We start from the raw sequence: 113,223 nt of genomic DNA, 5'->3' as shown, positions 1-113,223 counted from the left end.
AACCAGCGCGAGACCACCGTGCTGTGGGACCGCAAGACCGGCGAGCCGGTCGGCCGCGCACTGGTGTGGCAGGACCGTCGTACCGCGCCGATGTGCGAGGCGCTGCAGGCCGAGGGACATGGCGACCTGTTCCGCGACAAGACCGGACTGATCATCGACGCCTATTTCTCCGGCACCAAGCTGCGCTGGATGCTGGACAACATCGAGGGCGCGCGCGAACGCGCGGCGCGCGGCGAACTCGCCTTCGGCACCGTGGACAGCTGGCTGATCTGGCAGCTCACCGACGGCCAGCGCCACGTCACCGATGTCTCCAACGCGTCGCGCACGCTGCTGTTCAATATCCATGACTTTGCGTGGGACGACGCCCTGCTCGGCCTGCTGGACATCCCGCGCAGCCTGCTGCCCGAGATAGTGCCCTCCAGCGGCGAGGTGGCGCGCACGGCCTTGCGCTGGTTCGGCGCCGAGATCCCCATTGCCGGCATCGCCGGCGACCAGCAGGCCGCCACCTACGGCCAGGCCTGCCTGTCGCCCGGCATGGCCAAGAACACCTACGGCACCGGCTGCTTCCTGCTGATGAACACCGGCGCGCAGCCGGTCGCCTCGCACAACCGCCTGCTCACCACCGTCGGCTGGCAACTGGGCGGTGACGCGCCGGCCGCGGGCCGCACCCAATACTGCCTGGAAGGCGGCGTGTTCATGGGCGGCGCCACCATCCAGTGGCTGCGCGACGGGCTGCAGATCATCAACAGCGCGCCGGAGGTGGAGCCGCTGGCGCGCCAGTGCGACGACACCGGCGGCGTGGTGCTGGTGCCGGCCTTCGCCGGCCTGGGCGCGCCGCACTGGGACCCGTTCGCGCGCGGCACGCTGGTGGGCATCACGCGCGGCACCGGACGGGCGCATATCGCGCGCGCAGCGCTGGAGTCGATCGCGCTGCAGAGCGTGGACGTGCTGGATGCGATGCAGAAGGATGCCGGCATCTCGCTGGCCGAGCTGCGCGTGGACGGCGGCGCCTCGCGCAGCGACCTGCTGATGCAGATGCAGGCCGACCTGCTGGGCACGGCCGTGGTGCGCCCGCGCGTGACCGAGACCACCGCGCTGGGCGCGGCCTACCTGGCAGGCCTGGCCACCGGCTACTGGAGCGGCGAAGAGGAAATCGCCAGCCAGTGGCAGGTGGAGCACCGCTTCGAACCCAATCTCGGCGCCGACGCGCGCGCCTACCAGCTGTGGCGCTGGCACCGCGCGGTGGAACGCGCGCGCGACTGGGCGCGCGAAGACGGCGCGCCGACGCGCACCACGCATTGAAGGCCCGGCAGCGGCACCTAGCCCCCGCCGGACGGCACCACACACATAGATAGCAGCACCCGCGCCAAGCGCATTCGCATCGAACAAGGAATCATGCAGAAACTGTTCTCCCCCACCCTCCCGCCAGACCGCGCCGCGCTGCTCGCCACGCTCGAGCGCGAGCCCAAGTGGGACGTGATCGTCATCGGCGGCGGCGCCACCGGTCTCGGCACCGCGGTGGACGCCGCCTCGCGCGGCTACCGCACGCTGCTGGTGGAAGCCGCCGACTTCGCCAAGGGCACCTCGAGCAAGGCCACCAAGCTGGTCCACGGCGGCGTGCGCTACCTGGCGCAGGGCAATATCAGCCTGGTGCGCGAGGCGCTGCACGAACGCGGCCTGCTGGCGCGCAACGCGCCGCACCTGGTGTGGCCGCTGGGCTTCGTGGTGCCGGCCTACCAGCTGTTCGACCAGCCCTTCTACGGCATCGGCCTGAAGGTCTACGACATGCTGGCCGGCGGACTCAACCTGTCCGGCAGCCGCTGGCTGAACCACCGCGAGACGCTGGCCGCCGCGCCGACGCTGGCCGAGCACGTGGGCGGGCGGCCGCTGCGCGGCGGCAACCTGTACTTCGACGGCCAGTTCGACGATGCCCGCCTCGCCATCGCGCTGATGCGCACGCTGTTCGACGTGGGTGGCACCGCCATCAACTACCTGCGCGTGAGCGGGCTGTCGCAGAAGAACGGCGTGATCGACGGCGTCACCGTCAAGGACGTGCTGGGCGACGCCAGCTTCGACCTCAAGGCATCCTGCGTGGTCAACGCCACCGGCGTGTGGGTGGATGCCATCCGCCAGATGGAAGACGGCCAGGCGCGCGGCATGGTGGCGCCCAGCCAGGGCGTGCACCTGACGTTGCCGCGCAGCTTCCTGCCGGGCGAACGGGCCATCCTGATTCCCAAGACCGATGACGGCCGCGTGCTGTTCGTGGTGCCCTGGAACGGCCACACCATCGTCGGCACCACCGATACGCCGCGCAAGGACCTGCCGCTGGAACCGCGCGCCGGGGCCGACGATGTCGATTTCATCCTGGAGACCGCGGCACGCTACCTGTCGCGCACACCGACCCGCGCCGACGTGACCAGCGTCTGGGCCGGCCTGCGTCCGCTGGTCAAGGCCACCGGCGAAGCCTCCACGGCTTCGCTCTCGCGCGAGCACACCATCCTGGTGTCCAAGGCCGGCCTGATCACCGTCACCGGCGGCAAATGGACCACTTACCGCAAGATGGCCGAGGACGTGGTCGGCACCGCGATCCAGCGCCAGATGCTGCCCGCGGCGCCATGCGTGACCGGCGAGCTGCAGCTGCACGGCGCGAAGGGCCTGCCCGCGGACCTGCCGGCCCCCGGCGGCAGTTCGCCCGACCGCTACTACGGCAATGAACTCGGCATGCTGCGCGCCCTCCCCGGCAAGGAGGAAATCCTCGTGCCGGGCTCCGGCCTGAGCGCCGCCCATGTACGCTTCGCCGCGCGCTACGAGCTGGCACGGCGCGTGGAAGATGTGCTGGCGCGACGCAACCGCGCGCTGTTCCTCGAAGCCGGCGCCGCCATTGCGGCTGCGCCGCGCGTGGCGGCGATCCTGGCCGAAGAGCATGGCCACGACGCGGCCTGGCAGGCCGCGGAAGTGGAGAGCTTCCGCTCGCTGGCCAGCGGCTATATGCTGTCCTGACGCGCGCACGCCACCGCAACCAGGAGCCTCCATGCCGCTGCGTCCTCCCAGGCATTGCCTCGCGGCCGCCGCGCTGGCCGGCGCCGTTGGCGTGGCCGCCTTCCCGGCGGCTGCCAAACCCGCCATCGACGGTGTGCGTTTCGACGCGCCTGTCACCGTGCACTACCAGTGCGACGCGGGCAAGCGGCTCACCGCGCGCTACTTCAACAGCCCCGACAACCAGATCGCCATCGTGCGGCTCGACGGCAAGCCGCTGCTGTTCGTCAGCGTGCTGACCGGCTCCGGCGCCCGCTACTCGCACGGCATCCATCAATGGATCACCAAGGGCGACGAAGGCAGGCTCCAGGACCTGACGCAAGGCGACGATGCGCCCCCCGTCTATGCCAATTGCAAGGCCGTGAAATAGGCGCTCCGCTGCATAACATTGTTCGCGCGGGCCCCCGGTGAGCGATAATGCGGGTTATCGAATCAGGGAGAACACCATGGACGAGATTGATGATCTGTCCGATCTGCCGATGCCCCGCTTTATCTGGGGTTTCGCCATCTTCACGCCCAAGGGCGGCGAGGTGATGCATGACGAGTTTGAATATCTGACCCATACCCGCACCCCGCGCTTCACCTGCCGGGTGGTGGAACTGGAAGACATGCCGGCCGACAGCGAAGAAAGCGGCATCGACGGGCGTATCGTGCATTACGACGAGCCTGGCCGGCTGTTCTACATCACCGACGCCGGCCTGGCGCTGGTGAACTTCGAGCTGTTCGACAACCTGCCGGACAAGAACAAGCTCAAGAAAGTCTGCGACGAAGCCATCGAAAACTGGCTGCAGCGCCGCGATTTCCTCGAGTCAGAGGATGGCGAAGAGGCCTGAACGCCCTTTGCCAGCAGGCTGCCAGCAGGATTCCGGCAGTCACACCGGGATGACGGCCTGAGCGCCGTCATTGCCCGCGCGATGGCGCCACCCCTGCCACGCGCGCCCTTTCCCCCTCTGCTCTCCCCTTCCCCCTTCCCCCTTCGCCTTTCCCGCCAGCCCTTGCCACGCCGCGCGCCGCTGCCGGACCGTTCCGGCAATTGCTCTCGGTTGCTCTCGGCGATCGCCTGCGCCCACGTTCCGTCATCCCTGCCAGGTCAGTCCCGTCCTACAGCGCAAGGGGAAGTCGCCGGACATCGCGCGCGTTGACCGCTCCCTATATTGGAACCGTGGAAAACAGCGATAGAAAGGAAAGAAATCATGCCCTATATCCTCGCTTGGCTGCTCGGTGTCCCGGCCTTCGTGCTGCTGCTGATCTGGCTGTTCGTGCATTGATGCAACGGGAACCATGAGGCGTCTTCGCGCGCAAGGCAAGAAGACATGCAAGAGACAACAGCAACAAAAGCAAAACGCCCGCTGGCTACAGCGGGCGTTTTGCTTTGCAACGCCTGACGGGCAACCGGCGCCGGCCGGTCATGGCGCCCGATGCGTCACATCACCGGCACGCATCCTGCGATGCCAGCCACATCAATGGCTGCACCGGCGACCAACATCGGCGATGAATCTCAGGCAGACGCGGGCAATCCGCGTTCGAGCGCTTCCTTCAGCAGCCCGCTCATGCCACCCGGGTGGGCGGGCGCCAGCGCCTGCAGGCGCTTGACGATCTCGCCGTCGAGCTTGCAGGCGAACGGCACCAGGCCCTGCTCCTGGTCCAGCCGGCGCTGCTCGCGGCGATCGATCTTGGCCTGGCCGGCTTCGCGCACGCCGTGCGCGGCCGAGGACAGCTTCAGGCTATTGGCGAGCTTCAGCGCTTTGTTCTTTTCGAGGTCGGTCTTTTTCACGGCATGTTCCGCTAGAGTCAGTCTGGGGCGGTATTGTACGCAGGTCGGCGCCGGCCACGGCCGGCAATGTCCCGGGGCCTAGCGCACCGGCTATTCCTCGCCCCGCACTTCGATCAGGTCGGCGGCCACGCGCTCGATCTCCGCAAACACCGGCAGCGCGGACGCGGGCCCGGTGCATCCCACCCCGCTCGCACTGGCCGCGTCGGCGCCAGGCGGCAGGAAGACGAAGGCCATGCCGGGCTGCCAGCGCGGATCATTCTTCAGGCTTTCGTTGAGGATCGCCAGGTACTGGCTACGTGAGAACACGTGCTTTGCCATCTTCACCTCCAATACGTTGTCCGGATCGTAGCATGGCACGCCGGCCGATCCGGGTGAGCCTTGATACACGCGCGTCGCCACGCGTGCGATGATCACGATGCCTTTGCCGGAATCGAGCCCTTCGGCAAAGCGTAGCCAAATACAACAACAAGACAAAGGATGAGACAAATGATCAGAAGCACTTTGCCCGTGCTGGCGGCGGCGGTGCTGGCCGCTTGCGCCACGCCGGCTTCCATGCAGAACACGCAGAACGCCACGCCGCTGACCACCCGCTTCTCTGCCCCGCAACTCGACAACATGAGCGCGCGCGTACGCGCGGACGTGGCCCAGGGCCGCATTCCCGGCGCGGTGTACCTGCTCGCGCGCAATGGCAACCTCGTCAGCACCCAGGCCATCGGCTGGCAGGATGCCGCCGCCAGGGTGCCGATGCGCGAGGACGCCATCTTCCGAATCTACTCGATGAGCAAGCCGATCGTCTCGGTTGCGGTGATGATGATGGTCGAGGACGGCCGCGTGCAACTGGCCGACCCGGTCTCGAAGTATCTGCCCGAACTCAAAGGACTGCAGGTCGGCGTGGAGAAGACCGATGCGGCCGGCAAGCCGGAGCTCGGGCTGGTGCCCGCGCAGCGCGAGATGACCGTGCAGGACCTGCTGCGCCATACCTCGGGCCTGACCTACGGCGTGTTCGGCAAGTCCCTGGTCAAGGACGAATACAAGCGCGCGGGCGTGGACGCCACCGAGCAAAGCAACGGTGAGTTCATTGCGCACCTGGCCAAGGTTCCGCTGCAGTTCCAGCCCGGCACGACGTGGGAATACAGTCGCTCCACCGACGTGCTCGGCGCCCTGCTGGAACGCGTGTCCGGCCAGACACTGGCCGCACACCTGCAGCAGCGCATCTTCGCGCCATTGCAGATGAAGGACACCGGCTTCTGGGTGCCGGCGGCGCAGCAAGGCCGCATCGCCGAGCCCTTCGCCACCGATCCCGACAGCAAGGTGGCGGTCAGCCTGATCGATATCCGCCGCGCGCCCAGGCTCGAATCCGGCGGCGGCGGCCTGGTATCGACCGCGGCGGACTATTTCCGCTTTGCGCAGATGCTGCTCAACGGCGGGGAACTCGATGGCGTGCGGCTGCTGTCGCCGAAGACCGTGGCCAACATGACCGCCGACCATCTCGGCCCGATCCGCCTCGCATCGCAGGCGCGCGGACCCGCTTACCTGCCGGGACCGGGCTACGGCTTCGGCCTGGGCTTCGGCACGCGCCTGAGCACCGGCGGGCCGGCCACGGCGGGATCGGTCGGGGATTTCTACTGGGGCGGGGTCGGCGGCACCTACTTCTGGGTCGATCCGCAAGAGAAGACCGTCGCCATCTGGATGATGCAGGCGCCAGGCCAGCGCGAGTACTACCGTGCGTGGTTCAGGAACACGGTCTACGCTGCGATGACGCCCTGAGGCAGGAAGGCAGGAAGGCGGGAAGGCGGCAAGGTGGCGAGGCAGCGATGTCGCGCCCCGCCCGGAGATTGCGTCAGGCGGGCTCCATGGACCAGCCGGGTCCCTTTCCGTTCTTGTCGCTCTCGTGGCGCCAGCGGCAGCCGCAGTCCGCGCACGTATAGGTGGCAAAGGTGATGGCGGGCTCGCCGCGCGGCTTGATGCGCTGTGTATCGGTCAACAGCAGCCGCGGATGTCCGGTGCCGCCGGTAGAGCCCGGCCGGATCTGCGCGCACGCATCGCAAAGGTTCATCGTTGCTCCCACGCCGTACGCGCACGGCCGGAGCAACCCGGGCCACCACCCGGGGCGCGCTTGCCCGTAGCGCGGGCGGCCGCTATTTGTCCGCCGCCATCGCCTTGAGCTGGGCGTCGCCAGCCACGCGCGCGGCGTCCGAGGTTGTGAAGGTATCGTCGGAAACGATATTGCGCTTGACCAGCCGCGCGTCGAAATCAACCAGCGTGATCACCCATACGTAACGGCCGGCCTGCGGCGCGGTCTGGACGATCGCCTGCAGATGCGGCGTGGAATCCTTGGACATGATGCTCCTCCGGAGAACGCATCCGGGCACTGTAGCACGAGCCCGCGCCACGGGGCGGCGGCGCGGGCGGGACCGCGTTCAGTGCTCGAAATCGAGGCCGCCCAGCAGCACCATCGGGTCGGCCTGCGAACGCGTGCCGAAATCGATCTGCCGCGGCACCTGCCACGCGCGCATCTTGCCCGGCAGCGCCGCGAGATAGTGCGCGAACTTCACCTCGCCGCCGGCCGCGAACAGGGCCTCCACCTCGAGGCCGTCCCAGGACAGGTAGACATTCAAGGGATGCCTGAAGCGCCGCGCCTCGTCGAACGGCTCGCCGTAGATCCGAATCCGCGCGGGACTCTCATCCTGCACAAGTTCCACATGGATGCGCTGTCCGAACAACCTGGCGATCGCCTGTGCGATGCGCGGGGCGTATTCCGCGTCGAAGCGCGCGGCAATGTCATGGCTCACGTTTGTCTCTTCCGGTCTTTCCCGGGATCGTAGCATGCGAGCCCCGCGCGGCCAGGTGCRCCGAAACTCTGGTTGACCCCTGCCGCTGCCGACCTATACTGAAGTCCTGCCGACCGAGACACGCATAGCAAGCGAAGGTAAGTCGCAGAATGATCAAACTGGCCAGCAAGGCAGTGAGATCGTGCAAGCCGATTGGGCCTGCAAAGTCCGAACCGGATCCTAGTGCGTTTGCCGACCCGGTTCGGATCCCCCCTCTCACCTGCGGTGAGAAACCAAAGCACCTTTGCGGAGGTGCTTTTTTATTGCCTGTTTTTGTTGCCCGCTTTTGTTGCCCGCTCTTGCTGCCTACCGCACGCGCACGGTGAAGTGCCGGCCAAGTCACCGAGCTGTCCGGCTTGATACAAAGGGCGGCGAAGCAAGAAAAGCCAGCCAAAGAAAAAGGCCCGCAATTGCTTGCGGGCCTTTTTTACGGACATGCCACATGTCGATTGACGAGCATGTCTGCCAGATTCTGGCGGAGAGAAGGGGATTCGAACCCCTGATAGGCTATTAACCTATACACGCTTTCCAGGCGTGCGACTTCAACCACTCATCCATCTCTCCGGGAAGTCGGCGATTATAGCAGACTTGTCCAGCAAATCCAGTGTTTCGTGATGCGACCGCTAGCCGCGTCGCAAGTAGGTCACGAGCCGGTCGATCACTGGCGCGTTGCGTGGCGTCAGCAGGCTGACGATGATCGCCACCGCGAACCCTGCGGGAACGCCGAAGGCACCCGAGGCGATCGGGTCGACCCCGAACCAGCGGTTGCCGAAGATGCCGGTCATGCGCGTGAAGAACGGATAGTTGACGAAGATGTAGTAGACCGCCACGCTCAGCCCCGCGACCATGCCGGCGACGGCGCCGGCGGCGGTGGTACGGCGCCAGAAGATGGCCAGCACCAGGACCGGGAAGAAGCTGGAGGCAGCCAGCGAAAACGCCGCGCCGACCAGGAAGAGGATATTGCCCGGACGCAGCGACGTGACGTAGGAGGCAAACAGCGCTACGCCGAGCAGGACGATCTTGGCGGTGGTGACGCGCCGCTGGTGGCTCGCGCCGCGGTCGACCATGTGATAGAAGACGTCGTGCGACAGCGCGTTGGCAATGGTGAGCAGCAGGCCGTCGGCGGTGGACAGCGCGGCCGCCAGCGCGCCGGCCGCGACCAGCCCGGAGATCACGTAGGGCAAGCCGGCGATCTCGGGGGCCGCAAGCACGATCATGTCGGGCTGGATCAGGATCTCGGCCMATTGCACGATGCCGTCGCCGTTGACGTCACTGATGCCGAACACGGGCGGATCGACCTTGCGCCACTGCACTACCCACTGGGGCAGTTCGGCGTAGGGCGTGCCGACCAGGTGCTGGAAGAATTCGTACTTCACAAGTGCGGCCAGCGTGGGCGCCGAGACGTAGAGCAATGCGATGCAGAACACGGCCCAGGCTACCGAGTTGCGCGTTTCCTTGACCGACGGCGTGGTGTAGAGCCGCGTGAGGATGTGTGGCAGGCTGGCGGTGCCGAGCATCAGGCAGAACACCAGCAGCACGAAGTTCAGGCGCTTGGTCTTGCGCTCCGCTTCCGAGGCGGAGGGATAGGGCTCGGTGGAAGGCGTGGAAGGCTGGCTGCGCGCGAGCGCTTCTTCGCGCTGCTGGCTCCATTGCCGCTGGGCCGCCGCCGCGTCGCGCGGAAACTCCACCCGCTCGCGCTCGACGGCCTTGATCTCGCGCAGCGGCGCATTGCGCAAGCGCAGATCCTGCATGCGCGCGGACAGCGCATCGCGCTCCTCGGCGAATGACCGCGGCAGCCTGGCAATGCGTTCCTGCAGCCGGATCGCCTGCTGGCGGTAGAACTCACGCACGGCCCGCTCGGCAGGATCGCGTTCGAGGCTGCGCTCGCGCGCATCGAGCTGCGACAACAGCGTGCCGTAGCTGAGCTGCGGCAGCGCATCGTGATGATGTTTCCACGCGATCATCGATACCGTGACCAGGAAGGCCACGATCAGCATGATGTACTGCGCCACCTGGGTCCACGTCACCGCGCGCATGCCGCCGAGGAAGGAGCAGACCAGGATGCCGGCCAGGCCGAAGAACACGCCGACGGCGAACTCCACGCCGATAAAGCGCGTGACGATCAGCCCTACCCCCTGGATCTGCGCCACCAGGTAGACGAAGGAGCAGAGCGACGCGGCCAGCACGGCGATGGCGCGCACCGGCATGTTGCCGCCTGGCTTGCCGTTGCCATAGCGCGCCGCGAGGAAATCCGGGATGGTGTAGCCGCCGTACTTGCGCAGATACGGCGCGAGCAGGAAGGCCACCAGGCAATAGCCGCCGGTCCAGCCCATCACATAGGCCAGCCCGTCGTAGCCCGACGCGAACAGGATGCCGGCCAGGCCGATGAACGACGCGGCGCTCATCCAGTCGGCGGCGATCGCCATGCCGTTGAACATGGCGGGTACCCGGCGGCCGGCTACATAGTATTCATTGAGGTCCGAGGTGCGGCACGCACGGGGCGTGCCGGCGGGCCGGCGCGTAATTCCGCTATTGCTATTGCTATTGCTACTGGCCCTGCTTGAGCTGGTCCAGGATCGCGGGATTTTCCAGCGTGGAGGTATCCTGCGTGATTTCCTCGTTCTTGGCCAGCGAGCGCAGCAGGCGCCGCATGATCTTGCCGGAGCGGGTCTTGGGCAGGTTGTCGCCGAAGCGGATGTCCTTGGGCTTGGCGATCGGGCCGATTTCCTTGCCCACCCAGTTGCGCAGCTCGGCAGCGATCTGCTTGGCCTCTTCCTCGTTGGGGCGCGAGCGCTTGAGCACCACGAACGCGCAGATGGCCTCGCCGGTCATGTCGTCCGGGCGGCCCACCACGGCGGCTTCGGCCACGATCGGGTTGGCCACCAGCGCCGACTCGATTTCCATGGTGCCCATGCGATGGCCCGAGACGTTGAGCACGTCGTCGATGCGGCCCATGATGGTGAAATAGCCGGTCTCCTTGTCGCGGATCGCGCCGTCGCCGGCCAGGTAGAGCTTGCCGCCGAGTTCTTCGGGGAAGTAGCTTTTCTTGAAGCGTTCCGGATCGCCCCAGATGGTGCGGATCATCGACGGCCACGGGCGCTTGACCACCAGGATGCCGCCGCTGCCGTTGGGCACGTCCTGCCCGGTTTCATCGACGACGGCAGCCATGATGCCCGGCAGCGGCAAGGTGCAGGAACCCGGCACCAGCGGCGTCGCACCCGGCAGCGGCGTGATCATGTGGCCGCCGGTCTCGGTCTGCCAGAAGGTATCCACGACCGGGCAGCGCTCGCCGCCGATATTGCGGTAGTACCACATCCAGGCTTCGGGATTGATGGGCTCGCCCACCGTGCCCAGCAGGCGCAGGCTGGACAGATCGTATTGCTTGGGATGGATCTTCTCGTCGGCGTCGGCGGCCTTGATCAGCGAGCGGATCGCGGTCGGCGCGGTGTAGAAGATGCTGACCTTGTGGCGCGCGATCATGTCCCAGAAGCGGCCGGCGTCGGGATACGTGGGCACGCCTTCGAACACTACCTGGGTAGCGCCGGCGGCCAGCGGGCCATAGGCGATATACGTGTGGCCGGTGACCCAGCCGATGTCGGCGGTGCACCAGAAGAGATCGTCGGGCTTGACGTCGAAGCTCCACTTCATCGTCATCAGCGCCCACAGCAGGTAGCCGCCGGTGCTGTGCTGCACGCCCTTGGGCTTGCCGGTGGAGCCGGAGGTGTAGAGCACGAAGAGCGGGTGCTCGGCGCTGACCGGCTCCGCCTCGCAGGTTTCCGGCTGGCCCTTGGCGACGTCTTCCATCGAGCGGTCGCGGCCTTCGGTCCAGGCGACCTTGCCGCCGGTGCGGCGATACACCACCACGTTCTTCACTGCCTCGCAGCCACCGAGCGCCAGCGCTTCGTCGGCAATGGCCTTGAGCGGCAGCGCCTTGCCGCCGCGCATCTGCTCGTCGGCGGTGATCAGCGCGACCGCGCCCACGTCGACCAGGCGCTCCTGGAGCGACTTGGCGGAAAAGCCGCCGAACACCACCGAGTGCGTAGCGCCGATGCGCGCGCAGGCCTGCATGGCCACCACGCCTTCGACCGACATCGGCATGTAGATGACGACGCGGTCGCCCTTCTTGATGCCGAGCCCCTTGAGGCCGTTGGCGAACTGGCAGACCTTGGCGTGCAGCTGCCGGTAGGTGACCCTGGTGACGCCACCGTCGTCGGCCTCGAAGACGATCGCCACCTTGTCGGCGTTGCCGTTGTCCAGGTTGCGGTCCAGGCAGTTGTAGGAGGCATTGATCTCACCGTCCTCGAACCACTTGTAGAACGGTGCATTGCTTTCGTCGAGCACCTTGGTGAAAGGCTTGCTCCAGTGCAGCTGCTCGCGCGCATGGCGTGCCCAGAAGCCTTCGTAGTCGCGCCCGGCCTCGTCGCATAGTGCCTGGTAGGCCTCCATGCTGGGGATTGCGGCCTGCTTTGCGAATGACTCCGGGGGATTGAAAACGCGATGCTCCTGCATCACCGATTCGATGGCGGACATTTATTTGTCTCCTGATTTGGCGTGGCTGCTTGGCTGCAAACTTACGCCCGACGGCTTACTGAATCCTGACGTGGTGCCTGGCAGCGGCAAACCCGCCCGAAATCGGCCCTGCCCTGCTGCAACGCAGCATGCACACGGGCGCCGCCAGCCAGGCACGCCCTCCACGAAGCCGTCCGCGTGGCGATGTGCAGCCTTCTCCATTAGGCTAGCACAGCTATAATGCCGCGAGCCCTATTCCCAACATGGCGCTGCGGCATTCGCCGGGTTTCCGTGCGCCGCACGCAGCACGCGCACGCCAYGCCGCCTTGCCTATCCACTCCCTCCTCCTGATCGCCGCGATGGCCCTCGTCGGCAGCAATGTCGGACTGGGCAAGGCCATCGTGGCCTATGTGCCGATCCTGCTGTTCGCGCTGCTGCGCTTTGCCATCGCCATCGCATGCCTGGCGCCCTGGTACCGGCCCGCGCGCATGCGAGCCGTGTCGCGCGGCGAGTGGACCAACCTGTTCCTGCAGGCGTTCTTCGGCACCTTCCTGTTCACGCTGCTGATGCTGGGCGGCGTGCGCCTGACCAGCGCCATGGCCGCGGGCGTGATCACCAGCACCATCCCGGCCACGGTCGCCCTGTTGTCCTGGCTGATCTTGCGTGAACGCCTGTCGCGCCGCACGGTCTTCTCGGTCTTGCTGGCGGTGGCCGGCATCGTGGTGCTGAACGTGGCGCGCGGACCGGAACATGGCGGTGGCGGCGGCGTGAACAGCGGCGGGCATGCGCTGCTCGGCAACCTGATGATCATGGGCGCGGTGATCTGCGAGTCGATCTACGTGATCCTGTCGCGGCGCCTGGCGCAAACGCTTGCCGCCATCGAGATCTGCGCGTACACGCACCTGATCGGCGGGCTGTTGATGTTGCCGCTGGGCCTCGTGCCGCTGCTGACGTTCGACATGACCTCCGTCCCCGCCGGCATCTGGCTGATGCTGCTGTGGTACGCGCTGTCGGCCAGCATCTTCTCGTTCTGGCTGTGGATGAAGGGCGTGCGCCATGTGCCGGCGCAACTGGCCGGTGTGTTCACCGCAGTGCTGCCGGTTGCGGCGGCCACCTACGGGATCGTCTTCCTGGGCGAGCAGCCGGGCTGGGCGCATGGCGTGGCGCTGGCCTGCGTGCTGGCCGGCATCGCGCTGGCAAGCTGGCCGGGGCCGCTCGCCAGCCGGGCGTGGCGGGACGACAGGAACGCAGCGGGCGGCACTGGCCGGGATCGGGCAGGCTGAGCGGGTCGAAATGCCGGATGTGCTGGATGTACGGGATTTGCGCGATTCGCGGTATTTGCGGGATTTGCGAAATCTGCGCAATGTACAATCGCGGCCTCTCCCTTACGACCAGCTTTCAATACCCATGGCATCGAATCCCATGTCGAACCAGCCCAGGCGGCTCAACCCGCTTGCCAGCCTGATCTTCTCTTCGCGCTGGCTGCAACTGCCGCTCTATCTCGGCCTGATCGTCGCGCAGGCGGTCTACGTCTATCACTTCGGCGTCGAGGTCTGGCACCTGGTGGCGCACGCGACCGAGTATGACGAGACCAAGTTCATGCTGGTCGTGCTGGGCCTGATCGACGTAGTCATGATCTCCAACCTGCTGATCATGGTGATCGTCGGAGGCTACGAGACGTTCGTCTCCCGCCTGGGGCTGGACAACCACCCGGACGAGCCGGAATGGCTCGACCATGTCAACGCCGGCGTGCTCAAGGTCAAGCTGTCGATGGCGCTGATCAGCATCTCCTCGATCCACCTGCTCAAGACCTTCATCGACGCCGACCAGCGTGCCCCGAACACCATCATGTGGCAGGTGATCATCCACCTCTCTTTCCTGCTGTCGGCAGTGGCAATGGCTTTCGTGGACAAGCTGGTGTCGCATGCCCCGCCCGCGGGCGGGCACGAGAAGGCACACTGAGCCTGGCGTGCCGCGCACTGCCGGCCATGAAACCGCAGCCCCGGCTGCGGTTTTTTTTGCCCGCGGCACGGGTGTCGGGTACGCCGCACGCCACGCCCCCCGAGTCACTTTCCGCAATGTCGACACGCGCATGCAGGCCGGCGCCCGCCCCCGCCGCGGTGTATCATCCCGGGTTGAATTTCCCCTCGACTGTCCCCCCATAAAAATGACTGTCATCAAGCAAGAAGACCTCATCCAGAGCGTCGCCGACTCCCTGCAGTACATCAGCTACTACCATCCGATGGACTACATCACCAGCCTGGGCCGAGCCTACGAGCTGGAACAAAGTCCGGCCGCCAAGGATGCGATCGCGCAGATCCTGACCAACAGCCGCATGTGCGCGGAGGGCAAGCGCCCGATCTGCCAGGACACCGGCATCGTCACGATCTTCGTCAAGGTGGGCATGGACGTGCGCTGGGATGGCGCCACCATGGGGCTGTCGGACATGATCAACGAGGGCGTGCGCCGCGGCTACACCCATCCGGACAACGTGCTGCGCGCCTCCATCGTCAGCCCGCCCGAAGGTGGCCGCAAGAACACCAAGGACAACACACCGGCCGTGATCCACTATGAAGTGGTGCCGGGCAACACGGTGGACATCCAGGTCGCGGCCAAGGGCGGCGGCTCGGAGAACAAGTCGAAGTTCGTCATGCTCAACCCGTCCGACTCGATCGTCGACTGGGTGCTCAAGACCGTGCCGACCATGGGCGCCGGCTGGTGCCCGCCCGGCATGCTGGGCATCGGCATCGGCGGCACCGCCGAGAAGGCCATGGTCATGGCCAAGGAATCGCTGATGGATCCGATCGACATCCAGGACATCATCGCCCGCGGCCCGCAGGACTGGATCGAGGAAATGCGCGTCGAACTGTACGAGAAGGTCAACGCGCTGGGCATCGGCGCGCAGGGCCTGGGCGGCCTGGCGACCGTGCTGGACGTCAAGATCATGGGCTACCCGACCCACGCGGCTTCCAAGCCGGTGGCGATGATCCCGAACTGCGCGGCCACCCGCCACGTGCACTTCACGCTGGACGGCAGCGGCCCGGCCAAGCTCGAGGCGCCTGACCTGTCGGCCTGGCCGAAGGTGGAGTGGGCACCGAACACCGAGACCTCCAAGCGCGTCGACCTGAACACTCTCACGCCCGAGGAAGTCGCTTCGTGGAAGCCGGGCCAGACCCTGCTGCTCAACGGCAAGATGCTGACCGGCCGCGACGCCGCGCACAAGCGCATCGCCGACATGCTGGCCAAGGGCGAGAAGCTGCCGGTCGATTTCACCAACCGCGTGATCTACTACGTCGGCCCGGTGGATCCGGTGCGCGATGAAGCCGTGGGGCCGGCCGGCCCGACCACCGCCACGCGCATGGACAAGTTCACCGAGATGATGCTGGCCGAGACCGGCCTGATCTCGATGATCGGCAAGGCCGAGCGCGGCCCGGTGGCGATCGAGGCGATCAAGAAGCACAAGTCGGCCTACCTGATGGCGGTCGGCGGCGCGGCTTACCTGGTGGCCAAGGCAATCCGCCATGCGAAGGTTGTCGGCTTCGAGGACCTCGGCATGGAAGCGATCTACGAGTTCGACGTCAAGGACATGCCCGTGACGGTGGCCGTGGACAGCGAAGGCACCTCGGTGCACAAGACCGGCCCCGCCGAATGGCAGGCCAAGATTGCCAAGATCCCGGTCGCCGCGCTGTAAGTCGGCTGCTCGATGACAGCCTCGCTGTCGACGCAAAGCCGGGTCGCTCGACCCGGCTTTTTGCTTGCCGGCCTCCCCTGTTTTCCACTATGCCCCACGCACTCGTGAACAACGCACCCATCGGCATCTTCGATTCCGGGCTTGGCGGCCTGTCGGTCTTGCGCGAGGTCCGCGCCCTGCTGCCGCACGAGTCGCTGCTATACCTGGCCGACTCAAGGTACAACCCCTATGGCGAGAAGCCCGAGCGCTTTGTCGAGGAGCGCACGCTGCAGGCCTGCGAGTGGCTGGTGGCGCAGGGCTGCAAGGCGCTCGTGATCGCCTGCAACACAGCGACCATGCATGCGGTGCACACGCTGCGCGAACGGCTGGCGCTGCCCATCATCGGCGTCGAGCCCGGCCTCAAGCCGGCAGCCGCCGCGAGCCGCAGCAAGGTGGTTGGCGTGCTGGCCACCGGCAACACCCTGAAGAGCGCGAAGTTCGCGCGGCTGCTGGCCTCGCTCGAAGGCGAGAGCCGCTTCGTCTGCCAGGCCGGTGCCGGACTGGTGTCGTTGATCGAGCAAGGCGATATCTCCGGACCGGCCGTGCGCGAAAAGCTCGACGCGTATCTGGCGCCGATGCTGGACGCCGGCGCCGACACGCTGGTGCTCGGCTGCACGCACTACCCCTTCCTTTCCGACACCGTGCGCGGCATGGTCGGCGAACGGCTGGCGCTGGTCGATACCGGCAGCGCCATTGCGCGGCAGCTGCAGCGCAAGCTGGCCGAGCACGGCCTGGCCGCCGGGCCCGGGGCGGCGCCCCGCGACCGTTACGTCACGACCAGGGACGCGGCGCATCTGCGCGACATGGCCGCCGCGCTGCTGCATGTGGAGGCACGCACCGAGATGGTGGCGATCGAGCCCGCGCCCGCGCTCGGCTGAGCCGACTCGCCGTCCTCCTGCCCGCCCCGCTACTGGAGAAAGCCCAGCGGCCGCCGCTGCCGCACGTCGGGCTTGACCGCATGTTCCTGGCGCAGTTGCGCCAGGAATTCGTCTGGCGTCAGCGACTCGCCCAGCAAGCCGCATTGCCGCTTGACGGTGGCGAAGTCGCCCGGCGTCAGGCAATCCATGCGGGCCAGTTCCTCGCGCATGGTGCTGTCAAGCCGTTCGGCATCGCCGTCCAGCGCTTCCTCCACGAACATCGCCGCGCGCTGATCCGGCTTGAGTGGCAGGAAGCGGATCTTGAACGAGAAACGCCGCAGCGCGGCTTCGTCGATGCGCTCGAACAGGTTGGTGGTGCAGACGAAGATGCCGTTGAAGCGCTCCATGCCCTGCAGCATCTCATTGACTTCGGAGACCTCGTAGTTGCGCACGGCGTTCTGGCGGCTCTGCATGAAGCTGTCGGCTTCGTCGAGCAGCAGCACCGCGCCGTCTTCCTCGGCACGCGCGAACATGGCGGCGATCTGCTGCTCGGTCTCGCCCACGTATTTGCTCATCAGGTCAGAGGCGCGGCGGATCATCAGCGGCTGCTCCAGCGCCGTAGCGATATGCTCCGCCAGCGCCGTCTTGCCGGTGCCGGGCGGCCCGTAGAAGCACAACGTGCCGCGCTGGCGCGCCTTGAGCGCCTGCACGATCTTCCCCACCTCGTAGCGCGTCTCGAGGTTGAGATAGTCGAGGCGATAGTGCGTGACCACCGGACGCACCTCCGCCTCCGGGCGCAGGCCCATGGCACGGTCGGCATGGTCGAGCTGGCGCAGGATGAGCGCCTCCACCGGCTCGGCCACGCCCGGCCGGGCAAGCTGCACGAAGCGCGCAGCCGATTGCACCTGTGCCGGGGTCAGCGTCTTGCGCGCGGCCAGAGAGGCGATAAAGGCATCGCTCACGTCGAGCGCGCCGAGGTGCTTGCGGATGATGTTCTCGCGCACCAGTGGCGGCGGGATCTTCAGCTCCAGGTGGAACTGGAAGCGGCGCAGGTAGGCCGGGTCGATCTGCCGTATCGAGTTGGATATCCAGATCACCGGCACCGGATTCTGCTCCAGCGTCTGGTTGACCCACGCCTTGCCGTTCACCGAGCCGCGTGGATCTTCCTGCCCGAACAGGCTGGTCAGCTCGCGCGCGCTGCCGGGAAACACGTCCTCCACCTCGTCGAACAGCAGCGCCGTGCGCGGGCGGCCGCGCAGGAAGGCCTGCGACACCTGCAGCGAGCGATAGCGGTCCTTGCCCGAGAGGCTGTTGCCGTCGCGGTCGAGGCAATCCACTTCGTACAGCTCGCAGCCTGCTTCGCGCGCCAATAGCCTGGCGAACTCGGTCTTGCCGGTGCCGGGCGGGCCGTAGATCAGCACGTTGACCCCGCAGGCGTGCTGGCTGGTGGCGTTGGACAGCAGCGCCGAGAGATAGCGCGCATCGGTCTCGACGTGCGGATAGTCGCCGGTGCCCAGCGTGGGCGCCGCGGCAGGCCGCGTGAACACAGCCATCATCTCCGCCTCGTTGGCGTAGTTGCCCAGCAGCACGTGCAGCAGGCGGTCGGACAGGCGCATCAGGTCGCCGAGGTCGGTCACGCTGTTCTCGGGCAGCGGCTGCTCGATCAGGTTGAGCGTCTCCAGGCGCGAGCCGGGCCGCAGCGAGGCGGCCACCGCTGCCGGGCTGGCGCCGGTCAGCCCGGCCAGGATCTGGAAGGCCTCCTGGCTATGCGCCACCTTGCAGTCCACCATCACGGCGCGCAGGTCGCGCTTGTACTTGGCCAGCGCGGCGTACAAGAGCAGCTTGCGCTCATGCTCCGGCAAGTCCAGCACGTGGCTGAGCATGTCGATATTGCGCACCAGCAGCACACGCTCGCCGTCCAGGCGCGTAGCCAGCGCGGCCGCGGAGACGTCGAACACGGCGAACATGTCCTTGGCGTGGTGCTTGACGTATTCGTCGAGGTAGTAGAACAGCGCGCTCTCGTCGAAGGCGCTGTTCCATTGGCCGTGCCGCTCCAGGAATTCCTCCGGCGTCAGGCGCGCGGCGCCCTTCCAGGCGGGCATGTCGGCGCAGCGCGCGGCCAGGAAGCGCTGCACGCGCAACACCACGCCGTAGGGCCACACCATGTCCTGTGCGCTGACGGTCAGGATGTCGTTGATATTGCTGCGCAGGTTGAAACGCGGCCCCAGCGCGCACACCACGCGCAGGGCGAACTGGGCGCACATCCAGTCGAGCGCGGAAGTGCACGGCGAGCCGGCAGCGGCACGCAGGAGCGTCGAGCGGTCATCATCGGCGAAACGGGTGAAGTCCATGGCCTGATCCTCTCGCACGGGGAGCGCCGTCGGGGCGCGACGAATTGCTCTTCTTTTTTCCTATGCTAGCGCGCTTTGTGGCAGATCGGGCATTGCCGGCAACCCTGTGCCGTAAGGGCCGCGAATTTTGCCTGGCCATCGGTTGCGGGAGTGGAAAGCAAAAGCAAAATCGGCGTATAAAGACGGCTGCGCGAACGAAAGAAGCCGGCCGCCGCAAGACCGCGGAGGGCGAGCACGAAATGATCTCGCCTCCACGAAAGGCCGCATTGCGCAGAATGCCAACAAATAAGAATCATTATCGTTTATACTGATGGCCTGACACGCTGCCCCTAGAGCGGCGCTCCCACCGGCATACCCTGTTGAAGGAGCGTTTATCATGGAATTGCTGCTTAGCTTGCTGGTCGGTTGTGGCATCTCGCTGATCCTGTTCTATCGCAAATAGGCCCTATCGCTAATAAAGCCGGCGCCGCGCCAGACCGCCGACATCTGCTGTTTTCACATGTTCGATCAACGTTTTCTCAAGATCACGCTAGCCGTCCTGTTGTTCCACGTCGGCCTGCTTTACCTGATCCAGAGCGGGCTGGGGCGCAAGATCACGGAAGCCGTGATCTCCCCCGAAATCGTCGCCCGCATCATCCCGCTCGAACCACCGCAGAAGCCTGCGGTCGAGACGCCCAAGCCAAAGCCGGAAACCCCGCCCAAGCAGGTCAAGGTCACTACGCCCAAGCCCACGCCGCCGCAGCCCAGGCCCACGCCGCTGCCGGTACCGTCGCTGCCGCCCACGCCAAACGCCGTGGAAGCGCCGCCGGCACCGCCCGCGCCGCCTGCGCCGCCGGCACCTGCGCCTGAGCCGGCCGCTCCCGTGTCGTCCGCGCCGCGCGCCGTCGGCATCGGTGAAATCCAGTGCACGCCGCCGCAACCGGCTTATCCGTCGCAATCGCGTCGCATGGGCGAAACCGGCAAGGCCGTTGTCCGCCTGACCACGGATGAGAGCGGCAAGGTGGTAAAGACCGCGATCGTCAGCTCGAGCGGGTCCTCACGCCTGGACCAGGCCGCCGTGGATGCGGTCCAGCGCATGCGCTGCAAGCCATACATGGATAACGGTCGCGCCGTGGCGGTCACCGCCCAGCAGCCGATCGGCTTCGAACTCAACTGATTTCAATACCGACCTCACCAGGAACCATCATGCAGGACCTAGGACTTTCGCATCTCTGGWCGCAAGGCGATTTCGTCATGCGMGCSACCGCCATCATTCTGCTCATCATGTCGCTGGCTTCGTGGATCGTCATCCTCACCAAGGCATGGGATCTTGTCCGCCTGAAGAAGATGGCCCACGGCGCGGAGAAGCGCTTCTGGCATTCCGACGATTTCGACCATGCCCTCGAGACGCTCGGCGGCAACGATGCCAACCCGTTCCGCACGCTCGCCGTGACCGGCAAGGAAGCCACCCAGCACCACCGCGCCAGCCAGCCCCAGCTGCATGACGTGATGGACATTTCCGACTGGCTGACCCGCTCGCTCAAGAGCGCCATCGACGACGCCGTCGCGCGCATGCAGTCCGGCCTGGCAGTGCTGGCATCGGTCGGCTCGACCGCGCCGTTCGTCGGCCTGTTCGGCACCGTCTGGGGCATCTACCATGCACTGATCAATATCGGCGCCTCCGGCGTGCCGACCATCGACAAGGTGGCCGGCCCGGTGGGCGAATCGCTGATCATGACCGCGTTCGGCCTGGCCGTGGCGATCCCGGCAGTGCTGGGCTATAACGCGCTGAGCCGCGGCAACAAGGGCGTGATCTCCAAGCTGAATCGCTTTGCCCACGACCTGCACGCATACTTCGTGACCGGCGCCCGCGTGCGCCCGAGCAATTCCCGTGGCGCCACCGACGATGCCGGCATGCGCCTCGCCGTCAAGAACCAGTAAGGCCGCAGCAAGGCAAGAAGGAAGTCATCATGGCATTCGGTACCCTCGACGGAGACGATGACGAGGTGATGAGCGAGATCAACATGACGCCGCTGGTCGACGTCATGCTGGTGTTGCTGATCATCTTCATCATCACCATTCCCGTGATCAACCACGCGGTCAAGATCGACCTGCCGCGCGCAACCAACACGCCCAACGATCCCAAGCCGCAGAGCATCAACCTGTCGATCGATGCGGCCGGCAAGGTGTTCTGGAACCAGGTCGAGGTGGACGAGGCAGCGCTCGACGCCAACATCTCGGAGGCGGCCCAGCAGCAGCCGCAGCCTGAACTGCACCTGCGCGCCGACCGCGACGTCCGCTACGAACGCGTGGCCGAAGTCATGGCTGCCGCGCAGCACGGCGGGCTGGGCAAGATTGGCTTCATCACCGAGCCCAAGCACTGAGCCGGTTGAAGCAAGCAGCGAAAAGGGCACTCCACGGAGTGCCCTTTTTTATTTGGCGTGATGCCTTTCGTCGCCCTCTCCCCTGCTCTCTTGCAGGGCCTTGTCGCACGCCGCAGACAGCGCCAGGTTTTTGCATCGGGCCATTGAAAAACGCTATTGTAATGATAACGGTTCTCATTTAAGATTAGACCAACTTGAACCCGGTCGTGATGGCGCGCAGCCCGCTTCGCCACCACAGACCACCGGACCGGAGCCTACCGATGAGCACTCTGACCCTGCCGCTGTCGCAACCCGCAGTCACCCGTCGCCGCCTGTCCCTGCGCCGGATCGAGGTCGCCCCTGGCAAGCCCGCGCAAGCGCGGCGCGAGACCACGGCCAGCGCGGCAATCGAATCGATGAAGTCCGCCGTGGCCGCCCTGCCCGCGCGCCTCGAAGCCCTTGTGCGCGACAGCCTGCCCGCCGCGCCGGCGAGCGATGCGGTGCCGCTGGAAACGCTGATGCGCGGCAATAACCTGCTGCCGATCCTGCACAACGGCGAGGTCTACACGCTGCGCATCACGCGCTACGGCAAGCTGATCCTGACGAAGTAAGTCCCCCTGCCGCGCGGTCGCCGCGGCAGCGCATGCCACAAGGAAGGGAAGGAAGGGACTGCGTCGGGAGAAACGCCCGCGGGAACCCGCAGGCAGTGCGCACGGCCGGCAACGGCCGCGGCACGGCAGGCAAGACAGCGATCCGGCGCGGTTGGCGCCAGTGCCGCCGGCAGTGAGCGGGGCTCCCCGCCGGCAGGTGCTTCTACAGCCTTGGGGGCAAGCCTCAGACGCCCACCAGGGCGGCGATGCCGGTGCGCGCGATCTGCGCGTCTTCGGTCGACTTCACGCCCGACACGCCGACGGCGCCCACCACCTGCTCATTGACGATGATGGGCACGCCACCTTCGAGCATGCCTTGCAGCATCGGCGCGGTCATGAACGAGTGACGGCCGTTGTTGATCATGTCTTCGTAGACCTTCGACTCGCGGCGGCCCAGCGACGCCGTGCGCGCCTTCTCGGTGGCGAGGTAGCTCGAGATCGGCGCGGCGCCGTCCAGGCGCAGCAGGGCCAGCAGGTGGCCACCATCATCCACGATGGCGATCGACACCGCCCAGTGGTGATTCTTGGCCTCGACCTCTGCTGCGGCCAGCACCTTTTTCACATCGTCTGCCGTCAGCACGGTTTTTTGCTGCATACCACTCTCCTCGAAATCGGTTCGGTAATTCAGTTCAATGAGCCGGAAGTATAGCGCCCCGGACATTGGCATGACCACGGCACACTGCCTGTGGCCGCCATGAACCCAGGAAAGCAAAAAGCCCGCGCGAGGCGGGCCTTTTGCTGACTGCAGCGCTGCCGTGCGCAACGCTGCCAGAGCTTGTCAGGCTCCGTCGGTGAACTGGTCGCGGCGATCGCCAACCTTGGCGCCGTCGGTGTACGGGTCAACCTTGCCCATCTTGGCGCCATCGGTGAACGGGTCAACCTTGCCCATCTTGGCGCCATCGGTGAACGGGTCAACCTTGCCCATCTTGGCGCCGTCGGTGTAGGGGTCGGCCTTGGCGATGCCAGCGGCGAATGCGGAAGCGGAGAGTGCGGAAAGCGCGGTCAGTGCTACGATCGCCACCAGGCTGTTCTTGATCTTCATGGTCGGATCCTTTTGGGTAGTAGTGTGCTGGAGCGGCACTGGACGAGAACAACTTTGCGGAATCATTTCATCGCAGTGCAACACAGGCAGTGTAGGTGAAAACCCTAATAAAGATCCAGCCAACCGTTTGATGAAACTATTCAAATAATTTGACCCCACTACCAGCGCGGGAACCACCAGCGTTTTGCCGCGTCGGCAGTGCTTTTCCGGGATGCGCCGGAAAAATCAAAGGGCCCCGCGGGGCCCTTTTTTACGATCCGCGCAAGACAGATCGTTCATGCTTATCGCCAGTGGCGATGCTCGTGGCGCCAGTGTCCCGGCGGGCCATAGTCGCCGCGACCGTAGTAGCCGCGACCGTAATAGCCGCGACCATAGTAGCGCGGGCCGTAATAGCCGGGGCCGTAGTAGACCGGGGCCGGACGCACCACGACCGGCGGCGGACCATAGTAGACCGGCGCGGGAGCTACCATCACCGGAGGTGCTGCAATGTACGCGGGCGGCGGATAGTACGCCGGGCCGCCAACCACCACGCCGGGAACACCGACCGCCACGCCGACGCTGACATGCGCCATTGCCGCACCCGATGYCATCACCCCCAGCAATGCAAGTCCTGCGAGCAGCCAACGTTTCATGATCCTTGCCTCTTGCAAGTCGTTATTCGATAAGCCGTATTGTAGGGGCTACCCGAATTCCAGGTGAAACCGGGGGTTCTACATTGTTACGAGGCGTAACAAGCGCCACATATACACATGGCCGCCCCGGCTTGCGGTTGCGTAGCGCGGAGCTTGCATCACCGCGCCCAACCGAACACAATACCGGGCTTGCCGTGCGGCCGTGGAGAAATTGGTAGACTCAGCAGACTTAAAATCTGCCGCCCTTCCGGGCTTACGGGTTCGACCCCCGTCGGCCGCACCAGCAGCATTCCATCCGCTCAGGCCACCGCGCCGCAAAGTAGCGCACCGCCCAACACCAGGAACACGAACAGTGCGCCAGCCAGCGCCAGCGGCTTGCGTCCTGCGCGCAGCAAGGTTCCGATGCGCGTGTGCAGTCCGATCGCCAGCATCGCGCAGGCAAGCAGCCAGTTGTCGAAGGCCAGCAGCGCGGGCTTCCAGTCCTGCGGCACCATGCCGGCGGAATGCACGGCCATGACCGCCACAAACCCGACTGCGAACCACGGCACGGCCTTCAGGATCGCGCGCCAGGGGCGTGCACCGTGCGCGGCCTCGTCTGCGCCTTCGGCATGCGCCTTCGGCCACAATGCCAGCACCAGCAGCAACGGCCCGAGCGCCAGCACCCGCACCATCTTCGCCACCACCGCGGCGTCCGCGGTGGCGTCGCTGACCATCTTGCCCGAKGCGATGACCTGYGCCACCTCGTGCAGCGTTGCCCCCGTGTAGATGCCGAACGTGCGCTCGCTGATGGCCCAGTGCCAGTGCTGCGTGGCCAGTTCGAACAGATAGGGATAGAGCAGCATGCCGGCCGTGCCGAACAGTACGACGGTGGCGACTGCCACCGCGGTCTGCCGGTCATCGGTGCGCACCACGGAAGCCACCGCGATGGCCGCGGCAGCGCCGCATACCGCACTGCCCGCGCTCACCAGGATCGCCTCGCGCCGGCTCAGGCCCAGCAGGGAAGTGCCGATCCAGACGCCGACCAGCAGCGTCGCCACGAGCATGGCCAGCGGCACCAGCACGCCGGCCGCGCCCAGATCGACGATGGCGCCGAAAGTCAGCCGCAGCCCGTACAGCGCCACGCCGAGGCGCAGCAACTGCTGGCGGGCCAGCTGCATGCCGGGCGCCAGCGGCGTCAGCCAGCGCTGCGGCAAGGTATTGCCCGCGATCATGCCGGCAAACATCGCCAGCGTCAGCGCGCTCATGCCCAGGTGCGAGACCGCGGGATGCGCCGAGAAGACCATCGCCAGCCAGGCAATGAAGCCTAGCGGGAGCAGTGTCAGTAACCTGGCAGCCCATGAAGGCGGCTCGGCGCCGAGATTGGCAGCTACGGTCGAGGGTGCGGAAGACATGGCAGGCTCGCTATTTATCCCTGCAGCAAGGCGGCTTCGGGACGTATTGGAAGATGACCTCAGAGTACTGAGCCGCCCTAAACCTGTAAAACAGGTAATATCGTTTTACCTTACCTGAATTTCAGATATGAACCAGCGCCCGCTCCGCCTCACCCTGCGCCAGCTTTCCGTCTTTGTCGCCGTAGCGCAGCACGGCAGCACGGTGGCGGCGGCGGAAGCACTGGCCATGTCCCAGTCGGCCGTGAGCGCCGCGCTGGCGGACCTGGAAACCGCGCTGGGCGGCGCGCTCTTCGATCGCGTCGCGCGCCGGCTCAGCATCAATGAAACCGGCCGGATGTTCTTCCCGCGCGCACTGTCGTTGCTCGACCAGGCGCATGAGCTGGAGCGCTTCACCGTCCAGCCCGGCGTGCAGCTGCGCATCGCCGCCAGCAACACCATCGGCAGCTATATCCTGCCCGCCCTGCTGGCTGGCTTTCGCCACGCGCAGAGCGGCCCGTGCACGCTGGACATGCGCATCGGCAATACGCGCGACGTGCTGCAAGCGCTACTGCACTTCGAAGCGGATATCGGCCTGATCGAAGGCACCTGCCACGAACGCGACCTGCGCAGCGCGCACTGGCGCGACGATGTCATGGTGGTGGTGGTAGGCCCTGCGCATCCGCTGGCCGGCAGGCCCGGCGACCTGGCCGCCTTGCGCGACGCCGACTGGGTAGTCCGCGAACCCGGCTCGGGCACGCGCGAGGTCATCGAGCAGCGGCTGGCGCCACTGCTTGGCGAATTGCGCTTTGCGCTGGAACTCGGCAATACCGAAGCCATCAAGCGCGCCGTGATGAGCGGCTACGGCGTGAGCTGCCTGTCGCTGCAGGTGGTGGAAGACGAACTGCGGCGCGGCACGCTGGTAGCGCTGCGCGAAGGCCTGCCCGATGTGGTGAGGCCGCTGCAGCTCGTGGTCCACCAGGACAAGTACCCTACGCAGGGCCTGCTTGCCTTCACCGAGTATCTGCGCCGCGACGCGGCCGCGGAACAGGCCCGCGCGGAACAGGACGGCGCAGCATAGACGTGCTCAGGCCGGCTGCGGATCGGCTTCGCTCTGCTGTTTCGCGTTGTAGCGGTCGAGCAGGTGGAACAGCAGCGGATTGAGCACGATGGACAGCAGCGCGCCGGCCAGGATCAGCGCCTGGCCGCGCTCCGGCAAGATCTTCAGGTAGACGCCGAGGCCGGCGAGAATGAAGGAGAACTCGCCGATCTGGGCCAGGCTGACCGCAATGGTCATGCCGGTGCGCGTGGAATGCCCGAACACGCGCACGATGCACAGCGCTGCCACCGACTTGCCCACCACGATGATAAACAGCGTGGCCAGCACGCCCCACGGATCCGTGATCAGTACCATGGGATTGAACAGCATGCCCACCGACACGAAGAACAGTACCGCGAATGCATCGCGCAGCGGCAGGGACTCCTCCGCCGCGCGATGGCTGAACTCCGATTCGGCCAGCACCATGCCGGCAAAGAACGCGCCCAGCGCGAACGACACGCCGAACAGTGAGTAGGCGCCGAACGCCACGCCCAGCGCCGTGGCCAGCACCGCGAGCCGGAACAATTCGCGGCTGCCGGTCCAGACGATGCGCTCCAGCATCCACGGAATAAAGCGGCGGCCGACCACCAGCATCACCGCGACGAAGGCCGCGACCTTGCCCAGCGTGGAGAACACCGTGAACAGGATCTCGCCGGATCCCGGCGCGGCCGCCGCATCCGCGCCCTCCCCCGCCGGCGCGAGCAAGCCGGCGACCGCCGGCAGCAGCACCAGCGTCAGCACCATCGCGAGGTCTTCCACGATCAGCCAGCCAACGGCGATGCGCCCCTGCGGCGACTCGACCAGGTCGCGCTCCTGCAAGGCCTTGAGCAGCACCACCGTGCTGGCCACCGACAGCGCGAGGCCGAACACCAGGCCCGGCCCCCACTCCCAGCCGAAGCCCCACGCCACGCACATGCCGAGCACCGTGGCAATGGCGATCTGCACCACCGCGCCCGGGATGGCGATCTTCTTCACCGCCATCAGGTCCTTGAGCGAGAAATGCAGGCCAACGCCGAACATCAGCAGGATCACGCCCAGTTCCGCCAACTCCGGCGCCAGCGCCTGGTCCGCGGTGTAGCCCGGCGTATGCGGCCCTACCACGATGCCCGCGCACAGGTAGCCGATCAGCGGGGGCAGCCTGAGCCGGTTGGCCAGCGCACCCAGGATGAATGCCAGGACAAGGCCGCCGACGATCGTGCTGATAAGCGGGGTAGCGTGATGCATGCGTTGTGGATTCCTCGTGGGGTGCCGGGAAGGCATTGACTGGACGGCCCGCCCGCCCCCGCACGGTGCAAATGCCGGGGACCACAAGGCATCCCCGCGCACCGCGGCGTGCGACGCCGGGAGGGCCAGGGAGATACCACGCTGATCGGGGAGAACGGGAACGGAAGTCTTGCAGCAGCCCTCGGGCGCAACGCGGCGCGGTCCATGCGGACGACATGGGCGCGCGCTCCAGGTCGGATAGCCCCTGAACGCCCTGTGAAGACTACGACATGCAATGTAACACGATCATCCGCGCGTCAAAGCGCGGAATCGCCAGGCAATGTGCCCCTATAAGCGCCGAGGCTGGCACTGTGATGCGGATCTGGCCGCGCGCAGCGGCCATGCACGGGACGGGCCGGCCGCGGCTAGGCAGCCGCTGGCGACAGCCGGAAAGTCGCCACCGTATCGCGCAGCCTGTGCGACTGCTCTTCAAGCGATTGCGCGGCCGCTGCGGCCTCTTCCACCAGTGCCGCGTTCTGTTGCGTCACCTCGTCCATCTGCCCGACCGCCTGGTTGACCTGCTCGATACCCGTGCTCTGCTCCCGCGAAGCGGCGGCGATTTCGCTGATGATGTCCGATACGCGCCGCACGGCCTGGCGCAGATCCGTCATGGTCCTGCCGGCGTCCTCGGCCTGCGACGAGCCCTTGCGCACGGTGTCCACCGAGGTATCGATGAGATCCTTGATTTCCCTCGCGGCGCTCGAAGAACGCTGGGCCAGGCTACGCACCTCGCCGGCCACCACCGCGAAGCCCCGCCCCTGTTCGCCGGCACGCGCCGCCTCCACCGCGGCATTGAGCGCCAGGATATTGGTCTGGAAGGCAATGCCTTCGATCAAGTTCGTGATCTCGGCAATGCGGGCGGAACTGGTGCTGATGGCACCCATGGTGTCCACCATCTGCTGCACCGCCGTGGCGCCATGCTCCGCGACGTCTGCGGCGTTATCCGCCAGCCCGCTGGCCTGGCGCGCGTTGTCGGCGTTCTGTCGCACGGTCGCGGTCAGCTGCTCCATGCTGGCTGCGGACTGCTCCAGCGAAGCGGCCTGTTGCTCGGTGCGCGAGGACAAATCCGCGTTGCCGGCCGCAATCTGCTGTGCGGCCGTGCTGACCGAGTCGGTCGACATGCGCACCGCGCGCAGCGCCGATGCGACCCGCTCGATCAGATGGTTGAAAGCCACCGCGGTACGCCCGATCTCATCCTTGTGCCGCACCAGGGCCCGGCGGTCGAGATCAAGCGAATCGCTGACATAGCGCAGGGTTTCTTCGATCTCGGCCAGGCTGCCATGGATGCGCCGATAGAGCGAATAACCCATCGCCACGCAGGTCGCGAAGGCAAGGGCGATGATGACCGAGAACATCTTCAGCGCCGCCTCGTAGGCAGCGCCATTGCGCGCGACCACCTCCTCGCCCAGGCCGGCGTTGTAGGCAACGTGTTCGTTGATGGCGGCGCGCAGCTCCACCGCCGCGTCGTACAGCGAGCCGCCCATCAGCATGCCTAGCGCAGTCGCGCTATCGCCGGCAGCGAACCGCTCCAGGAAGCGCTCGCGCTCGGCGCGGTAGCGTTTGGCCGCGGCACGGTCCGCCTCGAGCAGTTTGCGATCGGCGTCACCGGACAGGATGCTGCGCTGATAGTAGGCGAGCTTCTCATCGAAGCTCTTGTCGGCCGCCGCCAGCGCCGCGAGCGCCTCTGCGCGGCCCGCGTCGGTTGGCGACAAGGGATAGAGATAGGTAGCGAGCCGCATGCTGCTGACGGTGTCCCGAAGGTCGCTCAGCGTGCGCACGCTGGCCAGGGTGTTGTCATTGAAATAGGAAAACCGCTCCTGCGCCGAGCGCAATTGCCAGATGCCGTCGAGCCCTACGGCGAGCATGGCGAACAGGAGCAGCGACAAGGTGGCGAGCAGGCGTTGAGTGATATTCATGGCGCATATTCCGGCGCCGCAGGCGCGAACGCCGATCCTCCAGATGGACAATGAAAGGGAACACCCGCGAGCGTGCGCAGGCGCGGCGCGTGCCGCCCCACCCGTTCCCGCAGGCCCAGGACTTCTGCTTGCAAAGCGCGCTTCCGACATCTCCGGATTTGGTGAGCCGTCTTTTGAATGGCTCCTCCTGCCTTTACGGCAAGGAGAGAAAAGCACTGAAGGGTTTTATGGATAAATAGTGAAATTGAACGACAAAGATAGGAGTAATCCGATTTTTTGACGAAGATAGAAAACAGATCACCCCGCGGCAGCAGGACCCCGACGCCCCGGGCAGGGGTCGATTCAGGAATGGCCGAGACTGCCCCCACCCGCGGCGGCAAGGACCGCGCCCGCGCTTGCGGGAGGGCGCGACCACGATCGGGCGCGTCCGCGCCCTGACTTCATCCACCCGGATACGCCCACCACCATCAGTCATGAGGCTGACTGCATGCATGTCGAAGGTCCGGTACGGTGCGCCACGCCACAAATCCGTGAAACTTCTGGTGGATAGCCTGCCCGTCGGCGCTTGCTTAGTCTTACTGGACCCGACCACTGAGGAACGCCATGTCGATCTCACTCACCCTCCGCCCAGTGTCCGTCGCGCGCTTCAGCCTTACTGCGTTGGCACTTGGACTTGCGCTCGGCGCCCAAGCCCAGACCCAAGCTCAGACCCAAGCTCAAGCCCCGGCCGAGATGCCAGCCGTGGCTACCGCGCAAGCGGATGCCTCGATCAAACCGGGAACACAGGTGGAGGTGGCTCCCGTAGCCGTGCAGTCCGAGACCTCGCCGTCGCGGCCGCAATCGATTACTGCTCCGGCCGAGGTGTTTGCTCCGCCACTGGCCATCCCCCGGGCTGCACTTCCGCCGGCGGAACCAGCCCAGGCACAGGCCGAGGCCCCGCAATCACCGCCTGCGGCCGCCGTTGCGGATACGCCTGCCCCGACGATGCCACGCCCGCCATTGATGGCGACGAGATCGCAACCGATGACACCGCGAACGGTGGGCGGTGTCACCTATATCTGCGGTGGCTCGGATAGCGAGGAGAACGAGCAGTTGACGCGCCTGGAGGAGCAGTACAACCTCGGCGTGGTCTTTACCGAGGGCCCGAATGGCGTATCCGCGACGGACGTGGATGTACGACTGCGCCGGCATGGCAGGGTGCTGGCATCCATCCCGGCGACAGGCCCGCGCTGCCTATTCAAGCTGCCGCCCGCAGACTACCGCGTGGAGGCCACTTACAAGGAACGCATGCAATACGTGATCGTGGAGACCGGGTCCATGGGGACAGGCTTGCGCTGGTAATCGCGTCCTGCCCTGATGCATATCGGGGATGTGGAGGACATGGCGGACATGGCAAGCAAGGATGGCCGGCATTGCGCACAACACCGGCGCCGGAAAGCAAAAAGCGCCACCGGCTAGGGTGGCGCTTTTTGCTTGAATCCTGGAGGCGGGGGTCGGAATCGAACCGGCGTACACGGCTTTGCAGGCCGCTGCATGACCACTCTGCCACCCCGCCGGGTGACTTGCTGCTGGATTGTAGCCGCAATCGCCCGACCCTGCCGGGGCCGCGCCTTGCGCACCATCATCACAAACAAAAAGGGAAGCGGCGCTTCCCTTTGGGATTTGGAGCGGGAGACGAGTCTCGAACTCGCGACCTCAACCTTGGCAAGGTTGCGCTCTACCAACTGAGCTACTCCCGCATTACATACCGCATAACTACTAAAAGTCGACCCGGATAATACACGGCATCGGCCGTCACCATCGAATCTGGCAAAAACTGGAGCGGGAGACGAGTCTCGAACTCGCGACCTCAACCTTGGCAAGGTTGCGCTCTACCAACTGAGCTACTCCCGCATGTTCCTGCTGACTTCTGAGCTAAAACGCAACTTCTGACCCGATATTGCTGCCATCTCGATGCGTTCTTGCTGCATTTCGCTTCGTTCGGTTTGTTTCGTCAGAAGCGAGAACAGGATTATTGCAAACCGGAACACCCTCGTCAAGCATATTTTTCACCGAGCCATTATTTTTGTGCGGTGGCTTCTCCGCCCAGCCGGCTACGCTCCCGGATCTGCGGCCAGGCGAGCTTCATGTAATAGAACATCGACCACAGCGTCAGCACGGCGGCCACATAGATCATCCACGTACCGAGCACCGAGGCGTCGACGATGCCGAGCAGGCTGTCATTGAACAACAGCAAGGGGATGGCGATCATCTGGAAAGTCGTCTTGAGCTTGCCGAGGAAATTGACGGCCACGCTCTTGGAAGCGCCGATCTGCGCCATCCATTCGCGCAGGGCCGAAATGGTGATCTCGCGGCCGATGATCACCAGTGCGATCAGGTCGGCGACGCGGCCCAGCGCCAGCAGCGAGAGCAGTGCCGCCGCCACCATCAGCTTGTCGGCCACCGGGTCGAGGAAGGCGCCGAATGACGAAGTCTGGTTCCAGCGCCGGGCAAGGAAGCCGTCCAGCCAGTCGGTGACCGCCGCCACGATGAAGAAACCGGCGGCCGTCATGTTCTTGGCGTGCATCGGGAGCCACGCCTCGGGCAGGTAGTACACCCCCACCACGAGAGGAATCATGGCAACGCGGAGCCAGGTCAGCAAGATCGGAATATTCAGCGGCATTGGGGGCTCGAAACGAGACAACGGCGATGGGTAACTCCGCGATTGTCGCCTATTTCAACGCCAGCCGAGCATTTCGCGCCGCGCGCGGCGCGCGCGGGTCCGAATCAATGCAGCTGGCGGTAGATTTCCTCGGCCAGCGCATGCGAGATGCCGTCGACACTCGCGATCTCGTCGATGCTGGCTGCCATGACCCCGCGCAAGCCGCCGAAGCGGGTCAGCAGCTTCTGCCTGCGACGCGCCCCGACGCCTTCGATCTCCTCCAGCCGCGAGGTGGTGCGCGCCTTGGCGCGGCGCGCGCGCATGCCGGTAATGGCGAAGCGGTGCGCCTCGTCGCGTATCTGCGCGACCAGCATCAGCGCCGCGCTGCCCTGCCCCAGTTCCAGCGACGGCCGTCCGTCGGCGAACACCAGCGTCTCCAGCCCGACCTTGCGGCCCTCGCCCTTGGCAACGCCGACCAGCAGGCCGATATCGAGACCAAGCTCCTCGAACACCTGGCGCGCCACTTCGACCTGGCCCTTGCCGCCGTCGATCAGCACCACGCTGGGCACCAGCGCACCGGCGGCATCGCCCTGGCCGCCATCGACACCGGCCTCGCGCGCCTGCTCCAGCATCTCCACCAGTTTCTGGTAGCGGCGCGTAAGCACCTGGCGCATGGCGGCATAGTCGTCGCCCGGCGTGATGTCCTGGATGTTGTAGCGGCGATATTCCGCGTTCTGCATCTCGTGATGATGGAACACCACGCAGGATGCCTGCGTGGCTTCGCCGGCGGTATGGCTGATGTCGAAGCACTCCACGCGCAGCAGCGCCAGGTCTTCCATGTCGAGAGCGATGGTCTCGGCCAGCGCGCGCGTGCGGGCTTGCTGGCTGCCCTGCTCGGCAAGCCGGCGCGACAGCGCCAGGGCGGCGCCCTGCTGCGCCATCTCGAGCCAGGCGCGGCGCTGCCCCTGCGGCTGGCGCACCAGCGTGACCTTGCGCCCGGCCTGCATCGACAGGGCCTGCAGCAGCGCCCTGTCCGGCGGCAGGTGGCTCACTACCAGGATCGGCGGCACGGCCTGGTCGAGGTAATGCTGGGCCATGAAGGCAGACAACACTTCGGCGGCGATGCGCTCCGCCGCGATGCCTGCGGGGGCCTCGGCGCCTGCCTCGCTGCCGGCACCGGCCTCGGCGTCCTCATCCTCGACGATCATCGCGCCTTCTTCCACGTGCGCAGGGAAATAGGCCTTGTCGCCGAGATGCCGGCCACCGCGCACCATCGCCAGGTTGACGCAGGCACGGCCGCCTTCCACGGCTACCGCCAGCACATCGATATCGCTGGCCTGGCCGACTTCCTCCACCGCCTGGCGCTTGAGCACCGTGGACAGCGCACCGATCTGGTCGCGCACCGCCGCCGCCTGCTCGAACTCGAGCCGCCCGGCATGCTCTTCCATCTTGGCCTGCAGGCCTTCCAGCACCTCGCTCTGGCGGCCCTGCAGGAAGCGCGCCGCATTGCTGACGTCACGCGCATAGTCTTGCTCGCTGATGGCGTTGACGCAGGGCGCGGTGCAGCGGTGGATCTGGTGCAGCAGGCAGGGCCGCGTGCGGTTGGTGAAGACAGTGTCCTCGCAGGTGCGCAACTGGAACACGCGCTGCAGGATCTGCATGCTCTCGCGCACCGCATGCGCGCTCGGGAACGGCCCGAAGTACTGGTGCTTGCGATCCGTCGCGCCGCGGTAGTAGGCCATGCGCGGAAAGCGGTGGCTGGTCAGCTTGACGAAGGGATAGGATTTGTCGTCGCGGAACAGGATGTTGTAGCGCGGCGCCAGTGCCTTGATCAGATTGTTTTCCAGCAGCAGCGCCTCGGCCTCGGTGCGCACCACGGTGGTCTCGATGCGCACGATCTTGGCCACCATCAGGGCGATGCGCGGCGACGGCAGGTTCTTGTTGAAGTAGCTCGAGACACGCTTCTTCAGGTCGCGCGCCTTGCCGACGTAGAGCACATTGCCCTGCGCATCGAAGTAGCGATAGACCCCCGGCAGGCCGGGCAGCTGCGCGATCGCCGCCTTGGGATCGAACTGTGGCTCGGGCGCGGCCGCGTGGCCGGGCTCGGCAGCCGCCGGGGCGGGCGTGCCTGGATTCTGGATTTCGGGTTCCGGCAGGGACATCGGGTGGGAATCGACCGTGTGGAAGCGGCCGGTCAGCGCACGGCCGGCAGGCGACGGCGCGACAGGCTCTAAAATCGCAAGTTTAGAGCAATTCCTTGTCGCCTCACGCCGCCATGACCACCCGCCCCGACCGCACCGTCCGCTCATGGGACATCTTCTGCACCGTCATCGACAACTTCGGCGATATCGGTGTCTGCTGGCGGCTGGCGCGCCAGCTTGCGCAGGAGCACGGCCACGCCGTGCGGCTGTGGGTGGACGACCTGCATAGCTTCGCGCGGCTGGCGCCGGGCCTCGACGTGAACGCCGGACAGCAGGAACTGGCCGGCGTGACGATCCGCCCATGGCGGCGGCCCGACCAGGAGAGCGGGCAGGACAGCGCCGCGCGCTTCGCCGGCGTCGTGCCGCACGACGCGGTGATCGAATCGTTCGCATGCGACCTGCCGGCGACATTTCTTGGCGCCATGGCTGCGCGCATGCCCAGGCCGGCCTGGATCAACCTCGAATACCTGAGCGCCGAGACATGGGTGCGGGAGCACCATCGCATGAGCTCGCCCCATCCGCGCCTGCCGCTGGTGAAGTATTTTTTCTTCCCGGGCTTCGAGCCCGGCACCGGCGGGCTGTTGCGCGAGTCCATGCTTGGCACGCAGCGCGAGCATCTGCGCGCCGCGCCTGCCGCCCAGGCCGCGCTGTGGCACCGGCTTGGCACGCGCCCCATCGACGGCGCGCTCAAGGTCAGCCTGTTCGCCTACCCCAACGCGGCCCTGCCGTCGTTGCTGGCGCAGTGGCGCGACGGCGCGGAGCCGGTGCAGTGCCTGGTGCCGGCCGGCCTCGCCGCCGAGCAGGCGAGCGCCTGGTTCGGCACGCCCGGTGCCAGGCCGGGCGACACCTTTTCCACCGGCAACCTGACGGCCCACGTGGTGCCGTTTGTGCGCCAGGAGCACTACGACGAGCTCCTGTGGCTGTGCGATGTCAACTTCGTGCGCGGCGAGGATTCCTTTGTCCGCGCGCAATGGGCGGGCCAACCGCTGGTCTGGCATATCTACCCGCAGGAAGACGCGGCGCACCTGGTCAAGCTGAATGCCTTTCTCGACCTCTTCACGCAACGGCTCGAGCGTGCCGGCAACGGGGCGGCGGCAGCGGCGTTCGCGGCGTTCTGGCGCGCATGGAATGCGCCTGGCGATTCACTCGACTGGCCAGCATTTCGCCTGCATTTGCCGGTGCTGCGCGAGGCGACCGAGCAATGGCAGCGCAGCCTGCAGCACCTCGGCGATCTGGCGGCAAATCTCGTGGGCTTCTGCGAAAATCAGGTAAAATAATCGGTTGATTTGATGGCGACCGGCCGGAAAACGGGGGAACGCGCAGAAGATGACAGTGGCACCCGCCACCGCATCGGCAGCGGAACCTGGGCGTACTGGACGGGCCGCGTGCGCACGGCCACCGCCGTGCGCTGGCAGCGCGCCTTCGCCACACCGAATTCCGAGACAATTTTTTCAGGAAAACAGTTCAGATGAAAACCGCACAAGAACTCCGCGTCGGCAACGTATTCATGATCGGCACCGACCCGATGGTCGTGCAGAAGGCCGAGTACAACAAGTCGGGCCGCAACTCCGCCGTGGTCAAGATGAAGTACAAGAATCTGCTGACCGAAGCCCCGGGCGAGTCCGTCTTCAAGGCCGACGACAAGTTCGAAGTCGTGATGCTGGATCGCCGCGAATGCACCTACTCGTACTTCGCCGACCCGATGTACGTGTTCATGGACACCGAATTCAACCAGTACGAAGTCGAGCAGGACAGCATGGGCGACTCGCTGAACTACCTCGAAGACGGCATGAACGTCGAAGTGGTGTTCTACAACGACAAGGCCATCTCGGTGGAAATGCCCACCACGCTGGTGCGCGAGATCATCTACACGGAACCGGCCGTCAAGGGCGACACCTCGTCGGGCAAGGTGCTCAAGGGCGCCAAGATCAACACCGGCTTCGAGCTGCAAGTGCCGCTGTTCTGCAACATCGGCGACAAGATCGAAATCGACACCCGTACCGGCGAATACCGCAGCCGCGCAAACTAAGCGCAGCTGGTTCGCCGCTGCCCTCGCGGGCAGCGCAACGGCAAAAAAGGGCAGCCTCGGCTGCCCTTTTTGTTTCCCCGCACCGCAGCGCGGCTACCCGCCCGCGGCTTGCGGGTCGTCACGCGATCAGGCCGTGCCCTTTCAGCTCGCGCACGGCGACGGCGTAGTCGGGATCCTGCATCAGCTTGTTCCACGGCAGTGGCTTGCGGCGGCCAAACAGCTTGCGGATACGGCGCTGCGACGCCTTGCCGGCATCGACGTCGAGTTCGTTGAGCAACTGGTCGGCGCGCYCCGGATGATTGCAGATCAGCACCATATCGCAACCGGCAGCGAGTGCCGCGCGCGCGGCCTCGGTGACCGTGCCCGCAACGCTGGCGCCCTCCATGCTCAGGTCATCGCTGAAGATGACGCCCTCGAAACCAAGCTGGGTCCGCAGCACGTCCTGCAGCCAGTAGCGCGAGAAGCCCGCCGGGTTCGGATCGACCTTCGGATAGATGACGTGCGCCGGCATCACCGACGACAGCGTCATGCCCATCCACTCGTAGGGACGCGCATCCTGCGCGAGGATCTCGTCGAGGCTGCGCTCGTCCACCGGCACCGCCACGTGCGAGTCCGCGGCGACAAAGCCGTGGCCGGGGAAATGCTTGCCACAGTTCGCCATGCCGGCGAGCAGCAGGCCGTGGGTCAGGTGGTTGGCCAGCATGGTCACCACGCGCGGATCGGCGTGGAAGGCCCGGTCGCCGATCACGGCGCTGMGSCCRTAGTCCAGRTCSAGCACCGGCGTGAAGCTCAGGTCGATATCGCAAGCGCGCAACTCGGCCGCCAGCACGTAGCCGCAATGCACGGCAGCCTTGGTCGCGGCAAGCACGTCGCGGTCCCACAGCTCGCCCAGGCGACCCATGGCCGGCAGGTGCGTGAAGCCGTCGGTCCTGGCGCGCTGCACGCGGCCGCCTTCGTGATCGATGCAGATCAGCACGTCCTCGCGCACGGCACGGATCTCATGCGTCAGCGCCTGCAGCTGCGCACGCGACTCGAAGTTGCGCGCGAACAGGATCACGCCGCCGGTGAGCGGATGGGAGATGCGGCGGGTGTCTTCGGCATCGAGGTGCTTGCCCTTGACATCGAGTACGACGGGGCCCGGCCGCTTGCCGGAAATCTTCTTGATCATTGGGATTATTCGCTAGGCTGGGAAGCGAGCGGCAGCGCGCCGGGAGCGCCGGCGCCACCAAGCTCTGCGATCGCAAAGGCGACCGCGTATTCGTGTTCGTCGCTGACACTGACCCGCACCGTCACGCCGCGTTCCCGCAGCCAGGCATCCAGTTCGCCATGGCAGTGCGGATACGGCTCGCCGGACGGCAGGTTCAGCAGCTCCATCGCGCGCCACGTCATCGGCCAGCGCATGCCCAGCCCGATGGCCTTGGAAAAGGCCTCCTTGGCGGCAAAGCGCGTGGACAGGAAGGCGAGGCCGCGCTTCTCCGAACGCGCGCGGCGCGCATGGTATTTCTGCAGTTCCTGCGGCCCGAGCACCTTCTCGGCAAAGCGCCCGCGCGTGCGCTCCATCACGCCTTGCACGCGGTTGATCTGGATGATGTCGGTGCCGATGCCGTAGATCACGCTGCTGCGTCCGGGCGCGGATAGGTGGTGCCGAGGCGCGCAGCGACCATGATGGCCTTCATCTCGCGCACGGCGTTCTGCCAGCCGACGAAGACCGCATGCGCGACGATGGCGTGGCCGATATTGAGTTCCTTGATGCCGTGCATGGCGGCGACCGGCTGCACGTTGGTGTAGTGCAGGCCGTGGCCGGCATTGACCACCAGGCCAAGCCGCACGCCGGTATCGACGCCTTCGGCCACACGCTGCAGTTCCGTGGCCTGCTCGGCCGGCGTGTGCGCATCGGCATAGCGCCCGGTGTGCAACTCCACCACCGGCGCGCCGCAAGCGGCGGCCGCTTCGATCTGCTCGGCCTGCGCATCGATGAACAGCGACACGCGGATGCCCGCGTCGGCCAGTTGGCGGCAGGCTGCCTTGACCTGCTCGAAGCGCCCCGCCACATCGAGCCCGCCCTCGGTGGTGACCTCCTCGCGCCGCTCGGGCACGAGGCAGACATCCTGCGGCCGGATCGCGCAGGCGATGTCGAGCATCTCCTGGGTGATCGCGCACTCCAGGTTCATGCGCGTGGCCAGTAGCGGGCGCAGCGCGTGCACGTCGGCATCGCGGATATGGCGACGGTCTTCGCGCAGGTGCAGCGTGATCAGGTCGGCGCCGGCCTGCTCGGCCTGCAGCGCGGCCTGGATGGGATCGGGATAGACCGTGCCGCGCGCGTTGCGCAGCGTGGCCACGTGGTCGATGTTGACGCCAAGGTCGATGACGCCGGGATGCGCGTGGAAAATCATGCGGACGGACTCAGAGATAGTGCAGGTCGATCAGGATCTGGCGCGTCTTCAGCGGCGCGCCTTGCAGATAATAATGCAGCAGGAAGCGCATCAGCGCACGGCTTTGCGTCACCGTCTGCGCCCGGCGGTAGTCGTCCTGCGACATATCGAGCAGCGTCTGCCCGGAAACCACCGGCCAGGACGACGGATCGCTGGGCTGTGCGCGGCGCACGCCGCGCTCCGGCTGGTACACGTAGTCCAGCCCGGGCTCCACCGCCTCGCCAGAATTCGCGCATTGGTCGAAGGCCACGGCAAAGCCGGTCTCCTGCAGCAGCACGCGCTCGAAGCCGCGCAGCACCAGGCCGGCCTGCTCGCCGTGCGCGAGCCGCGTGAGCGTGGCCATGTACTGGCGGAACAGCGCCACGTGGGCGTCTTCGCGCGGGCAGAAACGCAGCAGCAGTTCGTTGAGATAGAAACCCGAGAGCAAGGCGTCGCTGGCCAGCGGCAGCATGCCGCCGACCCACTCAGCGCGTGTCAGCGTCTTGACCTCGCCGCGCCCGCTCCATGACAGCGAGATCGGCTGGAAATGCTGGAGCACCGGGCGCAGCGCCGAATGCGGGCGCTTGGCGCCCTTGGCGACCATGGCCATGCGCCCGTGGTCACGCGTGAACACGTCGAGGATCAGGCTGGTTTCGCGGTAAGGCCAGGCGTGCAGTACGAAGCCCGGCTGGTTGGCTACGCGCAACTCGGTGCGCGCCGGGACGATGCGCAGCGCGCGGTCCATCATGGCGCGCTGCTCGGCCACCGCCATGCCGGGCACGGCCTGGCTGCCCAGCAGCTCGGCGGCTTCTTCCGCCACCGGATCGACGCGGCGGGCCTTCAGTGCAGGCCCGCCCGCTCTGTCATTCATAGCCGTAGGCGCGCAATCCAGCTTCGTTGTCGGCCCAGCCGCTCTTCACCTTGATGAACATTTCCAGGTAGACCTTGCCGTCGAACAGCTTTTCCATGTCGATGCGGGCTTCGGTGGAAATGGTCTTGAGCTTGGCGCCCTTGTTGCCGATGATCATGGCCTTGTGGCCATCGCGCTCGACCAGGATGGTGGCGAAGATGCGCCGCAGCCTGCCTTCGGTCTCGAACTTCTCGATGACGACCGTGCTGGTGTACGGCAGTTCGTCGCCGGTCCAGCGGAACACCTTCTCGCGGATGATTTCCGAGGCCATGAAGCGCTCGCTGCGATCGGTCATGGAATCGGCGTCGTACATCGGCTCGCCCTCCGGCAGGTAGGGCCGGATGATGGCGAGCAGGCGGTCGATGTGGTCTTGCGTCTTGGCCGACATCGGCACCACTTCCGTGAACTGGAACTGATGCCCCATCTTCTCGAGGAAGGGCATCATCACCTCAGCCCGGTCCGCGCCGAGGCGGTCCAGCTTGTTGGTGATGAGCAGCACCGGCACCTTCTTGGGCAGCAGGGACAGCACCTTCTCGTCATCGGGGCCGTAGTGGCCAGCCTCGACCACGAACAGCACCAGGTCCACGCTCGACAGCGTGGACGTCACCGCACGGTTCAGCGAACGGTTCAGCGCGCTGGCGTGCCGCGTCTGGAAACCCGGCGTGTCGACGAAGACGTACTGCGCGTCATCCGTGGTCTGGATGCCGACGATGCGGTGGCGCGTGGTCTGCGCCTTGCGCGAAGTGATGCTGACCTTCTGTCCGACCAGCGCATTCATCAGTGTGGACTTGCCGACGTTGGGACGCCCGACAATGGCCACGGTGCCGCAGCGGAACGCAGCGGTTGGGGTACCCGCGGCGTCTGGCCGCGGATCGGTAGATTCGGTCATTCCTTCAACCTGAGAGACAACTGGGGATCGGGTGGCACCGGCTGCTTGCGCGTCTTGCCGGTGCGCTCGGCCCGGCTGCGCTTGAGCAGCTGGGGCACGAGCTTCTGCACCTCGTCGAGCGCCAGCTTGGCGGCAGCCTGTTCGGCCGCGCGGCGCGACGCGCCGGTACCGAACACCCGCACTTCCAGTTTAGGCACGGTGCACTCGACTTCAAACTGCTGGTTATGCGCGGCGCCGTGGGTGGCGATCACGTTATATTGCGGCAGGGCGATCTTGTGGCCTTGCAGGTACTCCTGCAACAGCGTCTTGGCATCCTTGCCCAGCGTGCGCGGATCGACCTGCTCGAGAATCGGGATATACAACTTGCGGATCAGGGTGCGTGCGCCCTCGAAACCGGCATCGAGGAACACGGCACCGACGATCGCTTCCAGTGCATCGGCAAGGATCGAGGGACGGCGGAAGCCGCCGCTCTTGAGTTCGCCCTCGCCCAGGCGCAGCGCCTCGGACAGCTGGAGCATCTGCGCGATCTCGTACAGCGCCTGCTGCTTGACCAGGTTGGCCCGCACGCGGGACAGATCGCCCTCGTCGAGCTTGCTGAACATGCCGTACAGCATATCGGCCACGGCGCAGTTGAGCACCGAATCGCCCAGGAACTCAAGGCGTTCGTTGTGCAAGGCACTGTGGCTGCGGTGCGTCAGCGCCTGCTGCAGCAATTCTGGCTTGCTGAAGCGGTAGCCGAGGCGTTGCTGTAAGGCGTCGAGGTTCATGTCAGTACTGCGTTCCCGAGTAGGTAATCAAAAGGCTCAGCGGGCCGTATAGCGGCACCTCGTTGCGGTAGGAAAATCCCACCGAGCGGATCGTGCCGTTGTCATCCTCGTGGATATCCAGATCGTCGCTGCGCACGGCGGTAATACGGTCGATCTGCGCCTGCTTACTGAAATAGTCGGCAATTTCGCGCTTGTTGGATGCCTGCTGCTTGGCATAACTGACCGCGCGTTTGACCGAGAAATACTCCAGCAGGCTCGGTATCGCCCTGACCGCCGGGATCACCACGCCCCCAACGACCAGGATAACGACGAGCAAGCTGCCCATCGAGAAGCCGCGCCGCCTGTCATTCCCCGCCAGGCGCGCCCGCCCCCCGACTGCACCAACTACCTGACCCGATCGACCCATAATGCGCTTTCCCTCGCTTGACTGGAGTGGTTATTCGCGCCGCGGGGATGCTACTTGAACGATCCCACGCGTCCGATATTGCCGAGGTTCATCCAGATCAGGAACGCCTTGCCGACGATATTCTGATCGGGCACGAAGCCCCAGTAACGTGAATCCAGGCTGTTGTCGCGATTGTCGCCCATCACGAAATAGTGACCCTGCGGTACCTTGCAGGTCAGCCCCTGCTGATTGTAAGTGCAGTTCTCGTGGAACGGAAAATCCGGATCGGCGCCGGAGACGAAGGCGGGACGATCCGTGTCGTTCAGGATACCGTGCACGGGGCCGTCCGGCAGTTTCTCCTGGAAGTGCTTGGAGTACGACAAGCGCTCCTCGTCGAGGTAGTCCGGCAGCGCGCTGTATTCGGCCGGCTTGCCGTTGATGGTCAGGCGCTTGTTCTGGTAGCTCACCACGTCGCCCGGCACGCCGATCACACGCTTGATGTAGTCGAGCGACTGGTCCTTCGGGTAGCGGAATACCATCACGTCGCCGCGCTGGGGCTCACCCACCGCCATGATCTTCTTGTTCACCACCGGCAGACGGATGCCGTAGTCGTACTTGTTGACCAGGATGAAGTCGCCGATCAGCAAGGTCGGGATCATCGAGCCGGACGGGATCTTGAAGGGCTCGACCACGAACGATCGCAGCACGAACACGGCCAGGATCACCGGGAAGAAGCTCGCCGAATACTCCAGCCACCAGGGCTGGCGCAGCTTTTCCTCCGCCAGGCGGCTGCGCGATGTATCGATCTCGCCGACGCCGTAGCGGCCCTGCAGGTCAGTCCTGCGCGCATCGAACTCGGCCAGCGCGGCCTGGGCGGACACCCGCCGCTGCTTCTCGAACACCAGCTTGTCGGCCATCCAGGCAACGCCCGTGATGACCACCAGCACAAAAAGAATCAGTGCAAAATTCATGACGGCTAGATCTTGGTGATGTTTTGTTAGAGTCTGCTTCGCCAACGGCCGGGCCGACCGGCCCCGCCGCTTTCTTTTATTTGTCGCTCACCTGCAGGATCGCCAGGAATGCTTCCTGGGGAATCTCCACCGTGCCCACCTGCTTCATGCGCTTCTTGCCCGCCTTCTGCTTCTCGAGCAGCTTCTTCTTGCGCGAGATATCGCCGCCGTAGCACTTGGCCAGCACGTTCTTGCGCAGCGCCTTGACGTTCTCGCGCGCGATGATGTTCGCGCCGATGGTGGCCTGGATGGCCACGTCGTACATCTGGCGCGGGATGATCTCGCGCATCTTAGAGACGACCTCGCGGCCGCGGTACTGCGAGTTGCTCCGGTGCACGATCACCGACAGCGCATCGACCTTGTCGCCATTGATCAGGATGTCGACCTTGACCACGTCGGCGGCACGGTACTCCTTGAACTCGTAGTCCATCGAGGCGTAGCCGCGCGACACCGACTTGAGCCGGTCGAAGAAGTCCATGACGATTTCCGCCATGGGGATCTCGTACGTGAGCTGCACCTGCTTGCCGTGGTAGCTCATGTTGATCTGCGTGCCGCGCTTCTGCGTGCACAGCGTGATCACCGAGCCCACGTAATCCTGCGGCATGTACAGATTGACCGTGACGATCGGCTCGAGGATGTTCTCGATGCGGCTCGGGTCCGGCATCTTGGCCGGGTTTTCCACCGTCAGCATGGTGCCGTCGCGCATCTGGACCTGGTACACCACCGTCGGCGCGGTGGTGATCAGGTCCATGTCGAATTCGCGCTCCAGGCGCTCCTGCACGATCTCCATGTGCAGCAGGCCGAGGAAGCCGCAGCGGAAGCCGAAGCCCAGCGCCTGCGACACTTCGGGCTCGTACTGCAGCGACGCGTCGTTGAGCTTGAGCTTCTCCAGCGATTCGCGCAGCGCTTCGTACTGGTTGGATTCGACCGGGTACAGGCCGGCGAACACCTGCGGCTTGACTTCCTTGAAGCCCGGCAGCGGCGCGGTGGCCTTGCGCGCCATGGTGGTGATGGTATCGCCCACCTTGGCGGCCTTCAGTTCCTTGATGCCGGCGATGACGAAACCCACCTGCCCCGCCGTCAGCGACTCGCGCTGCAGCGACTTGGGCGAGAACACGCCGACCTGCTCGACCAGGTGCTGCGAGCCAGTGGCCATCAGCAGCACCTTGTCCTTGGGCTTGAGGACGCCGTTGACCACGCGCACCAGCATCACCACGCCGACGTAGTTGTCAAACCACGAGTCGATGATCAGCGCCTGCAGCGGCGCGTCCACGTCGCCCTTGGGGGCGGGCACGCGCGCGATCATGGCCTCGATCACGTCCTCCACCCCGACCCCGGTCTTGGCCGAGCACGGCGTGGCATCCTGCGCATCGATCCCGATCACTTCCTCGATCTCGCGGATGGCGTTTTCCGGATCGGCCTGCGGCAGGTCGATCTTGTTGAGCACCGGCACCACTTCCACGCCGAGTTCGATCGCCGTGTAGCAGTTGGCGACAGTCTGCGCTTCCACGCCCTGCGAGGCGTCCACCACCAGCAGCGCGCCTTCGCAGGCGGACAGCGAGCGGCTGACTTCATAGCTGAAGTCGACGTGTCCCGGCGTGTCGATCAGGTTCAGGTTGTAGACCTTGCCGTCGCGCGCCTTGTAGCTCAGCGCCGCGGTCTGGGCCTTGATGGTAATGCCGCGCTCCTTCTCGATGTCCATCGAGTCGAGCACTTGCGCTTCCATCTCGCGATCGGACAGGCCCCCGCAGAGTTGGATGATGCGGTCGGCCAGGGTCGATTTGCCGTGGTCGATGTGAGCGATGATCGAGAAGTTGCGGATATGGTCCATCTGATGTTCAGGGGTGCGCCATGTCTGGCCGCGATGTGCCCGCTTGAGCACTTCGGGTAGCGCAGCAATTATGGTCGGCCCGGGACAGGCACCCCGCAGGGGCACGCAGCTCGGGGCCGCAGGTTGGTGACGCTGAGTTTGCGCCAAAGTGCGATTTTACCGTACTTTCAAGGACTTCCGTATTGCGAAATGGCGCGCCGCGCCCCGGGCGGCGGCCTGTCAGTCCGCCTGCCCCGCGAGCCATGCCCGCACGCGTGGCGCATCGAGGAAATAGTGGCACAACTCCTCGCCGGCACCGGCGGGCACGCCGGTCATCAACACCGGCACCAGTTCGCCGAACCGTGCCTCGGTGGCGGCGTCGCCATCCACGTCCACCTCATGCAGGACAAAGGAAAAATCGCGCCGGAGCGGCTCCAGCGCGACCTTCATGTCCTCGCACAGATGGCAGTAGGTCCTGCCATACAGCGTGAGATCCGCCATCGGGGCGATGCCTAGCGCGAAGACACCGTGCTCGGGCGCAGCGTGAGCACCTGGGTGGCGTCGCCGCGCCTGACGAACACCGCGGCGATCTTGCCCTTGTCCAGGGCCTTGACCAGTTCGTTGAACTGGCGCGGGCTGGTCACGTCGCTGTCGCCCAGCCGCAGGATGATGTCGCCCGGGCGGATGCCGGCGCGCTGGGCCGGGCCATCRGCCTGCTCGACTTCCACCCCGGACTTGATCTTGAGCTCCTTGAGCTTGGTGTCGGGAATCTCGTTGACGATCAGGCCCAGCGCATTGGGCTTGGCCACCGGCGCATTGCTCTCGTCGCGCGGCGCATTGCCGCCGCGCGTCTTGACCTTGTTGTCGGCGTCCAGCTCGGCCACGGTGATGCTGACCTCGCGCGTCGCGCCCTTGCGCCACAACTGCAGCGGCACGCGCGTGCCCGGCTTGATATCGCCGACCATGCGCGGCAGGTCCGAAGCCTTCTCGATATCGCGGCCGTTGAACTTCAGGATGATGTCGCCGGCTTCGATCCCCRCCTTCTCGGCCGGGCCGCCGGGCTCCACGCTGCCCACCAGCGCGCCCCGGGCACGGCCCAGGCCGAGCGAGTCGGCGACTTCCTTGGTCACGCCCCCGATCGCCACCGCGATGCGCCCGCGCGTGACTTTGCCGTTCGCCTTGAGCTGCTCGGTCACGCGCATCGCTTCGTCGATGGGAATCGCGAAGGAAATGCCCATGTAGCCACCGCTGCGGCTGTAGATCTGCGAATTGATGCCGATCACTTCACCACGCAGGTTGATCAGCGGGCCGCCAGAATTGCCCGGATTGACCGCGACATCCGTCTGGATGAACGGCAGGTAATCCCCCGTATCGCGGCCCTTGGCGGAGACGATGCCGGCGGTCACGCTGTTGTCCAGGCCGAACGGCGAACCGATCGCCAGCACCCATTCACCCGCGCGCACCTTGTCGGAATCGCCCAGCATCAGCTTGGGCAGGCCGGTGGCATCCACCTTCAGCAACGCCACATCGGTGCGCTTGTCCGAGCCGATCAGCTTGGCCTTGAACTCGCGCTTGTCGGGCAGGGTGACGTAGATGGTTTCCGCATCCGCCACCACGTGGGCGTTGGTCATCACATAGCCGTCCTGGCTGATGACGAAGCCGGACCCCACCCCGCGGCTCTGCTCCTCGCCCTGGGGCGGCTGGCTGCGGCGCGGCGTGCCCGGCGGCGTGGGCGTGCCGGGCATCGGCACGCCGAAGAAGCGGCGGAAGAACTCCGCCATCTCGTCGTCCTCGGGGCTGGAGTTGTTGCCACGCGCGCGCACCCGCTCCGTGGTGCGGATATTGACGACGGCCGGACCCGCCTTTTCGACCAGGTCGGTGAAATCGGGCAGGCCATAGGATGGCGCGGCGGCCTGGGCGTGGCTCAGTTCTGCGACCAGCGGCACAAAGGCGAGAATGGCAGCCATGAGCACGGTCCGAGCCAAGGCTGGAGATCTTGGTGACATCATCGACTCCCGGAAATCAGCGAAAAGGAAGGAAGCAAGGCATTGGAGGGGCCAGATCGCGGCGCGCCAGCGACGAGCAAACGCCGCTGGTGCCTTGTTCGCAAACCGGCTCAGTGCGCCTTCGGCGGTTTATATTCTACTGCCGAGGCAAACTGGCGGACTGTGGCGGGGGGGACCTCGCCCACCACGGTAATCCAGAAATCGGCAACCCGGCGCACCACCACCTGGGTGGCGCCGAGCGAGGCGACGCCTTCGCGGCGTACGCGCTGCTCGGAAACGGGCTCGATGAAGACCGACAAACCGGTCAGCCCGTCGCTGTAGACGATCTGGAGCACCTCGAAAACCTGGCCGCGCGGGTTCGCCTGCGGCGAGCGCAGCTCGCCGAGCGGGCGACGGACCTCGCGGATCTTCAGGAAGCCCTTGACCGGAATCCCAATGGTCCAGCCTTCGTCGGCAATATTGGCCGGCTGGTTGGTGACTTCGTAATGATTCCAGGCCCCGGAATTCTTGATGGCGGTGAGGATGCGCTGCTTCTCGGAGGGCACGCCGATCTCGACCTGCGAGAACGCAACCTGCTCCAGCACCTTGCCGCCCTCTCCCACGGTCTGGGCGCGCATCAGCAGGCCGGAGTTTTTCTCCGCCCACAAGCGTACGCCGTAGCGCGCGGAATCGTGCGGATCGAGCGAGAACACTTCGCACTCGACGCCAGCCACGCGCTCGCCGGGAAGCTTGCGCATCTCGTAGATATCGAGAACGTCGCTTTTATTGGTGGCGAGCAAGGCCGGGAAGCGATCCTTCGCCTCCTGCTTCTCCACCACCACCAGCTTGGCTTCGGGGATCAGGCTGTGGACGACATCGTTCTGGCGCAGCACTTCGCGCGGCTTGCCATCGAGCGTTTCCAGCCGTTCGTACTCGTTGTTCACGAGATCGCTGTAGTGCTGGATGCGCGAGGCATGCATCACGCTGCCGCGCTGATAGATCAGCGTACCGACATAGTTCTCGCGCTGGGCGGCGCGGTGGATCTTGTTGAGCCAGGCCGTCGCATCGCGGCGGGCCAGCGTATTGTCCGGCGGCTGCGCGCTTGCCGCGGCCGCAGTCAGACACAAKGCCAGAAAAAAGGACCTGCGAAGGGCCCTTATTCTGTGTGCGCCCGCTACATTGGCGGGCGACCATCCTTTATGCATGTCCGGCATTATTCCTGCGAGTTGTCCTGAGAAAAGTTTGCGCTGTTGGCAACAGTGCGCATGGTCGGCACGACTGCGTCGGTGGCGACCGATACCCGATGGGCACGCAGGTACTCGTCGAGGCGCGGATCGCGGATCATCTGCGCACTGTCGGCGGCAACCGTCACGATACCGCCAGTCTTGGGCACTGCAGGCTGCTCGACGCGCGCGACCACGGCGTCCGGCGTGCCGAGATCGGTGACACCGCGCATCTGCGGCACCACCACCCAGCTCACGGCAGCCACCGCGGCGGCGATGGCCGTACCCGGCATCACCCTGCGAACCCAGGACGGCTTGAACAGCATGCGGTGCGCCGACGCCTGCGCCACCGCCGGCACCAGCACATGCGGTTCGCTATCGAGGCGCGCGGAAAAACGGGCGAGAAAATCTTCGGTGGAGCCGGCATGCGTCAGTTCTTCCGAACGCAGCGCGTCGCCGATCAGCTGATATGTCGTCCAGCTCGCCATGCCCGGCTCGCTCTTGGCGAGATCCAGTACGGCATTGATTTCGTGCGGCGCCAGCTCGCCATCCATCAGCACGGAGATCTGCTCCGCTGCTTCCACTACATGAACCGACTGCTTATGAGCCTGACCCATTTCCCGCCCCTAGAAAAACCATTGAACACCGACAATCCCGTCTACTGCTTTGTCGTTTATCGATGCAGGAATAGGCTGCAACGCTGGCCGCACGACATTTCTTGCTACTTTTTCTTGCTACTTACCACTTACCACCGCTTGCCCTCTGCCGTTCCCAGCAGCGGACGCAATTTCTCGGCAATCGCCTCACGTGCCCGGAAGATGCGCGAGCGGACGGTTCCGATCGGGCATCCCATGGCTTCGGAGATCTCCTCGTAACTGAGGCCCTCGATTTCACGAAGAGTGATGGCAGTGCGCAATTCCTCCGGTAGTGCCTCCATGGCCCGGTTGACCGTTTCGGCGACCTGGCGGGTATGGAGCATCGACTCCGGCGTATTGATATCTCTTAGTTGCTCGCCGTCCGCAAAAGTTTCAGCCTCTTCGGCATCGATATCGCTGGAGGCTTCGGGCCGGCGTCCCTGGGTGGCCAGGTAGTTCTTCGCCGTGTTCACCGCAATCCGGTACAACCAGGTGTAGAACGCCGACTCGCCACGGAACTGCGGCAAGGCACGATACGCCTTGATGAAAGCGTCTTGTGCCACATCCTCCACTTCCGCCGAATCCCGGACCAAACGCGAAATGAGCCTGATGATCTTGCGGTGGTATTTGGCCACCAACAATTCAAAGGCTCGCTTGTCGCCCTTCTGGACGCGTTCAACGAGGAGCTGATCGGCTTCGCGTTCGCTCACGAATGGGTCACCTGCAGTGTATCTCTTGGTATCGTCTTCACGACAAACGTTGTATTTTACCTACGTTGCCCACTGCACAGTCAGTGCGGTGCAACGCATTTTGTGAAGAATGCCCGCGGCCATTGCCCATCAGGCGACGCCACCGGCCGCGGCCTGCTCGCGCCGGGCGACGCCCAGGGCACGTTTCAGCGCTCTCAATGAGGAGGGTGCCGCCGAACCCCGGCTGATGACGAGGATCCCGGGCGGCTTGCCGCTGACAGGCTCCATGGCCAGCAAAAGAGCCAGTCTGCCCAGCTCCCAGCTGGAGCGCACGCGCGCCACCGCGTGGGCGCCATCCGGCAGGCGAACCAGAATGGCCGCGCGGCCGGTGGCGTCGCGGCCTTGCACCAGTCCCGCATAGGTACAAGCCGCGCCGCGCCACAGCGCGGGCCAGTGGCTCAGCATCCACGCGCAGGACGCCGCCAGTGTGGACACCGACAGCCATTGCGCCAGATTCCAGCCATGTGCCGAGCGGCCAAAGCCCCATATCGCCTCGCGCGCAAGCAGCGCAAGGGCCGCCATCTCGCAAGACAGGAACAGCGCCAAGACCCACCGCAAGCGATGGGTCCTGAGCGAAGTCCGGAGGAGCGATAACCGGCAGCCGCCGGATTCAGGCGCGACGGAAGACAAGCGTGCCGTTAGTGCCGCCGAAACCGAAATTGTTCTTCACCGCCACATCGATCTTCAGGTCGCGTGCCGTGTTGGCCACGTAGTCCAGGTCGCACTCGGGATCCTGGTTGAAGATATTGATGGTCGGAGGCGAGACCTGATGGTGTAGAGCCAGCACCGTGAACACGGATTCGAGGCCGCCGGCGCCGCCCAGCAAGTGGCCGGTCATCGACTTGGTGGAATTGACGGCCAGCTTGTAGGCATGGTCGCCAAAAGCCAGCTTGATGGCTTCGCTTTCGTTCTTGTCGCCCAGCGGCGTCGAGGTGCCGTGCGCGTTCAGGTAGCCGACTTCGTCGGCGTTGACGCCGGCGTTCTTCAGCGCGCTGACCATGCAGCGGCGCGGACCATCCATATTCGGGGCGGTCATATGGAACGCGTCGCCGCTCATGCCGAAACCGATCAGTTCGGCATAGATCTTGGCGCCACGCGCCTTGGCCGACTCATATTCCTCGAGCATCATCACGCCGGCGCCCTCGCCCAGCACGAAGCCGTCGCGATCCTTGTCCCACGGACGGGACGCGGCAGCGGGATCGTCGTTGCGGGTCGACAGCGCGCGCGCGGCGGCGAAACCGCCAATGCCGAGCGGCGAAACCGTAGATTCCGCACCGCCGGCCAGCATGGCGTCCGCGTCGCCGGCCTGGATCAGGCGGGCGGCCAGGCCGATGCTGTGCAGGCCGGTGGTGCAGGCCGTCACGGCGGCCAGGTTCGGGCCCTTGAGTCCATGGTAGATGGACAGGTGACCCGCGATCATATTGATGATCGAGCCCGGCACGAAGAACGGCGAGATCCGGCGAGGACCCCGATTGGTCAGCTCGGCGTGGGTATCCTCGATCATCGGCAACCCGCCGATGCCCGAACCGACCAGCACACCGATGCGCTCGGCATTGTCCTCGGTCACTTCGTAGCCGCTGTCCTTCAGCGCCTGCGAACCCGCCGCGATGCCATAGTGGATGAACGTATCCATGTGGCGGGCTTCCTTGGCAGGGATGTAGTCCTCTGCCTTGAAACCCTTCACCTCGCCGGCGAAATGCACGGCAAGCGCGGAATGATCGAATTTGGTGATGGTGGCGATGCCAGACTGACCTGCAACCAGGTTGGCCCAGCCTTCGGCAACCGTGTTTCCGACCGGAGACACAAGGCCAAGCCCAGTGACGACGACGCGACGACGGCTCACTATGATTTCCTACGGGTACGTGAAGCAGAACCGGAACGATTGCCGGGGCTGGCCATGGGCCGGCGCCGGGCCACGCCGATCGCGGCGCGGACTATCCGATTGTGCTTCTTCGAACAGACGAAAGCCACAGAAAACAGCGCGGACGACCCAACGGCCCGTCCGCCTGCCTTCTGTGGCTCGGAATCCAGATACGACAGGCTTAGGCCTTGACGTGTGCGGTGGCGTAATCGATAGCCTGTTGCACGGTCGTGATCTTTTCGGCTTCCTCATCGGGAATTTCCATGCCGAATTCATCTTCCAACGCCATCACCAGCTCAACCGTGTCGAGCGAATCCGCACCAAGGTCGTTCACGAACGAGGATTCGTTCTTGATGTCTGCCTCGGCCACGCCGAGTTGCTCTGCCACGATTTTCTTGACGCGTTGTTCGATATTGTCCATGTAACCCTCCAGGGAAGTTCGACAAAAAGTGGGCGCATTTTAGCAGGTTTGGGCCATAAAAATCCCACCCGCCTTCTATTGCAAGAACGGCGCCCGTTTAGTTCAAAAAACAACCACTTCACGCGGCTTCTGCCGGCTTCTCCCTCGAAACCGGCCGCCGCGAAAGGTGATCAATTCATGTACATGCCACCATTTACATGGAGCGTCGTACCGGTGATGTAGGCCGCCTGGGGACCGGCCAGAAAAGCCACCGCGTGTGCGATGTCCTCCGGCTGGCCCAGCCGACCCAGCGGAATCTGGGTCTTCAGTGCTGCGTGCTGCTCATCCGACAGGACCTTGGTCATGTCGGTGTCGATGAAACCGGGCGCCACGCAATTCACGGTCACGTTGCGGCTGCCGATCTCGCGGGCCAGCGCCCGGCTCATGCCTTCCACGCCGGCCTTGGCGGCGGCGTAGTTCATCTGGCCGGGATTGCCGGTGGAGCCGACCACCGACGTGATATTGATGATACGGCCACCGCGCGCTTTCATCATCGGGCGCAGCACCGCGCGCGACAGGCGGAACACCGCGGTCATATTGGTCTCGACCACCGCGCCCCAGTCCTCGTCCTTCATGCGCATGGCAAGCTGGTCCTGCGTGATGCCGGCGTTGTTGACCAGGATGCCGAGGCCGCCATGGGCCTTGACCAGCTCGTCGATGAGCGCCTCGGATGCCGCGGCATCGTTGACGTTGAGCACGGCGCCGCGGCCCTTGCCGCCGGCCGCCGCCAGGTATTCGCTGATGGCAGCCGCACCCGCTTCGCTGGTGGCGGTGCCGACTACCGTGGCGCCCTGCGCGGCCAGCTCGAGGGCGATGGCCCGGCCGATGCCGCGCGATGCGCCGGTTACCAGTGCGACCTGGTTTTCCAGAAATTTCGTCATTGCGTGGGTCCTAGTCTTACTTCAGCAGCGCCAGCGTGTCCTGCAGCGAGGCCGGATCGAAGATCGCGGCGCCGGTCAGGTTGCCGTCGATGCGCTTGGTCATGCCCGCCAGCACCTTGCCGGGGCCGCATTCGATCACATGGGTGACGCCCTCGGCAGCCATCTTCTGCACGCACTCCACCCAGCGCACGGGCGCCGCCGCCTGGCGTACCAGCGCATCCTTGATCGACTGCGGATCGCTGACGATGGCCACGTCCACATTGTTGACCAGCGGAATGGCCGGCGCGGCGAAGGTCATGCCCGCCATGCGCTCGCGCAGGCGGTCCGACGCCGGCTTGAGCAGCGAGGAATGGAACGGGGCCGACACCGGCAGCGGCAGCGCGCGCTTGGCGCCGCGCGCCTTGGCCATTTCGCAGGCCTTCTCGACCGCCGCCTTGTGGCCGGCGATCACCACCTGCGACGGCGCATTGAAGTTCACGGCTTCCACCACGCCGGCGCCCGCGGCCACAGCCTCGGCGCACGCGGCGCGCACATCGTCGTCGGACAGCCCGAGGATCGCCGCCATGCCGCCCTCGCCCACCGGAACGGCTTCCTGCATGGCTTGCGCACGGAAGCGCACCAGCGGCACCGCTTCGGCGAACGGAATCACCCCGGCCGCCACCAGGGCGGAATACTCGCCGAGGCTGTGGCCCGCGACCATGGCAGGCGCCGCGCCGCCGGCATCGATCCAGGCGCGGTAGACCGCTACCGCGGCGGTCAGCATCACCGGCTGGGTATTGGTGGTGAGGTTCAGTTCCTCGGCCGGGCCTTCGGCGATCAGGCGGCCCAGGTCTTGCCCGAGCGCGGCGGAAGCTTCGTCCAGCGTGGCACGGACCACGGCGTTGTCGGCGAAGGCGTTGAGCATGCCGACGGCCTGCGAGCCCTGGCCCGGGAATACAAAGGAAAATTTCATCGCAATCGAATCTAGAAGATGAATACGCAAAACCGACGCGGCGTGCGGGACGGCATGCCGCCCCGCACGCCCGGATGTCACATGCGCGCCAGCACCGCACCCCAGGTGAAGCCACCGCCCACGCCTTCCATCAGCACGTGGTGACCGGCGCGGATACGGCCGTCGCGCACCGCGACGTCCAGGGCCAGCGGGATCGAGGCAGCCGACGTGTTGCCGTGCTCGTGTACGGTCGCCACCATGCGCTCGGCAGTCAGRCCGAGTTTCTTCGCCGTGCTCTGCATGATGCGGATATTGGCCTGGTGCGGCACCAGCCAGTCGACCTTCTCGGCCGGGAACTGCGCGCCGGCAAGTGCCTCGCGCGCAACCCTGTCCAGCACGGTCACCGCCAGCTTGAAAACGGCCTGGCCGTCCATGTGCAGGAACGCGTTGCCGGTGATATTGCCGCCGGCGACATTGCCCGGCACGCACAGGATCTCGACGTGGCTGCCGTCCGAGTGCATCGCCGAAGACAGGATGCCGGGTTCCTCGGACGCCGACAGCACCACCGCGCCGGCGCCGTCGCCGAACAGCACGCAGGTAGTGCGGTCATTGAAATCGAGGATACGCGAGAACACTTCCGAGCCAATCACCAGCACATTGCGATGCGAGCCGCTACGGATGAACTTCTCGGCCGTGGCCAGCGCGTAGACGAAACCGGAACACACGGCCTGCATGTCGAATGCGGCACAGTGATTGGTAATGCCGAGTTTCTGCTGCACCAGGCAGGCGGCGCTCGGAAAGACGAAATCGGGAGTCGACGTGGCGACGATGATCAGGTCGATGCTCTGGCGGTCGATGCCGGCCGCTTCCAGCGCGCGCTCCGCGGCCTTCACCGCCAGGTCGCTGCAGGTGACATCCGGCTCGGCCCAGTGGCGCGCCGAGATGCCGCTGCGCGAGAAGATCCACTCGTCGCTGGTCTCGATGCCCTTCTCAGCCAGTTGCGCCGCAAGCTCCTGATTGGTGACACGCCGGGGAGGCAGATAGCTCCCGGTCCCGATGATTTTTGCGTAGCTGGTCATGTAATGTCGGATCGATCGTGTGGCCACGGGTCGTCGCCCGCGGCATCTGCATCAGAACCTCAGGCGGCGTGCGGGCTTGGACTGGGATCCTGGGCGCCTGACTGCGGGCCGGAAGCCGGGGTGCCGGTACCTGACTTGTTGGCGAAAGCCTGAATGGTGCGAGCGATCACACCATTACTGGCCGCATCATACCCGCGTTTGATAGCCCACTCAAAAGCGTGCGCGTCGGCCGAACCGTGACTCTTGATCACGAGCCCGCGCAGGCCCAGCAGCGATGCGCCGTTGTAGCGCGCGGGGTCGAGGCGACGGGACAGGCGCTTGAGCACAGGCATGGCCAGCCCCGCCAGGAGCTTGGTGAACCACGAGCGCGTAAACTCTTCCTTGATCATGTTGCCGATCATCTTGGCCAGGCCTTCGCTGCTCTTGAGCGCGACGTTGCCGACGAAACCGTCGCAAACGACGATGTCGGTGGTGCCCTTGAAGATATCGTTGCCTTCCACGTTGCCGTAGAAGTTGAGCTCGGATGCGCGCAGGAGCTCGCCGGCCCGCTTGACCACGTCGTTGCCCTTGATCACTTCCTCGCCGATATTCAGCAGGCCGACGCTGGGGCGGTCCTTGTGGTCCACCACGGCGACCATGGCTTCGGCCATGCGCGCGAATTGCAGCAGATGTTCGGGCTCGCAATCAGCATTGGCGCCGAGGTCGAGCACGGTGGTGCCCCAGCCCTGTTCGTTGGGGATGGAAGTGGCGATCGCCGGGCGCTCGATCCCGTCGAGCGTCTTGAGCACGTAGCGCGACACTGCCATCAGCGCGCCGGTGTTGCCCGCCGAGATACAGGCATCGGCCAGCCCCTCTTTCACCTGGGTCACCGCCACGCGCATCGAAGAATCCTTCTTCCTGCGCAGCGCCACCTCGACCGGATCGTCCATGGTAATGACTTCGGTCGCGGCCACGACGCGCACGCGCGGATGATCGAGCGCGTGCAGCTTCCTCAGCTGCGCCTCGATGCTGTCGCGCAAGCCGACCAGCACCACTTCGGCGTCGTTATGGCTGGAGAGAAAACTGATCGCCGCAGGGATTGTCACGGAGACACCGTGATCGCCACCCATGCAGTCGATAGCTAGTTTGATCGTCATTGTTTCCTGGTGCAGAAGCGCATGTCGGCATGACTTATGGCCGGAAGCCTGCACTACGGTTGCGCGGCGAGCGCGCAACAAAAAAGCGGCAACGATTTTGCCGCTTTCTTGTTTTTGACCTACCAACGTGCGCGTACGAGACGCAAAGTCACGCCGAACGATCTGTCAGTCGTTCTTGGTCTTGATGACCTTGCGGCCACGATAGTAGCCGTTCGGGCTCACGTGGTGACGCAGGTGGGTCTCGCCCGTGGTCGGTTCGACTGCCAGCGGCGCTGCCGACAGGTGATCGTGCGAACGGTGCATGCCGCGCTTGGACGGCGACTTCTTGTTCTGTTGAACTGCCATGATGACTCCTTCGAGAATTTTTCAATGGTAACACACGCATCCCGCACGAGGCGTAGCCGGGCCCGGCCGGATGCTGATCCTGGTGCCTTGCGGACGTTGCCTGAAACCGGTGAACCGGCCTCAGTGCTTCGTCTTCAGGCCGGCCAGCGCCGCAAAGGGCGAAGGCCGTTTTTCTTCTTCCGGCGGTTCCTCTGCTTCGGGTTCCACCAGCCCGTCGGCCCCGGTCACGAGGCTTTCGTGCACCTCCGGGCAAACGTCATGCTTGGGCGCCACCGGCAAGGCCAGCAGCACTTCATCTTCAATCAGCGACAGCAGGTCGAAGCGCTTGGAGCCGACGATCACGTCGACCTCATCGTCGTCCATGGCCGCCGCATCGGCCTCTTCCTCGCTGGCCATCACCTCGAAGCACATGTCCGTGGCAATGGTCTCGGCAAAAACGCGCAGGCAGCGCTGGCAGTCCAGCCACACTCGCCCGTTCACGGTCAGATCGACGAACTGGCGCTGCGTCGCCGGCGCGCCGGGTTCGCCCTCTTCTTCCTCGACAAAGCCGGAAAGCACATAGGCGAACACTTCGTCGGGCGCCGATGCTGGCGCTTGCGCGGCGGTCTCGGCTATGATGCGCGGCAAATCGCGCACCGGAACTTCGCCGGCAGCATGGCCACCGGCGCGGCAAAATGCGAAGAGATCGAGCGCGCGCAGATCAATCGGCTGAATCGGCTGGGTCATGTCTTCTCGTGCCGTCTGTCGTGCCTTGCCGGAAGCACCCCGCTGGCCGGTTTCATCGCCAGGGCGACCCGAAACGTGGCCCGGGAGCCGCAAACGCCGGTATACACACAGCAATGCGCCGGACTTGCTTGGCTAAACAGACGATTATACGTCTATTTTTCTACTGCGGTCAAAATTTTGGATGACGACCATAGGTCGCTTTCCCTTTCCACTCAATTACTTATGTCGCAATCATCCCGTCCCGTGCTGATCCTCGGCTCCAGCTCGCCCTACCGCCGCGAATTGCTGGAGCGCCTGCGCATCCCGTTCGAGGTGGCAGTGCCGGATATCGACGAAACCCCGCTGGCGGGCGAAAGCCCGGAAGCCACCGCGCTGCGGCTGTCCCGCGCCAAGGCGCAGGCGATTGCAGACCGCCACCCGGGCACCCTGGTGATCGGCTCGGACCAGGTCGCCACGCTGGACGGCAGGCAGATCGGCAAGCCGGGCACCCATGAAAAGGCCCTCGCGCAACTGCAATGGATGCGTGGGCGTACCGTCACTTTCCACTCTGCCCTGTGCCTGTTCGACGGCCGCACCGGCGCGGCGCAACTGGCCGATGTACAGACACGCGCGACCTTCCGCGAACTGTCCGATCAGGAGCTGGAAGCCTACCTGCGCATCGAACGCCCCTACGACGTGGCGGGCAGCGCCAAATCGGAAGGCCTCGGCATCGCCCTGCTGTCGCACATGGAGTCCGACGACCCCACCGCCCTGGTGGGCCTGCCGCTGATCGCGCTGACCACCATGCTGCGCCACGCCGGCTACCCGCTCTTCCAGGCCTGAGCGCGCCGGCAAGGACAGCACCGATAACACTGACAGGAAACAAGCATGAGCGGCATCCTTTACCTGATCCCCAACACCCTGGGCAAGCGCGACGAGACCGACCCGCTGCCGGACGTCATCCCGGCTGGCGTGCAGCAGATCGCCGCCGGGCTGGATTACCTGGTGGCGGAGAATGCCAAGACCGCACGGGCCTTCCTGAAGAAGCTCGGCGAGACCTGCCCACTGGCCAGGCCGGTCCAGCAGATCGAAATCCGCGAACTCAACGTCAACACGCGCGACGATGCCCTCGCCGCCCTGCTCGCCCCGATCCGCGAAGGCCGCGACGGCGGCCTGCTGTCCGAAGCCGGCGTGCCGGCCGTGGCCGACCCCGGCGCCAACCTGGTGCGCCTGGCACATGCCAGGGGCGTGCGGGTGCGCCCGCTGGTCGGGCCCAGCTCCATCCTGCTGGCGGTCATGGGGTCCGGCCTGAATGGCCAGAGCTTTGCCTTCAACGGCTATCTGCCGGTCGATGCGGGCGAGCGCGCCCAGCGCCTGCGAGAGCTGGAGCAATTGTCGCGCAAGGCGCACCAGACCCAGGTCTGGATCGAGACGCCCTATCGCAATGGCCAACTGCTCGATGCCCTGCGCCAGCACTGCGCAGGCAATACCATGCTGTCCATCGCGGTGGACCTGACCTTGCCGAGCGAGACCATCGTGACGCTGCCCGTTTCCGAGTGGCGTCCCGAGCGGCTTGCGCTGCATAAACGCCCGGCCATCTTTTCACTGCTGGCCACCTGAACCGGCTCCCGCATAGCCCGGGAGCGAAAACGAAAAAACGGGGCGCTTGCGCCCCGTTCTGCATTTCCGCGCGTCAGCGCCCGGCTCAGTGGATTGCCTGCAGCCGCGTACCGAACAACATGGTCTTCATCGCCGCTGTACCCATCGCCGCGCCGAAGCGCTTGGCAACCCGCTCCGCGATGTTTTCCTTCACCGTGTAGTCGACGATGTCCTCGGCCTTGAACAGGTCGCGCGCGACATAGTCCGCATTGCCCAGCCCGTCGGCCAGGCCCAGCTCCACGCTGCGCTGGCCGGACCAGAACAGGCCGGAGAACAGGTCCGGATCGTCCTTGAGGCGGTCGCCACGGCCTTCCTTGACCACGTCGATGAACTGCTGGTGGATCTGCTTGAGCATGGTTTCCGCGTACTGCTTCTGCCGCGGTACCTGCGGCGAGAACGGATCGAGCATGCCCTTGTTGGCGCCCGAGGTATAGAGCCGGCGCTCCACGCCGAGCTTGTCCATCAGCCCGGTGAAGCCGAAACCATCCATCAGCACGCCGATGGAGCCGACGATGCTGGCCTTGTCGACGTAGATCTTGTCGGCGGCCGCCGCCACATAGTACCCACCCGAGGCGCAGATCTCCTCCACCACCACGTAGAACGGCTTGTTCGGGTACAGCGTGCGCAGGCGGTGGATCTCATCGTTGATCATGCCGGCCTGGACGGGCGAACCGCCGGGCGAATTGATCTTGAGGATGATGCCGGCGGCGCTGGAATCGGCGAACGCGGCCTGCAGTGCCGCGTTGATCGATTCGGCGCTGGCCGGCGTACCGGCCGCAATCTCGCCGTCGAGCGACACCATTGCCGTGTGCCGGCCGGACGTCGTGATGCCGCCGTCGCCCTTGAAATCGAAGATGGCGAAGAAGATCAAGGCAAGCAGGGCCAGCCCGGCGAAACGGAAGAAGATGCGCCAGCGGCGCGCGGCGCGCTGCTCGCGCAGGGTCGCCATCAGCACTTTTTCCAGCACATCGCGCTCCCAGCCAGCTCCGGTTGGCACCGGCCCGGCACCGCTGCCGGCCAGGCGCGCCTTGCGCTCGCTGGCTTCGCGCTGCGCGGCGGCGTCGCCCGCCCGCAGGTCCTGCTCCAGCGGAAAATCGGCGGCGGCGGCGGTTTCCAACCGGTCGTCCGATGCGGCGGACACCCCGGTGCTGGCAGGAGTGGCCGGATCCTTCGGCTTGCCAGTTTCGTCCTGGGGCGGTTTTTGCTCTTCAGTCATGCAGTTGGCTCTTGGTTCGCTCTTGGTTATCGACGGGCGCGCTCGACGGGAATGCGGGGCCGGGGCTAGGCCGGCTGGGCCGCGGGCGCCTCGTACGGGCTTTCCGGCATCCAGTACACGCTGCCGCCGCGCTCTTCCACGCGCAGCCTGGACAGCGAAGCGCCCCGACACGGACCGCCCACGCACAACCCGCTATCTGGCGCATAAATCGCGCCATGTGTCGCGCACATCAAGTATAGGCCCGAGGACTCGAAAAACTGGCCTTCTTGCCAGTCGAGCTCCATCGGCACATGGGCGCACTGGTTCAGGTAGCCGTGCACCGCCCCCTCGAAGCGCACCACGAACGCACCCACCTGACGCCCGCCGATCTCGACCACGAAACGCACACCAGCGCCGCCCTCCGCCAGGTCATCGGCGGCGCACAGGCGCCGGCCGTCCGGCGGGCCGGAGACCGCACTCTCGCTCGTCTCAGGCATGCGTCAGCAACCAGTCTTTCAGGTCGGCGATCGACGCCGCGCAGTGCACCGGCGCCATCGCGCGCAAGGCATCGGCGGGATGGGCGCCGTAGCCCACGCCAATGCCGGCGGCGCCCGCGTTGGCAGCCATCTGCAGGTCATGGGTGGTATCGCCGATCATCACCGTACGCTCCATTTCCTGGCCCAGCTCCCGCGTCAGTTCATGCAGCATGGCCGGGTGCGGCTTGGAGAAGGTTTCGTCGGCGCAGCGGGTGCCGTCGAACAGGGGTCCGAGCCCCGTCGCTTCCAGCGCCCGCTGCAGCCCTGCGCGCGTCTTCCCGGTCGCCACGCCGAGGAAGTAATGCTGGGCATGCAGTGCCTCCAGCATCTCACGCGCGCCGTCGAACAGCACCAGTTCCGCGTCGCGGGTGAGGAAATGGAAGCGGTAGCGCTCTGCCAGCTTGGGATAGTCGGCCGGGTCCAGCGTTGGCACGGCATAGGACAGCGCATCCTTGAGGCCTAGCCCGATCACGTGGCTGGCCGCACTGTCATCCGGCACCGGCAGGCCGAGATCGCGGCTCGCCAGTTGTATGCACTTGGCAATGGTCGGGGTGGAATCCATCAAGGTGCCATCCCAGTCGAACACGATCAGGTCGAAACGTTGCCTGGCCATTGATATCCTTGTCGGCGCCTCAGTCGTGGGCGCGCTGGTTACGGGCTTGCTGCAGGAAGGCTTCGCATTCCGGCGGCATGGGAGCAGCGACCGTGACGCTTTCGCCACTGGCCGGATGCGTGAAGGTCAGGCTGTGCGCATGCAAGAACATGCGCTTGAGGCCAGGGTTGGCGCCGCTGCGGGCCAGCGCCTTGTTCAGGCCGTAGTCGCCATATTTCTCGTCGCCGAGGATCGGGAAGCCCGAATGCGCCAGGTGGACGCGGATCTGGTGGGTGCGGCCGGTCTTCAGTTCGGCCTCGAGCAAGGTAAATCCATGCAGCACTTCCAGCCGGTTGAAGACGGTGTGCGAGGGCAAGCCGTCTTCCTGGACCCGCACCCGGCGCTCGCCGTCCGCCGTGGTGTACTTATATAGAGGCAGCTTGACGTGCTGGCGGGCATTCTCGAACTGGCCGGCCACGCAGGCAAAGTATCGCTTGTCCAGTGCGTTGCCGCGGATCTGCTCATGCAGGTTGACCAAGGCAGTGCGCTTCTTCGCCAGCATCAGCAGCCCCGAGGTTTCGCGGTCCAGCCGGTGCACCAGCTCGAGGAACCTGGCCTGCGGCCGCGCGCGGCGCAACTGCTCGATGACGCCGAAGGCCACGCCCGAGCCGCCATGCACGGCCACGCCGGCAGGCTTGTCGATCACCAGCAGGTGATCGTCTTCGAACACCACGGGAAAACTCGCCGCCGGCACGAAACGGGCGTTATCGGACGCTTTCTCCGCCACGCGCATGGGCGGAATGCGTACCACGTCGCCCACCTTCAGGCGGTAGGTGGCGTCGATCCTGCCCTTGTTGACGCGCACTTCCCCCGACCGCAGGATGCGGTACACATGGCTCTTGGGCACCCCTTTCGACAGCTTCAGCAGGAAGTTGTCGATGCGCTGCCCTTCGGCCTCTTCGCCAATTGTTACGTACGCCACCTGGGGCGTGGCCGCGGCGGGCCGCACCTCTTTTTCAATTTGATGGCGTAACTCATTCATTTTCAATATAATTTCCTCGCTGTCCCGGCCAAAGACCGGCAGCGCAAGTCAGGTGTAGGCGATTCGTCGTATTTTACACTTTGGGTTGCCGCCAGCCCTGCCAGCCTCCCGCTTCTTTGCGTACCCCGCGAGCCCGCGGCTGGTGAATGGCAGCAAAAACGCAGCACGCACGGTATCGCCCGCGCAGGAAGTCGCCCAAAGGCAACTTCGGCGCTGACGGCGGTCACGTGGGAAGAGTGTTCAGGTAGAACAGAATTTGATCGCGGATGCCCTGTTGGCATCCGCTCTGGTGAGAGAAGTCCCGCCCGCACCGGGAAACGGTGCCGCCGGCATGCTTCAGACGCCACCTGACTGGTTTATACCGGCGCCCGGTCGCAGAACTCCAAGAAGTAGTAGGTGCGCCCGCCAGGAGATGTCAGGTAGCGAAGCAGCATTGCCGTGACGACAAACTTGCTCTTTGACGCGTCTAGGCCTTCCGCGGCCGGCCGCGATGCGACCGGCGCCTTTTGCGCCCGCATCGCCGCCAATGCCAGTCGGAAACCCGCCGGAAACGCTGCGCAGAGCAGCACACCGGCGTTCTCTCTGACCATGCGGACGGCGCTTCGACGTCGTTACCTCTCTTTCACCCGCGCCCAGCCGGGCCGCGCCTGCCGGCGCGCCGGCGCTTTCGGCAATTCTCGCGCCCTCACTCGCTCCCTCGCGTGCTCCACGGAACGCCGCGGGCACCGCATGCCGGTGCAATCCACGGCATTGGAGTGAGGTAATGCGATGAAACGCATGTTGTTCAACGCGACGCAGCAGGAAGAATTGCGCGTCGCCATTGTCGACGGTCAGAAACTGATCGACATCGACATCGAAGCTGCCGGTCGCGAACAGCGCAAGGGCAATATCTACAAGGGCGTCATCACCCGCATCGAGCCGTCGCTGGAGGCCTGCTTCGTCAACTACGGCGAAGAGCGCCACGGCTTCCTGCCGTTCAAGGAAGTGGCGCGCGCCTTCTTCAAGGAAGGCGTGGACGTGCGCAACGCGCGCATCCAGGACGCGCTGCACGAAGGCCAGGAACTGATCGTCCAGGTCGAAAAGGAAGAGCGCGGCAACAAGGGCGCCGCGCTGACCACCTTTATCTCGCTGGCCGGCCGCTACCTGGTGCTGATGCCCAACAACCCGCGCGGCGGCGGCGTGTCGCGCCGCATCGAGGGCGAGGACCGCCAGGAACTGCGCGAAACCATGGGCCAGCTGACCGTGCCCGATGGCATGAGCATCATCGCCCGCACCGCCGGCATCGGCCGCTCGGCGGAAGAACTGCAGTGGGACCTGAACTACCTGCTGCAACTGTGGAAGGCCATCGACGGCGCCGCCGGCGACAACAAGGCCCCGCTGCTGATCTATCTCGAATCCAGCCTGGTGATCCGCGCCATCCGCGATTACTTCCAGCCGGACATCGGCGAGATCCTGATCGACACCGACGAAATCTACGAGCAGGCGCGCGCCTTCATGAGCGTGGTCATGCCCGACAACATGAACCGCGTGAAGAAGTACCGGGACGACGTCCCCCTCTTCTCGCGTTTCCAGATCGAACACCAGATCGAATCGGCCTACTCGCGCATGGTGATGTTGCCCTCGGGCGGCGCCATCGTGATCGACCACACCGAGGCCCTGGTCTCGGTGGACGTGAACTCGGCCCGCGCCACCAAGGGCGCCGACATCGAGGAAACGGCGCTGCGCACCAACCTCGAAGCCGCCGACGAGATCGCCCGCCAGCTGCGCCTGCGCGACCTGGGCGGCCTGATCGTGATCGACTTCATCGACATGGAAGCCAGCAAGGCCCAGAAGGACGTGGAAACGCGCCTGAAGGACGCCCTGCGCCATGACCGCGCCCGCGTGCAGATGGGCAAGATCAGCCGCTTCGGCCTGATGGAGCTGTCGCGCCAGCGCCTGCGCCCGTCGCTGTCGGAAGGCTCGCACATCACCTGCCCGCGCTGCAACGGCACCGGCCATATCCGCGATACCGAATCCTCCGCCCTGCAGGTCCTGCGCATCATCCAGGAAGAAGGGATGAAGGAAAACACGGCCGCCATCCACTGCCAGGTGCCGGTGGAAGTGGCCGCGTTCCTGCTCAACGAGAAGCGCCAGGACATCAACCTGATCGAGATGCGCTTCAAGGTCAACGTCCTGCTGATCCCGAACAAGCACCTCGAGACCCCGCACTACAAGCTCGAGCGCCTGCGCCACGACGATCCGCGCCTGGAAGACAGCACCGCCAGCTACAAGATGGCCGAGGCTGCCGCCAAGGAACTGGAAGCCGACACCAGCTACAGCAGCCGCAAGAAGGAAGACGCCAAGCCGCGCCAGGAAGCCGCCGTCAAGGGCATCACGCCGGAACAGCCGGCGCCCGTGTCGGTGCCGCGCGCCGAACGCACCCCGCGCCCCGAAGCGCCGGTTGCCCGCCCGGTGCCGGCCACCCAGCCGGTCGCCAGCGGTGGCTTCATCGGCTGGCTCAAGAGCCTGTTCGGCGCCAAGCCGGCGGCACCTGCCATCGAGCCGGCCAAGCCGGCTGAGGCGGAACAGCGCAACGGCGAAAACCGCCGGGAACGCGGCCAGCGCGGCGAACGCGGCGAAGGCCGTGGCCAGCGTACCGAGCGTGGCGAACGCGGTGAACGTGGCGACCGCCAGGGCCGCGGCCAGCGCGGCGAGCGCGCGCCGCAGGAGCGTGGCGAACGTGCTGAACGTGCCGAGCGCGGTGAACGCGTCGAGGCCCGTGGCGAACGTGGCGAGCGCACCGAGCGTGGCGAACGCACGGAACGCGGCGAGCGCGGTGAGCGCAATGGCCGCGCCCCGCGCCAGGCCGCGCTGGAAGCCCAGCCGGCCCGCCAGCCGGAAGGTGCGGCAGCCGAGCGCACCGAGGGCCGCGGGGAAGGCCGCCGCGACCGCAACCAGGAGCGCCGCGAGCGCCAGCGCGAACGCCAGCGCGGCGACGCGCCGCGTGAAGACGAAGCCGGCGAAGGCCTGGCTGCTGAAGCCGCTGGCGTCGCCATCGTGGCCGCAAGCGCGGTTTCCGTGGCTGCACCTGCCGCAGCCGCGCCGGTAGCCCAGCGCGACGAAGCTGACAACGCACGCACGGATCTGCCGGAAGCGCCGGAAGGTGCCGAGAACGGCGAAGGCGAAGAACGCCGTCGCCGCAACCGCCGCGGCCGCAACCGCTATCGCCGCGAACGCGACGATGGCGTGCAGGCCGGCGAAGGCACCGAAGGCGCCGAGGGCGCGGACGGCGAGCAGGCAGTGGAAGCGCGTGAAGTGGCAGCCGATGCCGCCGCGCCCGTTGCCGCAGTCCAGACCGTCGAGGCTGTCGAGACCGTCGAAGCCGTGGTGACCGAGTCGGTCGCCGCCGTGATCGCCGAGCCCGCGGCCAGCGTCCCGGCCTATCAGCCGGCCGAAGCCGCCGTGGCAGCGCCCGCGCCGACGGTACTGCCAGCCGAAACGCTGGCCGCACCGGCAGCCGAGCCCGTCGAGGCAGTCCCGGCAGCGCAAGCCCCGGTGGCAGAGGCCCCGGTAGCACAAGCCCCGGTGACGCAAGCCGTCATCGCCAGCCCCGCCGCCTATGCGCCGGCGCCCGCCCCCGTCGTGGAAGCCGCTGTGCAGGCTCCCGCGCCGGTGGAAGCGCCCGTGGCAGCACCTGCGACCGTGACCCCGGCGGCTCCTGCGCCGGTGGCCATCGAAGGCCTGCAACCGATGCTGGCCTCGGCCGGTCTCGAGTGGGTGAGCACCGACAGCAGCAAGCTGCGCGCAGCCCAGGAAGCTGCCGCCAGCATTCCGGCGGCGCCGCGCGTGGTTCGCGAGCGCAAGCCGCTGGCCCCGCTGCCGGAAGGCCCGATGGTGCTGGTCGAGACGGCGCCCGCCGTCAAGGAAACGACGCCGCAGGAATAAGCGGCCTCGGCCAGGAAGCAAGGAAGCAAGGAAAGGGACGGCGATGCCGTCCCTTTTTTCATATCTGCACGCCGCGTTCGCACCCGTGCGGCCTGGCAGCGACGGTACAGGCACAGGCTCGGCTAGAATGACAGCATGATGGCGCCCCGATAAGGTGCCCGAGGACAGCCCCCGGAACGGGCCCTGCCTGCCCGTCACAGATTCGCCCCCCAACCCCAGGCCATGACCGAATCCGTCATTCCCATCTTCGACCTGCGCGACCACCGCTACCGCTCGATGACGCCCGTCATCCCGGACTTGCTCGCCCCGCCGTCGGGACTGGTTGCCGACAGGCGCGGCAGGCCGCTGCATGACCTGCGCATCTCGGTCACGGACCGCTGCAACTTCCGCTGCGTGTATTGCATGCCCAAGGAGGTGTTCGACAAGGACTACACCTTCCTGCCCCATTCCGAATTGCTCAGCTTCGAGGAAATCGAGCGCGCCGCCCGCCTCTTCGTCGCGCACGGCGTGGAGAAGATCCGCCTGACCGGCGGCGAGCCGCTGCTGCGCAAGAACATCGAGAAGCTGGTGGAAATGCTGGCCCGCATCGAGACGCCCGCGGGCAAGCCGCTCGACCTGACGCTCACCACCAATGCTTCGCTGCTGGCGCGCAAGGCGCGCTCCCTGCGCGATGCGGGCCTGACGCGCGTGAGCGTGAGCCTGGATGCCATCGACGACGACACCTTCCGCCGCATGAACGATGTCGATTTCGCGGTGGCCGACGTGCTGGACGGCATCGAGACCGCCCAGGCGGTGGGCCTGGCGCCGATCAAGGTCAATATGGTGGTCAAGCGCGGCACCAACGATGCCGAGATCGTGCCGATGGCGACGCATTTTCGCGGCAGCGGCATCATCGTGCGCTTCATCGAGTTCATGGACGTGGGCGCCAGCAACCACTGGCAAATGGACGAGGTGCTGCCCTCCGCCGATGTGGTGCAACGCATCCACGAAGTGTTTGCGCTCGAAGCCATCGCCGCCAACTACAGCGGCGAGACCGCCGAACGCTGGCGCTACCGCGACGGTGCCGGCGAGATCGGCGTGATCTCCAGCGTGACCCACGCCTTCTGCGGCGACTGCAGCCGCATCCGCCTCTCGACCGAAGGCCGCCTCTACCTCTGCCTGTTCGCCACCGAGGGCTACGACCTGCGCGCGCTGCTGCGCGGCCCGCACAGCGACCTGGAAATCGCCAACGCCATCGCGCAGGTCTGGCAGGCCCGCACCGATCGTTACTCCGAACAGCGCAGTGATCCGGCGGTGCGGCAGGCGCGCGCCGAAAGCAAGATAGAGATGTCCTACATCGGCGGCTGAGGGCGCACCTTCGCACTGCGTTCCGCAACCTTTCCGCACCTTTCCGCACCTTCCCGGACCTTCCGTCAACGTGCCGCCCGCGCCGCAACCCAACTTCCACCCGATGATTTCACGCGACGACATTACCGGCCTGATCCTCGCCGGCGGCAGGGGCAGCCGCATGGGCGGGACCGACAAGGGCCTGCAGCCATTCCGGGGCGCCCCCATGGCCATGCATACGCTGATGCGCCTGGCGCCCCAGACCGGCGGCTTGCTGATCAATGCCAACCGCAACCTGGCGGCCTATGAGTCGTTCGGGGTACCCGTGGCGACCGACTCGGTGCCCGATTTCGCCGGGCCGCTGGCCGGCATGCTCGCCGGGCTCGAACAGTGCCAGACCGCCTGGCTGCTCACCGCGCCCTGCGACTCGCCGTTCCTGCCGCCCGACCTGGCCTCGCGCCTGGCGGCCGCGATCGAGGCGGAAGGCGCCGAGATGGCCATCCCCGTCACCGTCGATGCCCAGGGCCGACGGCAAACCCAGCCCGTGTTCTGCCTGATGCCGGTGACGGCACGCGACAGCCTGGTGGCATTCCTCGATGCCGGCGGCCGCAAGATCGAGACCTGGGCCGCGTCCCACCGCCTTGCCGAAGTGCCGTTCGACGACGCCGGCGCCTTTGCCAATATCAATACGCTGGACGAGTTGCGCTCGCTGGAAGCGCGCTGACAAACCAGGCCACTGCCTCTCCGGGACCGCTCCATGCCTTCTCTGCAATCCGTCATTTCCTGCCTGTCCGACTACGATCCCGGCGCCTTGCCGGTGGCGCAGGCCAGCCAGATCATCCGCGAAGTGATCGAACCGGTCCGCGGCACCGAACAGCTCGCCATCCGCACCGCGCTGGGCCGCGTGCTGGCCGAGGACGTCATCTCCACGCTGGACGTGCCGGCGCACGACAACGCCGCCATGGACGGCTACGCCTTCGCCGGCGACGAACTGGCCGGCGGCGGCGAAGTCACCCTGGTGGTCGCCGGCAGCGCCTTCGCCGGCGGTGCGGGTAGCCAGCGCGCAGGGCGTGGCCAGGCGGTGCGCATCATGACGGGCGCGATCATGCCGGCCGGCTGCGACACCGTGATCCCACAGGAGTTCGTGGAGGTACACGGAGAGCAGATCCGCTTCGACGCCGCTTCGGTGCGCGCCGGGGACAACCGCCGCCTGCGCGGCGAGGATCTCGCGCTAGGCCAGGCGGCGCTCGCCGCGGGCCGCATCCTGCGCCCGGCCGACCTGGGCCTGCTCGCATCGCTCGGCGTGGCCGAGATCAAGGTCCGGCGCCGCCTGCGCGTCGCCTTCTTCTCCACCGGCGACGAACTGCGCTCGATCGGCGAGCCGCTCGATCCGGGCTGCGTCTACGACTCCAACCGCTATACGCTGCACGGCATGCTGCGCCGGCTGGACGTGGACCTGGTCGACATGGGCGTGGTGCGCGACGACCCCGAGGCGCTCGAAGCCGCGTTCCGCAGCGCCTGCGAGAATGCCGATGCCGTCATCACCTCGGGCGGCGTGTCGGTCGGGGAAGCCGACTACACCAAGCAGATCATGGCGCAGCTGGGTGACGTCACGTTCTGGAAGATCGCCATGCGCCCGGGGCGGCCCATGGCCTTCGGCCGCATCGTCTCCCATGGCCGCGAAGCGCTGCTGTTCGGGCTGCCGGGCAACCCGGTGGCGGTGATGGTGACCTTCTATCACTTCGTGCGGGCCGCCTTGCACCGGCAGATGGGTGCCAATGTGCCGCCGCTGCCGCTGATGCGCGTGCGCAGCGTGCAGCCGATCCGCAAGAAGCCGGGCCGCACCGAATACCAGCGCGGCATCCTGACGCAGGCGGAGGACGGACGCTGGCAGGTAGGCGTGACCGGCCAGCAGGGATCGGGCGTGTTGCGCTCGATGAGCGAGGCCAACTGCTTTATCGTCCTCGGGCACGATCAAGGGCGGGTGGAGGCCGGCGACGAAGTCGAGGTGATGCTGTTCGACGGGCTGATGTAGGCTGCGCCACGGTGTCGTTTTTGTGCCGCAGTTTTTTGACCTTTAGCCGACGTTTAGCCGCCAGATCGGCCGTTTTCCGTACCCTGCGGGTGGCGGACTATGCGCCGCTGCACCCATTCGATACACTTGCGCAACATTACTCTGCCTATGCCCCAAGCTGTCATGAATCAGGAGATTGCGTACCTCCACCCGGTCAAAACCGCCCGCGCGCTGGTGCTCGTGTACCTGTGCTTTTCGGTACCGATCGTCTCGCTGGGACTGTTCGTGGCCTTTATCCGCTACGGTGACCTCCCGGGCATCACGGTGTTCACGGCACTGATCCTCAATGCGCTGATCGGCTTCGGCCTGTTGTGGCTGGCCTGCAAGGCCTACAACTGGGTCGCGGCGCGCTTCGGTGGCATCGAGGTCACGATCCGCGACCTGCCCTGAAGCCCCGGCCGCCCGGCCAGCCTCAAAAAAGAAAAGCGCATCGGTTCGATGCGCTTTTTTCGTCATGGACACCCTCGCCCCGGGGCTCCCTCGCCAGGGGCTTGCTTCAGCCGCCCTCGCCTTCGCCTTCCTCGCCCTGCGCCTGCTCCACGGCACCCAGGCCCAGCAGTTCCTGCGCAGCCTCGCCGGGCATCGCCTCCACCGCGCGCAGCTTGCGCTCCATCTGCCGCGTGCGTACTTCGGCCAGCTCGATATTGCGCGCCGCCCGTTCCAGCGTGTCGCGGGTCTTGGACAGCACCACGCCGAACTTGCCGAACTCGGTCTTGACCGCGCCCAGCACGCTCCATACCTCGCTCGAGCGCCGCTCCAGCGCCAGCGTGCGGAATCCCATCTGCAGGCTGTTGAGCAAGGCCATCAGCGTGGTCGGCCCGGCCACGGTGATGCGATGGTCCCGCTGCAGCAGGTCGACCAGGCCGGGCCGGCGCAACACCTCGGCGTACAGGCCTTCGGTCGGCAGGAACAGGATGGCGAAATCGGTGGTGGCCGGCGGCGAGACGTATTTTTCCGAGATGGTCTGCGCCTCGCGCCGGATCGCCACTTCCAGTTCGCGCCCGAAGGTGGCCACGCCATCCACATCGCCCCGCTCCTGCGCATCGAGCAGCCGCTCGTACTGCTCCTTCGGGAACTTGGCATCGATCGGCAGCCAGACTTCCCCGCCCGACGGATCCTTGCCCGGCAGGCGGATGGCGAACTCCACCCGCGCGCCAGAATTGCGCACGGTCTCGACGTTCTTGGCGTATTGCTCGGTGGTCAGCACCTGTTCGAGCAGCATTTCCAGTTGCACCTCGCCCCATGTGCCGCGCGACTTCACATTGGTCAGCACCCGCTTGAGGTCGCCCACGCCCTGCGCCAGCGCCTGCATCTCGCCCAGCCCGCGGTGCACCTGCTCGAGCCGCTCCGACACCAGCTTGAACGATTCGCCGAGACGCTGCTCCAGCGTGGCGTGCAGCTTCTCGTCGACGGTGCGGCGCATCTCCTCGAGCTTGGTGGCGTTGTTGGCCTCGATCTCCTTGAGCTTCTGCTCGAGCGTGGCACGCACCTCGCCCAGGCGGCGCTCGTTGCCTTCGGAGATCTGCCCGAGCTGCTGCTGCAGCACGTCGCCGAAACGGCGCAGCGCCAGGCCTTGCTCCTCGCGCGCGTGCTGGCCCTGCTGCAGCAGGTTTTGCCTGACCTGGTCGAGCTGCTGGGCATTGGACTCGGTCAGCTTGGCAAGCTGCTGCGCGAACATGTCGATCTGGTTGTTCTGCAGCGTGGCGATGCTGGTCAGCTGCGACGACAGCGTCTGCTGGAAGCGCATCATCTGCTGGCCGGCTTCTCCCCGGCCGACGCTCGCGCTCTGCGCAATCTCGGTGCGCAACTCGCGCTCCAGCCGCTCGGTGCCACGCGCGCCTTCGGCACGCAGCTCGGCGAGCAGGCGCAGCAGTTCCGGGCTGGCGTCAGCCGGCGCGCCGCGCTGGCGCAGCAGCAAGACCACCAGCAACAGCACCGCGGCGGCGGCCAGCGCGAGCGTCAAAAGAGAAATCAGGTTCATGTATGTCGGGAGTGATCGAAGGCGCCGTGGCAACCAGGATGCATCAGCGGCGGCGTGCCATCACTTCGGGATTGATCACCGAAGGCGGATGGCCCGCCTGCGGGCCTGCGTCCAGCGCGGCGATCAGGTTGTCGGCGGCTAGATCGGCCATGGCGCGCCGGGTCTTTTCGGAGGCGCTGGCGATGTGCGGGGTCAGCACGACATTGGGCACCGCCAGCAAGCCGGGATGGACGCTCGGCTCGCCCTCGAACACATCGAGCCCGGCGGCGAAGATACGGCGCTCGCGCAGCGCCTCGGCCAGCGCGGCGTCGTCCACGACACCGCCGCGCGCAAGGTTGACCAGCGTGGCCGACGGCTTCATCTGCGCCAGCTCGGCGGCGCCGATGCTGTGATGGCTCTGCGCGCCATAGGGCAGCACCAGCAGCAGGTGATCGGATTGCGCCAGCAGTTCGGCCTTGCTGACATAGCGCGCATTGAGCGCGCGCTCGGTTTCCTCGGGCAGGCGGCTGCGGTTGTGATAGATCACGGGCATGCCGAAGCCTGCCCCGCGCCGCGCCAGCGCCTGCCCGATGCGGCCCATGCCGAGGATGCCGAGCGTGCTGCCGTGCAGGTCCACGCCGAGGAACATGTCGAAGCTCCAGCGCTGCCAATTGCCCGCGCGCAGCCAGTGCTCGGACTCGGTCACGCGGCGCGCGGTGGCCATCAGCAGGGCCCAGCCGAAGTCGGCCGTGGTTTCCGTCAGCACGTCGGGCGTGTTGGTCGCCACGATGCCGGCCGCGCTCAGCGCGGGCACGTCGAGGTTGTTGTAGCCCACCGCCATGTTGCAGACCGCGCGCAAGGCCGGCAGGCCTGTCAGCAGCTCGCCGTCGATGCGATCCGCGGCATTGGCCAGCACRCCGGCCTTGCCCGCCAGGCGCGCCTTCAGCGCGGCGGCGTCGAGCGCCTCGTCCTGCTGGTTGCTGTCGACATCGAAATATTGCGCGAGCCGGTCGATCACTTCGGGAAAGATGGCGCGGGTCACGAGGACGGAGGGCTTGCTCATGGTTGCGTGCTCACACGTGGAAAAAGATAAAAGTCATCATCAGGAACAGCGGCACCAGCACGCACGCCGACCACAACATATAGCCGAAGAAGCTGGGCATGCGCACGCCGCGGCTCTCGGCAATCGCCTTGACCATCAGGTTGGGCGCGTTGCCGATATAGGTATTGGCGCCCATGAACACGGCGCCGGCCGAGATCGCCGCCAGCGTCGACGCATCCCGCGTCATCAGCGTCACGGGGTCGCCGCCGGCGGTGTTGAAGAACACCAGGTAGGTCGGCGCGTTGTCGAGGAACGAGGACAGGATGCCGGTGGCCCAGAAGTACATGCTGTCGACGGGCCGGCCGCCCGCATCGCTGACCAGGCGGATCACGCCGGCAAAGGCGCCATCGGTGCCGGCCTTGAGCATGGCGATCACCGGGATGATGGTGAGGAAGATGCCGGCGAACAGCTTGCCCACTTCCAGGATCGGCTCCCAGGTGAACTCGTTGCCGCTGCGCGCCGTGGCCGGCGTGATCCACAACGACAGCAGCGCTACCGCCACCAGCAGGACATCGCGCGTGGCCATCTGCAGGCCGACCACCGTGCCCATCACGTCGAACTCGATGCCGGGCTTCCACAGCCCGCTCATCAGCACCAGGGCAACCACCGCCAGCAGCAGGATGAAATTGCGCTTGCCTTCGATGCGGATGCCTGCCGAATCGGGCGTGGGATCGGCGGCCGCCGGCAGCTCTTCCTCACGGCGCAGATAGTAGTGCCGGTCGACGAAATAGAAGATCACCAGCAGCGCGCTGCAGATGAACAAGGTCTCGGGCAGGATATTGCGCAGCGTCCAGAAGAAATCCACGCCCTTGAGGAAACCGAGGAACAGCGGCGGATCGCCCAGCGGCGTCAGCGCGCCACCGGCATTGGCAGCCAGGAAGATGAAGAACACCACCACATGCGCCACATGGCGCCGGTTATCGTTGGCGCGCAGCAGCGGCCGGATCAGCAGCATGGCCGCGCCCGTGGTGCCCATCAGGCTGGCCAGCACCGTGCCGAGCGCGAGCAGCCCGGTATTCAGCCGCGGCGTGCCGTGCAGATTGCCACGCACGCAGATGCCGCCGGCCACGACGTACAGCGCGGCGATCAGCGCGATGAACGGGATGTACTCGGAGAGCAGCGCATGCACGGCGCCTGCGGCCGCGGCATGCCCGCCAAAGGCCTGCGCGAACGGGACCAGGAACACCAGCGCCCAGGCCGCGACGATCTTGCCGTAGTGGTGATGCCAGAAACGTGGCGCGATCAGCGGCAACAGCGCGATCGAGAGCAGCGTGCCGGCAAACGGCAAGGCCCACAGCGGCGACAGCGTGGCGCCGTCGAGCTCCGCGGCACGGGCCAGTCCGGGCGTCGATGCAAGCAACGGTAAAAGCAATGCGAGGGCACGACGCATCGGCCGGGATCTCCTTGTTCTGGATTGCGGCACCCGCGCCGGGCGGCGGCAGGCGGAGACCGCGCGCGCGCCGGTCTGCTCAGCGCAGGTCAGCTCAGGACAGGACAGGACAGGCGCGACGGGCCACCGGCGTGCTGCCAAGCCCTCAAGTGTAAAGCAATCGCGCGGGCATTCCGGCCACGCGGCGAAGCATGTCGATGCGCGGGATTCAGTCCCGCTCGACCAGGATCACGTGCACGCGATACGGTCCGTGCGCGCCGAGCACGATGGTCTGCTCGATGTCGCCGGTGCGCGAGGGACCGCTGATGATATTGGTCGCGCGCGGCAGCTCGCCGCGCTCCCTGCGCATCAGCGCGAAAGCATCTTCCATCCCGTCGACGATGCGCGAAACCGGCACCACCGCGATATGCGTCTCCGGCAGCAGCGCGGCCGAGGCGAAGGTCTGCGGGCCGGACAGCAGCATCAGCGAACCGGTCTCGGCAATGGCGCAGAAGCAGCCCGTGATGCCGACCATGTCGCCATGGTCGTGGTCGGCCTGCGCGTCGCGCACCGGTGGCCGGCACTCCACCGTCAGGCCCTGCGCCTGCCAGTCGAGCACGCCGAAGCTGTCCCAGGCAACGGCCCTGCGCACCAGGCCCAGGCTGTCCAGGTAACGCGCGGCGGCGGCCGGCACGTCTGCCATGGTCGCCACGCGCTCCACCGTGGAAGCCAGCTTCACTGCCTGCTCCTGGAAGGTGGCGACCCGGTCCGCCGGTGCCGGCGGGCGCGGGCCGGCGGGATGGCGCGCAAGGTAGTCGGCCACAGCGGCGCGTTCGCCGTTGCTGACGCCGGCGGCGCGGCCCTGGGCCCCGCGGATGCGGGCAAAGATGCGGTCGCGGGCGGAAGTGGTGTTCATGGCATGGGTTCCGAAAAAGGGTACTGGGATAGCTGGCGGGATCTTGGTGCGCGTCGCTTCAGGCCGGTGCCTGGATGCCGAACACCTGCCGCAGGTACGTCATGTATGCCGGGTCGTCGCACATGGTCTTCTCGGGCGTGTCCGACAGCTTGGCCACCGGCTGCCCGTTGCAGCGGGTCATCTTGATGACGATCTGCAGCGGCGTGTAGCCGAGGTCGTTGGTCAGGTTGGTGCCCACGCCGAACGCCAGGCGGCAGCGTCCGCCGAAGCGCTCGTACAGCTCGATCACACGCGGGATGTCGAGGCTGTCGCTGAAGATCAGCGTCTTGCCCTGCGGGTCGACGCGGCCCGCCGCGTAGTGGGCCAGCATGCGCTCGCCCCAGGCGAAGGGATCGCCCGAATCGTGGCGCACGCCGTCGAACAGCTTGCAGAAATAAAGGTCGAAATCGCGCAGGAAGGCATCGAATCCGTAGGTGTCGGACAGGGCGATGCCGAGATCCCCGCGGTATTCCTTGGCCCATACCTCGAGCGCGAACACCTGCGAATCGCGCAGCCGCGGGCCCAGCGCCTGGCAGGCCTGCAGGTATTCGTGCGCCATGGTGCCGAGCGGGATCAGGTTATGCAGCCGCGCGAAATGCACGTTGCTGGTGCCGGCCAGCTGGGGCCCAAGCACGCGGCGCATGGTCTGCAACACTTCTTCCTGCCAGTCGCGCGAGAAGCGGCGCCGCGAGCCGTAGTCGGCGATCACGCAATCGGCGTGGCCGGGCATCTTCAGCAGGGCCAGCTTGTCCTCGAGGCGGCGGCGCCCTTCGCTCCAGTCCGGCTTCGGCTGGGTATTGCGGAAGTAGACTTCGTTGACGATGGCCAGCAGCGGCACTTCGAACAGGATGGTGTGCAGCCACGGCCCGCGGATGGTGATCTCGATCTCGCCGCTGYCCGGCGCGACAGGCGCGACCGTGACGTATTTCTCGTTGAGGTGGAACAGGCCGAGGAAATCGACGAAGTCGCTCTTGATGAAGCGCAGGCCGCGCAGGTAGTCCAGCTCCTCCTGCGTGAAGCGCACCTGGCAGAGCTGGGTGATCTCGTCGCGGATCTCGTCGACATAGGGCGTCAGGTCGACGCCCGCGTTGCGGCACTTGAAGCGGTACTCGACCTGCGCCGCCGGGAAATGATGCAGCACGACCTGCATCATGGTGAACTTGTACAGGTCGGTGTCGAGCAGGGAGGCAATGATCATGTCGGGCCAGACGGCAAAGCCGAGTCAGTGCGACATGCTAACCGAAAGTGCGGCTGGCGGCCCGGGATTGCGATCCGGGATTGCGACCCGGCCGGCGACCGTCCGTGGCGCCTGTCTCACGCACCATCGAGGAAGCGGTCGGGCTGGCGGCCGCGGGCGCTGCCACGCAAGCACCATAGCTGCTCGCCCTTGTAGCCGGGGCAGACCACCAGCATGGCCTGCGCGCGCGGCACGGCGTCCGGCAGCGGTTCGGCGAAGGCGGCGGAGCGGACCGTGATGCGCTCCCAGTAGACCCGCGTAGCCGCGCGGCGGAACACCAGCACCTGCACCGGCGCGCCGCGCGCCGGTTGCAGGCCTGCGTCGCAGGGCATGAAGCCGGCCTGGCCGCAGTTGGCCATGGCCTCGCCGGCCGGCTCGACCACCACGCCGAAGTCGTCCCACTCGAAGCGCGTCAGTGCCTCCAGGGGTACCGGCCGGTCGGTCTCCATGCGCCATGCCATCAGGCGCGCCACCACGCTCTCGGGCGGCAGCCCGGCCTGCGCGAGCGTCTGCGCATGGGCAAGGGGCGCGGCCACCGCAAGCAGCAGCGCCAGCCGGGCAAGCAGACCAGCCGCAGGGAAACGCCGGGCGCCGCTGGCTGGCGGCTTGCAGACGGGTACAGGCATGGCGCTCTCCTCGGGTGGACGCGCGGCAGCACCGCGCGGGCAGGCTCAGGCAGCATACAACGGCGCCGCGCCATGGGCCAGCGAAGCACATTCGCGCCAGGCCGCGGCACTGCGTTGGATCAAATGCGCATAAAGAAATAAGAAAACTATCTGATCCGGCTATATAGGAGGATTACCCTAGGTTTGTGGCTCGGCTACAATATCGGTCTTTGAAAGGCCACGGCCTGCGCTCGCGTCGCGTACGGTGAATGGATGGTGACCCCAAGGGAATTCCCATCCCGCCCGCATGGCGGCGTGACCCGCAACGCACAACAAGCCTGTTCCCCCATCGAAGCCGATCCCGTTTTTCTGGAACCGAAATGACTCACGTTGTCACCGAATCCTGCATCCGCTGCAAATACACCGACTGCGTCGATGTGTGTCCGGTTGATTGCTTCCGCGAAGGTCCGAACTTTCTCACCATTGACCCGGACGAGTGCATCGATTGCGCGGTGTGCGTGGCGGAATGCCCGGTGAATGCGATCTATGCAGAAGAAGACGTGCCTGGCGACCAGCAGCCGTACATCGACCTGAACGCCGAACTCGCGCGCAACTGGCCGTCCATCACCAAGACCAAGTCGCCGCTGGCGGACGCGGACCAATGGAAGGACGTGAGCGAGAAGCTGCAATACCTCGAGCGCTGATCGACACGCCGGCCAGGGCACAAGACCAAAAGCAGGCCAGAAAGCCGTCCCCACACGCGAGCTTTCCCGTAATGCCGGGCACGCCCGTGCCCACAACGTATCAGGACGAATATGGACTTGAGCATCCCTAACCCCGTCGCCGACGCCGGCCACAACGTCGCCGCCGGCAACGCCGCTGGCGGCCAGCCGCTGGAAATCGACGCGCTGATCGTCGGCGCGGGACCGGTCGGACTCTTCCAGGTCTTCGAACTGGGCCTGCTTGAAATCAAGGCGCACGTGATCGACTCGCTGAAAGTCGTGGGCGGCCAGTGCGTCGAACTCTATCCGGACAAGCCGATCTACGACATCCCGGCGGTGCCCATCTGCACCGGCCAGGAGCTGACCGACAACCTGCTCAAGCAGATCGAGCCGTTCGAGCCGACCTTCCACCTGGGGCAGGAAGTTGCCGTGGTGGAGCGCCGTGAAGACGGCCGCTTCTTCGTCGAGACCTCGCTCGGAACGCGCCTCATCACCAAGACGATCTTTATCGCCGCCGGCGTGGGCTCGTTCCAGCCGCGCACGGTAAAGGTCGAAGGCATCGACAAGTTCGACGGCAAGCAGCTGTTCTACCGTGTCAAGGATCCGAGCCGCTTCCACGGCCGCAACCTCGTCATCGTCGGCGGCGGCGACTCCGCCCTTGACTGGGCGCTGGACCTGGTCGGCAAGGCCGAGTCGGTGGTGATGATCCATCGCCGCGACGGCTTCCGCGCCGCGCCGGCATCGGTCGCCAAGATGAAGGAACTGTGCGAGCAGATGGAGATGCAGTTCCTGGTCGGCCAGATCGGCGGCTACGAAGAAAAGGACGGCCTGCTCACGGGAATCAAGGTGACCGGTGCCGATGGCGTGACCCGCCGCCTGCCGCTCGATGACCTGCTGGTGTTCTTCGGCCTCTCGCCCAAGCTCGGTCCCATCGCAGAGTGGGGCCTGGACCTGGAGCGCAAGCAGATCAAGGTGGACACGGAGAAGTTCGAGACCAATATCCCCGGCATCTTCGCGGTGGGCGATATCAACACCTACCCCGGCAAGAAGAAGCTGATCCTCTCGGGCTTCCACGAAGCCGCGCTGGCCGCCTTCGGTGCCGCGCCGTATATCTTCCCCGCGAAGAAGATCCACATGCAGTACACCACGACCTCGCCGAAGCTGCACAAGATCCTCGGCGTCGATTCGCCGGTGTTCGACTGAGCCAGGGGCGCCCTGCTCGCCGGCCCCGTCCGGCAATCGGGCGCAACATAAAAAAACCGTCCTCCGGGGCGGTTTTTTTATGGCAAAAAATAAAAAGCTCTCCTATAATCTGGCCCTCGCCACCGGACACCGGCAGCGCAGGCCAGATCATCGGCCAGGCGCGTGGGTCGTTCAGGCGGAACCAGAAGTTTCGCAGCACCGGCAGCAAAAGCAGCAAAAAGTTGTCGCCAGGGTGTTGACGAATAAAAGAGAAACTGGTTATAATCCTTTTCTCAGCTGTTCCCTGATAGCTCAGTTGGTAGAGCGACGGACTGTTAATCCGCAGGTCGCTGGTTCGAGCCCAGCTCGGGGAGCCAAAGAACGTGAAAGGCCCGCAAGAAATTGCGGGCCTTTTTCACATGGCGCTTCGCTTTCCAAGCTCTCCTGGCGCATTGCTACGCCGAAGCACTCCGCGCGGGCTGCCCATACAGCCCACATTCCAGATCGCTCTCCAGTTCCTCTATCCACTCCAGCCCGGGGGCTGCCTCATAGGCGCTTTGCGCACTGTTGGAGAGCCGCCTCACGCTGAGCCGGCGCGGATCGCCGGCGACGACCGGTTCCTGCTGGATCTCGAAATCGTTGGGCACGAAGCCCAGCCGCTCGCACAAGACCTGGACCTCGTGCTGTTCATCGGCGGGCAAGTGGGGATATAGCTGCTCGGCCATCGCACTCTCCTTTCGAGTCAATGCGGCGCCGCGCGGCACGCAAGCCGCGCGATGCCCTCGCCCTGCCGCTCAGGGCACGCTAGCGCGTCTGCCGGCTATTGATGACGGCCTCCGCCACATTTGCCGGTGCTTCCGTGTAATGCTTGAATTCCATCGTGTAGGTGGCACGCCCCTGGGTCAGCGAGCGCAGCGAGGTCGAGTAGCCGAACATCGTGGCCAGTGGCACTTCGGCGCGCACCAGCTTGCCACCGCCGCCCGCGATGTCCTCCATGCCGTGCACGATGCCGCGGCGCGATGACAGGTCACCCATCACGTTGCCGGTGAATTCCTCGGGCGTCTCCACTTCCACCGCCATCATCGGCTCGAGCAGGATCGGCTTGGCACGGCGCATCCCCTCCTTGAACGCCATCGAGCCGGCCATGCGGAACGCGTTTTCGTTCGAGTCGACATCGTGGTAGGAGCCGAACACCAGCGTGGCCTTGACGTCCACCACCGGGTAGCCGGCCAGCACGCCGGTTTCCAGTGTCTCGCGGATGCCCTTGTCCACGGCAGGAATGAATTCGCGCGGCACCACGCCACCCTTGATCGCATCGACGAATTCATAGCCCTTGCCGGCCGGCTGCGGATCCAGGTCGATCACCACATGGCCATACTGGCCGCGCCCGCCGGACTGCTTGACGAACTTGCCCTCGACATCCTTCGCGCCCTGCTTGATGGTCTCGCGGTACGCCACCTGCGGCTTGCCGACGGAGGCCTCCACATTGAACTCGCGCCGCATGCGGTCGACCAGGATTTCCAGGTGCAGCTCGCCCATGCCGGAGATGATGGTCTGGCCCGATTCCTCGTCCGTATGCACGCGGAACGACGGATCTTCCTGCGCCAGGCGGTTCAGGGCCAGGCCCATCTTTTCCTGGTCGGCCTTGGTCTTGGGCTCGACGGCCTGCGAGATCACCGGCTCCGGGAAACTCATGCGCTCGAGGATGATCACGTTGGTCGGATCGCACAGCGTGTCCCCGGTGGTCGCCTCCTTGAGGCCGACCGCGGCGGCGATGTCGCCGGCGCGCACCTCCTTGATCTCGCTGCGCACATTGGCGTGCATCTGCAGGATGCGCCCGAGCCGCTCCTTCTTGTCCTTGACCGGGTTGTACACGGTGTCGCCGGAATTCACCACGCCGGAATAGACGCGGAAGAAGATCAGCTGCCCGACGAAGGGATCGGTCATGATCTTGAAGGCCAGCGCGGAGAACGGCTCGTCGTCGCTGGGATGGCGCTCCGCCTCCTTGTCGTCCACGGTATGGCCCAGGATGGCGGGCACATCCACCGGCGACGGCAGGTAGTCGATGACGGCATCGAGCAGCGTCTGCACGCCCTTGTTCTTGAACGCGCTGCCGCATAGCATCGGCACGATCTCGTTGGCGACGGTGCGCTTGCGCAGGGCCGCCTTGATCTCTTCCTCGCTCAGCGCCTCGCCGCCCAGGTACTTGTGAAGCAGTTCGTCACTGGCTTCGGCTGCGGCCTCCACCATTTTCTCGCGCCATTCGGTCGCCAGCGCCAGCAGCTCGGGGGGGACGTCGCGATACTCGAAGTGCAGGCCCTGGCTGGTGTCGTCCCATACCGTGGCCTTCATCTTGACCAGGTCGATCACGCCCTGGAAACCGTCCTCGGCGCCGATCGGAATCTGCACCGGCACCGGGTTGCCCTTGAGGCGCTCGCCGATCTGCGCGCGCACGCGGAAGAAATCCGCACCGACGCGGTCCATCTTGTTGACGAAGGCGATGCGCGGCACCTTGTATTTGTTGGCCTGGCGCCAGACGGTCTCCGACTGCGGCTGCACGCCGCCTACCGCGTCGTAGACCATGCACGCGCCGTCGAGCACGCGCATGGAGCGTTCCACCTCGATGGTGAAGTCCACGTGGCCCGGGGTGTCGATGATGTTGATGCGGTGCTCGGGATAGTTGCCGGCCATGCCCTTCCAGAAGGCGGTGGTCGCAGCCGAGGTGATGGTGATGCCACGCTCCTGCTCCTGCTCCATCCAGTCCATGGTGGCCGCGCCGTCATGCACCTCGCCGATCTTGTGATTGACCCCGGTGTAGAACAGGATGCGCTCGGTGGTGGTGGTCTTGCCGGCGTCGATGTGCGCGCTGATACCGATGTTCCGGTAGCGCTCGATGGGGGTTTTGCGGCTCACGGCGATCTCCTGGTAGGTATCGCTCAAAAGAGTATCACTTTCGCGGGCGGCGTACTGAACGGCCCGCGGGACGGGGCCTGGCGGGCAGCACGGACATGCCGCTTCGCGCCGTGATGCCGGCGCCGGGCAATTTTTCCATCACATTCGCGACGCGGGTCGCACGGCCCGCCGCAAGCCCGCGCAAAAGCAGCGCGCGGCGGTCGCAAAAAACAGAAAAGCCCACCGATAAGGGGCGGGCTTTTTAGTAGAATACGGTCTGGTTGCGGGAGCAGGACTCGAACCTGCGACCTTCGGGTTATGAGCCCGACGAGCTGCCAACTGCTCCACCCCGCGTCAGAGGGGCGTACTATACGCCACTGAAGCGGATATGTGAAGCGTTTTCGGCATCTTTCCTTGACAGTGTTTACGTAAACCTGTAAAAGCAAGTGGGCGCATTTTTTGCGCTCAAAAGAGGAATCTTCATGGAAACTGGTACCGTCAAGTTCTTCAACGCCCAGAAGGGTTTTGGCTTCATTACCCCCGACGCCGGTGGCAAGGACTTGTTCGTCCACATCTCTCAGGTTCGCGGGGGTGCTCCGCTGCAAGACAACCAGCGAGTGCAATACCAGTCGCAACAGGGCAAGAAAGGCCCTGAAGCGGCCAATGTTTCCCCCGTTTGAACCCGCCGCTTTGCGGCAATGCTAAAGGACAGAATTGACTAAGATCGTCTTGAAACCCGGTGAGCCCGTTGAAGTTGCAATGCGGCGTTTCCGTAGGGCCATCCTCCAGACCGGCCTGATCGTTGAACTCAAGAGCCGTACCGCTTACGAGAAGCCCACGACCGAGCGCAAGCGCAAGAAGAAGGCAGCGGAATCGCGCCTTCGCAAACGTCTGCGCATGCAAATGCTGCCGAAGAAGATGTACTGATTCTGGCATTGCAAGCGGCGAGCGTGCTTCAGCGCGATTTGCCGCAGGCCGCGTGGGCCGTATGAATCCGCCAATCGTCACCTGGCGGATTTTCGTATTGGCGCGGCGCGGCCGGTAGTCCGGCCCTTCGGGGCCAGGCTTCCGCCACCCGCCCGACTCTTCCTGCGCTTCACCCTGCCCGTCGTTCCAGCGGAACCGAATGCGGCTGGTGTGTTGTATGCGCTCGCCTGTCCGGCGTGCCGCACATTCTCCCCGCCCCGCGCATTCCCCCCTGCTTCCCCGCCTGTTTCCCCGCTTTGATTCGCCCCGGCAACCGCCACGCCAGGGTATTGTGCCGCCTGTCGCTCGCGCAAGGCAGACCGCCCCGGCGGCCCGCCTGCACCGCCGGCTGCCGCGTCAGCTGCGCGCGGCGATCAGCGCGCCGGCGCCGATCAGCGTGATGCCGCCTGCCCGCTGCACGTTGGCCTGCGCGCGCCGCGTGGTCAGGCGGGTCGCCAGCGCACGCGCCAGCATGGCGTAGATCGCGGCGTTGGCCGTGGCCATCACGACGAAGGTGGGAATCAGCACCACTGCCTGCGGCCAGAATGCCTGGCGGGCATCGAGGAACTGCGGCACGAAGGCCACGAAGAAAACGATGCTCTTGGGGTTGAGCGCCGTCACCAGCCAGGCTTTGCCAAAGCGCTGCCTGCTGCTGCCGGACTGCGACTTGACCGCCATTGCGCTCGCGCGCGATGCGCCGCGCAGGGCCTGGATGCCCAGGTAGACCAGGTAGGCGGCACCGGCCCACTTCAGTGCCGTGAAGAGCGCCGCCGAGGTGGCGAGCACCGCGCCGAGCCCGGCCATCGACAAGGTGAAGGCGGTCAGGTCGCCGGCTGCCACGCCGGCCACCGTCGCGTAGGCCGAGCGGCCGCGATGGGCAAGTGCATCGCCAATCACGAGCAGGATGGTCGGCCCCGGGATGATCAGCACCACGATGCTTGTCAGCACGAATGCCAGCCAGTGTTCGAAAGACATTGCGGCTCCTCTGGGGATACTGGAATATCCGGCGCGCCGTTCAGGCGGCCGGCATCGGGAAGACAAGGCAGGTCGTGGTCGCGTAGGCGTACAGCTTGCCTTGCGTATCGATGATACGACCCTCGGCGATGCCGATCTGCGTGCTCAGGTTGATCACCTTGCCTTCCGCGCGGATCGGCCCCGTGCGGGTGGTCAGCGGCCGCACGTAGTTCACCTTGAGTTCCAGCGTAGTGTAGCCCTTGCCCGCCGGCAGCATGGTGTGCACGGCGCAGCCCACGCAGGAATCGAGCAGCGTTGCGGCATAGCCGCCGTGCACGGTGCCGATGGGATTGTAGTGCTGCGGCCCGGGCGTGCCCTGGAAGACAAAGCGCCCGGACCCGAATTCCACCGGCACGAAATCCATCAATTGCGCGATGGGTGCGCCGGGCACATTGCCCGCCATCATGTCCTCGAAGAACTGCAGGCCGGTCCGTTCGGCCAGCTGCGCCATCGTCGCCACGCCGGGCTCGCCCAGCCTTGCACGTGCCCGGCGTTCATCCTCCTGCCACTGGGCCAGTACGTCCTCTGCACTCATTGGTCGGTCTCCTTTTCGTCCTTGTGGCCTGAATATTCTGTCCGGCGCCCGGCTGCAGGGCACAGGCTGCCAGCCAGCAAGATAACTGCTTCCGGCATTCCTTGCTGCGGCGCGCCACAAAACATCCCTCCCACTGCCTGCATAATGGTGGATATTGCGCCAGCGGCGCGCATTCTTTCCCGGTCCTGCCTTGACTGCCATTCTCGAACTACGCAACGTAAGCAAGCAATACGGCGACACCATGGTGGTGAACGACCTGAGCCTGCGCGTGCAGCGCGGCCAGTGCTTCGGCCTGCTGGGGCCCAATGGCGCCGGCAAGACCACCACGCTGCGGCTGCTGCTCGGCCTGACCACGCCGGCTTCCGGCACGCTCACACTGTGCGGCGAGCCGATCCCGCAGCGCGCGCCGCAGGCGCGCATGCGGGTGGGCGTGGTGCCGCAGTTCGACAACCTGGATCCGGATTTCACGGTGGTCGAGAACCTGCGCATCTTTGGCCGCTACTTCGGCCTGGAGCGCGCCGAGATCGAGCGCCGCGTACCGGCACTGCTGGAGTTCGCCCGGCTCGAGAGCCGCGCCGGCGCGCAGGTGCGTGATCTTTCGGGCGGCATGCGCCGGCGCCTGACGGTCGCGCGCGCGCTGATCAACGACCCCGACCTGCTGGTCATGGACGAACCCACCACCGGCCTGGACCCGCAGGCACGCCACCTGATCTGGGAGCGCCTGAAATCGCTGCTGGCCAGCGGCAAGACCATCCTGCTGACCACGCACTTCATGGAAGAGGCAGAGCGCCTGTGCAACTACCTGTGCGTGATCGACGGTGGCAGCAAGATCGCGCAAGGCAAGCCGCACGAACTGATCGACAGCCAGATCGGCTGCGATGTGGTGGAGGTCTACGGCGACAACCTGGCGCCGCTGCGTGGCGAGTTGCAGCCACTGGCCATACGCACCGAGATGAGCGGCGAGACGCTGTTCTGCTATGTGAAGGAGCCGGCCCCGCTGCTGGCGGCGTTGCATGGCCGCGCCGGCGTGCGCTACCTGCACCGGCCGGCCAACCTGGAGGACGTCTTCCTCAAGCTGACCGGGCGCGAGATGCGCGACTGAAGCGCGCCTCGCCAAGGCGAGGCCGACCAAACGGATCGAACGATTGAACATGAGCGAACAAGACCCCCGCCCGAGCGGTACGCCAGCGGCCACCGCGCCGCCGCGCATGCCCGCGCCGCCGCAGCACTACCCGCAGCCGCTGCTGCCCTTGAACGCGCGCAACTGGACCATGGTCTGGTATCGCAACTTCATGGTGTGGAAGAAGCTGGCGATCCCCTCCATGATCGGCAACCTGGCCGATCCGATGATCTACCTGTTCGGCCTGGGCCTCGGGCTGGGCCTGCTGGTCGGCCAGGTCAACGGCGTGTCCTATATCGCCTTCCTCGCCGCCGGCACCACCGCATCCAGCGTGATGATGTCGGCCAGCTTCGAGTCGATGTATTCGGCCTTCTCGCGCATGCACGTGCAGCGCACCTGGGAGGCCATCATGCATGCGCCCCTGACCCTGGGCGATGTCGTGCTGGGCGAGATCATGTGGGCCGCCAGCAAGGCGGTGCTGTCGGGCCTGGCGATCATGCTGGTGGCTGGCGCGCTGGGTTATGCGCAGATGCCCGGCGCGCTGCTGGCGCTGCCGGTGATCGTGCTGGCCGGCATTGCCTTCGCCAGCCTGGCCATGATCGTCACGGCGCTGGCGCCGAGCTATGACTTCTTCATGTTCTACCAGACGCTGGTGATGACGCCGATGCTGCTGCTGTCCGGCGTATTCTTCCCGCTCGAGCAATTGCCCGCCGGAGCGCGGRCCGCCACGCAGCTGCTGCCGCTGGCGCACACGGTTGCGCTGATCCGCCCCATCATGCTGGGGCGCCCGATCGACAACCTGGCGCTGCATCTTGGGGTGCTGTGCGCCTATGCGGCGGTGGCCCTGGTAGTGGCGCTGATGCTGCTGCGCCGCAGGCTGTTGCGATGAGCCGCCAGATGCAAGGAAGCGGCCGTAGCACCAGCATCGTCGCCAGCCACGCCGCCCTGCTCGCGGCGCTCACGACATGTACGCTGCTGGGCGCCTGCAGCGTGGTCGGCGCCACCGTGGCCGTGGGCAGTGCCGTGGTGTCCACCGCGGCCACCGTGGGCTCCGCTGCCGTCAGCGTGACCACCACCGCCGTCGAAACCACGTATGGCGTCACCAAGGCCGGCGTGCAGGCAGTGGCCGGCAGCAGCGACTAGCGGCTGCTGCCGGCCACTGCCAGCGGCCTCAGCCCTGCAGTCCGCGCAGCAGGTCGGCCTTCAGGTCTTCCACCGACTCCAGGCCCACCGCCATGCGGATCAGCCCCTCGCCGATGCCGGCCGCGGCCTTGGCTTCCGGGCTGACACGCGCATGCGTGGTGGTGTACGGGTGCGTCACGGTGGTGCGTGTGTCGCCCAGGTTGCCGGTGATCGAGCACACGCGGGTGTTGTCGATCACGCGCCAGGCATTGGCACGCTGTTGCTCCGGCGTATCGCCCTTGAGCTCGAACGACACGATGGCGCCGCCCCCGCTCTGCTGGCGCCGGGCCACTTCGTACTGCGGGTGCGATTTCAGTGCGGGGTGGTAGACGCGCGCGACCGCGGGRTGCGACTCCAGGAATTCCGCCAGCACCAGCGCGCTCGCGCTGTGGCGCTCCATGCGGATCGCCAGCGTCTCCATCCCCTTGAGCAACACCCACGCATTGAAGGCGGACAGCGTCGGACCGGCCGTGCGCACGAAGGGGAATACCTTGCCCATGATGAAGTCGTGCGAACCGACCACGGCGCCGCCGAGCACGCGGCCCTGGCCGTCGATATGCTTGGTGGCCGAGTGCACGACGATGTCGGCGCCGAACTTCATCGGCTGCTGCAGCGCCGGCGAACAGAAGCAGTTATCCACCACCAGCAGCGCACCGGCATTGTGGGCGATGTCCGCAACCGCGGCGATGTCGGCCACTTCGGTAAGCGGGTTGGACGGCGTCTCCAGGAAGAACAGCTTGGTGTTGGGCTTGACCGCCGCGCGCCAGGCGCCGAGGTCGGTGCCGTCGACGAAGGTGGTCTCCACGCCGAACTTGGCGAAGATATTGGAGAACAGCGTCATGGTCGAGCCGAAGATGGCCCGCGAGCTGACCAGGTGATCGCCCGCCTGCGTCGATGACATCACGATCGACATGATCGCGCTCATGCCCGATGCCGTGGCCATGCAGGCCTCGGCGCCTTCCAGCGCGGCCAGGCGCGTCTGGAACATCGCCACGGTGGGGTTGGTGAAGCGCGAATAGGTGAAGCCCGTCTCCGAATTGGCAAAGCGTTCCGCGGCTTCGGCGGCGCTGTTGAAGCAGAAGCTGGAGGTCAGGTACATCGCCTCCGAGTGCTCCATGAACTCGCTGCGCATGGTGCCGGCGCGCACGCCGAGCGTATCGATGCCGAGGGAGTCGAGGGGAAGCGGTTCGTTCATGATGGACAGGCGGTGATACCCGCGCGGTTATAGGTAAAAGCGGTGCAAACGTCGGATGCGCTGAACACGTTGCGCCGGCCACCGGGTCGTACGGGTGCGGCCGGCAACAAAAAGCCCGTGCGATCCATTGGCCTGGCTGGCCGAATCGACGGGCTGCTTGTGTCTGGGAGGATAGGCTCCGCGCTGCGGCGGGATGCAGGCTTGCCTTCGTGCCTTCGGTGCGCACGACCGGGAAGCCGGCCTTCCGCTTTAGCTGTTTCGGGCATTTCCCTGTGACGGGTCATTTCCTGTTCCGGCAATCACGCTCCGGCAGGACCCGCGTCCGCAAGCTGACAATCAAATCGACGCCCGGCCATGTTACGGCCGGGCCCGGTCTGCGTCAACTCCACGGCGCGCGCCGGCGCGGCTGCCCGGACTTACTCGTTGCTGCCCGAGCGCTGCAGGTGCAGCTGCGAGCGCTCTGCATCGCCGCCGGTGCCGTCGCGGTCGGCCTGGCTGCGCGCCGTTTCCAGGCGTTCGAGGTAGGCCTCGTCGATATCGCCGGTGACGTAGCGGCCATCGAAGCACGAGGCGTCGAAGTCGTTCAGCTTGGGGTTGATATCGCGCACGGCCTGCTTCATCGCATCGACATCCTGGTAGACCAGCTTGTCCGCGCCGATGATCTTTGCGATCTCTTCATGGCTGCGGCCGTGGGCGACCAGTTCGCTGCGGGTCGGCATGTCGATGCCGTAGACGTTGGGGAACTTCACCGGCGGCGCGGCCGAAGCGAAGATGACCTTGTTGGCGCCGGCGTCGCGCGCCATCTGCACGATCTCGAACGAGGTGGTGCCGCGCACGATGGAGTCGTCCACGATCAGCACGTTCTTGCCCTTGAACTCCACGCCCATGGCATTGAGCTTCTGGCGCACGGACTTCTTGCGCACCGCCTGGCCCGGCATGATGAAGGTACGGCCCACGTAGCGGTTCTTGAAGAACCCTTCGCGATAGCCGACGCCCAGCTTGTTGGCCACCTGCATGGCCGCGGGGCGGCTGGAATCGGGAATCGGCATCACCACGTCGATGTCGCCGGCGGAGATTTCGCTGCGGATCTTCTCGGCCAGGTAGTCGCCCATGCGCAGGCGCGCGTCGTACACGGGCACGCCATCGATGCACGAGTCCGGGCGCGCCAGGTAGACGTACTCGAAGATGCAGGGCGTGAGCACCGGATTGTCGGCGCACTGCTGCGTGTAGAGCTTGCCGTCGAGGTCGATGAAGATGGCCTCGCCGGGCGCAACGTCGCGCTCGAGCTTGTAGCCGATGCCTTCGAGCGCCACCGATTCGGAAGCAACCATCCACTCCTTGCCGGTCGGCGTTTCGACGCTGCCCAGGCACAGCGGACGGATGCCGAACGGGTCGCGCACGGCCAGCATGCCGTAGCCGGCGATCTGCGCGGCGATGGCGTACGAGCCGCGCACGCGGCGGTGCATGCCGGCCACGGCCCTGAAGATGGTGGCCGGGTCCAGCGCGAGGCCGCTGCTGGCGCGCTGCAGTTCGTCGGCCAGCACGTTGAGCAGCACTTCGGTGTCGGAGTGCGTGTTGATGTGGCGACGGTCGCGGCTGAACAGCTCCTCGTGCAACTGCTTCCAGTTGGTCAGGTTGCCGTTGTGGGCCAGGATCACGCCGTAGGGCGCATTGACGTAGAACGGCTGGGCTTCTTCCTCGCTCGAAGCCGAACCGGCGGTGGGGTAACGCACCTGGCCGATGCCGGCGGCACCGGGCAGGCCGCGCATATTGCGCGTGCGAAACACGTCGCGCACCAGGCCGTTGGCCTTGTGCATGTGGAAGGTGCTGCCATTCGCGGTAGCGATGCCGGCCGCATCCTGTCCACGATGTTGCAACAGCAGCAGGCTGTCGTAAATCAATTGGTTAACGGGCGTGGAGGAAACCACACCGACGATACCGCACATGCCAAGCTCCCAGGAAAAGCGTTTGAATCGGGGCGCGGCCCTGCCCTTGTAGGACGGGGCCCGCGTACTACCGGCCGGGGGATCTGCCCGGCCTCATGTCTTGACGTACTTGGCGACTTCCGGCGGCAACCACGGCCGCAGCGACTCCATCGCCTGCATCACGTAGGGCCGGGACAGCGCATCGCGCCAGAACGCCTCTTCAGGCAGTTTGGTGAGCCCGGCCAGGGTCACCACGAACATCACCACCAGCACGCCGCGCAGCAGGCCGAACACCAGCCCCAGGCCGCGGTCTGCGGGCTTGAGCCCGGTTTTTTCCAGCAACTGGCCCAGCACGGCGCCGGCCAGCCCCGCGGCGATCACCGTGCCGATGAACAGCACGCCGAACCCGAGCGCGCCACGCGCCAGCTCGCCGCCCGGCACCGACTCCGGAATCCAGCGCGCCGCCGTGCCGGCGAAGTGATAGGCCACCAGGAACGCCACCACCCAGCCGATCAGCGCAAGCACTTCGCGCACCAGGCCGCGCAGCACGCCGATCAGGCTGGAAGCAATCAGGATAAAGGCGACGCTGTAATCGAAGAAAGTCGGATGCATGCAAATACGGTGTCACGAGGCGGCTGCCGGACGGATCCGGGGCCGCCACCGCTTCATTGTTCGATCACCTTGGCGGTCAGGCCCGCGGCGCGTACCCGCTTTTCGGCCGCATCGGCCGCTTCGCGGTCGGAAAACGGGCCAGCCCGCAGCAGGACGCGCTCGCCATCGGCCAGCACCTTCTTCTCGATATAGGCCGGCACCTTGCTGGCCTTGAGCTTGGCCAGCCATCCCTTGGCCTTGTCTTCCGAGGAGAAGGCCCCGACCAGCACCAGGAACTTGCCGCTGCCGGTCTTGGCCTCGGCGCGCGCTGCGGGCTTGTCGGCAGGCTTGTCGGACTTATCGGACTTATCGGACTTGTCGGACTTGTCGCTGGCGACAGGCGCCGCGGCGGCGGGCTTGCCGTCGCCGGTATCGGCCACCAGTTCCTCGCCGGCGTCCAGCCCCTGGGTATCCGCCTTGGATTGCGGCGTCGGCGGCAGCGGATCCGCCTTGCGGGTATCGGCCTTGGCCTTGGCCCCGCCCTGGCCGCCGTCGACCCGCACGGAGATATTCTCGACGAGCGGGCGCGGCTGGGTCTCGAAGACGATCGGCAGCACGATGACCGCCGCGACCATCAGCACCACGGCCCCGATCAGGCGCCGGCGCGCCCGCTGCTTCTGCGGGAATTCCGGGTCGAGCGTGTCGTCCGCGTACTCCTCGGCCAGGCGTCGCGACGAGGCGATGCCCGCACCCGGGTCCGAACGCGAGCGGCGCCCGCGCTCCGGTGCCGGGGCATTGCCCTTGCGGGAAGAAAACAGCGAAAGCAGGCCCATAGATTGGTTCGGTGCTCCGGCCGGAAACCCGGCCGTTGAAAATGTCGCTCAGTCTGCGCGGCGGTTGGCTCCGGCGTCAGCCCCGGAAGCACGCCTGGCGGCCGCGCACCTCAATTTGCCTGCGTGGCGCGATACGCCATCACCCCCGCCACGGTGTAGAACGATCCGAAGACCAGAATTCTATCATTCTCGGTCGCCCTGCCGAGGGCATCCCGGTAAGCCGCCTCGGGGCTGGGAAAACAGGCCGCGGTGGCATCCGGGCCGGGCTGGAAACCGCCCTCTTCCAGCCTTGCGAGCAAATCCGCCGCGCTGGCCGCGCGAGGCGTGGGCAGGTCGCACAGGCACCAGTGATCCACCTTGTCGGCCAACTGACGCAGCACGCCCGCTATGTCCTTGTCTTCCATTGCGCCGAACACGGCATAGGTGTAACGGAAGAAGCCCATATTCTCGAGATTCTGGCCCAGCGTAGCCGCCGCATGCGGGTTGTGCGCCACATCGAGAATCACCGCGGGACGCCCCGGCATGACCTGGAAGCGGCCCGGCAGCTCCACGAAGGCCAGCCCGTTGCGCACCTCCTGCGCGCTCACCGGCAGGCGCGACCGCATGGCCTGCAGCGCCGCCAGTGCCGCCGAGGCGTTGAGCAACTGGTTGGCACCGCGCAGCGCCGGATAGCCCAGGCCGTTGAGCTTGCGCTCGCGCCCGCTCCACTCCCACTGCTGGCGCTCCTGGCCCTTGGAGGCCTGGCTGCGAAAATCGCGGCCCACCAGCCACAGGTCCGCGCCGATGGCCTGCGCATGGTCGATGACAGACTGCGGCGGCACCGGATCGCCCACGATGGCGGGCACACCGGGGCGGAAGATGCCGGCCTTCTCGTAGCCGATCTTCTCGCGCGTATCGCCCAGGTAGTGCGTGTGGTCGATATCCACGCTGGTCAGCACGGCGCAATCGGTGTCGATCACATTGACCGCGTCCAGCCGGCCGCCCAGTCCCACTTCCAGGACCATGGCGTCGAGCCCCGCCGCGGCGAAGGCTTGGATGATGGCCAGCGTGGTGAACTCGAAATAGGTCAGGCTGACCGGATCGGCAAAGCTGGTGCGCGCACGCTCGACCGCCTCGAAGTGCGGCAGCAACTGCGCATCGGTGGCSWRCTCGCCATTGATGCGCGCGCGCTCRTTGAACGAGATCAGGTGCGGCGAGGTATGGCAGCCCACCTTGTAGCCCGCCTCGAGCAGGATGCGCTCCAGCATGGCGCACGTGGAGCCCTTGCCGTTGGTGCCGCCCACCGTGAACACCACCGCATCGATGCGCAGCCCCAGGGCTTCCTTGACGCGGGTGATGCGCGCCAGGCCCATGTCGATGCCGACCGGATGGGCGGTTTCGAGATGGTTGAGCCATTCGGGGAGGGAAGTGAAGATCGGCATGATGGGCGTGGTCTTGTACGGGATGTTGCTGTGGAGCGTTGGGGGCCGAGCGCGGCCCGGGATGCTGGATCTGCCTATAGCTTAGACGCCGGCTGCGGCAATGAGGACGCCAGCGCGAGGAAGGGATATTGGGGCACCTGGGCTAAACTCAACGACCAGGCCGGCATGAGCGCCGCCCCTGCCGAAAGCCGCCCACAAACGAAAAAGCGCGAACGAGCGTCCGCGCTTTCCCTCTCACCGGATCCGGCTGGCGTCCTTACGCTACCGCATCCGCCGGCTGCTTCTGCAGCAGCGCCAGCAACTGCGCGATCTCGTCGCGCATCTTGCGGCGGTCGACGATCATGTCGATCGCGCCCTTCTGCAGCAGGAATTCGGCTCGCTGGAAGCCTTCCGGCAGTTTTTCGCGCACGGTCTGCTCGATCACGCGCGGGCCGGCAAAACCGATCAGCGCCTTGGGCTCGGCGATCACCACGTCGCCGAGGAAGGCGAAGCTGGCGGAGACGCCACCCATGGTGGGGTCGGTCAGCACGCTGATGAACGGCAGCTTGGCAGCCGACAACTGGTTCAGCATCGAGGTCGTCTTGGCCATCTGCAGCAGCGACAGCAGGCTTTCCTGCATGCGCGCGCCGCCGGTGGCGGTGATGCAGATGAACGGCACTTTCTGTTCCAGCGCGGCCTGGGCCCCGCGCACGAAGCGCTCGCCCACCACGGAGCCCATCGAGCCGCCCATGAACTCGAACTCGAAGCAGCTCACCACCACCGGGATCGTATGGATCGCGCCGCCGATGACGACCATGGCATCGGTCTCGCCGGTGTCATCCATGGCGGCCTTGATGCGGTCCGGATATTTCTTGGTGTCCTTGAACTTGAGCGCGTCGACCGGGACAATCTCCTGGCCGATCTCATAGCGGCCTTCGGCGTCCAGCAGCCCGTCCAGGCGCTCGCGCGCGCGGATGCGCATATGGTGGTCGCACTTCGGGCAGACGTGCAGATTGGCCTCGACGTCGGTGCGGTACAGAACCGACTCGCACGACGGGCACTTGACCCACAGCCCTTCCGGAATGCCCTTGCGGGTGGAGGGGTCGGTCTGTTGAATCTTGGGAGGGAGGAGTTTATCCAACCAGCTCATGAAAGGCTCCTTTCGGCACATGCGCGGAACATGTCAGGCCGCGAATTTACCACGCCTGCCGTTCGCAGTCCCCGTTCCGCCGGGTCAATGCGCACGTTGCGGCACTTAACCGCCAAATTCAATGTTGTCGCCGCCGCACCGCCCGCACAAGGCATGCGCGGCGGTGCCGCCCGAATCACCTTCAGGCGTCGAGCGCCTGGCGGATCTCCGCGATAAAGGCCCGCAGCGATTCCACTGCCTGGCCGCGCGGCGCATCTTCGAGCAACTGCACCAGGCGGCTGCCGATCACCACCGCGTCGGCCACGCTGCCGATCGCGCGGGCGGTCTGCGCGTCGCGGATGCCGAAGCCCACGCCCACCGGCAGGTTGGCGTGACGCTTGATCAGCGGAATGCGCGCGGCCACGCTGTCGAGATCCAGCGTAGCCGAGCCGGTCACGCCCTTGAGCGATACATAGTAAAGATAGCCGCTGGCGACCTTGGCCACCGCCTCGATGCGGTCATCGGTGGAGGTCGGCGCCAGCAGGAAGATCGGATCCATGTCGCTGGCGCGCATCAGCGCGGCGAAGGACTCGCACTCCTCGGGCGGATAGTCCACCACCAGCACGCCATCCACGCCGGCCGCGCGCGCGGCGCGGGCGAAGGTTTCCTCCCCCATGCGCTCGATCGGGTTGGCGTAGCCCATCAGCACCACCGGCGTGGCGTTGTCGGTCTGGCGGAACTCGGCCACCCAGGCCAGCACCTGGGTCAGCGACACGCCCTGCGCCAGCGCGCGCTCGGAGGCGCGCTGGATCACCGGGCCGTCGGCCATCGGATCGGAGAACGGCACGCCGAGCTCGATCACGTCGGCGCCGCCCGCCACCAGCGCATGCATCAGCGCGACGGTCAGGCCGGGCTCGGGATCGCCGGCGGTGATGAACGGAATCAGGCCCTTCTTGTTCTGCGCGGCCAGCGCCGCGAAAGTCGATTGGATTCGGGACATGGTCATTTGGCAAAGTTGGGCAGCGGCGTGGACGAGGCAGCCTGCATGGGCTCGTCGTTCGCTGCGGCGATGATCAGGGCGGCGGGCTCGGCCTGCGGCGCGATGATGCACTTGGCGACGCGCTCGCGCGCCACGCTGGCGTACTCGGGATTCATCTCGAACCCGACGAAACGCCGTCCGTGCTGCGCGCAGGCCACCGCGGTGGTGCCGCTGCCGGTGAAGGGATCGAGCACCAGCCCGCCGGGCGGGCAGCTGGCCAGCACCATGCGCTGCACGATGTCGAGCGGCTTCTGGGTCGGGTGGGCGGCGCGCTCCGGGTCCTGGCGGTGAATGCGCGGCACGCTCCACAGGTCCTTCGGGTTGTAGCCCACCTCCAGCCACTTCTTGCCCTCGAAGCGCGGGCGGCTGCGTGCCTTCTTGGTCTCGGCGTCGTACGGCACGCGCACCGGGTCGAGGTCGAAGTAGTAGTCGCGCGCCCGCGCGAAAAAGCCGATGTTGTCGTGCACCGAGGAAAACTTGCGCGTGGTGCCGCCCATGCTCGGCACGCGCCGGTCCCAGATGATCTCGTTGATCATGGTCAGGCGCTGCTTGAGCATCACGAACAGCTCGGGCGAGTACTGCCAGGTGCAGAACAGGTAGAGCGAGCCGCGCGGCGCCAGCTTGGGCACCACGGCGTCGATCCACGCGGCCGACCACTCCAGGTAGGCCGGCCCCGAGAGGCGGTCGGAATCGTTGCCGTAGTCCTTGCCCAGGCCGTAGGGCGGATCGGCCACGATCAGGTCGATCGACTCGTCGGCAAGGCGCTTGATGCCCTCCAGCATGTCTTCCTGGTACAGCAGCAGCTGCGGCGCCGCGCTCGGCGCGGTTGCGGTGCCACCCTCGGTGGCGCCTGGCGTGAACAGATCGCGCATCAGAGCTTCAGCCCCGAACGCTCGGCCACGGTGTGCATGTCCTTGTCGCCGCGCCCGGACAGGTTCACCAGCAGCAGCTGGTCCTTGGGCAAGGTCGGCGCCAGCTTGCAGGCGTAGGCGATGGCRTGGCTCGATTCCAGCGCGGGAATGATGCCCTCGATGCGGCAACAGTCATGGAAGGCCTTGAGCGCTTCCTCGTCGGTGATGGGCACGTATTCGGCGCGGCCGATGTCCTTGAGCCAGGCATGCTCGGGGCCGACGCCCGGGTAGTCCAGGCCCGCCGAGATCGAATGGGTCTCGATGATCTGGCCGTTGGCGTCCTGCAGCAGGTAGGTACGATTGCCGTGCAGCACGCCCGGCGAGCCGCCGATCAGCGCGGCCGCGTGACGGCCGGTGTCGAGCCCGTCGCCGGCGGCTTCGACGCCGATCAGGCGCACGTCCTTGTGCTCGATGTACGGGTAGAAGATGCCCATGGCATTGGAGCCGCCGCCCACGCAGGCGATCACGGCATCAGGCTGGCGGCCGGTCAGCTCGGGCATCTGCACCTTGGATTCTTCGCCGATCACGCACTGGAAGTCGCGCACCATCATCGGGTAGGGATGCGGCCCGGCCACGGTACCGATGATGTAGAAGGTGTTCTCGACGTTGGTGACCCAGTCGCGCATGGCTTCGTTGAGCGCGTCCTTCAGGGTCTTGGAGCCGCTTTCCACCGGCACCACGGTAGCGCCCAGCAGCTTCATGCGGTAGACGTTGGCAGCCTGGCGCTTGACGTCTTCCGAACCCATGTAGACCACGCACTCCATGCCGAAGCGCGCGGCGATGGTGGCCGTGGCCACGCCGTGCTGTCCGGCGCCGGTCTCGGCGATCACGCGGGGCTTGCCCATGCGCTTGGCCAGCAGGGCCTGGCCGATCACGTTGTTGATCTTGTGGGCGCCGGTGTGGTTCAGGTCCTCGCGCTTGAAATAGATCTGCGCGCCGCCGAGCGTCTCGCTCCAGCGCTGCGCATGATAGATCGGCGAGGGGCGGCCGACGAAGTGCTTGAGCTCGCGACGGTATTCCGCATCGAACTCGGGGTCCTTCTGGTAGTGAGCGTAGGCTTCGCGCAGTTCGTCCAGTGCATGCACCAGCGTCTCGGAAACGAAGGAACCACCATAGGGGCCGAAATGGCCACGGGAATCGGGCAGGTCGTACATGTGTCAGCTCGTCTGATCAGGACCCCTGGCCGGTCTGGCAGGAATCCGATGAAATGGGGTCGTGCGCCTGGCAGGCGCGGGGCATGCGGAAAACCGGAAAGCGGCAGATGGGAAGCGCCCGCCTCACCCGGCATCCGCGCTGCGCACTGCGCGCACGAACGCGGCAATCCTGGCGTGATCTTTCACGCCCTTGGCAGCCTCCACGCCGCTGCTTACATCGACAGCGTAAGGCCGCACGCGCTCAATCGCGCCAGCGACGTTTTGCGCGTTCAACCCACCACTCAAAACGATCCGAGGAGCGGCGCTTGCGGGCGGGTTGTGGATAGGCGGAAGCCATGCGGGGGGTATCAGGGTCCAGTCGAAGACGTGGCCGCCACCGCCGTAGCCTTCGACGAAGGCATCGAGCAGCAAGGCAGCGGCATCGCGGTGCAGATTCGCGAATTCTACCAAATCGAGGGCCGGCTGGACGCGTGCCGCACGCAGAAATGGCAACTGGCAACGCCGCGCGATCAGTGCGCAGTCCTCCGGCGTCTCGTCGCCATGGAGCTGCAGTAGCGTAAGCGGCACCCGCTCAGCCACATGCGCGATCTCCTCGGCATCCGCGTTGACGAACAGGCCGACCACGGAGACGAACGGCCCGGCCGCCTCCGCCAGCGCGGCCGCCTGCGCCACCTCGACGTAGCGGGGGCTGCCCGGATAGAACACCAGGCCGATCGCGTCGGCGCCGGCATCGACGGCGGCGCGCACGTCCTCTTCGCGCGTGAGGCCGCAGATCTTGATGCGCGTGCGGCGCGGCGCGGCGGCGGCCGGTTCAGGCAACGGGTTCATCGGCAAACACTCCATGGAACAGGCTGCCGGTCGCGTCGGCGGCGGGCAGGCGGTAGGGCTCAGGATACTTCACGCCGGCCAGGTAGAGGCCATCCGGCATAAAGGTGGGCGCGGCCTTGGCACGGTCGCGCCCGGCCAGGATCTGCGCCAGCCATGACGGCGGGTAACGCCCGCGTCCGACCGCCACCAGGCATCCCATCAGGTTGCGCACCATATGGTGCAGGAAGGCACTGGCGCGAAAGCGCACGAAGAGCCAGTTGCCGTCGGCCTTGAGGCTGACGTCGTACATGGTCTTGACGGGCGACTTGGCCTGGCATTCGGCCGCGCGGAAGGCGGAGAAGTCGTGCTCGCCCAGCAGGCAGCCGGCGGCCTCGCGCATGGCATCCGCATTCAGCCCCTGCCCCGGCGGCAGCATCAGGTAGCCCGCCCTGCCGTGCACCAGCGGTACCCGGTGGGGCCCCACGTAGAGCGCGTAGTAGTACATGCGTTCGAAGGCCAGGAAGCGGGCGTGGAAGCCTTCGTCGACCGGCTGCGCCCACTGCAGCGAGATCGATGGCGGCAGGAAGGCATTGATGCCGCGTACCCACGAGAACGGTTCGCGCGAAAGCTCGGTATCGAGATGAATGACCTGGCCCAGCGCATGCACGCCGCTATCGGTGCGCCCGGCCACCGTGGTGAGCATGCGCGTGCCGGCAAAGCGCTCGATCGCATCCTCGAGCCGGTCCTGCACCGTATTGCGGTGCGGTTGCGACTGCCAGCCTGAGAAGCTGGCACCGTCGTAGTGGAGGCCTAGGGCGATGCGGGTCATGTAACGAAAAGCGGGTGGCGGACGAGGAACAGGAAACCGAACAGCGAGCGAACAGGGAGCGAACGGGAAGCGGCCGGCGCGTGCCGCGGCAACCCCAAAAACAAATGCGCCGGAAGCCACGCTCCCGGCGCATCCGCGGCGGGCCGGCGCATCCGCGCCCAGCCCGCCATCATACAGGCTCGCCTGTCAGGCCACCTCGCGCAGCAGGGAACGGGCCTCGGTCTGCAGCGGTTCCTGCGACTGGTCGACCACTTCCTGCAGCAGCTCCCGCGCGCCCTCCCTGTCGCCGATCTCGATGTAGGCGCGCGCCAGATCGAACTTGATCTGCATGTCGCGGCCGCCATCGGCGGGATCGGCCGACAAGGTGCTCGGCGAAATGCCGTGCACCGTGTCGAACGCGCTTTCGGCACTGACCCGCGCCAGGTCGATCGGCTCGGACAGCTTGCCATCGCGCAGCATGGTGGGTGCCGGCAACGACACGCCCGCATCCCGCAAAGGCTCGTCGAACGCGGCGGACAGGTGATCAGCGTTGGCGCTGGCCGGGCCCGACGCATTCAGGTCCAGTGAGATGCCGGACATATCGAAGTCCATCGGGCGGCTGCGCGTGGGGGCGTCGAGCGGCGGTACGTCGTTGCCGCCAAGGCTGTGCGCGCCGGCCGGCGCGGGCAGGTCGAGGTCGAGACCGTCGTCCAGGCGCGTGGCCAGCGCCGAGGGCGCCTCGGCATGGCCGAACGCCAGCGCGGCGGACTCCGGCGCCGTGATCGGCGTGCCGGCCGCCGGCGCGGGAAAGCCGTCCAGCGGCATGGCCAGGTCGGCCAGGTCAGACATGGCCGTCTCGCGCGGCGGTGCGGCCGGATCCTGCGAGGGATCGTGGGTACGCCACTGATCGCCCGGCAGGGTCGTGGTGTCGCTCGCGATATCGGGCGCCACGCTCAGGTACAAGGCATTGCCCGGGTCCAGGCGGCGTCCCATCTCGATCGCCTGTGCCCACTCCGCCCCCTGCCCGCCCGTCTGGGCGAACATTTCTTCTGCAATCACGCGAAAACCTTCCACATCCTGACGATTGTTGTAGATCTCCAAGAGCTTGAGGCGAATCGCCTGGCGCTCAGGATTTTGCTCCAGGGCTTCGCGCAGGATCTCTTCGGCCTGCACATCGCGCCCATAGGCGATATAGACATCCGCCTCGGCGATCGGATCGACCTCGTTGGCTTCCGCGGTGTTGTTGCCGATGCGGAAATCCGCGCCGAACACACTGTGCTGCGAGGTGTCGACGCTCTGCCCGCCGGCCGCGCCGAACAGCGAGTGGCCGCCGGCCATGACGGTGCTTTCCTGCGACAGGATGCTGTCCTGGAAGGCGGCGTTCTCGCTGGCCTTCTGCTGCTGCCGGCGGCGATAGATCGCATAGCCGCCCAGCAAGGCGATCAGCAAGCCGCCACCGGGCAGCAGCATCGGGTTGGCCAGCACGCCATCGAGGAAGGACGGCTGCGCCACCGGCTGAGGCTGCGTCACCACGGGCGGACGCGTGGCCGCCGGTGCGGAAGCGGCGGCAGGCTTGGCGGCGGCTGCCACCTCGGCGCCGGCGCCGCTGGCACCGGCCGCGGCGGCCGTGGCTTGCGGTGCCGGGGTCGCCGGTGCGGACGCGCTTGCCGCCGCTGCCGCGGCTGCCGCTGTCGCCGCGGCGGCGCTGGCTGCCGGAGCGGCTGCGGAGTCGGCCTTGGCGGCATCGGCCGGCACTACCGTCGGCGCGGCCGCCGGCGCCGGGGCTTCCTTGTCCGCGCTCTTGGCGGCCTGGGCCTGGCCCAGCTTGGCGATCTCGGCGTTCTTCAGCTCGACCAGCCGCTGCATGTCGGTGACGTTCTTCTCGAGCTGCGCGAGGCGTGTCTCGGCTTCCTTGAGCTGGCGTTCCTTGGCGATATCGGCTTCGGCCGCGGCGGTGGCGGCAGCCTGGCTGCCCCGCTCCGGCTTGCTGAGCTTGAGTTCGTCGCGCGGGCCGGCAGCCGGCGCGGCTTGCTCCTGCACGCGGGCGGTGACATTGCCCGATTGCGAGCGGCCGCTCCCGGCCTCCACCGAGCGCGCGGCCGCGGCCGTGGCCAGCCGGCTGCGGTAGGCATCGAAGCCCTGCGTGCGCGCCACCACCTCGCGGCGGGCCGTGCGCGGCGCGACCGACTGCGCCTCCTGCTGGCTCGGCACCTTGAGCACCGCCCCCGCCTTGAGGCGATTCATATTGCCGCCGACGAAGGCATTGGGGTTGTTGCGATAGAGCGCGACCAGCATCTGGTCGAGCGAGACGCCGTCCTGGCCCTGCATGGCATCGCCGGCAATCGAGGAGAGATTGTCGCCACGCTGCACCGTGTAGGAACCCGAGGCCGCCGTGGCCACCGCCGGCGCTTCGCGGCGCGGCCGCGGCGCGGGTGCCCTGGCTTGCGGGCGGGCGGGCGGAGCCGTCTCGGCCGGCGCCGCCGTCAAGGGAACAGGCGCGGCGGCCGGGGCCGGCACGCTGGCACCGCCCGACTCGTCAGGCGTGCCTGCCTGCACCACCGTGGTGGGCGAGAATGTCTGGTTGGTCGGCTTGGCGCCGGCCGGGTCGAGCAGGAATGTGTAGGCGCGCGAGACCTTGCCGCTCGCCCAGGTCATGTCGACGAGGATATCGACAAAGGGCTCGCTGATCGGCTGGTTGGAACGCACCCGCGCCACGTAGCTGCCGTTGGGACGGCGCTCGACCTGCAAGCGCAGGCTGCTGACGGCTGGCAGGTAGGTCAGGCCGGCCCTGGCATAAGCGTCCGGCGCGGCAAGCTTGACGGAAAGACCGTCCGCTTCCTCGGCGCTGACACCACTGATATCGATTTCCGCCTGTAGCGGCTGACCCAGATTCGACTGTACCCGTAATTGCCCGAATCCCGCGGCATAGGCAGCCGGCTGCGCGAGCAGCAGACCCAGTGCCGTGAAGGCCAGCGTTGACCAGCGCTGACGGGCGATAGGCGCATCTTTCCGGCGATGTTGGCTCACACTCACCTTGTGCTCCGTTGTGTTTTAGTAGTGAAATTAACTTAACATCAATGGTTTAGCGCAGCAAGTTAGCGTCCCGACTGAGCCCCGCGCCAACTCGTACGGGCGTGCGGCAAACCGCCTCCACAGCCCGACATATGCCGGCTGTATTGTGGCCCAACGCACGGAAAAATAGGCAGCCGATCGCGACAACGCCGCGCACAGGCGCGGCGTTATCCTCAAAGCGGGGGTTTCTGTTGCCTGCCAGCAACGAAACCCCGGAGTGCCGGGTCCGCCGCAAGGCGCCATGTTTCGAGACATGGCTTCTCCGGCGGCCCGGGCGGCAAACCCCGTCAGGCTTCGATCAGGATGCGCAGCATGCGGCGCAGCGGCTCGGCGGCGCCCCACAGCAGCTGGTCGCCGACGGTGAAGGCCGACAGGTACTCGCCACCCATCTGCATCTTGCGCAGGCGGCCGACCGGGATGGTCAGCGTGCCGGTGACGGCAGCCGGCGTGAGGTCGGTCACGCTGGCCTCGCGCGTGTTCGGCACGACCTTGGCCCACTGGTTGTTGTCGGCCAGCATGCCTTCGATCTCATCGAGCGGCACGTCGCGGCGCAGCTTGATGGTCAGCGCCTGCGAGTGGCAGCGCATGGCGCCGATACGCACGCACAGGCCATCGACGGCGATCGGCGAGGCGCCGGTCGCACCGACGAAACCTTCGCCGCGACCCAGGATCTTGTTGGTCTCGGCGCCGCCCTTCCACTCTTCCTTCGACACGCCGTTGCCCAGGTCCTTGTCGATCCAGGGGATCAGGTTGCCGGCCAGGGGGACGCCGAACTGCTTGGTTTCGTCTGCCGACAGGCCATGCTGGGTCGCCAGGATGGTGCGGTCGATCTCCAGGATCGCCGAGGCCGGATTGTCCAGCAGCGGCTTGACCGAGGCGTTGAGCGTGCCGAACTGGGTCAGCAGTTCGCGCATGTGCTGCGCGCCGCCGCCCGAGGCCGCCTGGTAGGTCATGGAGGTCATCCACTCGATCAGGTCGTGCTGGAACAGGCCGCCCAGGCCCATCATCATGCAGCTGACCGTGCAGTTGCCGCCGACGAAGTTCTTCACGCCCTTGGACAGCGCATCCTTGATCACGCCGAGGTTGACCGGGTCGAGCACGATGATGGCATCGTCCTTCATGCGCAGCGAAGACGCCGCGTCGATCCAGTAGCCCTTCCAGCCAGCCGCCCGCAACTGCGGGAAGACTTCGTTGGTGTAGTCGCCGCCCTGGGCGGTGAGGACGACATCGCACTTGCGCAGTGCATCGATATCGTTGGCGTCTTTCAGCGTGGTTTCGTTCTTGGCCATGGCCGGGGCTTGGCCGCCGGCGTTGGACGTGCTGAAGAATACGGGCTCGATATGGTCGAAATCACGCTCTTCCTGCATGCGCTGCATCAGGACGCTGCCGACCATTCCTCGCCAACCGACGAGACCTACAATCATGACTTACCTCGGATGTGATTTGAACTTCCCCGCGCTTTCCTCGCCCGACGTGACTGCGCGGGGAAGACGAGCAGGCACGACGAACGATCTAGCCGATCGTTTTGGTAATGGTTTTAATCGTCGTTGCGGTAAGCGGGTGGCCGTGCGAACCCAGGCCGGCCGGGCTGCGGGTAGCAGTCAGGAGGGCGCTGGCAGTCGAGGGGGACTGGAAGATTCGGACCATCGACAAAGTCTACACGATTTTGCGGCAGTGCCACACGCGGGAAATCGGGGACAAATTAAAGAAAACCAGAAGAAAAGGCGCCACATGGGACGCCTTTTCAACTTACTGCCTTGATCCTTGGCGCACGCCGCTTACAGGGCCGCCAGGACGGCGTCGCCCATCTCGCGCGTGCCGACCTGCTTGCAGCCCGGCGTCAGGATGTCGCCGGTGCGGTAGCCCTGGGCCAGCACCGTCTTGACCGCGTTCTCGATGCGGTCGGCCTGCCCGGCGCGGCCCAGCGAGTAGCGCAGCATCATCGCCGCCGACAGGATGGTGGCCAGCGGGTTGGCCACGCCCTTGCCGGCGATGTCCGGCGCCGAGCCGTGCGACGGCTCGTACAGGCCCTTGTTGTTGGCGTCCAGCGAAGCCGACGGCAGCATGCCGATCGAGCCGGTCAGCATGGCTGCCTCGTCCGACAGGATGTCGCCGAACATATTGCCGGTGACGATCACGTCGAAGCTCTTGGGCGCCTTGACCAGCTGCATGGCCGCGTTGTCCACGTACATGTGCGACAGCTCGACTTCGGGGTATTCCTTGTGCACTTCGATCACGATGTCCTTCCAGAACTGGAAGGTCTCGAGCACGTTGGCCTTGTCCACGCTGCACAGCTTCTTGCCGCGCTTGGCCGCGGCCTGGAAGGCCACGTGCGCGATGCGGCGGATTTCCGGCTCGCTGTAGCGCATGGTGTCGAAGCCTTCGCGCGCGCCCTGGAAAGGACCGTCCGGTGCTTCGCGCATGCCGCGCGGCTGACCGAAGTAGATGTCGCCGTTGAGCTCGCGCACGATCAGGATGTCCAGGCCGGCCACCAGCTCGGGCTTCAGGCTCGAAGCGCCCGTCAGCTCCGGATAGCAGATCGCCGGGCGGAAGTTGGCGAACAGCTGCAGGTGCTTGCGCAGGCCGAGGATGGCCTGCTCGGGACGCAGCGGGCGGTCGAGCTTGTCGTATTTCCAGTCGCCCACGGCGCCGAACAGGATGGCGTCGGCTTCCTTGGCCAGCTTGAGCGTGGCGTCGGGCAGCGGATGGCCGCTGGCCTCGTAGCCGGCGCCGCCCACCGGGGCGGTTTCCAGCTCGAACTTCTCGTCGAGCGCGTTCAGGACCTTGACGGCCTCCGCGATGATCTCGGGACCGATGCCGTCACCCGGCAGGACTGCGATTTTCATGCTGTGTCTTCCTTGTATTGTCTTCGGCGATCTGCGGCGGCTCAGCCGACCACGCGGTTGTTCAGCCACGGCATCTTCGTCACGCGCTCCGCCTCGTATGCCTTGATCTTGTCGGCATGGCGCAGCGTCAGGCCGATGTCGTCGAAGCCGTTGAGCATGCAGTACTTGCGGAACGGCGCGATGTCGAACGCATAGGCATCGCCGCCCGGCGTGAGCACCACCTGCTTGTCCAGGTCGATGGTCAGCTTGTAGCCGTTGAACGCGTTGGTCTCGTTGAACAGGTGGTCGACCTGCAACTCGGTCAGCGCCACCGGCAGCAGGCCGTTCTTGTAGCAGTTGTTGAAGAAGATGTCGGCAAAGCTCGGCGCGATCACGGCGCGGAAGCCGTATTGCGTGAGTGCCCACGGCGCGTGCTCGCGCGAGCTGCCGCAGCCGAAGTTGCGGCGCGCCAGCAGGATCGACGCGCCCTGGTAGCGCGGCTGGTTCAGCACGAAGTCCGGGTTGAGCGGACGGCGGCTGTTGTCCTGGCCGGGCTCGCCCACGTCCTTGTAGCGCCATTCGTCGAACAGGTTCGGGCCGAAGCCGGTGCGCTTGATCGACTTGAGGAATTGCTTCGGGATGATGGCGTCGGTGTCGACGTTCTCGCGGTCCAGGGGCACCGTGAGCCCGCTGTGTACAGTGAACTTGTCCATGGTCGGTTCCTTACTTGCGGGCCGCGTTCTCGAGCGAACGGCCCACAGCCTGCGTGTCCTTGCCAACGCCGGCCATGGTGTGGCAGCCGGCGAGTTGCAGCATGCCGAAGCATGCGAGGACGATCAGGGCGTGTTTCATGATGGGACTGCGCGTATTGTTGCCTTGGGCCGGCGGTTCAGCCGAGCTGGCGGATGTCCACGAAATGGCCCTCGATGGCGGCCGCGGCAGCCATCGCCGGGCTCACCAGGTGCGTGCGTCCGCCCGCGCCCTGCCGGCCTTCGAAGTTGCGGTTCGAGGTCGATGCGCAGCGCTCGCCCGGATCGAGGCGGTCGGCGTTCATGGCCAGGCACATGGAGCAGCCCGGTTCGCGCCATTCGAAACCGGCGGCCTTGAAGACCTTGTCCAGCCCTTCGCGCTCGGCCTGCTCCTTGACCAGCCCGGAGCCCGGCACCACCATCGCCAGCTTGACGTTGCCGGCCACGCGGCGGCCCAGCTTCTGCACGACCCACGCCGCGGCGCGCATGTCCTCGATGCGGCTGTTGGTGCAGGAACCGATGAAGACCTTGTCGATCTTGATGCTGTCGACCGGCACATTGGGCTGCAGCCCCATGTACTCGAGCGCGCGCTCCATGGCGTTGCGCTTGTTCGGGTCCTTCTCCTTCTCGGGATCCGGCACGCGGTCTTCGATGCTGACCACCATCTCGGGCGAAGTGCCCCAGGTCACTTGCGGGCGGACGTCTTCCGCGCGCAGTTCCACCACCTGGTCGAAATGCGCGCCTGCGTCGGAATGCAGCGTGCGCCAGTAGGCCACTGCATGGTCCCATTCCACGCCCTGCGGCGAGAAGGGGCGGCCCTTGACGTAGTCGAGCGTGATGTCGTCCACGGCCACCAGGCCGGCGCGGGCACCAGCTTCGATGGCCATGTTGCACACCGTCATGCGCCCTTCCATGGTCAGCTCGCGGATGGCCGAACCGGCGAACTCGATGGTGTAGCCGGTGCCGCCGGCGGTGCCGATCTTGCCGATGATGGCCAGCACGATGTCCTTGGCGGTGCAGCCGCGCGGCAGCTTGCCTTCCACGCGCACCAGCATGTTCTTGGCCTTCTTGCCCAGCAGCGTCTGCGTGGCCAGCACGTGCTCCACTTCGGAGGTGCCGATGCCGTGCGCCAGCGCGCCGAACGCGCCATGCGTGCTGGTATGCGAGTCGCCGCACACCACCGTCATGCCCGGCAGCGTGGCGCCCTGCTCCGGCCCGATCACGTGCACGATGCCCTGGCGCAGGTCGTTCATCTTGAACTGGGTGATGCCGTACGCATCGCAATTGGCGTCCAGCGTGTCCACCTGCAGCTTCGAGACCGGGTCGGCAATGCCCTGGGTGCGGTCGGTGGTCGGCACATTGTGGTCCGACACGGCCAGGTTGGCGCTGATGCGCCAGACCGGACGCTGCGCGATCTTCAGGCCTTCGAATGCCTGCGGGCTGGTGACTTCGTGCAGCAGATGACGATCGATATACAGCATCGTCGTGCCGTCGTCCTCGACGTGCACGGTGTGGTCATCCCAAAGTTTGTCGTAAAGCGTCTTGGCCATGATGCAGGAGGGCGGGCCGGGACCGTTCGGTACTGCACGGTTGGCGGCGTCGCGCGGTAGTTTGCGGGGAGGTTTTGTCGCGGCAAATGCGTGCAGGAAATGCAGCTTGCAGCGATGCTTGACATCACAATCGATTATGCCACAGCGATACCGCGCGGCCGGGCCCCGCCCGGGCGGATCGGGCCTGTCGATGTAATGTGATTGGCGAAAGGGGGATTTCGCCGATGGCGAAAAGGGGCTGGCGCCCTCCCCCGCCGTGGGGAAGAGCGCCAGAGGTCAGCCGCCCAGGTAGGCGCTCTTGATGCGGTCGTTGGCCAGCAGGTTGGCGCCCGTATCGGCCAGCACCACGCGCCCCGTTTCCAGCACATAGCCGCGGTCGGCCACGCCCAGCGCCTTGTTGGCGTTCTGCTCGACCAGGAACACCGTGACGCCCTCCGCGCGGATGGTGCGGATGATGTCGAAGATCTGCGCGATCACCAGCGGCGCCAGGCCGAGCGTGGGCTCGTCGAGCAGCAGCAGGCGCGGCCGGCTCATCAGCGCGCGGCCAATCGCCAGCATCTGCTGCTCGCCGCCGGACATGGTGCCGGCGCGCTGGCCCGAGCGCTGCTTGAGGCGCGGGAACAGCGTGTAGACATGCTCGATGCCCGCCTCGACCTCGTCGCGCTTGCCGAAGAAGCCGCCCATCTTGAGGTTCTCCAGCACGGTCAGGCTGGGAAACACGCGCCGCCCTTCCGGCGAGATCGCCATGCCGAGCCGCATGATCTCGTGGGTGGGCATGCGCGTGATGTCCTGCCCTTCGAACAGCACGCGCCCGCTCGAGGCGCGCGGCGAGCCGCACACCGTCATCATCAGGGTGGTCTTGCCGGCGCCGTTGCTGCCGATCAGCGTGACGATCTCGCCCTTGTTCACTTCGATCGATACGCCGGACAGCGCCTCGATGGCGCCGTAGTGGGTATGGACCTGTTCCAGCTTCAGCATTTAGTCCTCTCCCAGGTAGGCCTTGATCACGCGCGGGTCGTTGCGCACTTCCGCCGGCTTGCCGATCACGATCGGGCGGCCGTGCTCCATCACCAGGATGCGGTCGGACACGCCCATCACCAGGCTCATGTCGTGCTCGATCAGCAGCACCGAGATGTTGAACTCGCGGCGCAGCTGGTCGATCAGCCGCGACAGCTCGACCTTCTCCTGCGGGTTGAGGCCGGCGGCCGGCTCGTCGAGCATCAGCAGGCGCGGGTTGGTGATCATGCAGCGCGCGATCTCGAGCCGCCGCTGGTGGCCGTAGGACAGCGTGCCCGCCTCGCGGTTGGCGACATGGCGCAGGCCCATGCGCTCGAGCCACACCGCGGCACGCTCGAGCGCCTCGCGCTCGGCACGGCGGTAGGCCGGCGTGGCGAACAGGCCGCGCAGCAGCCCGGCGCGCACCTGCAGGTGCTGCGCCACCAGCAGGTTCTCGACCACCGTGAGCTGCTTGAACAGCCGGATGTTCTGGAAGGTGCGCACCAGGCCGCGGCGCGCCACCTGGTGGCTCGGCAGGCGGGCGATTGAATGCCCGTCCAGCGTGACCTCGCCCGCGGTGGGCTTGTAGAAGCCGCCCACGCAGTTGAACACCGTGGTCTTGCCGGCGCCGTTCGGTCCGATGATGGCGAACACCTCGTCGCGGCGCACGTCGAAATCGATGCCGTCGACGGCGAGCAGGCCGCCGAAGCGCATCTGCAGGCCGGAGACCTTCAGCAGTTCCGGTTGCGCCTGTTGTACTTGCTGTGCCTGGCTCATTGCGGCAACTCCACATGGGGGCGGCTCGCGGGCAGCAGGCCCTGCGGACGCCACATCATCATCAGCACCATCACCAGGCCGAAGATCAGCATGCGGTATTCGGCGAAGCCGCGCGCCACCTCGGGCAGCGCGGTCAGCAGGATGGCGGCCAGGATCACGCCCAGCTGCGAACCCATGCCGCCCAGCACCACCACCGCCAGGATCAGCGCGGACTCGATGAAGGTGAACGACTCGGGATTGACCAGGCCCTGGCGCGCCGCGAAGAAGGCGCCGCCCAGCCCGGCGAAGGCCGCGCCCAGCGTGAACGCCGACAGCTTGATGCGGGTCGGGTTCAGGCCCAGCGAGCGGCAGGCGATCTCGTCCTCGCGCAGCGCTTCCCACGCGCGCCCCATCGGCATGCGGATCAGCCGGCTCGTCACGAACAGCGTGAACGCCACCAGCAGCAGCGCGAGCAGGTAGAGGAAGATCACCATGTGCTCGCCGCTGTATTCCCACCCGAGCAGCTCATGGAACGTCTTCACGCCCTCCACGCTGGCGCTGCGCGCCATCTCGATGCCGAACACGCTCGGCTTCGGAATGCCCGAGACGCCGTCCGGGCCGCCGGTGAGGCTGGTCAGGTTGTTGAGCAGCAGGCGGATGATCTCGCCGAAGCCCAGCGTGACGATGGCCAGGTAGTCGCCGCGCAGGCGCAGCACCGGGAAGCCCAGCAGGAAACCGAAGGTCGCCGACATGCCGGCCGCGATCGGCAGGCACTCCCAGAACGTCAGGCCGAAATACTGGTTGAGCAGCGCATAGGTGTAGCCGCCCACCGCGTAGAAGCCCACGTAGCCCAGGTCGAGCAGCCCGGCGTAGCCCACCACGATATTCAGCCCGAGGCCGAGGATCACGTAGATCAGCGCCAGCGTGGCCACGTCCACCGCGCCGCGCGAGCCGAAGAACGGAAACACCAGCCCGACGGCCAGCAGCAGCCAGATCGCCTTGCGCTGCTGCCCGGCGCCCAGCGCTGGCACACTCGGCAGCTTGATGCCGGCGCCGGCGCGCTGGAACAGCGGCTTGAACAGCTGGAACAGGAATACCGCGCCGACCGCCAGCCAGACCGGCTGCCAGTGCGGCTCGAACACCACCTTGTAGCCTTCGAGCTTGAGCTGCAGCCCGAGTATCGGCACCGTGAGGATGGCGGTCATGACGGCCGCGGTGATGGCGTTCTTGAGGGATTGCCCCATGGATGCATCGTTTCTCATCTCGCGCTCCTCAGACTTTTTCCACGTCCGGCTTGCCTAGCAGGCCGGTCGGGCGGAACAGCAGGATCAGCACCAGCAGGCCGAAGGCAACGACGTCCTTGTACTCGGCCGGCATGTAGCCCGTGGCGAAGGTCTCGGCCAGGCCCAGCAGCACGCCGCCCAGCATGGCGCCGGGAATGCTGCCGATGCCGCCCAGCACCGCCGCGGTGAAGGCCTTGATGCCCGCCACGAAGCCGATGAAGGGATTGAGCTTGCCAATGCTCAGGCCGATCAGCACGCCGCCCACCGCCGCCAGCATCGCGCCGAGCACGAAGGTGAAGGAGATCACGCGGTTGGTGTCGATGCCAAGCAGGTTGGCCATGCGCATGTCCTCGGCGCAGGCGCGGCAGGCGCGGCCCATGCGCGAGTGGCCGATGAACAGCGTCAGCGCGATCATCAGCACCAGCGTCACGCCCACGATCAGCAGGCGCGAATACGGCACGGTCACGGTGAAGTCGCTGCCCATCTGGAACTCGATGGCGCCGGAGATCAGCACGGGCACGGAGACGTCGCGCGCGCCCTGCCCGATCTGCACGTAGTTCTGCAGGAAGATGGACATGCCGATGGCGGAGATCAGCGGCACCAGCCGTGGCCCGCCACGCAAGGGCCGGTAGGCCACCCGCTCGACGGCGAAGCCGTACAGGCCGGTGACCAGCACCGATACCAGCAAGGCGGCGCCCAGCACCAGCGGCAGCGGATAGCCCGCCTGCGCGCCGATCGCGGTGAGCGTCACCAGGCCCACATAGGCACCGATCATGTAGATCTCGCCGTGGGCAAAATTGATCATGCCGATGATGCCGTAGACCATGGTGTAGCCGATGGCGATCAGCGCATAGATCGCACCCAGCGTCAGGCCGTTGACCAGCTGCTGGGTGAACTGTGGAAGGAACTCGTTCATGCGGGAAGCCCCATAACTTTGAAACCGGAAATGCCCCGCCGCGCCGCGGTCATGCCGTGGAGCGCGGGCCGGCCGGGCCGGCAGCCCGATACCAAAACGCCCCGCCGGTGTTCCGGGCGGGGCGCGCGAAGCCGGAGTGCGGCTTAGTTGGCAGCAGTCTTGGTGGCGTCCTTGTGCCAGGTGAAGACGACGAACTTGAACGACTTCAGATCACCCTGGGCGTCGTACTCGACCTTGCCGATCGGGGTCTGGAAAGCGTTCTTGTGCATATAGGCGGCAACCTTGGTCGGGTCCGTGCTCTTGGCGCCGGCAATGGCGTCGCCGATGATCTGGACCGCGGCGTACGCCGGCATCTGGAACGGGCCGTTGGCGTCGCGCTTCTTGTCGGCGAACGCCTTGACCAGCGCGGCATTGGCCGGGTCGGCGGAGAAATCGGCCGGCAGCGTGACCAGCATGCCTTCCGACGACGGGCCGGCGATGGCCGTCACGTCCTTGTTGCCCACGCCTTCGGGACCCATGAACGTCGCCTTGACGCCCTGCTCGCGCGCCTGGCGCAGCAGCAAGCCCATTTCGGGGTGGTAGCCGCCGAAGTAGACGAAGTCCACGCCCTGCGACTTCAGCTTGGTGATCACGGCGGAGTAGTCGGAGTCGCCGGCGTTGATGCCTTCGAACACGGCCACCGGGATCTTGGCGGCTTCCAGGTCCTTCTTCACCGACGAGGCGATGCCCTGGCCGTACGACTGCTTGTCGTGCAGGATCGCGACCTTCTTGGGCTTGACCTTGCCGATGATGTACTGGGCGGCGGCCGGGCCTTGCTGATCGTCGCGGCCGATGGTGCGGAAGATGAACTTGCGCTTCTTGTTCTCGGTGAGCTGCGGCGCGGTCGCCGACGGCGTCACCATCACGATGCCTTCGTTCTCGTAGATGTCCGAGGCCGGGATGGTGGAGCCCGAGCACACGTGGCCGATCACGTACTTGATCTTCTGGCTCACGATCTTGTTGGCGACGGCAACGGCCTGCTTCGGTTCGCAGGCGTCGTCCATCAGCACCACTTCGAACTTGTTGCCGCCGGCGCCGCCGGCCGCGTTGATCTGTTCGATGGCGGTCAGCGCACCAGCCTTGACCATGTCGCCGTACTGGGCAACCGAGCCGCTCATGGGGCCGGCGATGGCGATCTTGATGGTTTCCGCGTTGGCGGCGGCGCCGAAGGCCACCAGTGCGGTGGCCAGGGAGATGGACGTAAGACGGGACAGCGTCATCAGGAGCTCCTCGATTATTTATTGGTCATGGGCTTGAGGCGACATGACCTGCGCAATCGAACAACACCCGCGAGCTACTACCGAGAAGACGCCCGAGACGCGGAAGACGGGCCGACGAAGACAAGAGAAAGCGTGTGCGGGGCCCGGCATGTGTCAGCCCCCCGCAGTGGCGGAGGGCCTTGGTTCGGAAGACAACGTTGATGCGTTCTCTATTGCGCAGGTGATTCGCCTGCCCCGCTCGCCGCGACGCAGTCCGGAAGGGTGGCCCGGCTGCCGTCGGCAAAGCAGCCCGCATTACAGGGTCAAACCTCCTGCCTGACGCCAAATTCGCACAATTAATGCGGATCATATTGGCATAACCACAGCACAAATCATCGGAAATTGCCGACTTCGCCACCTTTCCGGCAATAATCCTCCCGCAACGCACAAGCCGACCTCGGCCTTGAATGACAAACGCCCCGGCAAGCCGGGGCGTCTGGTATTGCTGCGCTGCCACAGGCGGCCGCACGGCCGCCCGGGACGAAGATCAGCGCTTGCCGATATCCGGCACGTCGCGGCTGGCCGCACCGTTGAACAGCTGGCGCGGACGGCCGATCTTGTACTCCGGATCGGTGATCATCTCTTCCCACTGCGAGATCCAGCCCGGGGTGCGGGCCAGCGCGAAGATGCAGGTGAACAGCGAGGTCGGGATGCCCAGCGCGCGCTGCACGATACCCGAGTAGAAATCGACGTTCGGGTACAGCTTGCGGCTGACGAAGTACTCGTCTTCCAGCGCGATCTTTTCCAGCTCCATCGCCAGCTTGAACAGCGGGTCGTTGTGCAGGCCCAGTTCGTTCAGCACTTCGTGGCAGGTTTCGCGCATCAGCTTGGCGCGCGGGTCGTAGTTCTTGTACACGCGGTGGCCAAAGCCCATCAGGCGCACGCCCGAGTTCTTGTCCTTGACCTGCTTGATGAACTCGGTGATGTTCTCGACGCCGCCGATTTCCTCGAGCATCTTCAGCGCTGCCTCGTTGGCACCGCCGTGAGCCGGGCCCCACAGGCAGGCCACGCCGGCGGCGATGGCGGCGAACGGGTTGGTGCCCGACGAGCCGGCCAGGCGCACGGTCGAGGTCGAAGCGTTCTGCTCGTGGTCCGCGTGCAGGATGAAGATGCGGTCCAGGGCGCGCTCGAGCACCGGGTTCACGGTGTACGGTGCGCACGGGGTGCTGAACATCATGCGCATGAAGTTGCCCGAGTAGGACAGGTCGTTCTGCGGATAGACGTACGGCTGGCCGATGTTGTACTTGTAGGCCATGGCGACCAGGGTCGGCATCTTGGCGATCAGGCGGATCGCCGAGATTTCGCGCTGGTGCGGATCGTCGATGTCCATGGCGTCGTGGTAGAACGCGCTCATGGCGCCCACCAGCCCGGTCAGCACGGCCATCGGGTGCGCGTCGCGGCGGAAGCCGCGCAGGAAGAACTGCATCTGCTCGTGAACCATGGTGTGGTTCATCACGGCGCCGACGAATTCTTCCTTCTGCTTGGCGTTGGGCAGTTCGCCCTTGAGCAGCAGGTAGCAGGTTTCCAGGTGATCGCACTTGGTGGCMAGCTGCTCGATCGGGTAGCCGCGGTACAGCAGCTCGCCCTTGTCGCCGTCGATATAGGTGATCTTCGAATTGCAAGAAGCCGTCGACATGAAACCGGGGTCGTAGGTGAACTTACCGGTTTGACCGTACAGCTTGCGAATATCGATCACGTCCGGGCCTACGGTACCGGTGTAAATCGGCAGCTCAACGCTGGGGGTACCATCGGAAAACGATAGCGTGGCTTTCACATCGGACGGTGTCATGTCGGTTCCTTCAAATGCTTGACTAATAATGTTGACGATACTCAGACCGAACGCAGCATGGAGATGACGCGCTGCATCGGGGGCGTGTCGAGCTCACCGTCCAGCTCCTTGCGGGCAAGCAGCAGGTCCATCAACTCGTTGTCGCTCAGCTCGAACAGCTCAGAGAGCGCGGCCACGTCCTGGTCGGAGAGGCTTTCTTCGTAACGGTTGAAAAAACGTTCGACGATGATGTCGTTCTCCAGGAGGCCGCGCCGCGCGCGCCAGCGCAGTCGCGCACGCCGGTGCGGATCGGCCTGGTGGGAGAAACTGGGGGAAACACTTTCGGTCATAGGTCCCTACTTCCGGCGCGCCGGTCCGGACTGCATATTGATAGCCCGGACTGACGCGCCGCTTACAACCACCGCGCGGTCAGACCGAGCGGCGAACCATCAGCTCCTTGATCTTGCCGATGGCCTTGGTCGGATTCAGCCCCTTCGGGCAGACGTCGACGCAGTTCATGATGCTGTGGCAACGGAACAGGCGGTACGGGTCGTTCAGGTCGTCCAGGCGCTGGCTGGTGGCCTGGT

The 113,223-nt window shown here is 66.1% G+C and carries 109 protein-coding genes, 7 tRNA genes and 2 pseudogenes (1 of these 118 only partly in view); 34 read left to right on the top strand and 84 right to left on the bottom strand.

Annotated features, from left to right (window positions below):
* From glpK to AC1DK4_RS16875, 4 genes are all read left to right on the top strand, one after another.
* Positions 1-1,302, top strand: partial view of a glycerol kinase GlpK gene (gene glpK, locus AC1DK4_RS16890; protein ID WP_441624024.1) — the 3' portion only. 273 nt of this gene lie to the left of the window's left edge; only the last 1,302 of its 1,575 coding nucleotides appear in the window; the start codon falls outside the window, past its left edge; its stop codon occupies positions 1,300-1,302.
* A 93-nt stretch (positions 1,303-1,395) separates the two neighbouring features.
* Positions 1,396-3,000, top strand: coding sequence for a glycerol-3-phosphate dehydrogenase/oxidase (locus AC1DK4_RS16885; RefSeq protein ID WP_441624026.1), 1,605 nt, complete (start codon positions 1,396-1,398; stop codon positions 2,998-3,000).
* Between the two features lie 31 nt (positions 3,001-3,031).
* Positions 3,032-3,406 (top strand): MliC family protein, encoded by a 375-nt coding sequence (locus tag AC1DK4_RS16880; RefSeq protein ID WP_441624028.1) that lies wholly within the window; start codon positions 3,032-3,034, stop codon positions 3,404-3,406.
* A 76-nt stretch (positions 3,407-3,482) separates the two neighbouring features.
* Positions 3,483-3,869: a hypothetical protein gene (locus AC1DK4_RS16875; RefSeq protein ID WP_441624030.1), complete on the top strand. Its 387-nt coding sequence runs from the start codon at positions 3,483-3,485 to the stop codon at positions 3,867-3,869.
* A gap of 665 nt (positions 3,870-4,534) precedes the next feature.
* Here the strand turns inward: AC1DK4_RS16875 and AC1DK4_RS16870 are convergent.
* Both AC1DK4_RS16870 and AC1DK4_RS16865 read right to left on the bottom strand, forming a co-directional pair.
* On the bottom strand, positions 4,535-4,810 hold the full coding sequence (locus AC1DK4_RS16870) for a hypothetical protein (protein WP_441624032.1): 276 nt from the start codon (positions 4,808-4,810) through the stop codon (positions 4,535-4,537).
* A 90-nt stretch (positions 4,811-4,900) separates the two neighbouring features.
* Complete coding sequence (locus tag AC1DK4_RS16865) at positions 4,901-5,128, bottom strand: hypothetical protein (protein WP_441624049.1); 228 nt, start codon at positions 5,126-5,128, stop codon at positions 4,901-4,903.
* Between the two features lie 168 nt (positions 5,129-5,296).
* Between AC1DK4_RS16865 and AC1DK4_RS16860 the strand changes: the two genes are divergently transcribed.
* Entirely contained in the window at positions 5,297-6,577 is a 1,281-nt protein-coding gene (locus tag AC1DK4_RS16860; RefSeq protein WP_441624034.1) for a serine hydrolase domain-containing protein, read from the top strand.
* A gap of 73 nt (positions 6,578-6,650) precedes the next feature.
* Here the strand turns inward: AC1DK4_RS16860 and AC1DK4_RS16855 are convergent, their stop codons facing one another.
* The 6 genes and pseudogenes from AC1DK4_RS16855 to acs all read right to left on the bottom strand — a co-directional run bounded on the left by AC1DK4_RS16855 (position 6,651) and on the right by acs (position 12,171).
* On the bottom strand, positions 6,651-6,866 hold the full coding sequence (locus AC1DK4_RS16855) for a hypothetical protein (RefSeq protein ID WP_441624036.1): 216 nt from the start codon (positions 6,864-6,866) through the stop codon (positions 6,651-6,653).
* Between the two features lie 82 nt (positions 6,867-6,948).
* Complete coding sequence (locus AC1DK4_RS16850) at positions 6,949-7,152, bottom strand: hypothetical protein (RefSeq protein WP_441624038.1); 204 nt, start codon at positions 7,150-7,152, stop codon at positions 6,949-6,951.
* A gap of 78 nt (positions 7,153-7,230) precedes the next feature.
* Complete coding sequence (locus AC1DK4_RS16845) at positions 7,231-7,602, bottom strand: DUF5594 family protein (protein ID WP_441624040.1); 372 nt, start codon at positions 7,600-7,602, stop codon at positions 7,231-7,233.
* Between the two features lie 512 nt (positions 7,603-8,114).
* A tRNA-Ser gene (locus AC1DK4_RS16840) sits at positions 8,115-8,205 on the bottom strand.
* A gap of 59 nt (positions 8,206-8,264) precedes the next feature.
* Positions 8,265-10,133, bottom strand: a pseudogene (locus AC1DK4_RS16835) (VC_2705 family sodium/solute symporter); the annotation flags it as partial.
* A gap of 55 nt (positions 10,134-10,188) precedes the next feature.
* The gene (gene acs, locus AC1DK4_RS16830) at positions 10,189-12,171 is read right to left on the bottom strand and encodes an acetate--CoA ligase (protein ID WP_441619462.1); all 1,983 of its coding nucleotides are present in this window, start codon (positions 12,169-12,171) and stop codon (positions 10,189-10,191) included.
* A gap of 305 nt (positions 12,172-12,476) precedes the next feature.
* On the opposite strand from acs, the gene AC1DK4_RS16825 reads away from it, so the two are divergent.
* The 4 genes from AC1DK4_RS16825 (at position 12,477) to murI (ending at position 16,758) form a co-directional block, all read left to right on the top strand.
* Positions 12,477-13,433 (top strand): DMT family transporter, encoded by a 957-nt coding sequence (locus tag AC1DK4_RS16825; RefSeq protein WP_441619460.1) that lies wholly within the window; start codon positions 12,477-12,479, stop codon positions 13,431-13,433.
* A 124-nt stretch (positions 13,434-13,557) separates the two neighbouring features.
* Positions 13,558-14,112 carry a TIGR00645 family protein gene (locus AC1DK4_RS16820; RefSeq protein WP_441619459.1) on the top strand — a complete coding sequence of 185 codons (555 nt, stop codon included), beginning with the start codon at positions 13,558-13,560 and terminating at the stop codon, positions 14,110-14,112.
* Between the two features lie 205 nt (positions 14,113-14,317).
* Positions 14,318-15,841 (top strand): fumarate hydratase, encoded by a 1,524-nt coding sequence (locus AC1DK4_RS16815; protein ID WP_441619458.1) that lies wholly within the window; start codon positions 14,318-14,320, stop codon positions 15,839-15,841.
* Between the two features lie 104 nt (positions 15,842-15,945).
* Positions 15,946-16,758, top strand: a complete 813-nt coding sequence (gene murI / locus AC1DK4_RS16810; protein WP_441619456.1) for a glutamate racemase — start codon at positions 15,946-15,948, stop codon at positions 16,756-16,758.
* Between the two features lie 29 nt (positions 16,759-16,787).
* Here the strand turns inward: murI and AC1DK4_RS16805 are convergent, their stop codons facing one another.
* Positions 16,788-19,088 (bottom strand): AAA family ATPase, encoded by a 2,301-nt coding sequence (locus AC1DK4_RS16805; RefSeq protein ID WP_441619454.1) that lies wholly within the window; start codon positions 19,086-19,088, stop codon positions 16,788-16,790.
* A 499-nt stretch (positions 19,089-19,587) separates the two neighbouring features.
* Here AC1DK4_RS16805 and AC1DK4_RS16800 point away from each other — a divergent pair, with 499 nt between their 5' ends.
* The 4 genes from AC1DK4_RS16800 to AC1DK4_RS16785 all read left to right on the top strand — a co-directional run bounded on the left by AC1DK4_RS16800 (position 19,588) and on the right by AC1DK4_RS16785 (position 22,041).
* On the top strand, positions 19,588-20,244 hold the full coding sequence (locus AC1DK4_RS16800; RefSeq protein WP_441619453.1) for an energy transducer TonB: 657 nt from the start codon (positions 19,588-19,590) through the stop codon (positions 20,242-20,244).
* 29 nt (positions 20,245-20,273) lie between these two features.
* Positions 20,274-21,008, top strand: coding sequence for a MotA/TolQ/ExbB proton channel family protein (locus AC1DK4_RS16795; protein ID WP_477131650.1), 735 nt, complete (start codon positions 20,274-20,276; stop codon positions 21,006-21,008).
* Positions 21,009-21,037: 29 nt separating this feature from the next.
* Positions 21,038-21,451 carry an ExbD/TolR family protein gene (locus AC1DK4_RS16790; RefSeq protein WP_441619450.1) on the top strand — a complete coding sequence of 138 codons (414 nt, stop codon included), beginning with the start codon at positions 21,038-21,040 and terminating at the stop codon, positions 21,449-21,451.
* Positions 21,452-21,711: 260 nt separating this feature from the next.
* A complete protein-coding gene (locus AC1DK4_RS16785) occupies positions 21,712-22,041 on the top strand; it encodes a hemin uptake protein HemP (protein ID WP_441619448.1) in 330 nt (109 codons plus the stop codon).
* 223 nt (positions 22,042-22,264) lie between these two features.
* On the opposite strand, the gene AC1DK4_RS16780 is transcribed toward AC1DK4_RS16785, so the two are convergent.
* The 3 genes from AC1DK4_RS16780 to AC1DK4_RS16770 form a co-directional block, all read right to left on the bottom strand.
* On the bottom strand, positions 22,265-22,675 hold the full coding sequence (locus tag AC1DK4_RS16780) for a heme-binding protein (RefSeq protein ID WP_441619447.1): 411 nt from the start codon (positions 22,673-22,675) through the stop codon (positions 22,265-22,267).
* Between the two features lie 183 nt (positions 22,676-22,858).
* A complete protein-coding gene (locus AC1DK4_RS16775) occupies positions 22,859-23,122 on the bottom strand; it encodes a hypothetical protein (RefSeq protein WP_441619445.1) in 264 nt (87 codons plus the stop codon).
* Positions 23,123-23,403: 281 nt separating this feature from the next.
* Positions 23,404-23,754, bottom strand: coding sequence for a hypothetical protein (locus tag AC1DK4_RS16770; RefSeq protein WP_477131649.1), 351 nt, complete (start codon positions 23,752-23,754; stop codon positions 23,404-23,406).
* Positions 23,755-23,950: 196 nt separating this feature from the next.
* On the opposite strand from AC1DK4_RS16770, the gene AC1DK4_RS16765 reads away from it, so the two are divergent.
* Positions 23,951-24,037 (top strand) — tRNA-Leu (locus AC1DK4_RS16765).
* Between the two features lie 16 nt (positions 24,038-24,053).
* Here the strand turns inward: AC1DK4_RS16765 and AC1DK4_RS16760 are convergent.
* The gene (locus tag AC1DK4_RS16760; RefSeq protein WP_441619442.1) at positions 24,054-25,145 is read right to left on the bottom strand and encodes a YeiH family protein; all 1,092 of its coding nucleotides are present in this window, start codon (positions 25,143-25,145) and stop codon (positions 24,054-24,056) included.
* A gap of 127 nt (positions 25,146-25,272) precedes the next feature.
* Here AC1DK4_RS16760 and AC1DK4_RS16755 point away from each other — a divergent pair, with 127 nt between their 5' ends.
* Positions 25,273-26,202 (top strand): LysR family transcriptional regulator, encoded by a 930-nt coding sequence (locus AC1DK4_RS16755; RefSeq protein ID WP_441619441.1) that lies wholly within the window; start codon positions 25,273-25,275, stop codon positions 26,200-26,202.
* A 6-nt stretch (positions 26,203-26,208) separates the two neighbouring features.
* On the opposite strand, the gene AC1DK4_RS16750 is transcribed toward AC1DK4_RS16755, so the two are convergent.
* Positions 26,209-27,444, bottom strand: a complete 1,236-nt coding sequence (locus tag AC1DK4_RS16750) for a cation:proton antiporter domain-containing protein (protein ID WP_441619439.1) — start codon at positions 27,442-27,444, stop codon at positions 26,209-26,211.
* Between the two features lie 404 nt (positions 27,445-27,848).
* Positions 27,849-29,399 carry a methyl-accepting chemotaxis protein gene (locus AC1DK4_RS16745; protein WP_441619437.1) on the bottom strand — a complete coding sequence of 517 codons (1,551 nt, stop codon included), beginning with the start codon at positions 29,397-29,399 and terminating at the stop codon, positions 27,849-27,851.
* Between the two features lie 50 nt (positions 29,400-29,449).
* On the opposite strand from AC1DK4_RS16745, the gene AC1DK4_RS16740 reads away from it, so the two are divergent.
* Entirely contained in the window at positions 29,450-29,638 is a 189-nt protein-coding gene (locus AC1DK4_RS16740; protein WP_441619435.1) for a hypothetical protein, read from the top strand.
* A gap of 784 nt (positions 29,639-30,422) precedes the next feature.
* On the top strand, positions 30,423-30,740 hold the full coding sequence (locus tag AC1DK4_RS16735; RefSeq protein ID WP_441619433.1) for a hypothetical protein: 318 nt from the start codon (positions 30,423-30,425) through the stop codon (positions 30,738-30,740).
* Between the two features lie 140 nt (positions 30,741-30,880).
* On the opposite strand, the gene AC1DK4_RS16730 is transcribed toward AC1DK4_RS16735, so the two are convergent.
* From AC1DK4_RS16730 to uvrC, 5 genes are all read right to left on the bottom strand, one after another.
* Positions 30,881-30,954, bottom strand: a tRNA-Cys gene (locus tag AC1DK4_RS16730).
* A 108-nt stretch (positions 30,955-31,062) separates the two neighbouring features.
* A tRNA-Gly gene (locus tag AC1DK4_RS16725) sits at positions 31,063-31,138 on the bottom strand.
* Between the two features lie 78 nt (positions 31,139-31,216).
* Positions 31,217-31,292: transfer RNA gene (locus AC1DK4_RS16720), tRNA-Gly, on the bottom strand.
* Positions 31,293-31,458: 166 nt separating this feature from the next.
* Entirely contained in the window at positions 31,459-32,061 is a 603-nt protein-coding gene (pgsA, locus tag AC1DK4_RS16715) for a CDP-diacylglycerol--glycerol-3-phosphate 3-phosphatidyltransferase (RefSeq protein ID WP_441619431.1), read from the bottom strand.
* 104 nt (positions 32,062-32,165) lie between these two features.
* Positions 32,166-34,202 (bottom strand): excinuclease ABC subunit UvrC, encoded by a 2,037-nt coding sequence (gene uvrC / locus AC1DK4_RS16710; protein ID WP_441619429.1) that lies wholly within the window; start codon positions 34,200-34,202, stop codon positions 32,166-32,168.
* Between the two features lie 113 nt (positions 34,203-34,315).
* On the opposite strand from uvrC, the gene earP reads away from it, so the two are divergent.
* Together earP and efp are read left to right on the top strand one after the other, a co-directional pair.
* The gene (gene earP / locus AC1DK4_RS16705) at positions 34,316-35,518 is read left to right on the top strand and encodes an elongation factor P maturation arginine rhamnosyltransferase EarP (RefSeq protein WP_441619427.1); all 1,203 of its coding nucleotides are present in this window, start codon (positions 34,316-34,318) and stop codon (positions 35,516-35,518) included.
* Positions 35,519-35,709: 191 nt separating this feature from the next.
* Positions 35,710-36,270, top strand: a complete 561-nt coding sequence (gene efp / locus AC1DK4_RS16700; RefSeq protein ID WP_441619425.1) for an elongation factor P — start codon at positions 35,710-35,712, stop codon at positions 36,268-36,270.
* 118 nt (positions 36,271-36,388) lie between these two features.
* On the opposite strand, the gene nagZ is transcribed toward efp, so the two are convergent.
* From nagZ to AC1DK4_RS16585, 23 genes are all read right to left on the bottom strand, one after another.
* On the bottom strand, positions 36,389-37,438 hold the full coding sequence (gene nagZ, locus AC1DK4_RS16695; protein ID WP_477131648.1) for a beta-N-acetylhexosaminidase: 1,050 nt from the start codon (positions 37,436-37,438) through the stop codon (positions 36,389-36,391).
* Positions 37,439-37,443: 5 nt separating this feature from the next.
* Positions 37,444-37,884, bottom strand: coding sequence for a holo-ACP synthase (gene acpS / locus AC1DK4_RS16690; protein WP_441619421.1), 441 nt, complete (start codon positions 37,882-37,884; stop codon positions 37,444-37,446).
* Positions 37,881-38,663, bottom strand: coding sequence for a pyridoxine 5'-phosphate synthase (pdxJ, locus tag AC1DK4_RS16685; protein WP_441619419.1), 783 nt, complete (start codon positions 38,661-38,663; stop codon positions 37,881-37,883). Before pdxJ ends, acpS begins: the two co-directional genes overlap by 4 nt.
* A gap of 10 nt (positions 38,664-38,673) precedes the next feature.
* Positions 38,674-39,552, bottom strand: a complete 879-nt coding sequence (gene recO / locus AC1DK4_RS16680) for a DNA repair protein RecO (protein WP_441619417.1) — start codon at positions 39,550-39,552, stop codon at positions 38,674-38,676.
* Complete coding sequence (gene era / locus AC1DK4_RS16675; protein WP_441619415.1) at positions 39,545-40,480, bottom strand: GTPase Era; 936 nt, start codon at positions 40,478-40,480, stop codon at positions 39,545-39,547. Before era ends, recO begins: the two co-directional genes overlap by 8 nt.
* Positions 40,477-41,247, bottom strand: coding sequence for a ribonuclease III (rnc, locus tag AC1DK4_RS16670; RefSeq protein WP_020205117.1), 771 nt, complete (start codon positions 41,245-41,247; stop codon positions 40,477-40,479). The genes era and rnc overlap by 4 nt, the downstream gene beginning before the upstream one ends.
* A 1-nt stretch (position 41,248) precedes the next feature.
* Positions 41,249-41,572 carry a DUF4845 domain-containing protein gene (locus AC1DK4_RS16665; protein WP_441619413.1) on the bottom strand — a complete coding sequence of 108 codons (324 nt, stop codon included), beginning with the start codon at positions 41,570-41,572 and terminating at the stop codon, positions 41,249-41,251.
* A gap of 131 nt (positions 41,573-41,703) precedes the next feature.
* Positions 41,704-42,603, bottom strand: coding sequence for a signal peptidase I (gene lepB, locus AC1DK4_RS16660; protein WP_441619411.1), 900 nt, complete (start codon positions 42,601-42,603; stop codon positions 41,704-41,706).
* 76 nt (positions 42,604-42,679) lie between these two features.
* On the bottom strand, positions 42,680-44,473 hold the full coding sequence (lepA, locus tag AC1DK4_RS16655; RefSeq protein WP_441619409.1) for a translation elongation factor 4: 1,794 nt from the start codon (positions 44,471-44,473) through the stop codon (positions 42,680-42,682).
* Between the two features lie 219 nt (positions 44,474-44,692).
* Positions 44,693-44,953, bottom strand: a complete 261-nt coding sequence (locus AC1DK4_RS16650) for a glutaredoxin family protein (RefSeq protein ID WP_441619407.1) — start codon at positions 44,951-44,953, stop codon at positions 44,693-44,695.
* Between the two features lie 11 nt (positions 44,954-44,964).
* Complete coding sequence (locus AC1DK4_RS16645) at positions 44,965-46,419, bottom strand: DegQ family serine endoprotease (RefSeq protein WP_477131647.1); 1,455 nt, start codon at positions 46,417-46,419, stop codon at positions 44,965-44,967.
* A gap of 149 nt (positions 46,420-46,568) precedes the next feature.
* Positions 46,569-47,642 carry a MucB/RseB C-terminal domain-containing protein gene (locus AC1DK4_RS16640; RefSeq protein WP_441619403.1) on the bottom strand — a complete coding sequence of 358 codons (1,074 nt, stop codon included), beginning with the start codon at positions 47,640-47,642 and terminating at the stop codon, positions 46,569-46,571.
* An 8-nt stretch (positions 47,643-47,650) separates the two neighbouring features.
* A complete protein-coding gene (locus AC1DK4_RS16635; RefSeq protein WP_441619401.1) occupies positions 47,651-48,277 on the bottom strand; it encodes a sigma-E factor negative regulatory protein in 627 nt (208 codons plus the stop codon).
* A gap of 128 nt (positions 48,278-48,405) precedes the next feature.
* Positions 48,406-49,005: an RNA polymerase sigma factor RpoE gene (gene rpoE, locus AC1DK4_RS16630; protein ID WP_441619399.1), complete on the bottom strand. Its 600-nt coding sequence runs from the start codon at positions 49,003-49,005 to the stop codon at positions 48,406-48,408.
* A gap of 129 nt (positions 49,006-49,134) precedes the next feature.
* Positions 49,135-49,590, bottom strand: a complete 456-nt coding sequence (locus AC1DK4_RS16625) for a hypothetical protein (protein WP_441619397.1) — start codon at positions 49,588-49,590, stop codon at positions 49,135-49,137.
* Positions 49,591-49,654: 64 nt separating this feature from the next.
* Positions 49,655-50,887 (bottom strand): beta-ketoacyl-ACP synthase II, encoded by a 1,233-nt coding sequence (gene fabF, locus AC1DK4_RS16620; protein WP_441643398.1) that lies wholly within the window; start codon positions 50,885-50,887, stop codon positions 49,655-49,657.
* Positions 50,888-51,086: 199 nt separating this feature from the next.
* A complete protein-coding gene (gene acpP / locus AC1DK4_RS16615) occupies positions 51,087-51,326 on the bottom strand; it encodes an acyl carrier protein (RefSeq protein ID WP_008644813.1) in 240 nt (79 codons plus the stop codon).
* Positions 51,327-51,496: 170 nt separating this feature from the next.
* A complete protein-coding gene (fabG, locus tag AC1DK4_RS16610) occupies positions 51,497-52,246 on the bottom strand; it encodes a 3-oxoacyl-ACP reductase FabG (protein WP_441619394.1) in 750 nt (249 codons plus the stop codon).
* Between the two features lie 16 nt (positions 52,247-52,262).
* A complete protein-coding gene (gene fabD / locus AC1DK4_RS16605) occupies positions 52,263-53,198 on the bottom strand; it encodes an ACP S-malonyltransferase (RefSeq protein WP_441619393.1) in 936 nt (311 codons plus the stop codon).
* A 77-nt stretch (positions 53,199-53,275) separates the two neighbouring features.
* Positions 53,276-54,256 carry a beta-ketoacyl-ACP synthase III gene (locus tag AC1DK4_RS16600; RefSeq protein ID WP_441619392.1) on the bottom strand — a complete coding sequence of 327 codons (981 nt, stop codon included), beginning with the start codon at positions 54,254-54,256 and terminating at the stop codon, positions 53,276-53,278.
* A gap of 59 nt (positions 54,257-54,315) precedes the next feature.
* Complete coding sequence (gene plsX / locus AC1DK4_RS16595; protein ID WP_441619479.1) at positions 54,316-55,392, bottom strand: phosphate acyltransferase PlsX; 1,077 nt, start codon at positions 55,390-55,392, stop codon at positions 54,316-54,318.
* A gap of 165 nt (positions 55,393-55,557) precedes the next feature.
* On the bottom strand, positions 55,558-55,737 hold the full coding sequence (rpmF, locus tag AC1DK4_RS16590; protein WP_010814675.1) for a 50S ribosomal protein L32: 180 nt from the start codon (positions 55,735-55,737) through the stop codon (positions 55,558-55,560).
* A gap of 120 nt (positions 55,738-55,857) precedes the next feature.
* Positions 55,858-56,463, bottom strand: coding sequence for a YceD family protein (locus tag AC1DK4_RS16585; RefSeq protein WP_441619390.1), 606 nt, complete (start codon positions 56,461-56,463; stop codon positions 55,858-55,860).
* Between the two features lie 222 nt (positions 56,464-56,685).
* Between AC1DK4_RS16585 and AC1DK4_RS16580 the strand changes: the two genes are divergently transcribed.
* Both AC1DK4_RS16580 and AC1DK4_RS16575 read left to right on the top strand, forming a co-directional pair.
* The gene (locus AC1DK4_RS16580; protein WP_441619388.1) at positions 56,686-57,285 is read left to right on the top strand and encodes a Maf-like protein; all 600 of its coding nucleotides are present in this window, start codon (positions 56,686-56,688) and stop codon (positions 57,283-57,285) included.
* Positions 57,286-57,330: 45 nt separating this feature from the next.
* On the top strand, positions 57,331-58,062 hold the full coding sequence (locus AC1DK4_RS16575; RefSeq protein ID WP_441619386.1) for an SAM-dependent methyltransferase: 732 nt from the start codon (positions 57,331-57,333) through the stop codon (positions 58,060-58,062).
* Positions 58,063-58,147: 85 nt separating this feature from the next.
* Here AC1DK4_RS16575 and AC1DK4_RS16570 read toward each other — a convergent pair whose 3' ends face one another.
* The 5 genes from AC1DK4_RS16570 to AC1DK4_RS16550 all read right to left on the bottom strand — a co-directional run bounded on the left by AC1DK4_RS16570 (position 58,148) and on the right by AC1DK4_RS16550 (position 62,056).
* Positions 58,148-59,317 carry a S49 family peptidase gene (locus AC1DK4_RS16570; protein WP_441643399.1) on the bottom strand — a complete coding sequence of 390 codons (1,170 nt, stop codon included), beginning with the start codon at positions 59,315-59,317 and terminating at the stop codon, positions 58,148-58,150.
* Positions 59,318-59,382: 65 nt separating this feature from the next.
* The gene (locus tag AC1DK4_RS16565) at positions 59,383-59,793 is read right to left on the bottom strand and encodes a Rieske (2Fe-2S) protein (RefSeq protein ID WP_441619382.1); all 411 of its coding nucleotides are present in this window, start codon (positions 59,791-59,793) and stop codon (positions 59,383-59,385) included.
* Positions 59,786-60,445: an HAD-IA family hydrolase gene (locus AC1DK4_RS16560; RefSeq protein WP_441619380.1), complete on the bottom strand. Its 660-nt coding sequence runs from the start codon at positions 60,443-60,445 to the stop codon at positions 59,786-59,788. Before AC1DK4_RS16560 ends, AC1DK4_RS16565 begins: the two co-directional genes overlap by 8 nt.
* 19 nt (positions 60,446-60,464) lie before the next feature.
* Positions 60,465-61,466, bottom strand: coding sequence for an RluA family pseudouridine synthase (locus AC1DK4_RS16555; RefSeq protein WP_441619378.1), 1,002 nt, complete (start codon positions 61,464-61,466; stop codon positions 60,465-60,467).
* Positions 61,467-61,822: 356 nt separating this feature from the next.
* Complete coding sequence (locus AC1DK4_RS16550; protein WP_441619376.1) at positions 61,823-62,056, bottom strand: hypothetical protein; 234 nt, start codon at positions 62,054-62,056, stop codon at positions 61,823-61,825.
* Positions 62,057-62,234: 178 nt separating this feature from the next.
* Between AC1DK4_RS16550 and AC1DK4_RS16545 the strand changes: the two genes are divergently transcribed.
* From AC1DK4_RS16545 to AC1DK4_RS16525, 5 genes are all read left to right on the top strand, one after another.
* Positions 62,235-65,390, top strand: a complete 3,156-nt coding sequence (locus tag AC1DK4_RS16545; protein WP_441643400.1) for an Rne/Rng family ribonuclease — start codon at positions 62,235-62,237, stop codon at positions 65,388-65,390.
* A gap of 222 nt (positions 65,391-65,612) precedes the next feature.
* Positions 65,613-66,737, top strand: coding sequence for a GTP 3',8-cyclase MoaA (gene moaA / locus AC1DK4_RS16540; protein ID WP_441619372.1), 1,125 nt, complete (start codon positions 65,613-65,615; stop codon positions 66,735-66,737).
* Positions 66,738-66,840: 103 nt separating this feature from the next.
* Complete coding sequence (gene mobA, locus AC1DK4_RS16535; protein WP_441619370.1) at positions 66,841-67,440, top strand: molybdenum cofactor guanylyltransferase MobA; 600 nt, start codon at positions 66,841-66,843, stop codon at positions 67,438-67,440.
* A 33-nt stretch (positions 67,441-67,473) separates the two neighbouring features.
* Complete coding sequence (gene moeA, locus AC1DK4_RS16530; RefSeq protein WP_441619368.1) at positions 67,474-68,751, top strand: molybdopterin molybdotransferase MoeA; 1,278 nt, start codon at positions 67,474-67,476, stop codon at positions 68,749-68,751.
* 162 nt (positions 68,752-68,913) lie between these two features.
* A complete protein-coding gene (locus tag AC1DK4_RS16525) occupies positions 68,914-69,180 on the top strand; it encodes a hypothetical protein (RefSeq protein WP_043347933.1) in 267 nt (88 codons plus the stop codon).
* A gap of 106 nt (positions 69,181-69,286) precedes the next feature.
* Here AC1DK4_RS16525 and AC1DK4_RS16520 read toward each other — a convergent pair whose 3' ends face one another.
* The 6 genes from AC1DK4_RS16520 to AC1DK4_RS16495 all read right to left on the bottom strand — a co-directional run bounded on the left by AC1DK4_RS16520 (position 69,287) and on the right by AC1DK4_RS16495 (position 76,039).
* The gene (locus tag AC1DK4_RS16520; protein ID WP_441619366.1) at positions 69,287-70,771 is read right to left on the bottom strand and encodes a DNA recombination protein RmuC; all 1,485 of its coding nucleotides are present in this window, start codon (positions 70,769-70,771) and stop codon (positions 69,287-69,289) included.
* Between the two features lie 43 nt (positions 70,772-70,814).
* On the bottom strand, positions 70,815-71,813 hold the full coding sequence (locus AC1DK4_RS16515; RefSeq protein WP_441619364.1) for a 2-hydroxyacid dehydrogenase: 999 nt from the start codon (positions 71,811-71,813) through the stop codon (positions 70,815-70,817).
* A 10-nt stretch (positions 71,814-71,823) separates the two neighbouring features.
* Positions 71,824-73,242, bottom strand: a complete 1,419-nt coding sequence (locus AC1DK4_RS16510; RefSeq protein WP_441619362.1) for a sodium:proton antiporter — start codon at positions 73,240-73,242, stop codon at positions 71,824-71,826.
* A gap of 208 nt (positions 73,243-73,450) precedes the next feature.
* Positions 73,451-74,137: a LutC/YkgG family protein gene (locus tag AC1DK4_RS16505; protein ID WP_441619360.1), complete on the bottom strand. Its 687-nt coding sequence runs from the start codon at positions 74,135-74,137 to the stop codon at positions 73,451-73,453.
* Positions 74,138-74,195: 58 nt separating this feature from the next.
* The gene (gene pncB / locus AC1DK4_RS16500) at positions 74,196-75,374 is read right to left on the bottom strand and encodes a nicotinate phosphoribosyltransferase (RefSeq protein WP_477131646.1); all 1,179 of its coding nucleotides are present in this window, start codon (positions 75,372-75,374) and stop codon (positions 74,196-74,198) included.
* 116 nt (positions 75,375-75,490) lie between these two features.
* On the bottom strand, positions 75,491-76,039 hold the full coding sequence (locus tag AC1DK4_RS16495; RefSeq protein ID WP_441619356.1) for a hypothetical protein: 549 nt from the start codon (positions 76,037-76,039) through the stop codon (positions 75,491-75,493).
* 359 nt (positions 76,040-76,398) lie between these two features.
* Between AC1DK4_RS16495 and fdxA the strand changes: the two genes are divergently transcribed.
* The 3 genes from fdxA to AC1DK4_RS16480 all read left to right on the top strand — a co-directional run bounded on the left by fdxA (position 76,399) and on the right by AC1DK4_RS16480 (position 78,299).
* Positions 76,399-76,722 carry a ferredoxin FdxA gene (gene fdxA, locus AC1DK4_RS16490; protein ID WP_441619354.1) on the top strand — a complete coding sequence of 108 codons (324 nt, stop codon included), beginning with the start codon at positions 76,399-76,401 and terminating at the stop codon, positions 76,720-76,722.
* Between the two features lie 111 nt (positions 76,723-76,833).
* On the top strand, positions 76,834-77,943 hold the full coding sequence (locus tag AC1DK4_RS16485; RefSeq protein ID WP_441619352.1) for an NAD(P)/FAD-dependent oxidoreductase: 1,110 nt from the start codon (positions 76,834-76,836) through the stop codon (positions 77,941-77,943).
* A gap of 280 nt (positions 77,944-78,223) precedes the next feature.
* Positions 78,224-78,299: transfer RNA gene (locus AC1DK4_RS16480), tRNA-Asn, on the top strand.
* A gap of 78 nt (positions 78,300-78,377) precedes the next feature.
* Here the strand turns inward: AC1DK4_RS16480 and AC1DK4_RS16475 are convergent.
* From AC1DK4_RS16475 to AC1DK4_RS16465, 3 genes are all read right to left on the bottom strand, one after another.
* A complete protein-coding gene (locus AC1DK4_RS16475; protein WP_441619350.1) occupies positions 78,378-78,647 on the bottom strand; it encodes a hypothetical protein in 270 nt (89 codons plus the stop codon).
* A gap of 79 nt (positions 78,648-78,726) precedes the next feature.
* Complete coding sequence (gene fusA / locus AC1DK4_RS16470; RefSeq protein ID WP_441619348.1) at positions 78,727-80,835, bottom strand: elongation factor G; 2,109 nt, start codon at positions 80,833-80,835, stop codon at positions 78,727-78,729.
* A 257-nt stretch (positions 80,836-81,092) separates the two neighbouring features.
* Positions 81,093-81,168 (bottom strand) — tRNA-Met (locus AC1DK4_RS16465).
* Positions 81,169-81,296: 128 nt separating this feature from the next.
* Here AC1DK4_RS16465 and AC1DK4_RS16460 point away from each other — a divergent pair.
* Positions 81,297-81,494, top strand: a complete 198-nt coding sequence (locus tag AC1DK4_RS16460; protein WP_006158572.1) for a cold-shock protein — start codon at positions 81,297-81,299, stop codon at positions 81,492-81,494.
* A 34-nt stretch (positions 81,495-81,528) separates the two neighbouring features.
* A complete protein-coding gene (gene rpsU / locus AC1DK4_RS16455; RefSeq protein ID WP_006158571.1) occupies positions 81,529-81,741 on the top strand; it encodes a 30S ribosomal protein S21 in 213 nt (70 codons plus the stop codon).
* 396 nt (positions 81,742-82,137) lie between these two features.
* Here rpsU and AC1DK4_RS16450 read toward each other — a convergent pair whose 3' ends face one another.
* Positions 82,138-82,755: a LysE family translocator gene (locus AC1DK4_RS16450; protein ID WP_441619345.1), complete on the bottom strand. Its 618-nt coding sequence runs from the start codon at positions 82,753-82,755 to the stop codon at positions 82,138-82,140.
* A gap of 40 nt (positions 82,756-82,795) precedes the next feature.
* Positions 82,796-83,329: a PaaI family thioesterase gene (locus tag AC1DK4_RS16445; RefSeq protein ID WP_441619343.1), complete on the bottom strand. Its 534-nt coding sequence runs from the start codon at positions 83,327-83,329 to the stop codon at positions 82,796-82,798.
* 190 nt (positions 83,330-83,519) lie between these two features.
* Between AC1DK4_RS16445 and nodI the strand changes: the two genes are divergently transcribed.
* Genes nodI through AC1DK4_RS16430 form a run of 3 tightly spaced genes read left to right on the top strand, consistent with a single transcriptional unit; the run spans position 83,520 to position 85,592 of the window.
* Positions 83,520-84,431: a nodulation factor ABC transporter ATP-binding protein NodI gene (gene nodI, locus AC1DK4_RS16440; protein ID WP_441619341.1), complete on the top strand. Its 912-nt coding sequence runs from the start codon at positions 83,520-83,522 to the stop codon at positions 84,429-84,431.
* Positions 84,432-84,480: 49 nt separating this feature from the next.
* Positions 84,481-85,338, top strand: a complete 858-nt coding sequence (locus AC1DK4_RS16435) for an ABC transporter permease (RefSeq protein WP_477131645.1) — start codon at positions 84,481-84,483, stop codon at positions 85,336-85,338.
* An 8-nt stretch (positions 85,339-85,346) separates the two neighbouring features.
* The gene (locus AC1DK4_RS16430; RefSeq protein WP_441619337.1) at positions 85,347-85,592 is read left to right on the top strand and encodes a hypothetical protein; all 246 of its coding nucleotides are present in this window, start codon (positions 85,347-85,349) and stop codon (positions 85,590-85,592) included.
* A gap of 28 nt (positions 85,593-85,620) precedes the next feature.
* On the opposite strand, the gene AC1DK4_RS16425 is transcribed toward AC1DK4_RS16430, so the two are convergent.
* The 25 genes and pseudogenes from AC1DK4_RS16425 to sdhB all read right to left on the bottom strand — a co-directional run.
* Positions 85,621-86,826, bottom strand: a complete 1,206-nt coding sequence (locus AC1DK4_RS16425; protein WP_441619335.1) for an O-succinylhomoserine sulfhydrylase — start codon at positions 86,824-86,826, stop codon at positions 85,621-85,623.
* 416 nt (positions 86,827-87,242) lie between these two features.
* A complete protein-coding gene (gene purF, locus AC1DK4_RS16420; protein WP_441619334.1) occupies positions 87,243-88,772 on the bottom strand; it encodes an amidophosphoribosyltransferase in 1,530 nt (509 codons plus the stop codon).
* A gap of 93 nt (positions 88,773-88,865) precedes the next feature.
* Positions 88,866-89,363: a CvpA family protein gene (locus AC1DK4_RS16415; RefSeq protein ID WP_441619332.1), complete on the bottom strand. Its 498-nt coding sequence runs from the start codon at positions 89,361-89,363 to the stop codon at positions 88,866-88,868.
* Positions 89,364-89,416: 53 nt separating this feature from the next.
* Positions 89,417-90,175, bottom strand: a complete 759-nt coding sequence (locus tag AC1DK4_RS16410; RefSeq protein WP_441619330.1) for an SPOR domain-containing protein — start codon at positions 90,173-90,175, stop codon at positions 89,417-89,419.
* A gap of 110 nt (positions 90,176-90,285) precedes the next feature.
* Positions 90,286-91,596 carry a bifunctional tetrahydrofolate synthase/dihydrofolate synthase gene (gene folC, locus AC1DK4_RS16405; RefSeq protein WP_477131644.1) on the bottom strand — a complete coding sequence of 437 codons (1,311 nt, stop codon included), beginning with the start codon at positions 91,594-91,596 and terminating at the stop codon, positions 90,286-90,288.
* A 256-nt stretch (positions 91,597-91,852) separates the two neighbouring features.
* Complete coding sequence (gene accD, locus AC1DK4_RS16400) at positions 91,853-92,725, bottom strand: acetyl-CoA carboxylase, carboxyltransferase subunit beta (RefSeq protein WP_441619326.1); 873 nt, start codon at positions 92,723-92,725, stop codon at positions 91,853-91,855.
* 181 nt (positions 92,726-92,906) lie between these two features.
* Positions 92,907-93,704 carry a tryptophan synthase subunit alpha gene (gene trpA / locus AC1DK4_RS16395; protein WP_441619324.1) on the bottom strand — a complete coding sequence of 266 codons (798 nt, stop codon included), beginning with the start codon at positions 93,702-93,704 and terminating at the stop codon, positions 92,907-92,909.
* Between the two features lie 2 nt (positions 93,705-93,706).
* Complete coding sequence (locus tag AC1DK4_RS16390; protein WP_441619322.1) at positions 93,707-94,615, bottom strand: DNA-methyltransferase; 909 nt, start codon at positions 94,613-94,615, stop codon at positions 93,707-93,709.
* Positions 94,615-95,808 (bottom strand): tryptophan synthase subunit beta, encoded by a 1,194-nt coding sequence (gene trpB, locus AC1DK4_RS16385; protein WP_441619320.1) that lies wholly within the window; start codon positions 95,806-95,808, stop codon positions 94,615-94,617. The genes AC1DK4_RS16390 and trpB overlap by 1 nt, the downstream gene beginning before the upstream one ends.
* A gap of 123 nt (positions 95,809-95,931) precedes the next feature.
* Positions 95,932-96,636 carry a phosphoribosylanthranilate isomerase gene (locus AC1DK4_RS16380; protein ID WP_441619318.1) on the bottom strand — a complete coding sequence of 235 codons (705 nt, stop codon included), beginning with the start codon at positions 96,634-96,636 and terminating at the stop codon, positions 95,932-95,934.
* Positions 96,620-97,444 (bottom strand): tRNA pseudouridine(38-40) synthase TruA, encoded by an 825-nt coding sequence (truA, locus tag AC1DK4_RS16375; RefSeq protein WP_441619316.1) that lies wholly within the window; start codon positions 97,442-97,444, stop codon positions 96,620-96,622. Before truA ends, AC1DK4_RS16380 begins: the two co-directional genes overlap by 17 nt.
* Positions 97,445-97,630: 186 nt before the next feature.
* Positions 97,631-100,456 carry a motility hub landmark protein FimV gene (locus tag AC1DK4_RS16370; RefSeq protein ID WP_441619314.1) on the bottom strand — a complete coding sequence of 942 codons (2,826 nt, stop codon included), beginning with the start codon at positions 100,454-100,456 and terminating at the stop codon, positions 97,631-97,633.
* A 326-nt stretch (positions 100,457-100,782) separates the two neighbouring features.
* On the bottom strand, positions 100,783-101,919 hold the full coding sequence (gene asd, locus AC1DK4_RS16365; protein WP_441619312.1) for an aspartate-semialdehyde dehydrogenase: 1,137 nt from the start codon (positions 101,917-101,919) through the stop codon (positions 100,783-100,785).
* Positions 101,920-102,273: 354 nt separating this feature from the next.
* Complete coding sequence (gene leuB / locus AC1DK4_RS16360) at positions 102,274-103,341, bottom strand: 3-isopropylmalate dehydrogenase (RefSeq protein WP_441619310.1); 1,068 nt, start codon at positions 103,339-103,341, stop codon at positions 102,274-102,276.
* 41 nt (positions 103,342-103,382) lie between these two features.
* Entirely contained in the window at positions 103,383-104,033 is a 651-nt protein-coding gene (leuD, locus tag AC1DK4_RS16355; protein ID WP_441619308.1) for a 3-isopropylmalate dehydratase small subunit, read from the bottom strand.
* Between the two features lie 10 nt (positions 104,034-104,043).
* The gene (locus AC1DK4_RS16350) at positions 104,044-104,172 is read right to left on the bottom strand and encodes an entericidin A/B family lipoprotein (RefSeq protein ID WP_441619307.1); all 129 of its coding nucleotides are present in this window, start codon (positions 104,170-104,172) and stop codon (positions 104,044-104,046) included.
* A gap of 37 nt (positions 104,173-104,209) precedes the next feature.
* Positions 104,210-105,619 (bottom strand): 3-isopropylmalate dehydratase large subunit, encoded by a 1,410-nt coding sequence (gene leuC / locus AC1DK4_RS16345; protein ID WP_441650416.1) that lies wholly within the window; start codon positions 105,617-105,619, stop codon positions 104,210-104,212.
* 276 nt (positions 105,620-105,895) lie between these two features.
* Positions 105,896-106,597 (bottom strand): ABC transporter ATP-binding protein, encoded by a 702-nt coding sequence (locus AC1DK4_RS16340; protein ID WP_441643647.1) that lies wholly within the window; start codon positions 106,595-106,597, stop codon positions 105,896-105,898.
* The gene (gene livG / locus AC1DK4_RS16335; protein ID WP_441619301.1) at positions 106,598-107,392 is read right to left on the bottom strand and encodes a high-affinity branched-chain amino acid ABC transporter ATP-binding protein LivG; all 795 of its coding nucleotides are present in this window, start codon (positions 107,390-107,392) and stop codon (positions 106,598-106,600) included. It abuts the gene before it with no gap.
* Positions 107,389-108,633: a high-affinity branched-chain amino acid ABC transporter permease LivM gene (locus AC1DK4_RS16330; protein ID WP_441619299.1), complete on the bottom strand. Its 1,245-nt coding sequence runs from the start codon at positions 108,631-108,633 to the stop codon at positions 107,389-107,391. The genes livG and AC1DK4_RS16330 overlap by 4 nt, the downstream gene beginning before the upstream one ends.
* A 10-nt stretch (positions 108,634-108,643) precedes the next feature.
* Positions 108,644-109,570 carry a high-affinity branched-chain amino acid ABC transporter permease LivH gene (gene livH / locus AC1DK4_RS16325; RefSeq protein WP_441619297.1) on the bottom strand — a complete coding sequence of 309 codons (927 nt, stop codon included), beginning with the start codon at positions 109,568-109,570 and terminating at the stop codon, positions 108,644-108,646.
* A gap of 143 nt (positions 109,571-109,713) precedes the next feature.
* A complete protein-coding gene (locus AC1DK4_RS16320) occupies positions 109,714-110,829 on the bottom strand; it encodes a branched-chain amino acid ABC transporter substrate-binding protein (protein WP_441619295.1) in 1,116 nt (371 codons plus the stop codon).
* A gap of 526 nt (positions 110,830-111,355) precedes the next feature.
* Entirely contained in the window at positions 111,356-112,657 is a 1,302-nt protein-coding gene (gene gltA, locus AC1DK4_RS16315) for a citrate synthase (RefSeq protein WP_441619293.1), read from the bottom strand.
* A 41-nt stretch (positions 112,658-112,698) separates the two neighbouring features.
* Positions 112,699-112,986 (bottom strand): FAD assembly factor SdhE, encoded by a 288-nt coding sequence (locus AC1DK4_RS16310; RefSeq protein ID WP_441619291.1) that lies wholly within the window; start codon positions 112,984-112,986, stop codon positions 112,699-112,701.
* Positions 112,987-113,065: 79 nt separating this feature from the next.
* Positions 113,066-113,223: pseudogene (gene sdhB / locus AC1DK4_RS16305) on the bottom strand (succinate dehydrogenase iron-sulfur subunit); the annotation flags it as partial.

It is taken from the genome of Cupriavidus sp. 05N38 (assembly GCF_056397345.1).
The sequence above is the reverse complement of the archived record's forward strand: the minus strand, read 5'-3'. Positions and strand labels throughout refer to the sequence as shown.

Excerpts from the sequence above, each read along its gene's own strand:
- earP (WP_441619427.1), top strand. The coding sequence starts at position 34,316 with ATGACCACCCGCCCCGACCGCACCGTCCGCTCATGGGACATCTTCTGC.
- era (WP_441619415.1), bottom strand. The coding sequence starts at position 40,480 with ATGACCGAATCTACCGATCCGCGGCCAGACGCCGCGGGTACCCCAACC.
- leuC (WP_441650416.1), bottom strand. The coding sequence starts at position 105,619 with ATGGCCAAGACGCTTTACGACAAACTTTGGGATGACCACACCGTGCAC.
- pdxJ (WP_441619419.1), bottom strand. The coding sequence starts at position 38,663 with ATGATTTTCCACGCGCATCCCGGCGTCATCGACCTTGGCGTCAACATC.
- truA (WP_441619316.1), bottom strand. The coding sequence starts at position 97,444 with ATGACCCGCATCGCCCTAGGCCTCCACTACGACGGTGCCAGCTTCTCA.
- fabD (WP_441619393.1), bottom strand. The coding sequence starts at position 53,198 with ATGAAATTTTCCTTTGTATTCCCGGGCCAGGGCTCGCAGGCCGTCGGC.
- AC1DK4_RS16880 (WP_441624028.1), top strand. The coding sequence starts at position 3,032 with ATGCCGCTGCGTCCTCCCAGGCATTGCCTCGCGGCCGCCGCGCTGGCC.
- AC1DK4_RS16815 (WP_441619458.1), top strand. The coding sequence starts at position 14,318 with ATGACTGTCATCAAGCAAGAAGACCTCATCCAGAGCGTCGCCGACTCC.
- moaA (WP_441619372.1), top strand. The coding sequence starts at position 65,613 with ATGACCGAATCCGTCATTCCCATCTTCGACCTGCGCGACCACCGCTAC.
- AC1DK4_RS16855 (WP_441624036.1), bottom strand. The coding sequence starts at position 6,866 with ATGAACCTTTGCGATGCGTGCGCGCAGATCCGGCCGGGCTCTACCGGC.
- trpA (WP_441619324.1), bottom strand. The coding sequence starts at position 93,704 with ATGTCCCGAATCCAATCGACTTTCGCGGCGCTGGCCGCGCAGAACAAG.
- AC1DK4_RS16390 (WP_441619322.1), bottom strand. The coding sequence starts at position 94,615 with ATGCGCGATCTGTTCACGCCAGGCGCCACCGAGGGTGGCACCGCAACC.
- AC1DK4_RS16585 (WP_441619390.1), bottom strand. The coding sequence starts at position 56,463 with ATGACCCAGCCGATTCAGCCGATTGATCTGCGCGCGCTCGATCTCTTC.
- AC1DK4_RS16340 (WP_441643647.1), bottom strand. The coding sequence starts at position 106,597 with ATGCTGAAGCTGGAACAGGTCCATACCCACTACGGCGCCATCGAGGCG.
- AC1DK4_RS16850 (WP_441624038.1), bottom strand. The coding sequence starts at position 7,152 with ATGTCCAAGGATTCCACGCCGCATCTGCAGGCGATCGTCCAGACCGCG.
- AC1DK4_RS16860 (WP_441624034.1), top strand. The coding sequence starts at position 5,297 with ATGATCAGAAGCACTTTGCCCGTGCTGGCGGCGGCGGTGCTGGCCGCT.
- AC1DK4_RS16775 (WP_441619445.1), bottom strand. The coding sequence starts at position 23,122 with ATGAAGATCAAGAACAGCCTGGTGGCGATCGTAGCACTGACCGCGCTT.
- acs (WP_441619462.1), bottom strand. The coding sequence starts at position 12,171 with ATGTCCGCCATCGAATCGGTGATGCAGGAGCATCGCGTTTTCAATCCC.
- leuB (WP_441619310.1), bottom strand. The coding sequence starts at position 103,341 with ATGAAAATCGCAGTCCTGCCGGGTGACGGCATCGGTCCCGAGATCATC.
- AC1DK4_RS16750 (WP_441619439.1), bottom strand. The coding sequence starts at position 27,444 with ATGCATCACGCTACCCCGCTTATCAGCACGATCGTCGGCGGCCTTGTC.
- AC1DK4_RS16475 (WP_441619350.1), bottom strand. The coding sequence starts at position 78,647 with ATGGCCGAGCAGCTATATCCCCACTTGCCCGCCGATGAACAGCACGAG.
- recO (WP_441619417.1), bottom strand. The coding sequence starts at position 39,552 with ATGAATGACAGAGCGGGCGGGCCTGCACTGAAGGCCCGCCGCGTCGAT.
- AC1DK4_RS16450 (WP_441619345.1), bottom strand. The coding sequence starts at position 82,755 with ATGTCTTTCGAACACTGGCTGGCATTCGTGCTGACAAGCATCGTGGTG.
- AC1DK4_RS16495 (WP_441619356.1), bottom strand. The coding sequence starts at position 76,039 with ATGCCTGTACCCGTCTGCAAGCCGCCAGCCAGCGGCGCCCGGCGTTTC.
- mobA (WP_441619370.1), top strand. The coding sequence starts at position 66,841 with ATGATTTCACGCGACGACATTACCGGCCTGATCCTCGCCGGCGGCAGG.
- AC1DK4_RS16740 (WP_441619435.1), top strand. The coding sequence starts at position 29,450 with ATGAAAGGGAACACCCGCGAGCGTGCGCAGGCGCGGCGCGTGCCGCCC.
- AC1DK4_RS16865 (WP_441624049.1), bottom strand. The coding sequence starts at position 5,128 with ATGGCAAAGCACGTGTTCTCACGTAGCCAGTACCTGGCGATCCTCAAC.
- AC1DK4_RS16505 (WP_441619360.1), bottom strand. The coding sequence starts at position 74,137 with ATGAACACCACTTCCGCCCGCGACCGCATCTTTGCCCGCATCCGCGGG.
- AC1DK4_RS16805 (WP_441619454.1), bottom strand. The coding sequence starts at position 19,088 with ATGGACTTCACCCGTTTCGCCGATGATGACCGCTCGACGCTCCTGCGT.
- fabG (WP_441619394.1), bottom strand. The coding sequence starts at position 52,246 with ATGACGAAATTTCTGGAAAACCAGGTCGCACTGGTAACCGGCGCATCG.
- AC1DK4_RS16665 (WP_441619413.1), bottom strand. The coding sequence starts at position 41,572 with ATGGGCAGCTTGCTCGTCGTTATCCTGGTCGTTGGGGGCGTGGTGATC.
- AC1DK4_RS16330 (WP_441619299.1), bottom strand. The coding sequence starts at position 108,633 with ATGAGAAACGATGCATCCATGGGGCAATCCCTCAAGAACGCCATCACC.
- AC1DK4_RS16580 (WP_441619388.1), top strand. The coding sequence starts at position 56,686 with ATGTCGCAATCATCCCGTCCCGTGCTGATCCTCGGCTCCAGCTCGCCC.
- AC1DK4_RS16350 (WP_441619307.1), bottom strand. The coding sequence starts at position 104,172 with ATGAAACACGCCCTGATCGTCCTCGCATGCTTCGGCATGCTGCAACTC.
- AC1DK4_RS16575 (WP_441619386.1), top strand. The coding sequence starts at position 57,331 with ATGAGCGGCATCCTTTACCTGATCCCCAACACCCTGGGCAAGCGCGAC.
- asd (WP_441619312.1), bottom strand. The coding sequence starts at position 101,919 with ATGATTGTAGGTCTCGTCGGTTGGCGAGGAATGGTCGGCAGCGTCCTG.
- pgsA (WP_441619431.1), bottom strand. The coding sequence starts at position 32,061 with ATGCCGCTGAATATTCCGATCTTGCTGACCTGGCTCCGCGTTGCCATG.
- purF (WP_441619334.1), bottom strand. The coding sequence starts at position 88,772 with ATGTGCGGTATCGTCGGTGTGGTTTCCTCCACGCCCGTTAACCAATTG.
- AC1DK4_RS16745 (WP_441619437.1), bottom strand. The coding sequence starts at position 29,399 with ATGAATATCACTCAACGCCTGCTCGCCACCTTGTCGCTGCTCCTGTTC.
- rpmF (WP_010814675.1), bottom strand. The coding sequence starts at position 55,737 with ATGGCAGTTCAACAGAACAAGAAGTCGCCGTCCAAGCGCGGCATGCAC.
- AC1DK4_RS16520 (WP_441619366.1), bottom strand. The coding sequence starts at position 70,771 with ATGAACCTGATTTCTCTTTTGACGCTCGCGCTGGCCGCCGCCGCGGTG.
- AC1DK4_RS16780 (WP_441619447.1), bottom strand. The coding sequence starts at position 22,675 with ATGCAGCAAAAAACCGTGCTGACGGCAGACGATGTGAAAAAGGTGCTG.
- AC1DK4_RS16820 (WP_441619459.1), top strand. The coding sequence starts at position 13,558 with ATGGCATCGAATCCCATGTCGAACCAGCCCAGGCGGCTCAACCCGCTT.
- AC1DK4_RS16560 (WP_441619380.1), bottom strand. The coding sequence starts at position 60,445 with ATGGCCAGGCAACGTTTCGACCTGATCGTGTTCGACTGGGATGGCACC.
- AC1DK4_RS16445 (WP_441619343.1), bottom strand. The coding sequence starts at position 83,329 with ATGAGTGCAGAGGACGTACTGGCCCAGTGGCAGGAGGATGAACGCCGG.
- AC1DK4_RS16885 (WP_441624026.1), top strand. The coding sequence starts at position 1,396 with ATGCAGAAACTGTTCTCCCCCACCCTCCCGCCAGACCGCGCCGCGCTG.
- AC1DK4_RS16735 (WP_441619433.1), top strand. The coding sequence starts at position 30,423 with ATGACACCGCGAACGGTGGGCGGTGTCACCTATATCTGCGGTGGCTCG.
- acpP (WP_008644813.1), bottom strand. The coding sequence starts at position 51,326 with ATGGACAATATCGAACAACGCGTCAAGAAAATCGTGGCAGAGCAACTC.
- lepA (WP_441619409.1), bottom strand. The coding sequence starts at position 44,473 with ATGGACCATATCCGCAACTTCTCGATCATCGCTCACATCGACCACGGC.
- AC1DK4_RS16550 (WP_441619376.1), bottom strand. The coding sequence starts at position 62,056 with ATGGTCAGAGAGAACGCCGGTGTGCTGCTCTGCGCAGCGTTTCCGGCG.
- fdxA (WP_441619354.1), top strand. The coding sequence starts at position 76,399 with ATGACTCACGTTGTCACCGAATCCTGCATCCGCTGCAAATACACCGAC.
- AC1DK4_RS16380 (WP_441619318.1), bottom strand. The coding sequence starts at position 96,636 with ATGAACCCGTTGCCTGAACCGGCCGCCGCCGCGCCGCGCCGCACGCGC.
- AC1DK4_RS16460 (WP_006158572.1), top strand. The coding sequence starts at position 81,297 with ATGGAAACTGGTACCGTCAAGTTCTTCAACGCCCAGAAGGGTTTTGGC.
- AC1DK4_RS16755 (WP_441619441.1), top strand. The coding sequence starts at position 25,273 with ATGAACCAGCGCCCGCTCCGCCTCACCCTGCGCCAGCTTTCCGTCTTT.
- livH (WP_441619297.1), bottom strand. The coding sequence starts at position 109,570 with ATGAACGAGTTCCTTCCACAGTTCACCCAGCAGCTGGTCAACGGCCTG.
- leuD (WP_441619308.1), bottom strand. The coding sequence starts at position 104,033 with ATGGACAAGTTCACTGTACACAGCGGGCTCACGGTGCCCCTGGACCGC.
- AC1DK4_RS16555 (WP_441619378.1), bottom strand. The coding sequence starts at position 61,466 with ATGAATGAGTTACGCCATCAAATTGAAAAAGAGGTGCGGCCCGCCGCG.
- AC1DK4_RS16410 (WP_441619330.1), bottom strand. The coding sequence starts at position 90,175 with ATGGGCCTGCTTTCGCTGTTTTCTTCCCGCAAGGGCAATGCCCCGGCA.
- plsX (WP_441619479.1), bottom strand. The coding sequence starts at position 55,392 with ATGACGATCAAACTAGCTATCGACTGCATGGGTGGCGATCACGGTGTC.
- AC1DK4_RS16570 (WP_441643399.1), bottom strand. The coding sequence starts at position 59,317 with ATGACTGAAGAGCAAAAACCGCCCCAGGACGAAACTGGCAAGCCGAAG.
- efp (WP_441619425.1), top strand. The coding sequence starts at position 35,710 with ATGAAAACCGCACAAGAACTCCGCGTCGGCAACGTATTCATGATCGGC.
- AC1DK4_RS16650 (WP_441619407.1), bottom strand. The coding sequence starts at position 44,953 with ATGGCGGATCTCACGCTGTATGGCAGGACCTACTGCCATCTGTGCGAG.
- AC1DK4_RS16565 (WP_441619382.1), bottom strand. The coding sequence starts at position 59,793 with ATGCCTGAGACGAGCGAGAGTGCGGTCTCCGGCCCGCCGGACGGCCGG.
- uvrC (WP_441619429.1), bottom strand. The coding sequence starts at position 34,202 with ATGTCCCTGCCGGAACCCGAAATCCAGAATCCAGGCACGCCCGCCCCG.
- AC1DK4_RS16635 (WP_441619401.1), bottom strand. The coding sequence starts at position 48,277 with ATGGGTCAGGCTCATAAGCAGTCGGTTCATGTAGTGGAAGCAGCGGAG.
- AC1DK4_RS16485 (WP_441619352.1), top strand. The coding sequence starts at position 76,834 with ATGGACTTGAGCATCCCTAACCCCGTCGCCGACGCCGGCCACAACGTC.
- AC1DK4_RS16785 (WP_441619448.1), top strand. The coding sequence starts at position 21,712 with ATGAGCACTCTGACCCTGCCGCTGTCGCAACCCGCAGTCACCCGTCGC.
- lepB (WP_441619411.1), bottom strand. The coding sequence starts at position 42,603 with ATGAATTTTGCACTGATTCTTTTTGTGCTGGTGGTCATCACGGGCGTT.
- AC1DK4_RS16875 (WP_441624030.1), top strand. The coding sequence starts at position 3,483 with ATGGACGAGATTGATGATCTGTCCGATCTGCCGATGCCCCGCTTTATC.
- AC1DK4_RS16525 (WP_043347933.1), top strand. The coding sequence starts at position 68,914 with ATGAATCAGGAGATTGCGTACCTCCACCCGGTCAAAACCGCCCGCGCG.
- AC1DK4_RS16430 (WP_441619337.1), top strand. The coding sequence starts at position 85,347 with ATGCAAGGAAGCGGCCGTAGCACCAGCATCGTCGCCAGCCACGCCGCC.
- AC1DK4_RS16510 (WP_441619362.1), bottom strand. The coding sequence starts at position 73,242 with ATGCGTCGTGCCCTCGCATTGCTTTTACCGTTGCTTGCATCGACGCCC.
- moeA (WP_441619368.1), top strand. The coding sequence starts at position 67,474 with ATGCCTTCTCTGCAATCCGTCATTTCCTGCCTGTCCGACTACGATCCC.
- livG (WP_441619301.1), bottom strand. The coding sequence starts at position 107,392 with ATGAGCCAGGCACAGCAAGTACAACAGGCGCAACCGGAACTGCTGAAG.
- AC1DK4_RS16790 (WP_441619450.1), top strand. The coding sequence starts at position 21,038 with ATGGCATTCGGTACCCTCGACGGAGACGATGACGAGGTGATGAGCGAG.
- accD (WP_441619326.1), bottom strand. The coding sequence starts at position 92,725 with ATGAGCTGGTTGGATAAACTCCTCCCTCCCAAGATTCAACAGACCGAC.
- AC1DK4_RS16415 (WP_441619332.1), bottom strand. The coding sequence starts at position 89,363 with ATGCATCCGACTTTCTTCGATTACAGCGTCGCCTTTATCCTGATTGCT.
- AC1DK4_RS16310 (WP_441619291.1), bottom strand. The coding sequence starts at position 112,986 with ATGACCGAAAGTGTTTCCCCCAGTTTCTCCCACCAGGCCGATCCGCAC.
- AC1DK4_RS16320 (WP_441619295.1), bottom strand. The coding sequence starts at position 110,829 with ATGACGCTGTCCCGTCTTACGTCCATCTCCCTGGCCACCGCACTGGTG.
- rnc (WP_020205117.1), bottom strand. The coding sequence starts at position 41,247 with ATGAACCTCGACGCCTTACAGCAACGCCTCGGCTACCGCTTCAGCAAG.
- AC1DK4_RS16545 (WP_441643400.1), top strand. The coding sequence starts at position 62,235 with ATGAAACGCATGTTGTTCAACGCGACGCAGCAGGAAGAATTGCGCGTC.
- AC1DK4_RS16800 (WP_441619453.1), top strand. The coding sequence starts at position 19,588 with ATGTTCGATCAACGTTTTCTCAAGATCACGCTAGCCGTCCTGTTGTTC.